The organism is Arthrobacter sp. MYb224, from assembly GCF_002975455.1.
Taxonomy (GTDB): domain Bacteria; phylum Actinomycetota; class Actinomycetes; order Actinomycetales; family Micrococcaceae; genus Glutamicibacter.
On the sequence record NZ_PCPU01000002.1, the window covers coordinates 111,957 to 227,299 of the forward strand.

The 115,343-nt window shown below is 60.3% G+C and carries 100 protein-coding genes and 1 pseudogene (2 of these 101 cut by a window edge); 51 read left to right on the forward strand and 50 right to left on the reverse strand.

The window, feature by feature from the left end:
- Positions 1–618, forward strand: the 3' portion of a protein-coding gene (locus CQ017_RS03770) for a glycerophosphoryl diester phosphodiesterase membrane domain-containing protein (RefSeq protein ID WP_105552581.1). The gene continues 1,284 nt to the left of window position 1, outside the view; the window shows 618 of its 1,902 coding nt (coding positions 1,285–1,902); the start codon falls outside the window, past its left edge; its stop codon occupies positions 616–618.
- A gap of 51 nt (positions 619–669) precedes the next feature.
- Here the strand turns inward: CQ017_RS03770 and CQ017_RS03775 are convergent, their stop codons facing one another.
- The 3 genes from CQ017_RS03775 to CQ017_RS03785 are packed head-to-tail and all read right to left on the reverse strand — an operon-like array spanning position 670 to position 3,679.
- On the reverse strand, positions 670–1,905 hold the full coding sequence (locus CQ017_RS03775; protein ID WP_105552582.1) for an ABC transporter permease: 1,236 nt from the start codon (positions 1,903–1,905) through the stop codon (positions 670–672).
- Positions 1,902–2,609, reverse strand: a complete 708-nt coding sequence (locus CQ017_RS03780) for an ABC transporter ATP-binding protein (RefSeq protein WP_105552583.1) — start codon at positions 2,607–2,609, stop codon at positions 1,902–1,904. The genes CQ017_RS03775 and CQ017_RS03780 overlap by 4 nt, the downstream gene beginning before the upstream one ends.
- Positions 2,609–3,679 (reverse strand): efflux RND transporter periplasmic adaptor subunit, encoded by a 1,071-nt coding sequence (locus CQ017_RS03785; protein WP_105552584.1) that lies wholly within the window; start codon positions 3,677–3,679, stop codon positions 2,609–2,611. The genes CQ017_RS03780 and CQ017_RS03785 overlap by 1 nt, the downstream gene beginning before the upstream one ends.
- Before the next feature lie 170 nt (positions 3,680–3,849).
- Between CQ017_RS03785 and CQ017_RS03790 the strand changes: the two genes are divergently transcribed.
- From CQ017_RS03790 to CQ017_RS03800, 3 genes are all read left to right on the forward strand, one after another.
- Positions 3,850–4,167, forward strand: a complete 318-nt coding sequence (locus CQ017_RS03790; RefSeq protein WP_096288395.1) for a hypothetical protein — start codon at positions 3,850–3,852, stop codon at positions 4,165–4,167.
- A 177-nt stretch (positions 4,168–4,344) separates the two neighbouring features.
- Entirely contained in the window at positions 4,345–5,487 is a 1,143-nt protein-coding gene (gene pstS, locus CQ017_RS03795; RefSeq protein WP_096288397.1) for a phosphate ABC transporter substrate-binding protein PstS, read from the forward strand.
- Positions 5,488–5,766: 279 nt separating this feature from the next.
- Entirely contained in the window at positions 5,767–7,134 is a 1,368-nt protein-coding gene (locus tag CQ017_RS03800) for an MFS transporter (RefSeq protein WP_181150487.1), read from the forward strand.
- Positions 7,135–7,148: 14 nt separating this feature from the next.
- Here CQ017_RS03800 and CQ017_RS03805 read toward each other — a convergent pair whose 3' ends face one another.
- Both CQ017_RS03805 and CQ017_RS03810 read right to left on the reverse strand, forming a co-directional pair.
- Positions 7,149–7,814, reverse strand: a complete 666-nt coding sequence (locus CQ017_RS03805; RefSeq protein ID WP_105552963.1) for a histidine phosphatase family protein — start codon at positions 7,812–7,814, stop codon at positions 7,149–7,151.
- 108 nt (positions 7,815–7,922) lie between these two features.
- Positions 7,923–9,155, reverse strand: a complete 1,233-nt coding sequence (locus CQ017_RS03810; RefSeq protein WP_105552586.1) for a CynX/NimT family MFS transporter — start codon at positions 9,153–9,155, stop codon at positions 7,923–7,925.
- Between the two features lie 463 nt (positions 9,156–9,618).
- Between CQ017_RS03810 and CQ017_RS03815 the strand changes: the two genes are divergently transcribed.
- Positions 9,619–10,263, forward strand: a complete 645-nt coding sequence (locus CQ017_RS03815) for a low molecular weight phosphatase family protein (protein ID WP_105552587.1) — start codon at positions 9,619–9,621, stop codon at positions 10,261–10,263.
- 28 nt (positions 10,264–10,291) lie between these two features.
- On the opposite strand, the gene CQ017_RS03820 is transcribed toward CQ017_RS03815, so the two are convergent.
- The 4 genes from CQ017_RS03820 to CQ017_RS03835 are packed head-to-tail and all read right to left on the reverse strand — an operon-like array spanning position 10,292 to position 15,063.
- Complete coding sequence (locus tag CQ017_RS03820) at positions 10,292–12,091, reverse strand: ABC transporter permease subunit (protein WP_105552588.1); 1,800 nt, start codon at positions 12,089–12,091, stop codon at positions 10,292–10,294.
- 12 nt (positions 12,092–12,103) lie between these two features.
- Complete coding sequence (locus CQ017_RS03825) at positions 12,104–13,624, reverse strand: ABC transporter substrate-binding protein (RefSeq protein WP_105552589.1); 1,521 nt, start codon at positions 13,622–13,624, stop codon at positions 12,104–12,106.
- Positions 13,625–13,642: 18 nt separating this feature from the next.
- On the reverse strand, positions 13,643–14,329 hold the full coding sequence (locus CQ017_RS03830) for an ATP-binding cassette domain-containing protein (protein ID WP_105552590.1): 687 nt from the start codon (positions 14,327–14,329) through the stop codon (positions 13,643–13,645).
- Positions 14,326–15,063: an ATP-binding cassette domain-containing protein gene (locus CQ017_RS03835; RefSeq protein WP_105552591.1), complete on the reverse strand. Its 738-nt coding sequence runs from the start codon at positions 15,061–15,063 to the stop codon at positions 14,326–14,328. The genes CQ017_RS03830 and CQ017_RS03835 overlap by 4 nt, the downstream gene beginning before the upstream one ends.
- Positions 15,064–15,409: 346 nt before the next feature.
- On the opposite strand from CQ017_RS03835, the gene CQ017_RS03840 reads away from it, so the two are divergent.
- From CQ017_RS03840 to CQ017_RS03880, 9 genes are all read left to right on the forward strand, one after another.
- A complete protein-coding gene (locus tag CQ017_RS03840) occupies positions 15,410–16,408 on the forward strand; it encodes a pyridoxal-phosphate dependent enzyme (RefSeq protein WP_181150488.1) in 999 nt (332 codons plus the stop codon).
- Positions 16,405–18,036, forward strand: a complete 1,632-nt coding sequence (locus CQ017_RS03845; protein WP_105552593.1) for an FAD/NAD(P)-binding protein — start codon at positions 16,405–16,407, stop codon at positions 18,034–18,036. Before CQ017_RS03840 ends, CQ017_RS03845 begins: the two co-directional genes overlap by 4 nt.
- Positions 18,036–19,457 (forward strand): Y4yA family PLP-dependent enzyme, encoded by a 1,422-nt coding sequence (locus CQ017_RS03850; protein WP_219843907.1) that lies wholly within the window; start codon positions 18,036–18,038, stop codon positions 19,455–19,457. The genes CQ017_RS03845 and CQ017_RS03850 overlap by 1 nt, the downstream gene beginning before the upstream one ends.
- Before the next feature lie 217 nt (positions 19,458–19,674).
- Positions 19,675–20,100 carry a YciI family protein gene (locus tag CQ017_RS03855; protein ID WP_105552594.1) on the forward strand — a complete coding sequence of 142 codons (426 nt, stop codon included), beginning with the start codon at positions 19,675–19,677 and terminating at the stop codon, positions 20,098–20,100.
- 1 nt (position 20,101) lies between these two features.
- Positions 20,102–21,391 (forward strand): RNA polymerase sigma factor, encoded by a 1,290-nt coding sequence (locus CQ017_RS03860; protein WP_105552595.1) that lies wholly within the window; start codon positions 20,102–20,104, stop codon positions 21,389–21,391.
- Positions 21,392–21,467: 76 nt separating this feature from the next.
- Positions 21,468–21,854, forward strand: a complete 387-nt coding sequence (locus CQ017_RS17815; protein ID WP_146112422.1) for a VOC family protein — start codon at positions 21,468–21,470, stop codon at positions 21,852–21,854.
- A 44-nt stretch (positions 21,855–21,898) separates the two neighbouring features.
- The gene (locus tag CQ017_RS03870) at positions 21,899–22,282 is read left to right on the forward strand and encodes a VOC family protein (protein WP_105552597.1); all 384 of its coding nucleotides are present in this window, start codon (positions 21,899–21,901) and stop codon (positions 22,280–22,282) included.
- A gap of 462 nt (positions 22,283–22,744) precedes the next feature.
- Positions 22,745–22,915 (forward strand): SDR family oxidoreductase, encoded by a 171-nt coding sequence (locus CQ017_RS03875; protein WP_219843908.1) that lies wholly within the window; start codon positions 22,745–22,747, stop codon positions 22,913–22,915.
- 79 nt (positions 22,916–22,994) lie between these two features.
- On the forward strand, positions 22,995–24,011 hold the full coding sequence (locus CQ017_RS03880) for an Ldh family oxidoreductase (protein WP_105552598.1): 1,017 nt from the start codon (positions 22,995–22,997) through the stop codon (positions 24,009–24,011).
- A gap of 140 nt (positions 24,012–24,151) precedes the next feature.
- Here the strand turns inward: CQ017_RS03880 and CQ017_RS03885 are convergent, their stop codons facing one another.
- From CQ017_RS03885 to eat, 7 genes are all read right to left on the reverse strand, one after another.
- Positions 24,152–25,384, reverse strand: a complete 1,233-nt coding sequence (locus CQ017_RS03885) for a glutaminase (RefSeq protein WP_105552599.1) — start codon at positions 25,382–25,384, stop codon at positions 24,152–24,154.
- A gap of 224 nt (positions 25,385–25,608) precedes the next feature.
- Positions 25,609–25,830 carry a hypothetical protein gene (locus tag CQ017_RS17820; RefSeq protein ID WP_146112423.1) on the reverse strand — a complete coding sequence of 74 codons (222 nt, stop codon included), beginning with the start codon at positions 25,828–25,830 and terminating at the stop codon, positions 25,609–25,611.
- Positions 25,831–25,895: 65 nt separating this feature from the next.
- Positions 25,896–26,696, reverse strand: a complete 801-nt coding sequence (locus CQ017_RS03890) for a 3-oxoacyl-ACP reductase (protein WP_105552600.1) — start codon at positions 26,694–26,696, stop codon at positions 25,896–25,898.
- Between the two features lie 56 nt (positions 26,697–26,752).
- Positions 26,753–28,153: an aldehyde dehydrogenase gene (locus CQ017_RS03895; RefSeq protein ID WP_105552601.1), complete on the reverse strand. Its 1,401-nt coding sequence runs from the start codon at positions 28,151–28,153 to the stop codon at positions 26,753–26,755.
- On the reverse strand, positions 28,150–28,920 hold the full coding sequence (locus CQ017_RS03900; protein ID WP_258133480.1) for a gamma-glutamyl-gamma-aminobutyrate hydrolase family protein: 771 nt from the start codon (positions 28,918–28,920) through the stop codon (positions 28,150–28,152). The genes CQ017_RS03895 and CQ017_RS03900 overlap by 4 nt, the downstream gene beginning before the upstream one ends.
- Before the next feature lie 19 nt (positions 28,921–28,939).
- Complete coding sequence (locus CQ017_RS03905; RefSeq protein ID WP_181150489.1) at positions 28,940–30,331, reverse strand: glutamine synthetase family protein; 1,392 nt, start codon at positions 30,329–30,331, stop codon at positions 28,940–28,942.
- A 50-nt stretch (positions 30,332–30,381) separates the two neighbouring features.
- Complete coding sequence (gene eat / locus CQ017_RS03910; protein ID WP_105552602.1) at positions 30,382–31,818, reverse strand: ethanolamine permease; 1,437 nt, start codon at positions 31,816–31,818, stop codon at positions 30,382–30,384.
- A gap of 174 nt (positions 31,819–31,992) precedes the next feature.
- On the opposite strand from eat, the gene CQ017_RS03915 reads away from it, so the two are divergent.
- The 3 genes from CQ017_RS03915 to CQ017_RS03925 all read left to right on the forward strand — a co-directional run bounded on the left by CQ017_RS03915 (position 31,993) and on the right by CQ017_RS03925 (position 34,285).
- Positions 31,993–32,718, forward strand: coding sequence for a FadR/GntR family transcriptional regulator (locus tag CQ017_RS03915; protein WP_258133481.1), 726 nt, complete (start codon positions 31,993–31,995; stop codon positions 32,716–32,718).
- A gap of 349 nt (positions 32,719–33,067) precedes the next feature.
- Positions 33,068–33,388: a putative quinol monooxygenase gene (locus CQ017_RS03920; RefSeq protein ID WP_105552604.1), complete on the forward strand. Its 321-nt coding sequence runs from the start codon at positions 33,068–33,070 to the stop codon at positions 33,386–33,388.
- A 96-nt stretch (positions 33,389–33,484) separates the two neighbouring features.
- Positions 33,485–34,285, forward strand: a complete 801-nt coding sequence (locus CQ017_RS03925; protein WP_105552967.1) for an IclR family transcriptional regulator — start codon at positions 33,485–33,487, stop codon at positions 34,283–34,285.
- Between the two features lie 17 nt (positions 34,286–34,302).
- On the opposite strand, the gene CQ017_RS03930 is transcribed toward CQ017_RS03925, so the two are convergent.
- Together CQ017_RS03930 and CQ017_RS03935 are read right to left on the reverse strand one after the other, a co-directional pair.
- Positions 34,303–35,889 carry a GMC family oxidoreductase gene (locus tag CQ017_RS03930; protein WP_105552605.1) on the reverse strand — a complete coding sequence of 529 codons (1,587 nt, stop codon included), beginning with the start codon at positions 35,887–35,889 and terminating at the stop codon, positions 34,303–34,305.
- Positions 35,886–36,464, reverse strand: a complete 579-nt coding sequence (locus tag CQ017_RS03935) for a hypothetical protein (protein WP_181150490.1) — start codon at positions 36,462–36,464, stop codon at positions 35,886–35,888. The genes CQ017_RS03930 and CQ017_RS03935 overlap by 4 nt, the downstream gene beginning before the upstream one ends.
- 288 nt (positions 36,465–36,752) lie before the next feature.
- On the opposite strand from CQ017_RS03935, the gene CQ017_RS03940 reads away from it, so the two are divergent.
- A complete protein-coding gene (locus CQ017_RS03940; protein ID WP_105552606.1) occupies positions 36,753–37,541 on the forward strand; it encodes an SDR family NAD(P)-dependent oxidoreductase in 789 nt (262 codons plus the stop codon).
- Positions 37,542–37,940: 399 nt separating this feature from the next.
- Here the strand turns inward: CQ017_RS03940 and CQ017_RS03945 are convergent, their stop codons facing one another.
- The gene (locus tag CQ017_RS03945; protein ID WP_105552607.1) at positions 37,941–39,608 is read right to left on the reverse strand and encodes an alkaline phosphatase D family protein; all 1,668 of its coding nucleotides are present in this window, start codon (positions 39,606–39,608) and stop codon (positions 37,941–37,943) included.
- A 107-nt stretch (positions 39,609–39,715) separates the two neighbouring features.
- On the opposite strand from CQ017_RS03945, the gene CQ017_RS03950 reads away from it, so the two are divergent.
- Both CQ017_RS03950 and CQ017_RS03955 read left to right on the forward strand, forming a co-directional pair.
- Positions 39,716–40,162: an SRPBCC family protein gene (locus CQ017_RS03950; RefSeq protein WP_105552608.1), complete on the forward strand. Its 447-nt coding sequence runs from the start codon at positions 39,716–39,718 to the stop codon at positions 40,160–40,162.
- Positions 40,163–40,189: 27 nt separating this feature from the next.
- Positions 40,190–40,570 (forward strand): hypothetical protein, encoded by a 381-nt coding sequence (locus CQ017_RS03955; RefSeq protein ID WP_181150491.1) that lies wholly within the window; start codon positions 40,190–40,192, stop codon positions 40,568–40,570.
- On the opposite strand, the pseudogene CQ017_RS03960 reads toward CQ017_RS03955, so the two are convergent.
- From CQ017_RS03960 to CQ017_RS03975, 5 genes and pseudogenes are all read right to left on the reverse strand, one after another.
- Positions 40,535–41,718: pseudogene (locus tag CQ017_RS03960) on the reverse strand (IS110 family transposase). The gene CQ017_RS03955 and the pseudogene CQ017_RS03960 sit on opposite strands and share 36 nt — an antisense overlap.
- Before the next feature lie 268 nt (positions 41,719–41,986).
- Positions 41,987–42,118 carry a hypothetical protein gene (locus tag CQ017_RS18325; protein WP_258133482.1) on the reverse strand — a complete coding sequence of 44 codons (132 nt, stop codon included), beginning with the start codon at positions 42,116–42,118 and terminating at the stop codon, positions 41,987–41,989.
- A gap of 127 nt (positions 42,119–42,245) precedes the next feature.
- Positions 42,246–43,118: a hypothetical protein gene (locus CQ017_RS03965; protein ID WP_105552609.1), complete on the reverse strand. Its 873-nt coding sequence runs from the start codon at positions 43,116–43,118 to the stop codon at positions 42,246–42,248.
- A 37-nt stretch (positions 43,119–43,155) separates the two neighbouring features.
- Positions 43,156–43,686, reverse strand: a complete 531-nt coding sequence (locus tag CQ017_RS03970) for a Pycsar system effector family protein (RefSeq protein ID WP_105552610.1) — start codon at positions 43,684–43,686, stop codon at positions 43,156–43,158.
- Positions 43,686–44,408, reverse strand: a complete 723-nt coding sequence (locus CQ017_RS03975; protein ID WP_105552611.1) for an adenylate/guanylate cyclase domain-containing protein — start codon at positions 44,406–44,408, stop codon at positions 43,686–43,688. Before CQ017_RS03975 ends, CQ017_RS03970 begins: the two co-directional genes overlap by 1 nt.
- A 619-nt stretch (positions 44,409–45,027) precedes the next feature.
- Here CQ017_RS03975 and CQ017_RS03980 point away from each other — a divergent pair.
- Entirely contained in the window at positions 45,028–45,927 is a 900-nt protein-coding gene (locus CQ017_RS03980) for a DUF3883 domain-containing protein (protein ID WP_105552612.1), read from the forward strand.
- A gap of 392 nt (positions 45,928–46,319) precedes the next feature.
- Here the strand turns inward: CQ017_RS03980 and CQ017_RS03985 are convergent, their stop codons facing one another.
- The 4 genes from CQ017_RS03985 to CQ017_RS03995 all read right to left on the reverse strand — a co-directional run bounded on the left by CQ017_RS03985 (position 46,320) and on the right by CQ017_RS03995 (position 51,336).
- Positions 46,320–47,555 (reverse strand): IS110 family transposase, encoded by a 1,236-nt coding sequence (locus CQ017_RS03985; RefSeq protein WP_105552613.1) that lies wholly within the window; start codon positions 47,553–47,555, stop codon positions 46,320–46,322.
- 314 nt (positions 47,556–47,869) lie between these two features.
- Positions 47,870–48,916: an IS110 family transposase gene (locus tag CQ017_RS03990; protein WP_105552614.1), complete on the reverse strand. Its 1,047-nt coding sequence runs from the start codon at positions 48,914–48,916 to the stop codon at positions 47,870–47,872.
- A gap of 490 nt (positions 48,917–49,406) precedes the next feature.
- Positions 49,407–51,047: a hypothetical protein gene (locus CQ017_RS17825; protein WP_146112424.1), complete on the reverse strand. Its 1,641-nt coding sequence runs from the start codon at positions 51,045–51,047 to the stop codon at positions 49,407–49,409.
- Entirely contained in the window at positions 51,040–51,336 is a 297-nt protein-coding gene (locus tag CQ017_RS03995) for a helix-turn-helix transcriptional regulator (RefSeq protein WP_105552615.1), read from the reverse strand. Before CQ017_RS03995 ends, CQ017_RS17825 begins: the two co-directional genes overlap by 8 nt.
- A 52-nt stretch (positions 51,337–51,388) precedes the next feature.
- Between CQ017_RS03995 and CQ017_RS04000 the strand changes: the two genes are divergently transcribed.
- Positions 51,389–52,555, forward strand: a complete 1,167-nt coding sequence (locus tag CQ017_RS04000; RefSeq protein ID WP_105552616.1) for a DNA cytosine methyltransferase — start codon at positions 51,389–51,391, stop codon at positions 52,553–52,555.
- Between the two features lie 197 nt (positions 52,556–52,752).
- Here the strand turns inward: CQ017_RS04000 and CQ017_RS04005 are convergent, their stop codons facing one another.
- Positions 52,753–53,064: a hypothetical protein gene (locus tag CQ017_RS04005; RefSeq protein ID WP_219843909.1), complete on the reverse strand. Its 312-nt coding sequence runs from the start codon at positions 53,062–53,064 to the stop codon at positions 52,753–52,755.
- Between the two features lie 733 nt (positions 53,065–53,797).
- Here CQ017_RS04005 and CQ017_RS04010 point away from each other — a divergent pair.
- The 4 genes from CQ017_RS04010 to CQ017_RS04025 all read left to right on the forward strand — a co-directional run bounded on the left by CQ017_RS04010 (position 53,798) and on the right by CQ017_RS04025 (position 58,006).
- On the forward strand, positions 53,798–54,895 hold the full coding sequence (locus CQ017_RS04010) for a nucleoside hydrolase (protein ID WP_105552618.1): 1,098 nt from the start codon (positions 53,798–53,800) through the stop codon (positions 54,893–54,895).
- Between the two features lie 119 nt (positions 54,896–55,014).
- Positions 55,015–55,821 carry a glycosyl transferase family 9 gene (locus tag CQ017_RS04015; protein WP_105552619.1) on the forward strand — a complete coding sequence of 269 codons (807 nt, stop codon included), beginning with the start codon at positions 55,015–55,017 and terminating at the stop codon, positions 55,819–55,821.
- 11 nt (positions 55,822–55,832) lie between these two features.
- On the forward strand, positions 55,833–56,588 hold the full coding sequence (locus tag CQ017_RS04020; protein WP_105552620.1) for an energy-coupling factor transporter transmembrane protein EcfT: 756 nt from the start codon (positions 55,833–55,835) through the stop codon (positions 56,586–56,588).
- The gene (locus tag CQ017_RS04025; protein ID WP_105552621.1) at positions 56,585–58,006 is read left to right on the forward strand and encodes an ABC transporter ATP-binding protein; all 1,422 of its coding nucleotides are present in this window, start codon (positions 56,585–56,587) and stop codon (positions 58,004–58,006) included. Before CQ017_RS04020 ends, CQ017_RS04025 begins: the two co-directional genes overlap by 4 nt.
- Positions 58,007–58,027: 21 nt before the next feature.
- Here CQ017_RS04025 and CQ017_RS04030 read toward each other — a convergent pair whose 3' ends face one another.
- A complete protein-coding gene (locus tag CQ017_RS04030; RefSeq protein ID WP_105552622.1) occupies positions 58,028–59,362 on the reverse strand; it encodes an amidohydrolase family protein in 1,335 nt (444 codons plus the stop codon).
- A gap of 196 nt (positions 59,363–59,558) precedes the next feature.
- Positions 59,559–60,050, reverse strand: coding sequence for a very short patch repair endonuclease (locus CQ017_RS04035; protein ID WP_308729552.1), 492 nt, complete (start codon positions 60,048–60,050; stop codon positions 59,559–59,561).
- A gap of 185 nt (positions 60,051–60,235) precedes the next feature.
- Between CQ017_RS04035 and CQ017_RS04040 the strand changes: the two genes are divergently transcribed.
- Both CQ017_RS04040 and CQ017_RS04045 read left to right on the forward strand, forming a co-directional pair.
- Positions 60,236–61,054 (forward strand): enoyl-CoA hydratase/isomerase family protein, encoded by an 819-nt coding sequence (locus tag CQ017_RS04040; RefSeq protein ID WP_105552624.1) that lies wholly within the window; start codon positions 60,236–60,238, stop codon positions 61,052–61,054.
- A 26-nt stretch (positions 61,055–61,080) separates the two neighbouring features.
- Positions 61,081–61,956, forward strand: a complete 876-nt coding sequence (locus CQ017_RS04045; protein WP_105552625.1) for a 3-hydroxyacyl-CoA dehydrogenase family protein — start codon at positions 61,081–61,083, stop codon at positions 61,954–61,956.
- On the opposite strand, the gene CQ017_RS04050 is transcribed toward CQ017_RS04045, so the two are convergent.
- Positions 61,953–62,855: a LysR family transcriptional regulator gene (locus tag CQ017_RS04050; protein WP_105552626.1), complete on the reverse strand. Its 903-nt coding sequence runs from the start codon at positions 62,853–62,855 to the stop codon at positions 61,953–61,955. The genes CQ017_RS04045 and CQ017_RS04050 overlap by 4 nt on opposite strands.
- A gap of 161 nt (positions 62,856–63,016) precedes the next feature.
- Between CQ017_RS04050 and CQ017_RS04055 the strand changes: the two genes are divergently transcribed.
- Genes CQ017_RS04055 through CQ017_RS04065 form a run of 3 tightly spaced genes read left to right on the forward strand, consistent with a single transcriptional unit; the run spans position 63,017 to position 66,885 of the window.
- Positions 63,017–64,213 carry a CaiB/BaiF CoA-transferase family protein gene (locus tag CQ017_RS04055; protein ID WP_105552627.1) on the forward strand — a complete coding sequence of 399 codons (1,197 nt, stop codon included), beginning with the start codon at positions 63,017–63,019 and terminating at the stop codon, positions 64,211–64,213.
- Positions 64,214–64,248: 35 nt separating this feature from the next.
- Positions 64,249–65,475, forward strand: a complete 1,227-nt coding sequence (locus CQ017_RS04060; RefSeq protein ID WP_105552628.1) for an acyl-CoA dehydrogenase family protein — start codon at positions 64,249–64,251, stop codon at positions 65,473–65,475.
- Positions 65,476–65,514: 39 nt separating this feature from the next.
- Positions 65,515–66,885 (forward strand): NAD-dependent succinate-semialdehyde dehydrogenase, encoded by a 1,371-nt coding sequence (locus CQ017_RS04065; RefSeq protein WP_105552629.1) that lies wholly within the window; start codon positions 65,515–65,517, stop codon positions 66,883–66,885.
- A 240-nt stretch (positions 66,886–67,125) separates the two neighbouring features.
- On the opposite strand, the gene CQ017_RS04070 is transcribed toward CQ017_RS04065, so the two are convergent.
- The 6 genes from CQ017_RS04070 to CQ017_RS04095 all read right to left on the reverse strand — a co-directional run bounded on the left by CQ017_RS04070 (position 67,126) and on the right by CQ017_RS04095 (position 73,544).
- Positions 67,126–68,418 carry a hypothetical protein gene (locus CQ017_RS04070; RefSeq protein WP_105552630.1) on the reverse strand — a complete coding sequence of 431 codons (1,293 nt, stop codon included), beginning with the start codon at positions 68,416–68,418 and terminating at the stop codon, positions 67,126–67,128.
- A 61-nt stretch (positions 68,419–68,479) separates the two neighbouring features.
- Positions 68,480–69,235 carry a carboxymuconolactone decarboxylase family protein gene (locus CQ017_RS04075; protein ID WP_181148344.1) on the reverse strand — a complete coding sequence of 252 codons (756 nt, stop codon included), beginning with the start codon at positions 69,233–69,235 and terminating at the stop codon, positions 68,480–68,482.
- A 476-nt stretch (positions 69,236–69,711) separates the two neighbouring features.
- Entirely contained in the window at positions 69,712–71,220 is a 1,509-nt protein-coding gene (locus CQ017_RS04080) for a TRAP transporter large permease (RefSeq protein ID WP_105552632.1), read from the reverse strand.
- 19 nt (positions 71,221–71,239) lie between these two features.
- Positions 71,240–71,764 carry a TRAP transporter small permease gene (locus CQ017_RS04085; RefSeq protein WP_105552633.1) on the reverse strand — a complete coding sequence of 175 codons (525 nt, stop codon included), beginning with the start codon at positions 71,762–71,764 and terminating at the stop codon, positions 71,240–71,242.
- 68 nt (positions 71,765–71,832) lie between these two features.
- Entirely contained in the window at positions 71,833–72,606 is a 774-nt protein-coding gene (locus tag CQ017_RS04090; RefSeq protein ID WP_105552634.1) for an SDR family NAD(P)-dependent oxidoreductase, read from the reverse strand.
- A gap of 152 nt (positions 72,607–72,758) precedes the next feature.
- Positions 72,759–73,544: an SDR family oxidoreductase gene (locus CQ017_RS04095; RefSeq protein ID WP_105552635.1), complete on the reverse strand. Its 786-nt coding sequence runs from the start codon at positions 73,542–73,544 to the stop codon at positions 72,759–72,761.
- Between the two features lie 340 nt (positions 73,545–73,884).
- Between CQ017_RS04095 and CQ017_RS04100 the strand changes: the two genes are divergently transcribed.
- From CQ017_RS04100 to CQ017_RS18330, 12 genes are all read left to right on the forward strand, one after another.
- Positions 73,885–74,970 carry an LLM class flavin-dependent oxidoreductase gene (locus CQ017_RS04100; RefSeq protein WP_181148346.1) on the forward strand — a complete coding sequence of 362 codons (1,086 nt, stop codon included), beginning with the start codon at positions 73,885–73,887 and terminating at the stop codon, positions 74,968–74,970.
- A gap of 10 nt (positions 74,971–74,980) precedes the next feature.
- The gene (locus CQ017_RS04105; RefSeq protein WP_219843910.1) at positions 74,981–76,231 is read left to right on the forward strand and encodes an acyl-CoA dehydrogenase family protein; all 1,251 of its coding nucleotides are present in this window, start codon (positions 74,981–74,983) and stop codon (positions 76,229–76,231) included.
- On the forward strand, positions 76,228–77,016 hold the full coding sequence (locus CQ017_RS04110; RefSeq protein WP_181148348.1) for an enoyl-CoA hydratase/isomerase family protein: 789 nt from the start codon (positions 76,228–76,230) through the stop codon (positions 77,014–77,016). Before CQ017_RS04105 ends, CQ017_RS04110 begins: the two co-directional genes overlap by 4 nt.
- A gap of 5 nt (positions 77,017–77,021) precedes the next feature.
- On the forward strand, positions 77,022–77,834 hold the full coding sequence (locus tag CQ017_RS04115) for an enoyl-CoA hydratase/isomerase family protein (RefSeq protein ID WP_105552638.1): 813 nt from the start codon (positions 77,022–77,024) through the stop codon (positions 77,832–77,834).
- A 28-nt stretch (positions 77,835–77,862) separates the two neighbouring features.
- On the forward strand, positions 77,863–79,158 hold the full coding sequence (dctP, locus tag CQ017_RS04120) for a TRAP transporter substrate-binding protein DctP (RefSeq protein ID WP_105552639.1): 1,296 nt from the start codon (positions 77,863–77,865) through the stop codon (positions 79,156–79,158).
- 118 nt (positions 79,159–79,276) lie between these two features.
- Complete coding sequence (locus CQ017_RS04125; RefSeq protein ID WP_105552640.1) at positions 79,277–80,239, forward strand: phosphotriesterase; 963 nt, start codon at positions 79,277–79,279, stop codon at positions 80,237–80,239.
- A 17-nt stretch (positions 80,240–80,256) separates the two neighbouring features.
- On the forward strand, positions 80,257–81,423 hold the full coding sequence (locus CQ017_RS04130) for a flavin reductase (RefSeq protein ID WP_181150493.1): 1,167 nt from the start codon (positions 80,257–80,259) through the stop codon (positions 81,421–81,423).
- A gap of 24 nt (positions 81,424–81,447) precedes the next feature.
- The gene (locus CQ017_RS04135) at positions 81,448–82,647 is read left to right on the forward strand and encodes a CaiB/BaiF CoA-transferase family protein (protein ID WP_219843911.1); all 1,200 of its coding nucleotides are present in this window, start codon (positions 81,448–81,450) and stop codon (positions 82,645–82,647) included.
- A 66-nt stretch (positions 82,648–82,713) separates the two neighbouring features.
- A complete protein-coding gene (locus CQ017_RS04140) occupies positions 82,714–83,427 on the forward strand; it encodes a TetR/AcrR family transcriptional regulator (RefSeq protein WP_181148352.1) in 714 nt (237 codons plus the stop codon).
- Between the two features lie 56 nt (positions 83,428–83,483).
- Positions 83,484–84,263, forward strand: coding sequence for an electron transfer flavoprotein subunit beta/FixA family protein (locus CQ017_RS04145; protein ID WP_105552643.1), 780 nt, complete (start codon positions 83,484–83,486; stop codon positions 84,261–84,263).
- A 62-nt stretch (positions 84,264–84,325) separates the two neighbouring features.
- Complete coding sequence (locus CQ017_RS04150; RefSeq protein WP_258133483.1) at positions 84,326–85,282, forward strand: electron transfer flavoprotein subunit alpha/FixB family protein; 957 nt, start codon at positions 84,326–84,328, stop codon at positions 85,280–85,282.
- Positions 85,283–85,454: 172 nt separating this feature from the next.
- Entirely contained in the window at positions 85,455–87,029 is a 1,575-nt protein-coding gene (locus CQ017_RS18330) for a cytochrome b/b6 domain-containing protein (protein WP_258133484.1), read from the forward strand.
- Positions 87,030–87,039: 10 nt separating this feature from the next.
- Here the strand turns inward: CQ017_RS18330 and CQ017_RS04160 are convergent, their stop codons facing one another.
- Complete coding sequence (locus CQ017_RS04160; RefSeq protein WP_105552645.1) at positions 87,040–88,515, reverse strand: AAA family ATPase; 1,476 nt, start codon at positions 88,513–88,515, stop codon at positions 87,040–87,042.
- Positions 88,516–88,709: 194 nt separating this feature from the next.
- On the opposite strand from CQ017_RS04160, the gene CQ017_RS04165 reads away from it, so the two are divergent.
- The 4 genes from CQ017_RS04165 (at position 88,710) to CQ017_RS04180 (ending at position 98,801) form a co-directional block, all read left to right on the forward strand.
- On the forward strand, positions 88,710–89,462 hold the full coding sequence (locus CQ017_RS04165; protein WP_105552646.1) for an SDR family NAD(P)-dependent oxidoreductase: 753 nt from the start codon (positions 88,710–88,712) through the stop codon (positions 89,460–89,462).
- 1,170 nt (positions 89,463–90,632) lie between these two features.
- Entirely contained in the window at positions 90,633–96,326 is a 5,694-nt protein-coding gene (locus tag CQ017_RS04170) for an SdrD B-like domain-containing protein (protein ID WP_181150494.1), read from the forward strand.
- Positions 96,327–96,525: 199 nt separating this feature from the next.
- On the forward strand, positions 96,526–97,920 hold the full coding sequence (locus CQ017_RS04175; RefSeq protein WP_105552648.1) for a copper amine oxidase: 1,395 nt from the start codon (positions 96,526–96,528) through the stop codon (positions 97,918–97,920).
- A 233-nt stretch (positions 97,921–98,153) separates the two neighbouring features.
- A complete protein-coding gene (locus tag CQ017_RS04180) occupies positions 98,154–98,801 on the forward strand; it encodes a 4a-hydroxytetrahydrobiopterin dehydratase (protein WP_105552649.1) in 648 nt (215 codons plus the stop codon).
- A gap of 110 nt (positions 98,802–98,911) precedes the next feature.
- Here CQ017_RS04180 and CQ017_RS04185 read toward each other — a convergent pair whose 3' ends face one another.
- From CQ017_RS04185 to CQ017_RS04200, 4 genes are all read right to left on the reverse strand, one after another.
- Positions 98,912–99,571 (reverse strand): GntR family transcriptional regulator, encoded by a 660-nt coding sequence (locus CQ017_RS04185; RefSeq protein WP_105552650.1) that lies wholly within the window; start codon positions 99,569–99,571, stop codon positions 98,912–98,914.
- A 127-nt stretch (positions 99,572–99,698) separates the two neighbouring features.
- The gene (locus CQ017_RS04190; protein WP_105552651.1) at positions 99,699–100,691 is read right to left on the reverse strand and encodes a transketolase family protein; all 993 of its coding nucleotides are present in this window, start codon (positions 100,689–100,691) and stop codon (positions 99,699–99,701) included.
- Positions 100,692–101,570 (reverse strand): transketolase, encoded by an 879-nt coding sequence (locus tag CQ017_RS04195; protein ID WP_374954789.1) that lies wholly within the window; start codon positions 101,568–101,570, stop codon positions 100,692–100,694.
- A gap of 57 nt (positions 101,571–101,627) precedes the next feature.
- Entirely contained in the window at positions 101,628–102,965 is a 1,338-nt protein-coding gene (locus CQ017_RS04200; RefSeq protein ID WP_105552653.1) for an MFS transporter, read from the reverse strand.
- A gap of 246 nt (positions 102,966–103,211) precedes the next feature.
- Between CQ017_RS04200 and CQ017_RS04205 the strand changes: the two genes are divergently transcribed.
- Complete coding sequence (locus CQ017_RS04205) at positions 103,212–103,985, forward strand: SDR family NAD(P)-dependent oxidoreductase (RefSeq protein WP_105552654.1); 774 nt, start codon at positions 103,212–103,214, stop codon at positions 103,983–103,985.
- Between the two features lie 274 nt (positions 103,986–104,259).
- A complete protein-coding gene (locus tag CQ017_RS04210) occupies positions 104,260–105,333 on the forward strand; it encodes an alkene reductase (RefSeq protein ID WP_105552655.1) in 1,074 nt (357 codons plus the stop codon).
- A gap of 91 nt (positions 105,334–105,424) precedes the next feature.
- Here CQ017_RS04210 and CQ017_RS04215 read toward each other — a convergent pair whose 3' ends face one another.
- The 6 genes from CQ017_RS04215 to CQ017_RS04240 all read right to left on the reverse strand — a co-directional run bounded on the left by CQ017_RS04215 (position 105,425) and on the right by CQ017_RS04240 (position 112,742).
- Positions 105,425–106,234 (reverse strand): transporter substrate-binding domain-containing protein, encoded by an 810-nt coding sequence (locus CQ017_RS04215; protein WP_258133485.1) that lies wholly within the window; start codon positions 106,232–106,234, stop codon positions 105,425–105,427.
- Positions 106,235–106,379: 145 nt separating this feature from the next.
- Positions 106,380–107,906, reverse strand: coding sequence for an ABC transporter ATP-binding protein (locus CQ017_RS04220; protein WP_105552657.1), 1,527 nt, complete (start codon positions 107,904–107,906; stop codon positions 106,380–106,382).
- Positions 107,899–108,750 (reverse strand): ABC transporter permease, encoded by an 852-nt coding sequence (locus tag CQ017_RS04225; protein WP_105552658.1) that lies wholly within the window; start codon positions 108,748–108,750, stop codon positions 107,899–107,901. The genes CQ017_RS04220 and CQ017_RS04225 overlap by 8 nt, the downstream gene beginning before the upstream one ends.
- Complete coding sequence (locus CQ017_RS04230; protein ID WP_105552659.1) at positions 108,743–109,696, reverse strand: ABC transporter permease; 954 nt, start codon at positions 109,694–109,696, stop codon at positions 108,743–108,745. Before CQ017_RS04230 ends, CQ017_RS04225 begins: the two co-directional genes overlap by 8 nt.
- A 1-nt stretch (position 109,697) precedes the next feature.
- Positions 109,698–111,242, reverse strand: coding sequence for an ABC transporter substrate-binding protein (locus CQ017_RS04235; RefSeq protein WP_105552660.1), 1,545 nt, complete (start codon positions 111,240–111,242; stop codon positions 109,698–109,700).
- A gap of 216 nt (positions 111,243–111,458) precedes the next feature.
- Positions 111,459–112,742, reverse strand: a complete 1,284-nt coding sequence (locus CQ017_RS04240) for an MFS transporter (protein WP_181150495.1) — start codon at positions 112,740–112,742, stop codon at positions 111,459–111,461.
- Positions 112,743–113,071: 329 nt separating this feature from the next.
- On the opposite strand from CQ017_RS04240, the gene CQ017_RS04245 reads away from it, so the two are divergent.
- Entirely contained in the window at positions 113,072–113,731 is a 660-nt protein-coding gene (locus tag CQ017_RS04245; RefSeq protein ID WP_105552662.1) for a dihydrofolate reductase family protein, read from the forward strand.
- 141 nt (positions 113,732–113,872) lie between these two features.
- Positions 113,873–115,243 (forward strand): NAD-dependent succinate-semialdehyde dehydrogenase, encoded by a 1,371-nt coding sequence (locus CQ017_RS04250; protein WP_219843912.1) that lies wholly within the window; start codon positions 113,873–113,875, stop codon positions 115,241–115,243.
- A 65-nt stretch (positions 115,244–115,308) separates the two neighbouring features.
- On the opposite strand, the gene bcp is transcribed toward CQ017_RS04250, so the two are convergent.
- A protein-coding gene (gene bcp / locus CQ017_RS04255) for a thioredoxin-dependent thiol peroxidase (protein ID WP_374954788.1) crosses the window boundary here: on the reverse strand, positions 115,309–115,343 show its final stretch. 445 nt of this gene lie beyond the right edge of the window; 35 of the gene's 480 nt are visible here — the last part of the coding sequence; its start codon lies beyond the right edge, outside the window; it ends in the stop codon at positions 115,309–115,311.

The following is a 115,343-nucleotide window of genomic DNA, read 5'->3' on the forward strand; positions in this document are numbered from 1 at the left end:
GATACCAATCTGCTGGTTGTCGCCGGACGCAACGAGAACATCTATGACATGAGCGTTGCCGAGGTCACCGCCGTGACCCAATCCGTGGGAGGGTTCACCGGCAAGATTCCCACCATGACCGAGTACCTGAACCGGGCAGCGGAACTGCAGATCCCGCTGCTGGTTGAACTCAAGGTGACCGGGCATGAGTCCGCCGGCTACCTGGATCGTTTCCTCGCCGAGGTGGATGCAACGGGGAGTGCCGAGGCGAATATCTATCACTCGCTGGATCCAGAAGCCGTGCGCGAGATCAAGCAGCGCCGCCCGGAGCTGCAGGTGGGGCTGACGATTGCCATGAGCATCGGAGCCATACCCGACGTCGCAGCCGACTTCATCGTCGTGGAACAGGCCTCCTTCAATCCAGCGGTGCTGCGCGCGGCTCAAGCCGAAGGCAAACCGGTCTTTGTCTGGACGGTTAATGACGAGGCGACCATTCGCGAACTATTGAGCCTCGGAGTGGACGGCATCGTGACCGACAGCGTAGATATTGCCTTGCACGACAGGGAACTGGTCTCCAGCAGCCCGCGCTCCGCCTACCGGGTGGGGGTAGCCCTGGCCCACCTGGATCTGTTCCGGTAGCCAGGACCCCCACCGGGCCAACCCGGGTGGGCCTGCCCGGCGAGCGGCGTATCAGACGCGGATCGCGTCGACGATGCGCACCCGAGCGGCCACCAGGGCGGGCAAAACGCCGGTCAACGCGCCGACGGCAATGGACACGCCCATGCCCAGCAGCGCGGCCTGCACCGGGAACCCGGGCATCTCATCCAGCCCGGTGGCCATCACGGCATTGATCAGCTTCGGGTTCGAGACCAGGGCCACGGAGATCAGCACCCCGAGCCCGCCGGCCACGGCGGTGGCCACGACGCTTTCCATCATCACCGAGAAGAACACCCGCCCGGTGGTGGCGCCGAAGCTGCGCCGGATCCCGACCTCGCGGATCCGCTGCTTCATCGTCACCATGGCCACGTTGAGCAGGCTCAGCGAACCCAGCAGCAAAATGATGCCGGCGATCGAGCTGACCACCAGGGCGACCTGCTTCAGGGACTCGTCGTTGCCCCAGGCCAAATAGTCCTGGCGCTGGGAATCGACGACGTAGCCGGGAAGTTCCGCCTGCATCTGCCGGGCGAAATGACTGGCCAGTTCCTCGGAGCCCTCGATGGGCACCCACATGGCATAGCTGACATCGCTGAGCGGGGCGGCGGCCGCGAACCAGTGCTCGTAGGTCTCGGGCAGCATCCACATCTGCCCCATCGATCCGTAGCCCCGAGTGGAGGTGGCGCCGATGACGGTGACCGAAACGTCGCCGCCGAGGCCGCGCAGCTCGATGGTCGCCGGCAGCGTGCCATCTTCCATGCCCAGCGCGCTGAGCGTGGTCTTGTCCACGACCACCGCGGGGGAGAGGTTCTGCGCGTCGGCGTCCTCCAGCCAGCGTCCGTGCTGGGCGAAGATCCGGTGCATCGGACCATAGTCCGGGTCGACCACCTGCATCTCGGTATCCACCGACATTCCCTGGCGGACCGCCTGCGTCCCGAAGGTGCGGCCGATCAGCGAGGTGTACTCGATCTTGAAGCGCTCGCTGGTTTTCTCGAAAGCCGCGGTGATCTCCGCGGAGCTCTGCGGCGGACCTTGGCTGGCGGGGTCCATGGCGTAGGTGCTGATCATCGCCGGACGCCCGTTGCGCTCGAGCTGTTCGGTCATCAGCTGCTGGGCCATTTGCGCTCCGGCCACCGCGGTGGTCAGCGAGGCCACCGCGATGGTCACCCCGATCAGCGAGAGCAGCACCCGCAGCCGGTGGATGCGCAGCTCCTGCCAGGCCTCGAGCAGGGCGGCGATGAATCCGGTGAAGATACGGGCCAGGGTGTTCATCGCGCGGCCTCCTGGTCCAGCGGATGCAGCCGTCCGCCGTCGAGGCTCAAGCGCTCGCGGGCAAGCGCCGCAACATTGGAATCGTGGGTGATGGTGATCAGCGCGGCGCCGGATTCGACGGTGGCCGCATCCAATAGCTCCATCACCGCGCGGCCGGTGGCCACGTCCAGCGCGCCGGTGGGCTCATCGGCGAGCACCACGCGCGGGCGGCGGACCAGGGCGCGGGCGATGGCCACGCGCTGCTGCTCGCCGCCGGACAGGGTCTGCGGCATGGAATCGAGCCGGGCGCCAAGCCCCACCCGGTCCAGCGACTCGGCGGCCAGCCTGCGGCGTTGCCAGAAGTCGCGGCCGCTGGAGTACATCAGCGGCGCCATCACATTCTCCAGCGCGGTGCGTCCGGGCAGCAGGTTGAACTGCTGGAAGACAAAACCCAGGTCCCGGCCGCGGGCCGCGGCCGCCTGCCGGGCGCTGAGCTTCGTGGCGTCCTTTCCCCGCCAGGCCAGGGCGCCGGAGGTCGGCCGGTCCAGCAGTCCGAGGATGTTCAACAGCGTGGACTTCCCGGTGCCCGAGCGCCCGACGATGGCGATATGGTCGCCCTCGGTGACGGTCAGGTTGATGCCGGACAAAATGTGCAGTTCGCTGTCATCGGGCAGCCGGACGCTGCGGGTGACGTTCTCAAGCTTCAGCAGCTGAGCAGAACTCATCAGGGGTACATCTCCATTCCCGGGCCTTCAGCCGGCTCGGGGGCGGAGCCCGGCACGTAGCGCAGCACCTCGGCTCCGGCCTCCAGCCCGGAAGCCACCTCGACGACCTTGCCGTCGGTGACCCCTAGCTGCACCTCGGTGCGGATCTCCTTGCCGTTCTCGTCGAGCAGCCACACGGTGCCGCTGCCGACCAGTCCGCGGACCGCGGTGACCGGTACGGTCAGCACCTCTTCGGCGGTTCCGGCCTCGATGTCCATGGCCATGGACAGCCCATCGAAAACGACGGTGTCCGCCGGAACGTCACAGGAAATTTCGCTGCCCGAGGCACTGGAGCCCTGCCCTTCGGCGGATATCGAGCCCATCCCCGGGTCCAGCTCCTGCTCCGGTGAATCGGCGTCCACCGTGGCCGAGGCGGTATCGCCCACGCTCAGATCCTTGCAGGTGAAGGGCTCGGGCCCGCCCTCGATGGTGATCGTGGCTTCGAGAGTTCCATCCATGAGCCGGTAGCGGTCGAGCGGGCTGATCGCCCCGACCGCCTTGAAGTTCTGCGGTTGCACCTTGGCCAGGTCGGCGCCCTTGGTGACCTCGTCGTCGAGCTCGATGGCAAATTTGCCGACCTTGCCGGTGGCCGGGGCGTACACGTCGTGGTAAGTCACCACGGGCTCGGCGGCCTGCACCGGTTCCTCCCCGGCGGAGGATTCTTGATCGGACTCGGTGGTCTCGGCGGCTTCGGGTTGGGTTTCGGCGCGGATCTGGAAGATCCGGTCGCCCTTGCTCACGTGGTCACCGGGTTTCACGAAGGCCCAGTTCACTACGCCGTCGAGCGGGGCGTTCAGCGGCTGCGCCGCATCGAGCTTGATGCTCCCGGAAATCGACAGGGTGTTCTCCACGGTGCCCGTTTCCACCATGATTGTTTCGGCCGGCACCTCGCCGGTGGGATATAGCTGGTCCTCGGCGGCCGAGCTGCTGCCGGTGAAGGCGAGCTTGACCAGGCTGACGGCGACGAGGGCGCCGATCAGCAGCCAGGCGGAAGGAAGGATGAAGCGGCGGAATACGCGGCGTTGGCTCATGCAGTTACTCTGTTCACCATTCAATGAATAGCAAAGCGTCCAGCAAATACCAAGCTTATTTGGGCAATAATCCCATCTTTAACCGAAAATGTTGGATTTTTACCGTACAGGTCAGCTACGACCTGCTTCTGGAGTAAAAGTTCTGTGCCGAGCTGCTCCTGGTCTCGCTGATGCTGGTGGCCGCCGTCTTCGAATTGGATGCGGCCCTTGGCATGTTCGCCGCCGGGATCCTGGCCAACGCGGTGCTCAAGGAGGTGAAGGCCGAGTATGCCGCCGAGGTGATGGACAAGGTGGAAATCGTGGGATTCAGCTTTCTGATCTCGGTATTCTCCGTGACCAGCGGCGTGAATTTCAACCTCGCGCCGCTCAGAACGCTGAGGCCCGCGGCCGCCCGCGGGATTCTCTCCGAGGTGACCGCTTCCGTGAGGGTCACCGGCGCGCTGACGGTCTTGATCTTTCCAGCGGCCGCCAAGCGGCTGGGGCGCTGACCGGGTGATTTGCCCAGGACCTTCAAGACTTCGAGCAATCGCGCACCGCACGCGTACCCGATTCGACGTAAGGTAGTTGCACCAGCGCGAAGTAATGAGTTTCGAGCATTGAGCAGTATGATGCTTGACTTGTGTTTTTAGCCTGTCCAACATTCAGCCAAGATTTGAGGAGCACCCGTGCGCCCCAGCCTCCCCCGCCGGTCGGCATCTGCCCGTTCACCCAAGCTCATAGTCGCCGCAAGCCTGGCTGCGACACTATTGCTGGCCGGATGCGGGTCGGACTACCCGTTGGGCGAAGCGCAGCGGAATGCCGCGGAGGGCAATACCTCGAATCTTGAAGGCACGCTGACCGGAGGCGGATCCACGGCGCAGAACTCCGCCATGAATGCCTGGACCACCGAATTCGCCACGCTGCACCCCAAGGTCCAGGTGCAGTACGCCTCGGTGGGCTCCGGCGCCGGGCGCGCCGGGCTGTTGGCCGGCGGCACCGAATTCGCCGGATCCGATGCGTACCTCAAGGAAGAAGAGATCCAGCGCTCGATCGAAACCTGCGGCCCGCAGGGCGCGATCAACATCCCCGCCTACATCTCCCCGATCACCATCGCCTTCAACCTGCCCGGGATCAGCGAGCTGAATATGGACGCAGAGACCATCGCCAGGATCTTCTCCGGCGAGATCCGCTCCTGGCAGGATCCCGCCATCACCGCGCTGAATCCGGGGGTGGAACTGCCCGATGTTCCGCTCACCGGGGTGGCCCGTGCCGATGACTCGGGAACCACCGAGAACTTCACGGAGTACCTGCACAGCGTTGCCCCCGAAGCCTGGGCCCATGAGCCCGATGGCGGCTGGCCGGATGCGACCGGCCTGGAAAAGGCCCAGGGCAACGCCGGCGTGGTGACCACGGTGACCCGTGCGGTGGGCGCGGTGACCTATGCCGATGACTCCCTGGTCGATGAGAACCTGGGCAAGGTGAAGCTGAAGGTCGGCGGCGAATTCGTGGCCGTCAGCGGCGAGGCCGCGGCCCTGGCCGTAGCCGAATCCGAACGCGCCGAAGGCCGCAAGGAGCACGACATCGCGCTGGAGCTGGACCGGAAAACCACCGCCGAGGGCGCCTACCCGCTGGTGCTGGTCTCCTATCTGCTGTTCTGCAGCAGCTATGCTGATGCGCAGACCGTGGAACTGGCCAAGACCTTCGGCCAATACGTGGTCAGCGACGAGGGCCAGAAGGTGTCCGCCGACTCGGCCAAGAGTGCCCCGATGCCCGAGCAGCTGGCCGAAGAAGCCCGCACCGCCATCGACTCGATCACCGCCGGCTCCTAGCCGCGGCGGCCTCGCTTACCCCGGGGCCGGCAGCGCGCGGGAATCGGCAACGCCGGGCCGGTGATCCTGCGGTGCCGTGCCGCCGGCACACGAGCGGACTGGAGCCGTTCCACCCCGAAGCACGCTGGCTTCCCGGGCACCAGCGTGCTGTTGCAGCCCTTGTAGGACTATAAATACAAGCCTAATATCGGGGCTAGGGAGTCGTTCCAAGTCCGGCGCCGAGCGCCCGGATATGTGCAGGAAAATGCTCCCAGACACTCGCTATATCGAGGAGGAGCAATGACTGCAGCAGCTTCCGCATCGGGGCGTATGACGCCGGAGCAGAAAAGGGTCGCCGGTGCGACAATGGTGGGAACCACCGTGGAGTGGTACGACTACTTCATCTATGCCAATGCCGCGGCGCTGGTGTTGGCTCCGCAGTTCTTCACGCCGGCCGAAGGGTCGCTCGGTTCGATCATCGCCTTCGCCACCGTCGGCATCAGCTTCCTCTTCCGCCCCTTGGGGGCCGTGGTCATGGGCCGGGTTGGCGACCGCTATGGCCGCCGCGCGGTGCTGATCACCACGCTGATCATGATGGGCGTGGGCACCACGCTCGTTGGCCTGCTGCCAACCTACGCAACCATTGGCGTCTGGGCCCCGATTCTCTTGATCTTCCTGCGCATCGTCCAGGGCTTCTCCGCCGGCGGCGAGTGGGGCGGGGCCGCGCTCATGGCAGTGGAGCACGCCCCGGACAATGCCCGCGGAAAGTTCGGCGCCTTCCCGCAGCTTGGCGTTCCGGCGGGCATGCTGCTGGCCTCGGCGGTCAGCGCGATTATCGCCGCGGTGCTCTCCGCGGAGCAGTTCATGGCCTGGGGCTGGCGCATTCCCTTCCTGCTCAGCTTCGTGCTGATCCTCATCGGCCACTACATCCGCGTGAAAGTCCAGGAGTCCCCGGTCTTCCACGAGCTGGAGAAGACCAAGCAGACCGAGACCGCCCCGCTGTCCACGCTGTTTCGCAAGCACCCGAAGAAGGTCATCCAGGCGACCCTGGTGTTCATGGGCAACAACACCGCAGGCTACATGCTCACCGGCGGTTTCATTCTCGGCTATGCGACAAACAAGCTGGAATTGACCGCCGGAGACATCCTCAATATCATCACCATCGGGTCGGTGGCCTGGCTGATTTCCACCTGGTTCGGCGGCGTGCTTTCGGACAGAATCGGGCGCAAGAAGATGTTCATCATCGGCTGGGTGCTGTTGCTTGCCTGGCTCTTCCCGCTGTTCTTGCTCATCGAAACCGCCAACCTCGCCTGGGTGACCGTGTCCCTGGTGGTCTTCGGTGCCTTCATGGGCTTCTCCTACGGGCCGCTGCCGGCGCTCTACGCCGAGCTGTTCCCGGCGCGCATCCGGCTCAGCGGGGCCTCGATCAGCTATGCGCTGGGTTCGGTGGTCGGCGGCGCGTTCGCGCCGACGATTGCCGCCGCGCTGGTGGGCAAGTTCGACACCACCGTGGCGGTATCCACGTACCTGTTCATCTGGGTGGCCGCCTCGCTGCTCGCGACCCTGACGCTGAAGGACCGCACCGGAGCGGACCTGTATCCCCACGATGCGGACACCGAAGGCGTTGACCTTGGAAAGCGGAACGAGACGGGCCCGGAAAACCTCTGAATTAAACCTGCCCGCTACTCTCGGGTGAGAGTATCTGCGGCCGCGCCGTCGGTGGCCGGATCTTCCAGATCCGCTCCGCCGATGGCTTGCTCTTGCCACTGGGTTGCGCGCCAATTTCCGGGGGTACCTTCGAGGATGATGGCTCCGGTGTTGGACACCGAATGCTCCGCGGAGAACGCTGCATCCAGGTTCTCGCACCGGGCTGCGGCCCAGACGCGGATGATGGCCCCGTGGGTGAAGATTGCCGCGGTCTGCGCTCCGGAGGCTGCCACCTCCGCCACGGCTTCATCGAAACGCGCCAATTCGGCTGCCCCATCCGGGCCGCCACCGGGCATCGGGGTTTCCAGCTTCCCGTCGGCCCATCCGAGGGCGACGGACAGGTAGGTCTGGACGGACTGCTGATCGTTGGCCATCTCCAGTGCACCGGCGGAGATCTCACGCAATCCGCTGTGCACGACGACGTCCAGGCCGAGGGCGTCCGCCAGCGGGGCCGCAGTCTGCTGGGTGCGCACCAGGTTCGAGGCGTAAATGGCCTCGATGCCGGTTTCGCCAAGCAGGGCCACCAGGGCTTCGGCCTGCTGCTGCCCGAGCTCGGTCAGCGGCGCTCCCGGAACACCAGTGTCGAGGTGGTGCCCGACGTTCGAGGGGGTCTGTCCGTGGCGAATGAGGAAAAGGCGCATGGGAACATTGTGCCCATTGCGGCGATGCCTTGGGTAGTGCGCCACGCGTTGAGGGCTCTTGGGCGTCATGGCGGCGGTGCTCATTTATGGCGGCGGCTGGTGGGTATCCTAGGCGTGCTGGATCGAGTTCAGCGGCGAGTTCTTGGGCAGCAGAACCATGACCATCGCCAAGCCCAGCGTCCCGAAGAACGCGCTCACCCACCAGGTGGAAGACCATCCGCCGGTGAGGACCACCAGCCAGGCGACGAGCATCGGCCCGGTGAAGTTTCCGATATTGAATATCTGTTGCATGAGGCCCATGGCGGCCGGGGCCGAGCCGCCCTCCGGTGCCAGATCAACCGCCAGGCGCGTCATCGTGGCCGGAACGGCGGCACCGCAGAGCGAGAACAGCCCCACGCAGAGCACCTGAACGAGCACCAGCGATGCCGGGTAGTCGATCGCGAAGGTCAACAGGGCCATCACGGCCATGACCGCAAAGGAGGCCAGCAGCATTTTCTTGCCCGCGATTCCGCGGTGCAGCAGCAGCCCGGTGATAATCGCTCCGAGCGCGTTCAGCCCGCCGACTACCGCCGAGAATAACCCGCCGAGGATTGGCGACAGTCCGTCTTCACGGAAAATGGTGGGCAAGAATCCGACGATTGCCATCCACTGCACGGTGTAGCAGCCGAAGATGATGCCGCTGATCCAGATGCGGCCGGAAGCTGCGGTCACCACGATTTTCCTCAAGGCTTCCTTGGCGCTGGTGCCTCCGCCCGGGGCAGAGGCGGAGACGAACTTGAGAATCAGCAGGATCGGGAGCACGGTCAGCACCGCAAGAATGAACCACCAGCTCTGCCAGGAGATGAAGCGCAGGGCAACCGCGGTGCCCAAGACGCCGAAGAAGGTGGCGATGCCCATGAAGGCGGCCCACCAGCCCACCGCCAGATTCATGCGGTGCAGCGGCGCATGGACGCGCACCAGGCCGGGGCCCATCACGCTGCACATGATCACCCCGACCCCCTCGATAATTCGCGTGCCCAGCAGCATGGCCGCATTGGGGGAGAAGGAACCCAGGGCCGAGCCGAGAATGAGCAGGAGCAGGCCGAGGATCATGATTTTTCGCTGGGAATAGATTTCGGCGAGCAGCGACATAGCCAGGCCGCCGAGCATGCCGGCGACCTGGACCACCCCCAGCAGCACGCCGGAGAGGATCAACGAAATGTGCAGCTCCTCTTGCAGCACCGGAAGCGCCGAAGGGAGCTTCCAGATATGCAAGGCCGCCATAATGCCCGCAAAGACCGTTGTTATCCAGGCCGCATCCGTGCGCTGATGCGCGATAGCCGGGGTGGGTCCTGTCGCCATGCCACGTCCTTCCACGCTGGATCACGCGCAAAAAGTTCCGTGATCCGAGACATACGCATGGATTCTTTCATGCTCTGCCGCATCAGGCGCCTTTGTAACGCTTGATGTTGCACCGTGCATGGCCAGGCGGGGCCGGATTGCGCCATCACGCGCCTGCCTGGCGGCCGTCGGGAGTGTGCGGCGGCCTGTGGTGAGCCAAATGAATTCGGCATTGACCGGCAACCTGGGATATTGACAATCATCGATGTATTGCCGAAGATTAGATATCGATAGTCATCGATGTCTAGCGACGTACGTGTTGATGGTTAAGCGAGATGGACCATGCTCTTCCAGAGCCGACGAGTTTGCTGTGGGTGTTTTTTATGCCGCCGGTGTCAAAAACGCCTTGGATAAATCACCGTTCTTCACAAAGTTGCTGCGTAGCGATGAGTTGCCAGCTGAGAAAAGGAATAGGGCAGTTCACATGACTTGGACACCGAACGACACCGATCCCACCAAGGACACCCACGTATTGGGCCGGATGTCCGAGCATTTAGCCGAACGCTACGCGGGCACGTTCACTCCCGAGATGATAGAACGCTATGTCTTCGAGTCGTATGCCACCTTGGGGCGTACCGCACGTGTGCGGACCTACCTGGCGGCCATTGCCACCCGCTTCGCCGATGACAGACTGCGCGCGCTCGCTCAATCCATGGGCAGCATTGCCAAGGACAATCCACAGGTATTATTCGTTTGCGTGCAAAATGCCGGGCGTTCGCAGATGGCCGCTGCATTGCTCGCGGAAGTATCCGGCGGGCGGGTGGAGGTCCGCTCCGCGGGCTCGTTGCCCGCCGGAGAGATTCAGCCATTGGCGGTGGAGCTGCTCAAGGAACACAATATTAGCTTGGAAGATGCGTTCCCCAAGCCGCTCACCGATGACGTGGTGCGAGCCGCCGACTATGTCATCACCATGGGTTGCGGTGACACCTGTCCCATCTATCCAGGCAAGCAATACCTGGACTGGGACGTCGCCGATCCGCAGGATATGACGCTTGACGAGGCGAGAGAGATCTACGCCGACATTGAGCATCGCGTGACCCAGCTCTGGGAACGCATCCAATCCTCCTAAGCAGCCGGACCGTCGCGGCCGCATCGCGCTATGCTCCCGAAATGCCTGCCGGTGCAGGTTCCGCGGTCTTGGCCATGGCTCGGACCGGCTTTTGCGGCGCGCGCCGCATCCCGGCCACGGCCACCGCGCATACGGAGGTCAGTACCAAGGCAATCGCCGGGGTGAGCGTGGTCCACGGGGCACGCTCCACGTAGCCGATTCCTTCGGCGAGCAGCAGGCCCCACTCCGGCATGGGCGGCTGCGCGCCGAGACCCAGGAAGCCGAGCGCGGCAAGCGCTAGGGCAACGCCCGGAAGGCGCAGCATGCCGTGGCGCAGCAGCGCCGGAAGCGTTGCGGGAAGAATATGCCGGGTGAAGATCTCGAAGCGTGACATCCCGGCCAGCGGAAGCCAGCGGATGTGGCCCATGGCCCGCGCCTCGTCGATCAGCGAGGCGGCATGCGCGGTCAGCGGCGGCCAGGTAACCCACAGCACCGCAAGCGCGGCTCCGCCGACGGAGGGGCCCATCAGCGCCGCAATGATCACCCCGGCAAGAATCGGCGGCGTGGCATTGGCGATTTCTGCCGGGCCGCGGGAGATGTCGCCGAGCACCGCCAGCAGCAGGCCGATGATGATGGCGCACAAGACGATCAACACCGCGGGGGTGATCGTCCCGAGCGTTCCATGGGCGACGCGTGCGAGCAGATCGCGTCCGCTGGAATCCGCACCGAAGGGCAAGAAGAGACTCGGCGCGGCCAGTCGTTGATGCTCAATCGCATAGGGGTCCCGGGGCAGGCCGAAGGCGAGGATCGCCAGCAGCGCGGAGCAGGTAATTATTGCGGTGAAGCGTGCGATCCGCCCATCGCCGCGCGCCTCGGGCGCCGGAGGCAGTGAGCCCGGTGGAAGCGGTCCGCCGCGCAACCAGCGCCTGGCCAACGCGGTGAGGGTGCCGATGAGCACCGCGGCCCCCGCCATGAGCAGCACCCCGGCCTGCAGGGCCGGGATGTCCTGGGCATTGGCCGAACCGAGCAGATAGCGGCCGAGCCCGGGAATCGCGAATACCTGTTCCACGGCTACCGCGCCGCCGAGCAGGCCGATGAACACCAGACCCAGCTGATCGATGGTTGTCGCGGCCGCCCGGCGCAGCACCCCGGACAGGATGACCGGGGCGCCGGCTCCGGCCAGACGCCAGACGTTCACCCAGGGTTCCTCGCCGGCCCCGGAGATCGCATCCGCGAGCAAGCGTCCGAGCAGGCCTCCCGCGGGGATGCCAAGGGCAAGGGCCGGGAGGATGGCGGTCTCGAGGCCGGTCCAGCCGTAGGGCGGCAGCCAGCGCAGCTGCACCGAGACGATGACCAGCAGGATGCTTGCCAGCAGGAATTCGGGCAGTGCGGTCAGCGCGACGCCGACCGGCCCTGAACCGCGGTGCTCCAGGCCGCGCAGCGCACGCACCGCGGCCGGGGCGATCAGGCAGCTGGTGACGAGCAGCGCAACGATGATGGCGAAGGCGGTGAGCGTGGCGGAGACGGATACCGCCTGCCACACGCCCGGACCGATTTCGGCCCCGCTGACCCAGGAATTGCCCAGATCCCCGCGCAGCACCGCGGACCACCAGCGCAGGCTGGAGGCCAGCGGGCCGCCATCGAGCCCCAGCTGCTCACGGATTGCCGCCAGGGCTTCGGGCGTGGGCTCCAGTTCTGCGTAGCGCGCCCGCAGCACCGCGGCGGCCGGGTCGGTACGCGAGAGCCAAGGCAGGGCGCCGGCAATCAACAGCAGCACCACGCCGCTGAGCAGGCGTGAGACCAGGGAAAGCAGCTTGTTTTGCCGCCCGCCGGGACGTCTGTTTTTCATCGGGCAGTTGCCTTACTCGGCGCCGAGCCGGGTGGTGGCGGTGATCAGCTGGCGCTCGCGCGGATCCCGTGAGGCATCCTGAAGGTCAGGAACTTCGCCCTGGATGACACGTTCGTGCAGCAGCGGAATTGCGGCATCGGTGCCCAGAATCCTGGCTTCGGCCAGCATGATCTGGTGCTGGCGTTCTTTGCCGGCTTCGGTTTCCGCGGCGGTCTCGATCCCCTGGTCAACTTCCGTAGAGCAGAGCTGGGAAATGGCGAAGCCGCCCTCGCAGCTGAAGTCCGAGGCGAAGTAGGCCACCGGATCCCCGGAGTCCAGCACGGTGGCGCGGGAGAGGATGAAGGCGTCAAATTTGCCGTCGAGGGCATCGGCTTCGATGTACTGGTATTCGCGCACATCTTGGCTCACCTCGAACCCGGCGGCTTCCAGCTGCTGTTCCAGCAGCACGGCGACCTCGGGAAGCTCCGCCCGATCGGTGAAGGTGCCAAGATTGATCTTCACACCCTTCACCTTGGCCGGTTCCGCCCGGCCGGACAGCAGCTGCTGGTAGTCGGCGTCTTGGCGGTAGCCGGCCGCGTAGGGCAGGGCCGGGCCCAAGAGGCCGTCGGCGAGATCGGCCCGGTTCTCATAGACAGATCCGACGATGGCGGCGCGGTCGATGGCCTCGCGTGCCGCGGCGCGCACGGCCGGATCCTTAAATGGTCCTTGCTCGGTATTCAGGTAGAGCGTATTGGTGCGCGGCATCGGCACCTCGGTGAGCAGTTCCTGATCCACCGAAGCGGCCTGCCCCGCCGGGATTGCCTCCACCACATCGGCTTCCCCGGTGCGCAGCGCCGCGGCGCGGGCGGTTCCGTCCGGGACGAACTTCACGTCGATGCCCGAAGCCTTGGCCGCCTCGCCCCAGTAGTCATCGAAGCGGTCCAGGGTGGCTCCGGAGACGCCGTCTACGGCCACGAGCTGGAACGGTCCGGTTCCCGTGCCCAGCGGGTTCACCCCGGATTCCGTGTAGGCGGCCGCGTCAAAGATGGCCAGCTGCGGGCTGGAGAGCCGCTGGGGCAGCAGCGGGTCCGGGTCGGCGGTGGTGATGCGAATGCCTTGCTCTCCGTGGGCTTCCACGCTCAGCTGCGTGCCGTTCAGGATGCGCGGTACCGGGGTGGAGTTGATCGCGCGGCGCAGCGAGTTCACCACCGATTCTGCGGTCAACGGCTGCCCGTTGTGGAAGCTGACGCCTTCACGAATGCTGAAGTTCCAGATCAGCTCTCCTTCACGGGTCCACTCGGTGGCCAGTCCAGCTACCGCGTCACCGGCATCATCCAGGTTGACCAGGGTTTCCGCGGCGGACCAGCGGGAGAGCTTAAAGGCGTCGTCGCTGAGCGGGCTGAGCCCGGAACGCGGCGGCTGCATATGCGCCACGGAGATGCGGTCCGCGGCGGCTTCTCCGGGGCTGGCGGTGGAAAAGCACCCGGTGAGCGTGAGTGCACCAACCAGGGGGAAGAGAATCAGTGCGAGGGATCTGGCACGTGGTCGAATCATAGGTTGTCTATTCCTTGGCTAATTGAGGCGACTTTGGGTGGGTGCACAGATGCGCACCGTGCGCGAACACCGCGCGGCAAGCTGGGGGTCATGGGTTACGAGAAGCAGCGCCACACCCGAAAGGGCTATGGTCGCGAGCAGATCGGCGGATACCGCACACGCAGTCTGCGGATCCAGGGCGCTGGTCGGTTCGTCGGCCACGAGCACCGCCGGGCGCACGGCCAAGGCCCGGGCAAGGGCCGCACGTTGTGCCTGGCCGCCGGAAAGCTGGCTCGGACGCCGCCCGAGCAGCGCCGGGTCAAAATGCGCGAGCTCGGTGGCTTGCGCTATCAGATGCTCGGCGGATTCACCTGGCAAGAGCCGCGCGATGGCATGTGCCATTGACTGGCGAATCGTCCAGCGCGGCACCAGGGCGGCCGCCGGATCTTGCGGAACTCCCTGCACCAGCCGGCGCCGCTCCGTGCAGACTAGCTTGTGCGGTGCGGCCCACTCGTGGCCCTGGACATTGATCCGGCCGGAGGATGGTGCGCGCAACCCGAGGACCATCTCGGCGAGCGTGGTTTTTCCGGATCCAGAGGCGCCCACTACGGCGATTGATTCACCGGCCGAAATCTCAAAAGTTGTCGGAGCGAGCACCTGCCGCTCCTTGGCGCCGCGCCCGTAGGTTGCGCTGACCTGCGCTACTTCCAGTACGGCCCGGCTCATGGCCGTGCTCGTTCCATGGTGGGCCCGGCGAGTTGGCAGATCTTCCCGGATTCCAGCGCGAGTCGACGAGTCGCCAGCGCATTGGCTACCGCAGGATCGTGCGTCACCACCACGAGCGTCTGCCGAGTGGTGATGACACGGTCAAGCAGGGCCAGGGTCTGGTCCCGCGATTCGTGGTCCAGGGCGCTGGTTGGTTCGTCGGCGAGAATCAGCGGAGCATCGCTGAGCACTGCCAGCGCGACCGCAGCGCGTTGCGCCTGCCCGCCAGATAGTTCCGCGGGCCTGCGCTGGCTCAGTGCCGGGTCGGTCAGCCCCACGGCGTTCAGTGCCTCGTGGACCTGGCCGGCGTTTTTTCCGGTGACCTTGCGCAGCTGCCGCCCCAGCGGGAGAAGCGGGTGCAGAGCATCGAGCCCGCGCTGCGGAATGAATCCGATGCGGGTGAAATTCGCCGTGCGGGTGCCGGTGAAAGCCAAGCCCGCGGCCCACCGTCCGGTGAGCGTGGCCAGCAGCAGGGACTTGCCGCTGCCCGAGGGGCCAGTGATGACAATGCGCTCGCCGGGGAACAGCGCAAGCTCATCGATTTCGAGCAGGGACTGCTGAGTTCGCGCAGCGACCACGCGGGCGTTTTTGAGGCGGATCAGTGGGTCGGATGGCGCAGCGAGCAGGGTGATGGGCTGTTGCCCAATCGCGTGGCCATCCGTGGCGTGCTGAGCGAGGGTGCTCTTAACTGTCATAATGAGAATGATTATCACTTAGATTAGACTATTGGCGCAAATCCTGCGTGGGCCCGCCGGGCAGCATTGCCTGCGGAGCAACTGCTTGGGGGCCGGCCGGCGACGCGCTCAGTGAATCCAGGAGAGGGCCGGGACCGTTCGGCAAGGCGTAGTTTCTGCAGGTATTCGTGGAATTTAGCAGTGGTCAGCTAGCGGAAAACGAAAATCGACACTGAAACGTGCGTTTTGCCAGCCAGTTCCGATCTTCCATGTTTAGACTTGCCAAACTGGGTAGCGGTGGAGGTCACACCGCATTCATTTGGCCAAGCACTTGTCAGCAGGATTTGTCACCGCCCGAATGCGAGTAATGATCATGGATAGTGTAGGAACTTTGAGTCCGTTCAACTCACCAACGGTGAAACTGGACAGGCTTTTTGGCACGCCTCGTGTTGAGGTTTTTGCAAAACTGGATTTGCTGCAGCTCTCCGGGAGCACCAAGGAACGCACCGCCGGTAGCCTGATCGATGCCTTCATGCGATCGGGCCAGCTGCAGGCCGGCGGCATGGTCGTCGAGTCGACATCCGGAAATCTGGGCATCGCCTTATCCAGGCAGTGCGTGGTGCGCGGGATCAAATTCGTGGCTGTCGTCGACGAGAACGCCAATAAGTCGGCGTTGGAGATCATGCGCGCCTACGGTGCCGAGGTTTATCTGGTGCTTGACCCGCCGGACGGGAACAAGCTCGCGGCCCGCCGCCGCCGGGTAGCGCAGCTGCTCGCCGACAATCCGGGCGCCGTGACAACCAACCAGTATGGTTCACCGCATAACCCCGAGGCGCATTATTCAACCACCATGCCCGAAATCATGGAAGCGATGGACGGGCGTCTGGACATGCTCTTCGTCGCCACAAGCACCACCGGCACTCTTCTCGGCTGCCAGCAGTACGTGCGCGAGCATGGCCTGGCCACGGAGCTGGTGGCCGTGGACGCGCTGGGTTCGGTGCTCTTCGGCGGCGACTCCGGCAACCGGCGGCTACCCGGACTCGGGGCAGGGATTGTCCCGGCGCTGGCCCTCCAATCCGAACCGGATCGAGTGTGCCGAATTCCGGAGATCCAGATGGTCCGCGGCTGCCGGCGGCTCGCCCGACGCGAAGGGATTCTCGCCGGAGCGTCAACCGGTGCGATTGTCTCCGCCATGGACCAGCTGCTCCCGGAGATTCCGGATGGTTCACGCATCGCCTTCTTGGTTCACGACTCCGGGGTGCCCTACCTGCAAAGCGTCTACAACGATGACTGGGTCCGCGACAATCTGGGCGAGGAGCCGGATCTGGATTCTTCGCAGTCGTTGGAAGACTCTCCGGCCCGATGACCCGCATTGCCATGATTGGCGGCGGCCCGAAGTGCCTGTTCGCGTTGCTTGAGCTCAACGACGCATTGACAAGCATTCAGGAAACTCCGGTTCGGGTTGACGTCTATGATCCTTATCCGCCGGGGGCCGGCAGGGTCTGGAATACCGGCCAGCCGCGTGAGCTGCGGCTGAACGTCAATTCCCGCATTATCGATGCGTCATCCACCCTGTGTCTGCAGAGCTTCGATCAGTGGCGGGCCGTTAGCGGCGAAAACGCTGGAGGGGAGGACACCTACCCCGCGAGAGCCCTGGTCGGGGAGTACTTGCGCGAGCAATTCGAGCGGCTCGTCGAAGACGGGTGCCTGAACCTGGCACACCGGCCTTCGGTGGTCACGGGGATCGTGCGCCAGGGAGCGCAGTGGGAAGTTTTCTCCGAGCAAGGATCCGAACTCTACGATGAGGTGGTGCTCGCGACCGGGCACGGACTGGCCGGATACCGTTCGGAAGGCATGCTTGGCGGGGCGCTCAGCGCTACGCAACTGACGGTTGAACGCGAAGCCGATGCCATGGGCAAGGTGCCGCCGGGAAGCAAAGTTCTCATTCGCGGCGCGGCACTGACCGCCTATGACGTGGTCCTGGCCCTGACCGAGGGGAGGGGCGGGCGCTGGGAACAGGTAACGCGCAACGGGTTAGCCGCGGTGCGCTATCTTCCCGGTGGGCAAGAACCGGCGCGCATCACCATGACTTCGCGTAGCAATATCCCGATGAGCCCCAAACCGCAGCGCATTCCAGGGCCGCTGCGCGAGGTTCTGGATGATTTCCGAACTCGCATTCGCCGATGGGGCGCGGCGAACGCGGCACCCAGCGGCAAAGCCACGGACCGGCCCGAAGCTGATCTGGATGCGCTGTGGCAGATGCTGCTGGCTTGCGCCCTGCGGTGCGCGCGGCATAGCGGCATCCGCGCCTCCGCCACGGAGCTGTGCAACACCGTCCTAGCCGGACAGTCCCAGGCCTTTTCGGCCATCAATTCTCCCGCCGAAAAGCTGCGTGCGAGCCTCCGGGCCAACCGCAGAGTGGATCCTGCCACCCACGAATGGATCTGGTCCATTGTCTGGTCAGGACTTTATGCGCAGCTGGTTCAGGCGCTGTCCAGAATCCAGTGGCGTACCGGGGACCGCGAGCGGTTCAACCGCCTGGCCGCAAATCTCGAACGCATGGCTTTCGGACCGCCCGAGCCCACCGCGTTGAAGCTGCTGGCACTGTTCGATGCGGGAATACTTCACCAAGTACCTTTCGCCGATGCCGCAGCTACCGATGCGATAACGATCGATGCGGTGACCGCACCAGCAGGGGCGCTCAGCGGCCCGGCACCGGAGGGCCGTCCCGCTCATTCCTTGTTCGGCAGCCTGCTCGCCAATCAAGAAATCCAGATCCGCCGCGCAGAACGCGGGCTGCTGACGGACACCGACGGCACCTGCCTGAACGCCCGAGGCGAACGGAACGAATCGCTGGCTGCCCTGGGCAGGCCCACCGAAGACCCCACGCTGGGCCACGACACCTTGAACCGCGACCTGCACCCGGAATACCGGGCTTGGGCTCAACGAATAGCAACGAAGATTACCTCCGCAAGCCAGAAAGTAGCTCCCTGATGCCACCACTGATGCACGGAACCGCTCCGCTCACCGCTCGTCTGGAACCTTGGATGGAACGGCTCCTGGCCGACCCGATGCTATGCCAAGAATTGATCGAAGAGCACGGCTCGCCGTTGAACCTCCACGATTTTGCGCCGATGAGCCGGAATATCGGTGAGCTGCGCCAAGCCGCGGAGGAACACGGGATCGATTTCCAGATCTATTTGGCGCGTAAGGCAAACAAGACGATCGGCGCCATCGACCAAGCCGCAGCCGAGGGTTGCGGCGTCGACGTGGCGAGTTTCAACGAACTCGACCAGTGCCTGAAGCGAGGGATCCCGGCAGAGATGCTGATCGTCACCGCAGCGGTTAAGTCACCGGCACTGCTCACGTTGGCGGTGGACAACGACGTGGTGCTGAGCCTGGACAATGTCGACGAGGCGCTGGATCTGCTGGACATTGCAGAGCGGTCCGGGCGCCGAGTTCGGGTCGCGCTGCGCCTCGCCTCGGCGAACCCAAGGATTGCTCCCACCCGTTTCGGGCTCCACGCCGCGCGGTGGCTGGACTTTCTCGACTCTGCGGACCGAACCGCAGGCTTGGAGGTGTGCGGCATCCATTTCCACCTCAACGGGTACAGCGGAGAGCAGCGGGCCTTGGCGTTGGCCGAATCGTTGCGGCTCATCGATGTGTTGCGGGAGTTGGGCCATGCCCCGCAATTCGTGGACATGGGCGGCGGGATCCCGATGTCCTATCTGGATGATGCCGCGCAATGGGCCGGTTTCTGGGAGGGCCTTGCCGCCCTGCCTGCCGGGGATGAATCCTTGACATGGAAATCCGACCGGCTGGGCGCCATGGGGGCCGAGCCAAGCGGCTCGGTGTATCCGTACCACCAGAAGTTGATCCGCGGAGAATGGCTGACTCAAGTTCTTGCAAGCCATCCCGAAGGCGGGAATGAGTCCGTAGCGCAGATGCTCAAAGAACGCGGCATTCAGCTGCGCTGCGAACCAGGTAGGACGCTGCTGGACGGCTGCGGGATGACGCTTGCCCAGGTGGCTTTCGTCAAAACCCGCAGCGATGGGCTCCCGCTAGTGGGCCTGCATATGAACAGAACGCAATGCCGCTCAACGTCGGCAGACTTCCTGGTGGATCCCTTGCTCCTCCATACAGGAACGCCCCGAGGCGAGCGTGCGGCGCTCAGCGCGTTTTTGGTGGGGGCCTATTGCATCGAGGAAGAGCTGATCCTGCGGCGTCGATTCGAATTCCCGCAGGGCGTGGCCGCCGGGGACCTCGTAGCTTTTCCTAATACCGGCGGATATCTCATGCACATCATCGAGAGCGGATCCCATCAGCTGCCCTTGGCACGCAACCTCTGCTGGGATGCCGGCGAATGGGTCCAAGACCTTGGAGATCGGCAGAGCACCACAATGCTGTCGCGGTGAAACTCTATTGCCCGTCTACGTTGAGGCATCATGTGACCGCCTCGGACAGGCATTCGGCCAAGTCAACGGCCGGCAAGAGAAGCAGCCTGCGCCATGTTATGCAGCGCCCAAAAAACTTTTAAAGTTCTTTGAAAGTTCTGTCGATCCTGGCTCTTCCGGTTCGACGTCTTCTATGAGAGGGTCAAAAAAGCTGGCCCCGGATTCAAGGAGGAACACCATGAAATTCATGCTGATTATGCGTGCAACCGATGAGGGCGTGAAGGCCTACCAGGAAATTCCCTTCGAGCAGATCATCGAAGATATGGGCAAGTACAACGAGTCCATGATGAAGGCTGGGGTGATGCTTGCCGGCGAGGGACTGTCCGATGCCGCGGAAGGTTCTGTTGTCGACTTCTCTTCCGAGGAACCATTGGTCACAGACGGTCCCTACGGCGAGACCAAGGAACTGTTCAACGGTTTCTGGATCATTGAAGTCTCCTCCAAGGAAGAGGCCATTCAGTGGGCCAAGCGCGCTCCACTCGGAACCGGCGCACTTTTGGAAGTCCGGCGTGTCCACGGACCCGAGGACTTTCCAGCCGACAACGAGTGGATTCAAAAAGAAGAAGGCTGGCGCGAGGAACAGGCTCAGCGCGGCCAAGCCTAAGATGAACAATTCGCACGATGAAGCGACGGCGCGCTCAACCGAATCTCACGGGGTTGAGCGCACCGTGGCCGCGATCTGGCGGATCGAATCCGCGCGGATCATCGCCACCCTGACCCGGCTCACCGGCGATTTCGGCTTGGCAGAGGATCTGGCGCAGGAAGCGGTCATCGATGCGCTGCGCCAATGGCCCGAGCAGGGCGTACCGCGCAATCCGGCGTCCTGGTTGACCGCCGTGGCCAAGCGCAAGGCCATCGATGGGTTTCGCCGCCGCGAGCGGCTGGATCAGCGGCTCGCCGTGATGGGCCAAGAATTGGAACGTGAACAAGAGTCCGCGGTGGACGAGCTGCCATGGGACCCGGATGAGATTGATGATGACGTGCTGCGCCTGGTGTTCATCTCCTGCCATCCGGTGCTGGCCCGCGAGGCGCGGGTTGCGCTGACGCTGCGAGTAGTCGGCGGATTATCGAGTGAAGAAATCGGACGGGCGTTCCTGCTGCCGGTGGCGACGGTGCAGCAGCGGATAGTACGTGCGAAGAAGACCCTAGCGGCGGCTCAAGTCCCTTTTGAGGTTCCCAGCCACGGCGAGCTGCCCAAACGTCTTGGTTCCGTGCTGGGCGTGCTATATCTGATCTTCAACGAGGGGCACACCGCCAGCAGCGGAACCGACTGGATGCGTCCGGAACTCGGCCAGGAAGCGGCCCGGCTGGCCCGTGGACTGGCCGCCCTGATGCCCAAAGAACCGGAAGTCCATGGGCTGCTTGCGCTCATGGAACTGACCGCGGCGCGATTCCCGGCGAGGGTGGATGCCAAAGGCGAACCGGTACTGCTTGCCGATCAGGATCGCCAACGCTGGGACCAGGGAAAGATCAGCAGGGGGCGCCAAGTGCTGGAGCGCGCGGACGCCCTTGGCCGGGGCCGCGGTGCGTACTGTCTGCAGGCAGCGATCGCTCGCTGCCATGCCCTCGCGCCGAACATCGAGGAGACCGACTGGGACCAGATAGTGGTTTTGTATGAGGCGCTGGGGCGGCTGGCGCCCTCGCCGGTGGTTGAGCTGAACCGGGCGGCGGCTGTGGCGATGGCCACCGGACCGGAATCCGCGTTGCGGATTATCGATGGGATCCGGGCAACCGGTGCGCTGCGCAGATACCACCTGCTGCCTGCCACCCGAGCGGAGTTGTTGCTGCGCCTGGGACGGGAGGAAGAGGCCCGGCTGGAGTTCGCGCTTGCCGCCTCGCTGGCCGGAAACGAACGCGAGCGTGCACTCCTGCAGGCGAAGGCTGCCGGAAGTTGAACTTATTCGGTCGTTCGGGGTTTCCGGTCGCTTTGAACCGTGGACCGGTCGCTCGGCGGGCGTTACGCTGAAGCCCATGACAGCGCTCATTTCCCATACGACTTTTGACAGCATCGATGCCTTCACCCAATCGGTATTCTGGGGCCAAGTTCTCGGTTTTCAGGAAGACCCGGATGACCCGAACCTTGCCGGCGAGGAGGAATGCATGATCTTCTCCGCTGACGGTACGCAGCGCTTGCTGTTCATCGAGGTACCCAATGCCAAACAGCTCAAAAACCGTGTGCATCTTGATCTGAAACCAGCGAATGGCACCCTCGACGAGGAACTAGCGCGATTGCTGGCCCTAGGGGCGCGGGAAGTCGATGATCTGCGTAATCCGGACGGAACCGGATGGGTGGTTCTTGCCGATCCGGAAGGCAACGAATTCTGCATCCTGCGAAGCGACGCCGAACGCAGAATTTAAGAGCACCGTGAGAACTTGCCGGTCGAGAGGTCTAATGTAGGGCCATGACACAACAAAGCAAAGTCACCCTCGGAGCAATCAACCTAGAGGCAGAGAATCCCCAAGCCCTGGCGAATTTCTGGGCCGGCGTGACCGGAAGCGAAATTTCCGGTGGCGGAGACAGCTTTTATTTGCCGCCCAATGGAGCCGGCGGGTTTGGCATGTTCTTCCAGCCGAGTATGCGGCCGCGTCCCGAATCTCAGGTTGCACACTGGGACCTGACGGTCCCCTGGGGTTCACGCGCCGAGGAAGTTCAGCGAGTAATTGCCCTGGGGGCGACGCACAAGTGGGATGTGCTCGAAGAAGTGGCGCACGTTCAGTGGAGTACTCTCGCTGACCCGGAAGGCAATCTTTTCTGCATCGCCGAACATCCACCGGTCAATAGGTAGCCGGTAGCCGGTGTCCTCATAACAGGGAAGTACCCTCGGGTGGATCTATTCGCCCAGGTGCTTTCCGACATTGTATTTTCGAGATTCCGTTCTTCGGCACCGGGCGCCGAGCAGCGTCGCGTTGCTGGTAGTTTGCGGGCTGTTCTTCACCATTTGGCCGCGCGGGTTGAACATCCGCGGCAAGCGCAAGCAACCGCACGCTCTGGGCGGCATTCTGGATGTTCGTCGCCGGGTACTTCGCTATATCTACGAAGATGGGCCCAGTGCCTGCTGAGGGTGGATTTCCGGCAGGCCCATGTACTACCTGCGCAACGGCATGGCCTACCTGGGCCATCACGCGGGGCACCATCGCCGGGAATTTCCTGACTGAGAACGGCTGTCTAGGGGTGCTCACCGTGCACCCCACGGACGGCCCGGCCGCGATCGTTGAAATTGTAAGTACGGACTTCAACACGAAGGGCGTTGCCGGCTGCGCATCTGGACCCGGAAGATCCGTCCATTGCGGCCCTGCCGCTGGGGGAGATCACCCGGGCCGCAGAGGTCGCCGAGCTGGCCGCATTCTTGGCCAGCGGACGGTCCCGACACGTCACCGGAGCGACAATCGATATTACCGGCGCCGACTACGTACGCTAGAAGGACCAGTCAAGCGAGCCTATCCGTGTCCAAGGGTCCAACTACGGCGCACGGTGGCCCCAACGTTCCTAAGGAATTCATGTCTAACCAGCTCACCGCGGTGACTAGCTCACCGGTCCAGTTGCACCGCTTCATTGCCGACTGCATGCAGGCAGTCGGCGCATCCGCTGCGGATGCGGGGTACATGGCCGGGCAGCTGATTTCCTCCGAATTGGCGGGGCACGCCTCGCACGGACTGCGCCGCCTTCCAGAATATGTGGATCGGGCGGTCGCCGGCCACGCCAAGCCCGGCGCCCAGGCGACCGTGGACCTGGACAGCGGTGCCTTGGTGCGGCTGGACGCCCACGAAACCTATGGGCACTTTGCGCTGCGCGATGCGACCGCGCTCGCCGTAGAGCGATCCAAGAAGTACGGAATTTCGGCGGTAGCGGTGCACAGCAGCGAATATGCCGGGCGGCTGGCGCCCTTCTGCGAACAGGCCGCCGATGCCGGTGTGGTGACGCTGATCTTCGGCAACAACAATGGTGCCGGACAGATTGTGGTGCCGCCCGGTGGAACCCAAGCACGGCTCTCAACCAACCCGTTGGCAGCCGGGGTACCTCGCGCCGAGGCACCCCACCTGGTTATCGACTTCGCGACCAGCGCGGTGGCCAGCGGGCGTCTGGCCGAGGAACGGGATCGCGGCAACACGCTGTCCAAGGAATGGGTGGGCGCCGACGGGCTGCTGAAGCCTTTCGGCGGTTTCAAAGGCTTCGGTTTGGGGTTGCTAGTCGAGGCGCTCGGCGGAGCGCTTTCGGGTTCGCAGACGGTGTCCGAGCGGAAAACCGCAGACCACCAGGGAACGCTGATCATCGCCATCGACGTGGCTCAGCTGCGTGACCTGGAGGAGTACACGGCACAGATTGAAGAGTTCATCAATTACGTCAAGGGCAGCGAGCTGCAGGACGCGGCCGAACCCATCCGGGTGCCCGGGGAACGCGCGCCGGTTCCGGCGCAGATCGAAGCGGCCACGGCCATTACCTTGAACGTGAAGACCTGGGAGAACATGCAACGCGTGGCCGCAGCGCTTGAAGTTCAGATGCCAACGGAGATTTGAGAGCAGCCAACGGACACCGCGGAACTCTATCCCGGCTGGCCGCGACACGATCGATTAACGGTCATGAGACCGCCTCGTTAGCGTCGCTGAACCATTGAGTCCGGTTGAAGCCCGGAGGGCCGGAGCCTGCCAAGAGGATTCTAGGATCTCTCCGGGTACGTGCCGTCTCCCAGATCGGGATTCGCCAAGGACTGCAGCGGGTCATTGATGAAGATCCGTCGCCCGTCCATGCGCAGCCTGCGCAATCCTTCAAGGGTCATGCGGCGCGCGACGTCCGTGAAGGAATGCACGCGGGACATGTCAACGTGGACTTCGCTGAGCGAGGTGGAATCGGCCATGAGGTCTAAGAGCTCCGCGGCCGCAGTGAATTGCACGTTCCCCTGCAAGGTGAATACCTCGCGGCTGCTCTCTCGTTGCACTCCGACGACCTCCAGCAGGCCGTGGCTTGGCGCAAAAAGATGCAGCCCCATGTCCGCGGACAAGCGCTCAAAGGCACGCCGGGCGCGCTGGCTGTTGCCGTGCTCGTCCAGCCGCGGCGAAAAGCCGCCGATCCCCACCTGGTCGGGAAGCACCCCCACCAGGCCGCCGGCCACTCCGCTCTTCGCGGGAATGCCGACCCTGGTGAGCCAGTCTCCGGCACCGTCATACATTCCGGCGGTAGCCATCACCGCCATGACCTGGCGGGCTACATCCGTGTCGATGACGCGCTCGTGGGTGCGCGGTTGTACCCCGCCGTTGGCGAGGGTGGCCGCCATCATCGACAGGTCGGCCACGGTCACCAGAATTGAGCATTGGCGCGTGTAGCCGGCGACTACCTCATGCGGGTCGCTGGTGAGGATTCCGTAGCTGCGCAGCATATGCGCGGTGGCAAGGTTTCGATCCGCCGTAACGAGCTCGGAGGCGCAGACGCTTTCGTCGATGCGTAGTTCCCGGCCGGCAAGCTGCGAGAACATGCTCAGCGTGCGCGCCACACGTGCTTCGGGGTCCGCGCGCTCGCCGACGAGCAAGCCGTGCGTGGCGATGGCGCCTGCATTGATCATCGGATTCTTCGGGCGGTGCGTGTCGCCTTCGAGGGACAGCTCGTTGAAGGCTTCGCCCGAAGGCTCAACGCCAATGGACTCCAGCACTCGGTCTATTCCGCGGTCCATGATCGCCGCGGCGTAGGCGAAGGGCTTGGAGATGGACTGGATGGAGAATTCTGTGTCAACGTCACCGGCCGAATAGGTGCTTCCCGTGCCGGTGGTGACCGCCAAAGCAAACAGATCGGGGTTGGCTTCTGCTAGTTCCGGGATATAGCTTGCCGTCGCGCCTGTGGTGTCTTCGCGGAGCGTGCTGAGAACTTCGTTGAGGTAGTCAGGGATGGGAGTTTTCATGGCTTGGATCCTCATCGGCAGAATTGAACTAGCGGCGATTGGCTCAACATGGTGCGTTTAGAAACGGGTAAACTATTCCTGCGTTTCCAACCTAGCGCTTTAACCAAGGCATTTCATGCACCCGCGGGCTTTTCCACGCAGACCGTCGCTTGCCGTTCGGAGCGGATCCGCGGGTTCGACTTTCCCACCCAAGACGATACTTTGGCGGGGAAGCAGGTACGGGTTTAGCCGAGACGTGCCTGACCAGCGGAGGCCACGCAGCGTTCGAGGATGGGCTCCACCGCTTGGGAAGTTTCATCCGCCAGCCCGCGGACCGTTGCCGCGCCGATTAGTTCGGGATGCTGGAGCAGAGCGAGCCGGTGACCCGCTAAGTCTCGGGGATCAGATGGCACCCATGGGAGGCCTGCTTGCTCGGTGAGTCGGCGGAAGGCCGCTGGCAATGCCATAAAGGCAAGAGTACTCCCCAGATCTGGACCGTCAGTTGCCAGATTCTGGGGAGTACTCTTGCTATCTACAGCGGGGTTACGTAGGCTCCTGCGATGCCGCCGTCCACCAGGAACTGGCTCGCGGTGATGAAGGAAGAATCATCGGAGGCAAGGAAGGCTACCGAGGCCGCCAACTCATCTGGTTCCGCGAAGCGTCCCAATGGCACATGCACCAGGCGGCGAGCGGCGCGCTCCGGGTCCTTGGCGAAGAGCTCTTTCAACAACGGGGTGTTCACCGGTCCGGGGCACAAGGCATTGACGCGGATGCCCTGCCGGGCGAATTCCACACCGAGCTCACGGCTCATGGACAGCACCCCGCCCTTGGAAGCCGAGTAGCTGATCTGGCTGGTTGCCGCACCCATGACCGCGACGAAGGAAGCGGTGTTGATGATGGAGCCCCGGCCTTGTTCCTGCATGTAAGGCAGCACGTGCTTGCAGCAGTAGTACACGCTGGTCAGATTGACCTCCTGCACCTTGCGCCAAGCGTCGATGCCGGTATCCAGGATGGAAGCATCGTCTGCCGGGGAAATCCCCGCGTTATTGAATGCGATATCCACCGAGCCGTAGGTCGACTTGGCTGTGGCGAACAGGTTCTTGACGTCGTCCTCATTGGTGACATCGGTGCGGACGAAAAGCCCGCCGACTTCCGCGGCGGCTTTCTGGCCGATGTCCTCGGCACAGATATCGCCAATGACCACCTTGGCACCTTCATGGGCCAAGCGCTTGGCCGTGGCCAGCCCGATGCCGGAGGCACCGCCGGTAATAGTGGCGACTCGTCCGGCAAGCCGATTGGTGACCAAGCCGTTGTATGGGGCCGTTTCGCTCATTTGATGGTTCTCCTTGTTAGTGATTTGTTTTAGTTGGATGATGCTTTGCGGGTAAATCAGCTTTCGGTGTCAATGAAGACGTTCTTGACCTCGCTGAAGGCTTCCAGCGCATCCGGCCCCAGCTCGCGGCCGAGTCCGGATTTCTTGTAGCCGCCGAAAGGCGTGGAATAGCGCACAGAGGAATGGGAGTTCACCGACAGGTTCCCGGCCTCGACCCCGCGGGCCACGCGCAGGGCGCGGCCCACATCCCGAGTCCAGATGGATCCGGAGAGCCCGTACTCCGAGTCATTGGCAATGCGGATAGCATCGGCCTCGTCCTCGAATGGGATCACCGCAACGATCGGTCCGAAAATCTCTTCGCGCAGGATCCGGTCCTGCGGATCTTCGGGAACCACGACCGTAGGCGGGAACCAGTAACCCTCGCCCTGGGGGATCTTTCCCTGGTAGGCGATATCGCTGCGTGGGTTTCCTTGTTCATCGAGCAGGAACGAAGACACCGTTTGCAATTGCTTGGCGGAGACCAAAGGGCCCATCACCGTAGCTTCGTCGCTCGGGTCCCCGACGGTAACCGCCGCGACGGCCTGGGTGAATTGCTCCATGAACTCATCCAGAACGCTGCGCTGCACCAGGATCCGGGAGCGGGCACAGCAGTCCTGTCCGGCGTTGTCGAAAACTCCACCCGGTGCCTGGGCGGCTGCCTTGTCGAGGTCTGCATCAGCGAAGATGATATTGGCGCTCTTGCCACCCAGCTCCAGGGTGACCCGCTTCAGCTGATCCGCGCATCCGCGCATGATCCCCTGGCCCACTTGGGTGGACCCGGTGAAGACCACCTTCCGGATGTCGGGATGGGTGACAAAGCGCTCGCCGACTACAGAGCCCTTGCCCGGGATGACGATGAAGACGCCCTCCGGGAGGCCGGCCTCCCGGGCTAGCTCGCCCAGGCGGATGGCGGTCAACGGGGTCAGCTCGGCTGGCTTGAGCACGACAGTATTGCCTGCGGCCAAGGCCGGGGCGAATCCCCACCCTGCGATAGGCATCGGGAAATTCCACGGCACAATGATTCCGACGACACCCAGGGGTTCGTGGAAGGTCACGTTCACTCCGCCTGCGACGGGAATCTGCTTGCCGAAGTTCCGTTCCGGGGCTGCTGCGTAGTAGTTCAGCACGTCCCTGACGTTTCCGGCCTCCCATCGGGCGTTGCCAATAGTGTGCCCGGCATTGAGTACTTCCAGCTGGGCCAGATTCTCGAGGTCGCGGTCGACTGCGTCCGCGAATCTGCGCAGCAGCGCGGCGCGCTCTGCGGGGGCCACCTGGCTCCATGCGGGAAAAGCCTCGGAGGCTCGGGCAATGGCGGCATCCGCCTGCGCGGTATCAGCCAGCGCGACGTCCTGGACTGCTTGCCCAGTAGCCGGGTTGATCACGGTAAAGGTGTCTTTCACTGCGGTATCAGTGCTCATAGCGCTTCCTGTGGTGTCTGGATAGTTTTGCGGGTGGCGTAGTCGTGGGATGCCTGGACGAAAGCCTGCATCAGCCGGATGTCGTCCAGATTCTCTTCTGGGTGGAACTGCGTTCCCAAGACCCAACCCGGGGCCTGCGGCATTTCAACGATTTCCACCGTTCCGTCGCTGGCCCGCGCGGTGACCGCCAACCCCTTGGCAACGTCCAGCAGGGACTGGTGGTGATAGCACGGAGCGCTGGCCCGGCTTCCGAGAATCTGCTCAGCCAGCGAACCGCGCACGGTGGTGAAATCCACCGTGCCGAATACGCCGGGAGCCGGCTGGTACTTTTCGGCTGCTTCCGGAAGCACGTCAGGCAGGTGCTGGTTCAGGGTTCCGCCCTGCTGCACGTTGAGCACCTGGGCGCCTCGGCAGATGGCGAACAGCGGAACTGCTCGCTCCAGCGCGGCGGCTGCCAAAGCCATATCGTGCAAATCCCGCTCGGGTTGCGCCGCCGTGCGCGGATGCGGTTGCTGCCCGTAGTTGGCAGGATCCACATCCACGCCGCCAATGACAATCAGCCCGTCCAGGATGTCCAAGACAGCGAGGTCGGTGGCAACCGGTGGCAGGAGCATTGGCGTCCCGCCGGCTGCGACCACCGATTTGATGTACTTGCCCGGGACAATGGCCGCGGTGCTTTCCCAGACACCCCATTTGGCTTCCTGCCAGTAGGTGGTCAGCCCGATGCGTGGTCTGCGCTGCGCCGCTGGGTCCGATGGATAGTTCACTTGTAGTTGTCCTTCGTGATCAGTGGCGTTCGAAGCCGCGGGAAACTTCCCAGTCGGTGACTGCCGCGTTGAACTGCTCGATTTCCACGTCCGCGTAGCGGGTGTAGTGCTCCACGACTTCCTTGCCGAAGATTTCCAAGGCGATCTTCGAATTCGCGAAGAGCTCACGGGCCTCGGCCATGGTTTGGGGCACGTGCTGGGCTCCGGAATCGTAGGCGCTTCCGGTTACCATTTCGGGTAGTTCCAGTTTCTTCTCGATGCCGTAGAGCCCGGCCGCCAGCATGGCTGCCATGGCCAGGTACGGGTTGGCATCCGCACCGGGCAAGCGGTTCTCCATGCGTGCACCGTAACCCTTGCCTACGAGCCGGACCGCGCAGCTGCGGTTGTCCAGCCCCCAGGCGACGGCGGTAGGTGCGAACGAACCCTTGGCGAAGCGCTTGTAGGAGTTGATATTCGGAGCGTAGAACAGCGTGAATTCCCGCATGGTGGCCAAGACGCCGGCGATGAAGTGGTTGTACATCTCGGTGCGTTCTCCGCGGGCTTCGTCCCAGAAGGCCAGCGAGCCATCTAGCTTGCGCAACGACATGTGGATATGGCAGCTGGATCCTTCGCGCTGGTTGGGCTTGGCCATGAAGGTGATGGATTGCCCGCGCTGCGAAGCCATGTGCTTTGCGGAGAGCTTGTAGAAGGTGTGGTTGTCGCCCGTGGTGACCACGTCGTCGTATTTGAAGGCGATCTCGTGCTGTCCGAAGTTGCACTCGCCCTTGGCCGATTCGACGATCATGCCCGATTCGTACATGGCGTTGCGGATATCGCGCAGCAGCGGCTCGACGCGCATTGAACCCAGGATCGAGTAGTCAACGTTGTGCTGATTGGCCGGGGTGAGATTCCGGTAGCCGCGCTGCTGGGCATCTTCGTAGGAATCGTTGAAGATCAAGAATTCCAGTTCAGTGCCTGCCATGGCGCGCAATCCCAGTGCGGAGGCTTTTTCCTGCTGCGCCTTGAGCAGGGACCGCGGGGCCACTGGAACCGGGCGTCCGTCCGTGGTGGCCAAGTCGGTCTGGATCAGTGCCGTGCGTTCCAAGTACGGAACTGGGCGGATGGTGTCGTAATCGAGCACGAACTCCATGTCGCCGTAGCCGGTATCCCAGCTAGTCAGCGAGTAGCCTTCCACGGTGTTCATCTCGGTATCCACTGCCAGCAGGTAGTTGCAGGCTTCGGTGCCGTGGTTCAGCACGGTGTCCAGGAAGAACTGGGCGTGGACGATTTTTCCCTGGAGCCGGCCCTGCATGTCGGTGAAGGCGAGGATGACCGAATCATAGGCGCCGGTGCGAATGCCGTCGGTCAGCTGTTCAACGCTCAGCATGCGTTCGTTCTTCGCGGCTTTGACGAGTTCTTGGATGTCTTGCATGGAGAATGTTCCTTCGATTGTCGGGATTTGGTTCATTGGCTGGGGCCGGCTTATTTCAGGGCATTTTCTTCGGACTCCAGAATGGCGAATTCTTCTTCGGGCGCGCTGGCAACCAGGCGATGCCGGCTATAGAACCAGAAGTACGCGATTGCCAGGGCGAAGACACCTGCGGTGATTCCTGCCGCGAGGATGTCCACGACGAATGTTGCGATGAGAGCGATGATAGCCAGCACCAGTGCAATGGAAGTGGTGACGATGCCGCCCGGGGTGCGATATCCGCGGGGCAGATCGGGTTCCTTGATCCTCAGGACAATGTGGCTCAGATTCAGCAGCACGTAGGAGACGGTGGCTCCGAAGACGGCGATATTGATCAGTTGGTCGCCATTGCGGATGACTGCGGCCAGGATGAAACCAATGGTGCCTGGAACTAGCAGGGCGACCCAAGGAGTGTGGCGGGAGCCGGTCAGCGACAGGACCCGGGGCAGGTAGCCGGCACGGGAAAGGGCGAATAGCTGCCGGGAGTAGGCATAAACAATGGAGAAGAAGCTGGCCACCAGACCTGCCAAGCCTGCGTAATTCACGAAGTTCGCCAACGCCGAATTCTGTCCGTAGGCTTCGCGCAGGGCCTCGGGAAGCGGTGATCCGGAGACGCTCATGGCCTCGGCGCCAGCGACTCCTGGGACCAGGATGAGCACGGCAGCACCGGAGAAGACCAAGAAGATGACTGCGGTAATGATGCCCTTGGGCATATCGCGTTTCGGATCTTGCGATTCTTCGGCAGCCAGAGGAACGCCCTCTACTGCGAGGAAGAACCAGATGCCGAAGACAAGTGCAGCGAGGGTTCCGGAAACGCCGAAGGGCATGAACGCGGAGGAACCGACTGAACCATCTGGAACGATGTCGAAGAGGTTGCTCGGCTCAAAGTGCGGAATTAGACCAAAGACTGTGACCACTAGTGCCACGATGGCGATAGCGGTGATGCCGAACATCAACTTGAGCGCTTCGCCCACGCCCCACATGTGGATGCCGATGAAAACAATGTAGGTGACCAGATAGACGGGCCAGGAATTGGTCATCCCGAACAGGCCGAGAGCTTCGATGTAGCCGCCAATGAAGGTAGCGATGGCGGCGGGAGCCACGGCGTACTCGATGAGCACCGCCATGCCGGTGGCGAAGCCGCCTAGCGGCCCCATGGCTCTGCGGGCGAAGCCGTAGCCAGCGCCGGCCGTGGGCAGCGTCGAGGACATTTCTGCCAAGCCGAACACCATGCAGGTGTACATGATGCCCATCAGAACGAAGGCAATGAGCAGTCCGCCCCAGCCGCCAGCGGCCAAGCCGAGATTCCAGCCTGAAAAATCACCGGAAATAACGTAGGCGATGCCCAACCCGGCAAGCAGGATCCAGCCTGCGGCGCCTTTCTTGAGCTGCCTATGTTGTAGGTAGTCTTTGTCAACCGATGCGTAGTCGATATGTGAATTCTTGGTCATGTGAGCTTCCTCGGTCCATGAGTCCTGAATCTAATGGACTGAAATCAGTCCTTTGCATGCGCTCAACTGTGGCAGGGGTCACGGAGGAAAGTCAATAGGTTGTTTTGAAATAGCACCTGGCAAGAAGAAACGATTGGTGTTTTCTTGAACCAAATAGTGTGACATTCTTGGATCATGGCCGAAACTAAACCATTGGATTCCCGGGAAGGGATGAGGTTCCTCGGGCAAGTTCGCCGAGGAAACGTCTTCGAGGAGACCCTCGGGCAACTTTTGCGCGCCATGAGGCTCGGCGTCTTCCCGCCCGGCGAAAAGCTGCCCGCAGAAAGGGAGCTTGCGGAAGCCCTGGGTGTTTCGCGTGCAACGTTGCGCGATTCTTTGGCGGAACTGCAGAGCGCCGGCTACTTGCAGGTGCAACGCGGCCGCTACGGTGGAACAGTTGTTGCTGCCCATCCGAACACTCACGAGAATCCATTGGATGATTCGGACCGTGCACGCATTGAAGATGTGCTGGCCTTCAGATCGGTTGTCGAACCTGCTGCAGCGGAATTGGCCGCAGGAGCGTCGCTCACTGCTACTCAGCGAACCAATTTGATGCTGGCGCACGAAGCTGTCAATTCAGCTGACGAGTCGAACTACCGACCGCTGGATGCCCGGCTCCATGTCATGATCGCCGATTTATCGGCCTCTGGCATGCTGGCAAAATCCGTTGCAGAGGCACGCGACGCAACCAGCGAACTGTTGGATCGGATTCCGTTCCTCAAGCCGAATATCGCCCACTCAAGCCGTCAGCATGAGGACATCTTGAACGCCATACTCCGCGGCGATGGGGCAAGCGCGAAGAAGCTGATGCAAGAACACCTTGATGGCACCGCGACTCTGCTGCGCGGATTCTTGGACTAGTCGTTGTAAATGTGCGGCAGTTGCGAAGTTCTGGATTTTTGCCTTGATCCCGCCTAGATATCCGTGATTGTCCTAGGCAGTGCGGCGTTCCACACCTGAATGCGTGCAATGACCACGGGAAGGCCGGGGCAGAGCGTAAGTATCCTCTTGGGATTGCGGCATGCAGGCAAGCCGCTGGCCGGCAATGATTCGTTCCATGGGAAAGCACGTAGCTCCTGGAACCGCAATCGGTGCGCGTTTGCGTTCTCGCCTGCCGATAATGCCCATTGGCCCAGTAGCAGGGTGTCGGAGACACTGGCAGTAGGCCCTGCCAACACAGGGAAGTCTTGCCATCTGAAAGGACGAGATCATGTACTTTATTGTCGTTAAGTTCCAAGTTAAGCCCGAATGGTCAGAACGCTGGCCGGAACTGGTACGCAACTTCACCGAAGCCACCCGGCAGGAACCGGGAAACCTCTGGTTCGATTGGTCCCGTAGCATGGAAGATCCGAACGAGTATGTGCTGGTTGAAGCATTCCAAGATGATGCCGCTGGCGTTCATGTCGGCAGTGACCACTTCAAGCAGTCCATGATCGACATGGCCCCGGCCTTGGTTGAGACCCCCCGGATCGTGAGCCGGCAGATTGAAGGGGATACCTGGGACCGCATGGGCGAGCTGGAGATCGGCTAGCTCGAGCATTGCTTGAGTTCTGGAATACTGCGGCAAGGCCAGATGCAGCTGCGACTCAAAATTGATGTTCGCGGCGCGCATCGACAAGATGGGGACATGGGATACAACGATTCACTAGCTGGCCTTGCCTCAGTTCAGAAGGCTTTCGCCTTATTGGACGTGGTGGCTGCTCATAACCGGGGCATGGCAGCCAAGGAGATCGCGGCAGCACTGCAGATGCCTCTGCCTACCGTTTACCGCCTGCTCAAGACCCTTACCCTGTCGGGCCATCTGGTCCACTTGCGCGACGAGGGCCTCTACGCGTTGGGCTACAAGCTGCATGCCCTGGATAGTTCCCTGCGTCGGCAGGTGGGAACCCCGCCGTCGGTGGCTCGGTTGATCCGGGAACTTCATGTGCGGGCGGACGCCGCCGCATACTATGCGGTGCACCGTGGCGAAGATATTGTCGTCGCGCACGTCGTTGAGTCAGCGACCCGTCCGCGGATCACCCCGATGGGGTTCGGTTTCAACAATGGTGCCCATGCGACCGCCTTCGGCAAGGTGCTGCTCGCCGCCATGGACGCCGAGCGGTGCAGCGCTTACCTGGAAAAGCATGGCATGCCGGGGATGACCTCTGCGACGATCTGCGATTCGCAGAGTTTTGCCGTCGAGCTGGATTCCGTGCGGGAGACCGGCATCGCTATCGAACAGGAAGAATTCATCCGGGGTGCATCGTGCATGGCTGCTCCGGTCACCACACCCGCGGGACAAGTCATTGGCTCGGTCGCGGTCTCGATGTCCCCGGAAGAGTTCCAAGCCAGCCAGCCAGAAGTCTCCGTCTTGCTGCGCGATGTGGCCTCAAGGGTTAGCCGTGCCCTGCGCGGTACTTCGCTACTGGACGCCGCCAGCGCCCAGTAGCGAAGCACCGCAGCCAGCTAGAGCTTGGCCTGGGCCATTTGCTGGATGATGTATTCGGCTTGGCGAATGGCCAGCGCCACGATGGTCAACGTGGGGTTGGCGGCGGCTCCGGTGGTGAATTGCGAACCATCGGAAATGAACAGGTTCGGCACGTCATGGGCCTGGCCATAGGCGTTGACCACCCCGTCCTCGGGACGATCGCTCATGCGCGCGGTTCCGAGATTGTGCGTTGAGGGGTACGGGGGCGTGTGGTGGGTGGAGCGTGCACCGACCGCTTCGAAGAGCAGCGAACCTTGCTGATAGCCGTGCGTTCGCATGGCGACATCGTTGGGGTGGTCATCGAAATGGACATTGGGCACGGGCAAGCCCAAGCGGTCGGTCACGGTGCTGTTGAGCGTGATCCGGTTGCTTTCCTGCGGCATGTCCTCGCCGGTGATCCACATTCCCGCGGTGCTCAGGTAGTCGTCCAAGAGGGCAGTGAATTCCGGACCCCAGCCGCCAGGCTCCACGAAGCTGGCGAGGAAGGCTGGCCCCAGCGCGATGGTCTCCATGTAGTAGCCGCCGCAGAATCCACGGTCCGGGTCATGCCGGGACTCATCAGCGATCAGCCCGGCCATGGTCTCGCCGCGGTGCATATTCACCGGCTGGTCGAACTTCGCGTAGACGCTTCCGGTGGTGTGGCGCATGTAGTTGCGCCCCAGCTGGCCCGAGGAGTTCGCCAGTCCGTCGGGGAACAACGGGGATGCTGAAAGCATCAGCAGGCGTGGAGTTTCGATGGAATTGCCGGCAACGGCCACGATGCGGGCCCGTTGACGTTGCGGATTTCCCTCGGAGTCGATGTAGATGACTCCGTCCACCTTGCCCGCCGCGGTGTGGGTAACCTGCACGGCGTGCGAGTCAGGACGCAAATCCAGCAGACCGGTGCGCAAGGACTTGGGAATTTCCGAGACCATGGTGGACCATTTGGATTTGTTCTTATCGCCTTGGAAATTGAAGCCATCCTGGATCGATGCCGGTCGCCCGTCATAGGGCTCGGCATTGGTGGCATAGGGCCCGGTGGCGTATTGGCGGTAGCCCAGGCGCTGAGCTCCGTTGGCAAAAACCTTGTAGTTGTTATTCGCCGGCAGCGGTGGACGGCCATGGCGGTGGGTGCTGCCCATTTTCTGCTCGGCGCGGTCGTAGTACGGTGCCAGATCTGCCAAGGTGATCGGCCAGTCCAGCAGATTGGCCCCATCAACTCGTCCGTAGGTGCTGCGGGCCTTGAACTCGTGGGCTTTGAACCTTGGTGTGGCTCCGGACCAGTGGGTTGTGGTTCCGCCGACCGCCTTGACGATCCAGGCTGGCAGGTTCGGGAAGTCGCGCGCGACCCGCCATGAACCCGAGGTGGTGCGTGGATCCAGCCAAGCCATCTGGTTGAAGGCGGCCCATTCATCCTGGTGGTAGTCCTCGTTTTTCAGGTGCGGGCCAGCTTCCAGCAGGACAACTTTGACCCCCTTGGTCACCAGTTCGTGGGCCAAGGTTCCGCCACCGGCACCCGAACCGATGATGACGACCACAGAGTCGTCATCATGATCGTGCACGGCTGATTTTTCTTCGGCGCTCATCGAGTATTCCCTTCCTCAAGGATTCCTGAATCACCCAGGACATTGCCCGCGGGCGGAGTGTTTGCTGCAGGTGCATAAGCGGTCACGGCGTAGGGAAGCGGGCCCAGCTCCGGCACGGCCTCTTCGCTTTCCTCAATGCGCGGCTCGGGCAACCAGTTCAGATCGTTGAAGCCACGGTTGATATAACCACCTTGAGAGAACGATTCCCCTTCGTAGCCCAGCGCCTGCTGCACTTCCGGGTCATCGTAGAGATTGAGGACTACGGTGCGGCGGATGAAGGCGAAGAACTCCAGATCCGCGATGCGCTTGAGCACGGCCAGCGCACGGTCAGCGGGCAGGTCCAGGAAATGCTCTTCACTGAGCGTATCCAGAGTCATCAGGCCCTGGGTCAGCGCCATGCGGAACCAGCTGGATTCAGCCGAAGCCTCAATGATTTTCTCGGTCATGCGCTCATAGGGCCCATCAGGGAATTGCGCATGCGGAAAGGAAACCCGGATGATCCGGGTTAAGATCCGACGTGCCTCATCAGAGAGCTCAAGAGCGTTAAGAGATGAATATTTTGCGGGGAACACCATCGTTGTCACCTCATCTACTAGACGGTCAGGTCACGGCCCGTGCCGGTTCCAACGGGGAACCGGCCACAAGGCCTTAACTGAATTGTGTATCCTGCGTCACAGTACCGCTAGGGCTGTTATCAGCTGGTGAGAATGCATTCCGCGGGACCTAGCGGCGAGCAGAAGCGCTTTATCGCTCAGTGAGAACGGTGCTATCGCGACGCTGGGAACAGGGCACAAGCTGGGCACATTCGACGGGCTAGCCAGCCCGCCGACCAGTCTGAGCAGTATCCAACAGGAGGAATCACCATGGCAGAATCCACTGCAGGCGTAGCGCTGATCACCGGAGCGGGACGAGGGATCGGCCGAGCCATTGCCGAGCGATTGGCCGATGACGGGCAGGATATTATCGTCGCTGACATCCCGGGAGCCCAGGAGAACATCGATGCAGTGGTGGCCGCCGTTGAACAGCGCGGGCGCCGCGCGGTCGGGGTGACGGGAGATGTTTCGAACCCTGAGGATGTGCAGCGCATGATCGCTGAAGGCACCGGCGCCCTGGGGGACCTGACGGTATTCGTGGCCAACGCTGGCATCGCGCAGGTGGACGAGATCTTGGATGTGAAACCCGAAGCGCTGGATCGCATGCTTGACGTGAACATCAAGGGAGTTTTCTACTCCTACCAGTTAGCGGCCAAACGCTTCATTGAGCAGGGTACCGGCGGGAAAATCATCGGTGCGGCATCCATTGTCGCCTTCCGCCCATTCCCCATTCTTGCCTCCTATTCGGCGACCAAATGGGCGGTGCGTGGTCTGACCCAAGCAGCCGCCATGGAGTTCGCCAAGCACGACATCACGGTCAATTCCTATGCCCCGGGAGTGGTGGGAACGGCAATGTGGGACCTGATCGACGAGCGGCTCACCGCCCGTGACGGAACCCCGCGCGGCAGCGCTCTGCAGGCGCAGGTAGACAATATCTTGGCCGGACGCGTCTCCGAGCCAGCAGACGTAGCCAAGCTGGTGTCGTATCTGGCTGGACCGGATTCGGATCATATGACCGGCCAGACGGTCCTGATTGACGGCGGGATCAACTTCTCCTGACGCGCAAACTGGAAGGAGAGTCGCCGTGGAGCACCGTTGCTCCACGGCGGATTCCTTGGCCTCATCCGGTTGGCGGCCTCGAATCATAAACACGGCATGGGCGCTAGGCGCCCGCAGGTCTGTGTTACGGCCTGAATCAGAGTCCGGGCTCAGCATCCATCACAGCGTTGCACCACGGTGCTGATCAGCCGGTCCAGGCGCAGCGCCAACTGGAGGTCCAGATCCCGTGAGGAATCTCTTTCCATCCCGGGCCAATAAGCTCGTTGATCCGCTCCAGCCGGTTATACAGGGTGTTGGCATGGTGCTGGGAAGTCTCCAGATAGGTAGACAGGGTAAGCGACAGATCACTGCCTCGTTCCGAGTCATAATCCAGACTCTTCCCAATACCTGAAGGTCGCGTCATCCCTCGCGCGGTTCGATCGCTGCCACTTCGACGGTTTCCAATCTCGGGTGCAGATGGTCTCGGTGCTCAACCATTCCCGTGACCCAGCTGATCGCCAGCCCGTCCTCGGTGTCCTCGAGGATGGCCAGATTGTTATCGAACCACGGCCCCTTGATGCCGTTCCAGCGAAAGGGCGGGTCCGGCACGTGAGCCCTGCGCGCCATCCAAGCCCCGAACGGGACGGCCGGCCCCAAGGCCAAGGCTGCGGCAAAGTAGCGCATAAACCGGGGCAGCGGGTTGCGAATGGGCGAACACACAGCTTGCAGGATCCTGCTCCCATTCTCGCGTTCGACCTCGGAGACATAGGAGAAATGCACGTCGCCGGAGAGGAACGTGACGGACTGCGGGGCGGGCCCGCGCTTGCCATCGGCGACCTCGGTGGCCCACCGGGCGACGTCCTGGAAGCTTTTTTGGAACGCCGCCCAATGCTCAAGGTCCACGGCCCGGCGCAGTCGTTCGCCCAGCCACGCCCGGGCCGGGCCGCGTTCCCCGGAGGAACTGGCCTCGTTCCACGCTTCCACGTGATGCAGGCCCATGGGCAGCAGGAAGGGCAGTGAGGTAGCGACCAGCAGGTGGCGGAATCCGCCTTGCATGTGCTCTTCGAGCCACGCACTTTCCGGTGGATCGAGCAGGCCACGCGCTTCGGGGTCAAGGCTGCGGGAAGCACGGGAGTCCACCACGATCAGCCGCACCGTATCCCAATCGCGGCAGTAGCTCCAGCGGTATTCTTCCGGTGCGGCATCGACGCGCTCGGCGAACCGGTCCAAGTCGGCAGTGATATCCAATTCTTCGGGACCGGTGTGGGCCGCGATGCGTTGCCACAGTGGATCTGCAGCCCGCCCCTCGGGGGAGAGGTTGCCCAGGTGCTGATAGATCCAATATGAGCCGAGGCCCGCAACAATGCGTTCGTGCCACCAGCTTCTCTGCTCCATGTCTTGTTTCCAACTGCGCGAGGAGTTCCAATCGTCGCGGATGTCGTGGTCGTCGAAGATCATGGCGCTGGGCAGGGTGGAAAGAAGCCAGCGGTTGGCCGGGTCCGACCAAGCCAACCGGTACAGGTGGGCGTATTCCTCGAAGTCCTTCAGCTCCGCCCCGGGTTCGTCCCTGATATCGCGCCGGCTGCGGATGAACTCGCGCATCTGGTCACTGGTGGAGTCCGCATAAACCTGATCCCCGAGGAAGAGCATCAAATCCAGCCACGGTCCGTGCGCCGGGCCCGCCATGGACAGGGCATAGGCGCGCATCGCGTCAACTCCGTGCTTGCGGTTGCCCGCCGCGTCGTGCGGAATGCTGGTGCGGCAGGACCCGAAGGCCAGCCGTGGATTCTTGGCCGGGTCGATGGTGGCGATGATCGATTCGGGGAAACCATCATCGCGCGGCCAGACCAGTTCCCCATCCAGATGCACGCTGTAGGGATTGACGCTTCCAACCTCCAGTCCCGTCACCTCGACTAACGCATAGTGGTGGCCGTGGGCACTAAAAGTCGGCGCACGCCAGGTGTAGTCACCGCAACGGACCTCGACGGTGCAAGACCGAGCTGTCTCCACCCAGATACTGGCGGAGGTGGCATTCACGTGGCGCAGCATCGGGCCAAGGACAAGGTCCTGATCGTTTCGGTGGCTCATCGAATTCCCTTCCTGATGGTGCAGGTCAACCAAGAATGGCACAACAACATCGTGGGGGATAGGCCCGGCTGCCGGGCACGGGATCAGATGCTGCCTAGGATGGGCTGATGAGTGAATCCCCGTTTCTGCAAACCCGCCGCCGCTTCGTGGCCGCCGCGCCTTCAGAGATCTTTGAACTGCTCAGGGATCCCGCCATGCACCCGGTCATCGATGGCTCCGGTACGGTGCGGGCCTCGAATGCGGTGGGAAGCAAGCTGACCTTGGGCAGCGAGTTCGGCATGCAGATGCGCTTGGGGGTCCCGTACCGGATCAGCAATACCGTGGTGGAATTCGAGCAAGACCGGCAGATCGCCTGGCGGCACTTCAGCGGGCATCGGTGGCGCTACGAGCTGGAAGCTGTAGGGTCAGGGACAATGGTCAGCGAAACCTGGGACGCGAGCCGGGTGCGGCACCAATGGCTGCTGAGGCTGATGGGCTTCACCCGGAACACCGGGCCCAATATGGAACGCACCCTGGAACGGCTGGCCGCGCAGTTCCCAGAGACCACCGAGTAAGGGCCTTTTCCCCTGAGTAGCTCGTCGATGACGAGGCAAAACACCGTGCCCAGTCGCAGCGACGCGTTCTTGCACAAGTTCACCGAGCTCATCGGCGGTCCACTGGGAAAACACAGCAATTCGGGGCGGATCAACCCGGGCTTCTTCACCATCGAGCGAGTGCTGGTGCTCCTCACCGCAGTGGCCGCTTTGTTGGCCATCGCCTCCAAGAACGCCTGCCAGCTCAACGGCTGGGGCGGCACAAACACCTACACCTGGGCCTGCTATTCGGACTGGACTGCGCTCTTCAGCCCCCGGGATCATCCTGGCGGTGGCGTTCCTGGCCGTTTCCGTGGTGCCGGGGATGCCCGAGAGGGGGCCCTATGTTCTGTGTCAAGCAATTTTGAGCTCCGGAACGTCATAGAGTGACCCGTCACGGATCATGGCGAACAGGACGGTGAGCCAATGCGATGAGTGCTTGGTTGTGGCGTTTTCCCTGCGTCCGTTTCCGGTCATAGTAAGCACGGCTTGTCGGGTCGAACCTGATCGAGGCGAACGCCGAGAGGAAGAGCGCTCGCTTCAGCCGTTTGTTGCCTGAGTGGCTGACGCGTTCGGACTTGATCGAGGTGCCAGACTGGCGCGTGGTTGGTGCCAGCCCGGCGTAAGAGGACAGTGATGCGGCGCTGGTGAAGGTTTTGCCGGAGGTCTAGCGATGATGATCGCGGCGGTCCTGACGGCGACCTCTGGCATGGATGTCAGGACCGGGTAAAGAGGGTGGGCCTCCACCAGGGATTCCAAATGCGTGGCCACGTCCACTCGCTGGGCATGCAACGAGATCAGCTGGCGGGCAAGGTGCGGGATGACCACTCCGGCAGCATCGGTGCCGACCACGACCACTGTTTGCTCATCCAGTGCGTCCATGATGGCCCCGGCCCAGGCGGTGTGCCGGCGGGCTCCCTGCTTCTTGAGCTTCGCATCGATCCGTGCTTTGCCAGCATGCTTCAGCTGCGCCGGGGTGGGCCAAGCAGAGAAGACTTCCAAGACGGCGTCGTGTTCCAGCCACGGTCCGAGGATCCGTTCCAGTGGCGGCGGATCTGGGTGAACAGCCCGCGGATCCGGTTGCTGGTCTGAGTGATCTGACGGGCTAGATCCTGGTCGAATCCGGTGAGCGTGCCGAGGGTGGCTTTCTCTTCGTCAGAGACCTGGATGCTACGGAGGGTATGCGGCATGGTGCGAGCCGTATTCGCGATGATGATGGCATCCTTTCCGTCGGTTTTGGCCGTGCCGGGATACATGTCTGCGATGCGGCGCATCGAGAGCCCAGGCAAATAAGCGACGGGGATACTCAGGTGCTGAGCGACGGCAACGGCCAGCGCGCCGATGGTGGCTGGCTGATCTACGATCACCAAGACATGTCCTTGAGCTAAAAGCTTCTGATACACGGCTGTGAGTTTAGCTTCGTCGTTGGGCAGGGTCTTGTTCCAGACTTTGGTGCCATCTTGGGTGACGGCGCAGGCCCAGTGGCCTGTTTTCCCGACGTCCAGGCCGAGGAAAATATCGACATCCGTGGTGATCATGGCAAGTGCTCCATTGAACTAGTTTTTTGTTCAAGGTCGACCAACCGTCGGTAGCGAAGCCTTACATCCACGTTATGACAAGCGTCCGTTTTTGGGGCCGCGCCCCTGATTAGCAATCACCTCGCTGCCATACGCATCTCGGTGGCAACACCCCCTGGACTACTGGATAAGCAGGGGCAGGACGCCATGCCGAGATTGGCCGGCCGACGGCTCCTATGTTCCTCGGAGTTAAGGAGCTGTCAACAACATAACGGGAGGCATCACTGTGTTAGTCCAGACGTGCTTGAACCGTGGCGAGTAGGCACTGTTCGAGGATGAGCTCCACGGTCTGGGACGTTTCGTCCACCAGCCTGCGGGCCGTTGCCTCGCCGATGAGCTCGGGTAGCGAAAGGATTCCCACAGCTCCTGAAACCCAGCTCGGAATGTCAGCCCGGTTGAAGGTGCTACGCAATTCATAAGTGCATCGGTGTGCGTCACGGCGGCTCATGGAGGAGCGCGCACGATGTCTAAGTGAATCGTGGATCCTTCTAGGACTCGTCCCTTTTCAATTCATCTTCAAAGACCATTCTTAATCGTTCAATCATGGGTGATTCGATCATGCTAAGGTCGAGGGCTGTGATAAGGACGTTCACAGCGCTATAGCGCTTGATGACTCCCTTGTAGGTCAAGGCGGCAGCTGCCACGAGCCCAACAACACCCCAGATCCATGTGTAGTTTTGAGGCCCGATATTGTCCGAGATGGTGTAAACAGAGAGCGCGATAATGGGCAACGCGATACTTAGCCGAAACTCTGACTCCGACTTGTCTCGGTCGTAAGTTCCATACAGATCGGCATTTTTCTCTTGCAGTTTTATCGCAAGGGAGGGGAGGGCCTCAGCGATGTCTGTTGGCATCAGTGTAGACACCTGGTTTAGTGCGTGATTGCGTATATCGGCATTGATCTGGACTTCATCCCCTCCGTTTTCATCGCGAAGCTGACTGTAGTCCTCAGCATCGCCAATAAGATAAATAAGGTCGAACTCTCGTGCAACAGCGACGCCATTCACTCGCGCTAGCTTTGCACGGTGTAGAGAGCCTTCAATGACGCGATTTATCGTCTCACTGCTTCTCTTACTGACGCGTGGGAGAATAACCCGACCGAATATGCTGAGTTCAGTACCCGCCTTTACGTCCATCATCAACAGCATGCCGATGACATAGGCCAGGAAGCTAAGTACAGCCACATAGACGGTAGGCGTTAGGAATGAACCAAACGCATTGATTACTCCCGTAGCTCCATCAGTAACAGTCTTATCTGGAAGGGGCATCCGGATACAGACCCATAGAACAACAAGCCACAGGTAGCCGGTAACCAAAGGCGTACGGAAGTCACGGAACCCCGGCAATATTTGTGCGAGCAATTTAGCCTTCTAGCTAGTAAGATGTAAGGGTTGTGCCTTAGAACCTAATAAGGACTGCGCATACCGCCAGGGCGGCCCCTCCAGCCATAGCCACGAACATCGAAATCTTGACCGCGATGTGCTTCCTCCAGGCGATATCACTCATCTTGACCATCTGCTGTGATAGAACAGGCAAGAGGTCTCGTTCCTCTATCGCCTTAGGAAGCTGTGCCGCGTCCCAGTACTTCAAGTGGCCGAAGTAGATGAAATGGTCTTTATACTCCTTCTTCACATGGCGCATGCGCAGCCGAGGGATGACCACCCATACTGCGAAGAAGGATGCAATTGCGAGCGCGATCAAGCCACCGTAGTACAGATAGTTCTGCCAACAATCTTGCAAGACCTCGAAAATCTTACCTTCGCCGGATAGCGCTACGACGGTAGCTATGCCCGCAGACTCTATGGCGAACGCGAATGAGGCCTTCGCGTCTACTTTGCCTGTCCAATCGGACAGGGCACCGTGGATTCGCCATGCTGTCTCAATCGCCTGCGCGTGCTCGTCCGGTTTGGACCGGTTGAACCAGCCCATTAGACGGCAAGGGAGAAGCGGGTCTTCATGTAGCTATGGGTCTTGCCGCCCATTTCATGGGCGAATGGGCCAGCCCACATATCTTTTCCCTTACTAACCTTCCAGCTCTCACTCAGCATATCGAAGGTCTGCCTGCCGATGAATGTCTTATAGTCAGTCTGGCGCTTATCGCTAAGTTTCGCAGCGAGATTCGGAGCTGAACCGATAGAAATAATGTCATCGTTGCCCCGGAAGCCGGCACGGACGAGCAATGCTTGGCCTGACGCAATCCCGCAAGCATGATCGAGTTGCCAGCTATTGTTCTTAATGGTTGGGAACTGACCAGTAATAGCCGGCCGGATGTGGTGCTTGATCGCGGATTCAATTTGCATCGCCGATCTCACCGCCCTGTCGGCCCGGTCTGGCCCGGCATAGATCCCCATGACCCGGTCACCATCAAAACTACGAATGTGGCCGTTGTTGGCGCGAATGATGCGGGTGCTCACCATGAGGAAGGCCTTCATAACCCTAGCTACGGTGTCTGGAGGCGAAATAGCAACGAGGCCAGATGAATCGGCCATGTCCGCATAGAGGTAGGTCGAAGGTAGGTAAAGACCCTCGTTGTAAGCCATATTCGCGGACTCAGGAACGCTCGTGATGGTGCCGTCATTCCTGGTCTTCGTAGCCAGAGATGTTTTCACCGTTTTCTCAATGTCATTGAGCACGTCATTTTTGAGCGTCACTGGTTCCCCCTAGTTGATGTAAATATCAATCATAGCTAAAGGGAACGACAATACGATCCCTATAAAATGCCGGCTGATATTCAGCCGACCATCACTTCCGGACGCATAGCGTCCGGAAGACAGAGATACGGCGCTGGGAACTCCGGTGCTTGCGTTTCCCTGCGACCCTGCACATAACGCCCGCTCATTTCCCCCAAGTGACACCTATGAACTGCAGTCTCGTTTGCAGGGTGTGGCCGCAGGCGTTGTGATGGCATAGCTGCGCCCGTGCCGGTGCCGGTGCTTTCGACGTCAGAGCGAGTAGCGGATGACGTAGTCGGTCCGGTTGCCGTCGCCAGGAATTCCGGGGGATCAGGTGCCTAATTTCGGGCACGGAGAGCCTTACCAAGGGCGAGTTTTGACGTGGGGAATGACGGGTTGGAGACAATCAGTTAGCTATCGCATGGCCACTGGACTGCTCAGAATGGACCCAACTAATTTACTCGTCAAAATTTCTTCAGGGCCGCTTTCGTAATCGCACGCGGTGTAAGCTACATGTGATGGCTGACAAGGCATGAATCGTCGATTGAAAAGCGTCTGAAGCGCTAATGGATCATAAGATACTGGATTCGAGGCAGTGATGGCAACGGAACAACGTCTAGGAGTTACGGGCGAAGACTGGACATCATATGAAGTTGATCTGGTTGTCAGCCGATACTTGTCATTATATGTTCGTGCGGCAAAAGGGGAGAACTTCTCTAAGGCGCAGGTATATCGTGACCTCGCTGGCGTGCTCAAAGTACGTAGTGCAGATTCAGTGGCACTTAAGATGTCAAATATTAGTTCAGTCATGCTTGGTCTGGGGTGGCCAAATCTACCCGGAATGGGCCCACTGCCGAACATTCAACATGTACTAGTCGATCACGTTTCGAGAGCGATCAAGGAATATAACGGTCTTGATAATCTTGATGAAGCTGCCATTAGACTTGTGACTCGAACTCCTGCAAGCGGGCCCTTGGAAATTGTACTGGCTAGCCAAATTCCTAAGATGTTAAGACTAGGTGGTGCGTTTAGCACTGACTTGGCGCGGGGTATTCGAAGGGACTACGTTGAACTGGAAGCTCGAAATTCGAGCTTAGGACTTGCTGGAGAACTCGCAGTTCTTGATTTTGAAGAGAAGCGATTGAGCGCTTTGGGGGCACGAAAGCTAGCTAACAAGATCGAGCACGTTTCTGTTATACGAGGGGACGGACTTGGTTATGATATTCATTCTTTCGAAGTAGATGGAAGAGACAAGCTAATCGAAGTCAAGACCACTACTGGTTCAGGCGTAATTCCGTTTTACGTCTCGTCGAATGAATTAAAATTCTCGAGAGAATTTCCGGAGTATTTTTGTCTAAGTCGCGTATTTGATTTTCCGACGACCGTGACGGGTCGAAAAAAAGTGCAACTTTACGAGCTAAATGGATCCCTTTCGGATACCTGCGACCTTCATCCGGAATCCTATAAAGCATTACCTAGGGCAGAGATGAGGGCCTAAGCACTCGCAGTGATGGTGTTGAATATCTCTAAATTGGCATAGGTGCCGTCTTGTGCTATTGACGGCAAGGTTCCAGTTATTGCTAGTGGAGACTTAACGTCGTTGCGCGAGATAAACCGGGTGGAGGCGAGATGATTAGTGCTTCTTCAATGCTAATCGGTTCATTCGTGTTTCATTGGTCGTAGCTATCGGAACCTCAAAAGTTACCGGTGCCAAATAGCGCGAGTTGGAACTTATGTTCTGACGACCTGGACTCTAGTACGTGAATACAGAACGATCCGATGCAACGCTTTCACCGTCAGGACGCGCACCATCGTCCAAGCTCTAGGCAGAGGACCAAGCTTGGCAGCGTCAGGAATGCCGATTTTGATAGCAGGTAACGAAGAGCGCGTTCACGCGGCCGAGTCCAGGCGAACCTCGAAACCGAGGCGTTCAAGTTCTTTGACCGCTCGGTTTTTTGCGCGGTCCTTGTTGTGCTCATCGTAGTAATTCGGTCCCAGTTCCTTAAACACCTCGCCGTCGGCCAACATATGCCAGATGGCCACGATGATAGTGTGCTGGGTGGCGACCAGCGCCCGGCTACCGCCACGTCGAAGATACAAGCGCCGATACCTGGCTGCCAGGAAAGATTCCTTGTGTTTGATCGCGGCCAGTGCGGCGGTCCCCAACGCCGCCCTCAAATACACGTTGCCGCCCCGAGTATGCGATGAGCGTTGCCGTCCAGCCGACTCGTTCTGCCCCGGACACACTCCGGCCCAGGATGCCAGATGCGCGGCATCGGCAAACACCGTCATATCAACACCGATTTCAGCGATGATCACCTGCGCGGACTGTTCACCGATCCCCGGAATCGTGCGTAGTGCCTGGCACGCCTGGTCGAATGCCACCATCGCTTCGCTGATCTGCTCGTTCAAGGTATTGAACTGCTCATCGAGCATGTCGATGTGCCGCAGATGGAGTTTCACCATAGAAGCGTGATGTTCAGTGAAGCGTCCTTCCAACGCTTCGACGAGTTCCGGGATTTTGCGGCGCATGCTGCGTATCGACAAGTCCGCCAAGATATGCGGGTCGCGTTCGCCGGCCACCAGCGCGTCGAGCATGTGCCGGGAGGAGACTCCGGTGAGGTTCGATGCAACGCTGGAAAGTTTGATGCCGGAGGACTCTAGGAACTTCTCCAACCGCTGATAGACCTTGGTGCGGTCATGCACCAACGCGGAGCGAGCCCGGGTGAGGTCTCGAAGATGGCGGATCGGTTCGGGCGGGATAAAGGAGGCGGCCAGCAGATTATGTGCAGCAAGTTCAGCAAGCCAGGTTGCATCATTCACGTCGGTTTTCCTGCCCGGAATGTTGCGTGCTCGTTTGGCATTGACGAGGATCACCGGAAGCTGCTCTTCTTCCATGAGGAAGTAGAACGGTTTCCAGTAGTCGCTGGTGGCTTCCATGACGATGACACTCACGTTTTCAGCCTTGAGGTAGCTGATGAGCTGGCGGATTTGGGCGGTGGTGGCCCCGAAGGTCTTGACTTCGGTGCGGTAGGTGCCACGGCGCTGCCCCGGTTTCCTCACGGCAACTTTGGCGTCCCGCTTGGAGATGTCGATCCCTGCGGCACGCTCATGCACGATGTCCATCGTGCGTCACTTCCTTCCCCTGTGATGCTGCCTGGTGACGTTGGTGGTGCCGGTGGGATAAGGAGTGAAACGTTGAAATCTAGTACGCGTGCTCGAAGCAACAATCCACGGTTCTCGTGAAATCCCCACATGCCAAGCTTCTATCCGGGCTCGAGGCACCAGAGTCGTACCGGCATGTCGGCACCACCAACAACTTCAGGATGCGCCTGCCATACGTTCATTGCAAGGATCTTGGCCAGGGACGCAACCAGAGCGCAAATTCTCAATAATCCTCGGCGTTGGCGAAGCCCGCTGGGAAGCTTCTATGGCCATTGTCAAGCCGTCAGAACCTCTAGCTTCCGGAAAATGCTTCGACAGATATAACGTTTGAGAATTCTCCTGATTTCTCTAGTACCCAGTCCCTCCGCTGTTCTTTTCTCCACGTACTCCTTGGTCGCCTCGTCATGACCCATTCGCGTTTGGGCCACCACGTCCAATGCTTTATTCAGTTGCCGATCACCACTGCGATTTAGCCGGTGACGTTCATGTTTTCCCGAAGAAGCCTGCAAAGGCGCAACACCGGCCAGCGCAGCAAACGCAGCTTCGGAGCGCACGCGGCCATGGTGCGAATACGCGATCAAGATCCATGCTGTCGTCACTGGTCCAAGGCCGAATACTTGCTGTAATTCAGGTGCAAGCTGTTCATCGAGTTCAGACATAGCTTTGCTGTTCTCTTTGAGCTGCTGATCCGCGTTGAGGATGCTGGTCGCAAGGAATTTAGCTTCTTCACGGACGAAGCATTGTTCGATCCCATCCGTGCTGTGTTCCCGCCATCCGCTGATCTGCTTGATTTGGCGCGGGGTTAGGCTGCGTCGCGCATCGATTCCGAGATCAAAGGTTCGCAGCAAAGCGGACAGTGAATTTCTGTTGATCGTCCTCTGAGCGTCAATTCTGCCTCGACTGGCAGAAAGAATACTTAGAGCGGCGCGAACTCCTTCGCTGCGCGGTTGCAGTAGCTTAGTAATGTCTTTTGGGAGGATGCTCATAGCGGCCGCGGTGGCGTCAATTTCATCGGATTTGCCTTTGCCGGCTTGGTCTTTTCTCCGCGGGGGCTTCGCCTCGACAACTTCAATCTGCGCCTGGGTTAATGCATGGCTGATGGTTGCACCGTATGAGCGGGTTCCTTCGACGGCAGCTATGCTTTCGCCGTGAATGTTCCGCCGGATCCAAGCTACTGCCCGGTTCATTCCGGGCGTGGTGACGGGGAACGTCTGGCAGTGTTCTCTCGCTCCGGTGTGGGTGTTGATGATGGCGTAGGTGTGGGTTTGTGCGTGGGTGTCGATACCGATGACGTAGTCGTATTTTTCTGCAACGATAGTCATGACGGTTTCGCCTCCTCTTCCGGTTGGTTGCCGTTGGGTTGGCACTGGTCCGGGTGGAGTACTTGGCAGGCGGATCTCTAACGAGTCACACGTCCCAAAAGGGGCGCGGACGACCTTCTATGAAGCCATATCAAGTGGCCGGATTGGCGCCACCCGTCAAGACGGACAAGTCGTTGAGAAGTCATTCAGATATCAGTGAAGACAATGTGCCGATGAGTCACATCTTGGTGGGTGGCATCTATCTTGCCAGCGGGTCCCAGACCTGCCAAGACCATTAGAGATGTGACGAGGTTACACACCACTTAGCCGGACTGTCGGTACCATCAAGCCATATTTGGCAATAATGGGAGTCGGAATTCGAAATGGTGGCTTTACCGGGGCTGGCAAACTCATTAAGAGTGGACGCTGTACCCGGTTGTGATCGGAGAGAAAGCCTCGAATAAGGTTCTGATAAATCCGAATCTCGTTGGTTAACTAGTGACTCAATCTGTTAGTGAGGAGAGATAATTTCTCTCAATTTTTCCCGTGCGGTTTCACGAACGGTACTTGCATTCAACTGTTCAAAGACGTGAAGTTCCAACGACTTGATCCTCTCTGTAGGAGTCGAATTTTCTAGCGCCAATTCGAGGAGTTGAGCGTAGTCAATGTACTTGTAGCTCACATTTACACCATGGATCGTATCTTGGGCTAGTAAGGAAGCTTGGTCACGAGAATGGGCCACAAACAGAACCGTGATGGTCCACGCATCGGGATCGTCAAGTGCTGACCAAGATTCAGTCAACCGTTGGTCAATGATACGGCTAAGTGAACGTGAGTGATCTGCAACGTAAGTTGCTGACAAGTGTCCCCCGTGAGCTTCGAGCGCAATTGCTTGACGTTCGTCCACGTTTGCGAATTCAACGTCTCCAAGTTTATGTCGACTAAAATTCGATGCATTAACGCCATCTCCCAGACCTCGCGCCCTCCATCCGACTCCCCCGAAAGCTAGGACGGCAAGACAGTCTACGACTCTCTGTTCTATAACTCCCTGCGTAAAAGTCTCATATTGCGTTACGTAATCTGTTATTTGTGTAAATAACGCGTCAGTAGCTTTGAGATTAAGAAGGACCGGGTCTACTGTGCAAAGCTCTATAGTGCGTAGCAGCCAAGCCCTAAGTACTCGGGCGACTTGTCGTCTTGGGATGAAAGGAAGCGATTCAATGACGCCAAGTAGAGATACCAGTGCGTGTGCGTCATCGCTGCCCCTATTGCGCGACCAGGTCGAATTTAGAGTCTGAACGGCTTTGGCGTTGTTCAAAATCGCGTTACCAGTGACAGTTGGATAGCGCGCGAACAGGCCGTCCCCGATTCTCCCGCGGGGCTTAAATTCGTACAAATAGCTCGCGGGATGGTCATAGAACTCGAGTGGAGTAAGGCACCAATGCAGCATTTGCAAGTATGGCCAAAATGGGCCTTCATTGTTCTGACCGCAACGACTGAGTCGTGTCAATAGTTGCTCAACGTCTACTTCTGGCAGCCAAGTATGTGTATTTCTACCTGCGATGGCATTCGTCTCAAATAATGACGTATCAGGAAATAACGATAGCGATAGTCCTTGATCTGAGTTCCAGAGCTCTTGACCCGCTGCTACTGGGTCTAGTTCTGGTAAAAGACGCAACTTGCGAGCGATAAATTCAACAGAACCATGAGAAACGTCGAGACTGGCTTCAGTTGTCGCAAGCAGGCGAGCGACTTGTGAACAGGAGAAACGCTCCTGGCCGAGTAAGTGAGCAATTAGCGACGCTCTAGACAACAGCCGTCGAGCAACTGATGGTTGAAGACCGGCAATGTCGCCGGCGCCTTCGCATAGTTTCTTGTATAGATCGAAATATACTTTCGCATCGATTGCGTGTAGTACTTTAGGTGTAAATTTAAGCGCGATGTCGAATGCCTGACGGAGTTTTAAGTCGACGTCTTCGCCGCGCTGCCATTGCTCAGTGGTATCTCTAAGCACGAGCGCGAAATCATCAGACTGAATTCCAAGATTTGCGCCCAGAACATTAACTGCGTCGATGGTATCTTTCTCGCCCCCTACCGCGAGTGGAAGCTCCCAACTGCGAACCACTTGTGCAAGCGCCGATGTATCAGACACGAGCAGATTCATTCCAAAACCCTGGAGGACGACCACCGAATTCGCGCCACAAATCCCGCAGCTTGATAGCGCTTTCGTCTGAATCTAATCCCAGTGCTTCGAGCCAGCCGAAAGCTTCAGCAACAGATAGTCGGCGTTGACCAGACTCGACCCGTGAGACCGCGGCTTGATCAAGCCCTAGCTCTGCGGCAAGAGTGCCCTGTGAGGTGTGGCGTTCATTTCTAAGTTGGGCCAACAATTCAGCGAGGGCCCGATGAAAATCGCTCTCGGCGCTAGTTCCTGATGACATGCCCCTAATCTATCTTTGACAAGTAGCTGACAGTTGCTTGTAAGATTGAGCTATGTCAAACCAACATAACTCAACCACGCGGGTTACTTCAAATGGACTCACTTTTGTCTCCCTGTACTCAGGGGCGGGTGGTCTTGACCTTGGTTTCGCGCGCGCAGGGTTTACCCCAGTTTTCGCCAATGACATTGATCCATTTGCTGTACAAACCTATAATCGCTTACATGAAGTGCGTGATCCGGAATGGCGCGAAGCCGCCAAACGGTTCGAAGGGCACTCTTCAGTGTGCGGTGATGTAAGAATTGCTGCTGCCAAGCTTGAGGAAGGCATGGCGGATCTTGTAATCGGCGGACCGCCTTGTCAGGGGTTCTCAGTCGCGGGACGCATGGATCCAAATGATCCCCGTTCACGTCACGTCTTTGACTTTTTAGGACTCGTTGCAAAAGTGAAGCCCCGGGCTTTCGTCATGGAAAACGTCGCGGCCTTAGCTCGAAACAAACGGTGGTCTGACATCATTTCCAATCTCAAGGCCTTGGCCACTCTTGAGTACAAAGTTGAGCTGGTGGTTCTTAACGCTTCGCACTGGGGCGTTCCACAGGCTCGCGAACGAATGTTTTTAGTTGGAGTTCCACTTGATGGTCCAGATTTCCAACTCGGCGAACCGCCGACGGTGGATTCACCGCCGACTGTGCGGTCGACCTTTTCGTTATTGCCCCGAGTGGGTGAAGTTGGTAATGATTCCCTATGTACAGCCATTATTACGCTGGCTAAGTCACCAGTTCTTCGACGTTCACCTTATGCAGGAATGCTGTTTAACGGTCAAGGACGCGTCATGGGATTAGACCGTCCGGCGCCGACTTTACCTGCAACTATGGGAGGAAATCGAACACCGATCGTAGATGACGGCGAACTCTATGACAATGAGCAGTCTTGGATTGTTGGGTACCATCACAAACTATTTGTCGACGGTGAAAGTAGCTTGAGTAAGCTGCCTAGGGAAGCGCGACTTCGAAGGATCACGGTTGAGGAAGCTGCAGCCCTGCAGACTTTTCCTAAAGACGTTGCGTGGCAGGGCGCACAATCGGCTCGTTTCAGACAAATAGGTAATGCCGTGCCTCCAAAGCTTGCATATCATGTGGCTTCAGCTGTTTCTAGAGTCCTATCGGTGAATCAGGTGCCAGAAGCAGAGATGATTCAAGGACGTCCGTTGATGCATGCATAGGTTCTGAGGTTCCTGAGGGGATCTGACACCACGAATTGCAGTACTTGGATCACTAGGCGCATTCCATGAGGAACTGAAATGAGTTGAAGGTTCCTTGACTGTGAATGTGAGTTGGATCTACTTGATGGAGTATTCCTTGCTGGGGATCTGCAACTACCAATGACTATTCCAACCGGGTGCCGTTGTGTTTAGATCCATCAATCTTTGATAAGTGAGCGAATTTTCTTGACGCCGCTGGTGCTGAATATGCAGCCAAACTCCAAGCTGTCGCTCAGGCTCACTGAGGTGGTTGTGGTATCGAGGCATGCGACCTTCAGCGTCGATGAAGATTCGAAGTTGTTGTAATCGAGTCCTCCAATTCCGCGAATATTCGAGATCTTTTGGCGCGACTTCCCACCCGGGGAGATTCTTGAGTAGAAAAATCTTTGCGGCTGAGAGTTCTCCACGATCATCATCATAACGTTGTCGAGAAATCCAGTTGTAAAGATTTTTTTCGTCGGCGCTTCCACCGATCCGTGGCAACCGATTATTTTCTTCGAGAAATAGACAGGCTCGTTTTAGGCTTTGGCGCCATCTAGTACTAGGTCGTTTTGGATCCCTATTCTCAAGAGACAAGTCGTGGAGCGCCTTAAACCCTGGCTCGTATTCTTCGCGTTTCTGAAAGTGGGCGGCGATAGTAGCAACGCTTTTGTGGCAAATCTCGGAAATTTCGCGAGTGGTCAACCCTGCTTTGTACATTAGATCCCACTCGGGGTGTCTCGATACGTCCCAGCCTGTCATAAAATTCAATATAATTGTTGACGCTGATTTTATCTACACTGTTAGTTGGCCATAAAAACGATCGTAAGGCAGAACTTGAATTATGATTTCGGCGCCATGCATGTTGAATCGCTTAGATGACGCAGGCCCTGGCTTTCTAATATGTGATTTATGTGAGTTCGTTGTCGAATCATAAGTCAGTTTTCCTCCTTGGACGAGCGGATGTTTCAACGATATTTTGTCACCGATGTCCAGCGACACAACAGAGTTGTAAAACGAAAACATCAGGAGAATAAAACCTGGCAGAATTTACAAAAATGGAGATTTTTCTGAATACGCGTTTCGATCCATTCTTGGTAATACGTTACACGCGGCAGTTCTGATATGGCGATTGATAAAGATCGGGCAGCCAAAACAACTCATTCTCTGTTACATTGCCAAATGGCTACGATGGTGAGGTCAACCAGAATGGCAGGAAATTAGATGGTCGAACACTATGCATTCGCACGTGATTTAGAACGAGAATCGACGATCCGTCTCTTGCTAGACAACGACATTGGTATCGATGACGCCCTGGCGCTCACCTACCTGTGCGCGTGCGACCACGTGCAAATCGAGGCAGTCACCAGCACGCCTGGGAATGTCGACGTTGATCAAGTCGCTGCAAACAATCGTGCGTTGCTGGCGTTCTGCGGACGCCCCGAAGTTCCGGTACTCATCGGTGCACGGGAGCCCTTGCAGATCCCGCTGGTGACTACACCTGAAACTCACGGTCCCCAAGGAGTCGGCTACGCGACGCTGCCCGATCCTGCACCGGCTTTGCCGACTGCCGTTGATGCGATTGATTATTGGATCGAAGCCGCCCGGGCTAACCCTGGTGAGCTCACGGCTCTGCTCAGCGCACCACTCACTAACTTTGCTCTGGCGCTACGCCGAGAACCTAAACTTCCCTGGTTGCTGCGCAAAGTAGTCATCATGGGAGGCGCCTTCTACTACCAAGGCAACACCACTCCTACCGCGGAGTGGAACACCCACGTGGATCCACACGCTGCCAAGGAAGTATTTGCTGCCTACACAGTTGCAGCCGAGCAAGGGCTGCCTTCTGAGAAGCTTCCCATCGTGTGCTCACTGGACACCACCGAGCGCTTCGAAATGCAGCCAGAATTCTTGACGCACTTTGCAGTGGAAGCCGGTTGCTCCGTGCCTGAAATAGTTCAGGCCAGCGACCCTGAAGGAACTTTGAGCACTGCATCCAATCCACTGGTGCGCTATCTCTCAGATGCGTTGCGGTTCTACTTCGAGTTCCATCGGCATTACGACCAGGGCTACATTGCCCACGTCCATGACTACTTCGCCGCAGGCGTAGCCGCCGGAACCCTCGACTATCAAAGTCGACCCGCCACGATTGATGTGGAAACTGAATCCGAGCTTCTCTTCGGAACCACGGTGGCCGATTTCCGAGGTCTGTGGGGCAAACCAGCGAACGCGCACGTGGTCACCTGCAACGATCCGGAGGCTGGCTTTGCCGAACTCATAACACGCTTAGGGAGTCTCGCGCGGAAATTGAACACGGACTCCTGAACTCAGCTCAGGCTGAGCTAGAATTGTCTACCGGGCCGAGGTGACATTAGGCCCCGCACTCGCACGCACCCAGTAGTACTTGGGTGCACAGCCGTACTCGTACCGAGGAATGCCTTTCTATGTCACCGAATCTGCTTTTGCCCGAAGAAACCAGCTCCCAAGTTCTGCGCCGCAGGCTTTTGGCCAGCACTGGCACCCTGCTCCTGGTCGGCACCTACCTGGTCCTAGTCATTACCCAGCCCACGGGCATAGCTGAAGGACTGGGACAGGGCGTTGCGCTGGTTACCTTCGCCGCATACCTGGCTGCCGCAGTCATGCTTTTGGTCGCGGTGCTTCCGGACTTGCCGGTATCCACTCTCACGCTGATCCCGGTAGCGCTGGCCCTGAACATCATTTTGGGGCAATTCGTTGGTTCCGTGATGGTCCCGCTCTACCTCGACTCGATTGGCACGGTGCTCGTAGGGTTCTTGGCGGGCCGCCGGGCCGGTGCAGCCACAGGTGTGCTCAGCACACTGATCTGGTCACTGTTCGCACCCACCGTCTTGCCCTTCGCAGCTGGCGCTGCATTGGTCGGCTTCCTTGCGGGAACCGCCGCTCGTTTCGGTGCCCTGCGCCGCCCGTATCTCGCCCCAGTGGCCGGTGTGGTGGCAGGTGTTCTGGTCGGCGTTGTTTCAGCCCCGGTGGCGGCCTTTGTCTTCGGCGGAACTTCGGGTGTCGGCACTGGCGCAGTGGTTGCGGCTTTCCGCTCCATGGGCGATTCGCTGCTTTCGGCTGTAACCAAGCAGGCCTTGATCTCAGACCCGGGGGACAAGGCCATTGTCTTCCTCATTGCGGCTTTGCTGATTTACGCTCTGCCCAAGCGTTTGAGCGGAAGCTTTGATTTCATCCGTCGTTACCGGGTGCTGGGCCAGCGCGGAACCAAGTAAGCCCACCCGCTATGTCCAAGTCCATCAACTTGCATCCATTTACCGTACTGGCTCTGGCGGCGGCCGTCGTCACGATGACCACCGCCGTTGGCCTCTGGTGGTTGAGCTGCGCAGTCCTCACTGCCTGTGTGCTGGTTGCCAGTTGGACAGGGTATCTGCGACGGTTGGCCGTCCTCAGCGCTGCCATCCTGATTCCTACGTTCGCCTCCTTGCTCTTGATCCATGGGCTCGTTTCCCAAGAGACGTCCGGGCTCATTGCAGCGGCCGGGCCGTTCAGGGTGACTGAAGGTGGATTGGAGACTGCCATGGTTTTGGGTCTGCGCACTGCGGTGCTGGTGGTGGCAGGTCTGCTCTGCACCTTGCTGATCGATAAGCATCAGCTGGTGGCGGCCATCGACCTGTCTCCGGCACCGCCGCAGGTAGGGTATCTGCTGGCCGCCACGCTGTTCCTCCTGCCGCACATGGCCGAGAAGCAGCGCACTATCGGCCAAGCGCAGGCACTACGCCAAACGGGAACTGGACGTGGTCTTTCGGGTTGGTTCCAACGGGTGCGGTTGCGAGCGGTCCCTCTGGTGCTCGCCTCCCTGCAAGATGCCCACGACAGGTCGGCTCACCTGTCAGCCCGCGGATTTCCCGCCGCCGGTTCCCACACCAGATTGCGTACAGTCGCAGATTCTGTCAGCCAGCAACGTATCCGGTGGATTGCCTTGCTCTGCGCCTTGTTGGGACCGATAGCAATCTTGGCACCCTTCTGGGGGAGCCCATGATAGAGAATCCAGAGAACTCACGCACGGGTAATTCTGTGCTGCTTCACCTCAACATAAAGCGCTTCCGCTATTCCGGTGCCGAGCTTGATTCCCTGCAGCGCATAAAGATGACTTTGTCTCCGGGCTCATTGACTGTCATTGTCGGGGAATCCGGTTCAGGTAAGTCCACGCTGGGTGAGGTGCTCGCAGGCATCTTGCCGCGGCAGGGCGCGGACCATTGCCTGGGAACAATAAACTTGGCTGGGCAACGGATCAAGTACACCGATCTGGAAAGCCAACGTATTAATGTCGCCGGGTGGGCCAAGCACGTTGGTTTGCTGCCGCAGGAAGCTGGGCACTATCTGTCGCGGATCCGTGAAACAGTTGCCGAAGAACTCGTATTCTCGCTCGAGAACGAGGGCATGCAAAGAGATGAGATGCGTCGGCGAATTGCGAGTCTTTCCAAGCACCTGAACTTGGACCATTTGCTCGAGCGCGATCCTGCGAAACTTTCAGGCGGACAGGAACGACTCGTCGCCTTGGCTGCCTTGGCTATTTCGGATCCTTCCGTCATGGTCTTGGATGAGCCGCTGGCGGGTTTGGACTCCGAAGCGACGGTCGCAGTCATCGAAATGATTTCCCGGCTTCGCGCTGACGGCACCGCGATGGTGGTCTTGAGCAGGACTGCCGAGCCGTGGGCCGAAAACGCAGATGTGTTAACGAAATTAGAGAATGGGCAGCTGAGCGAGTATTCGGCAGAAGATCATTTGCGGGACTCAGCGTCTGCGCGAACCCAACGACGTGCCATTCCTGGCCATGCGGAAGTTCTCTTAGACTTCAGCGGAGTCCAACTGGGTTATGCGGGTGCCGCGCGGCCTGTTCTCGACGGACTGGACCTGCAGGTGCGGGCCGGTGAATGCGTTGGACTGGCGGGTGCGAATGGATCGGGTAAAACCACGGTGCTCAAAGCCGCCGCAAAGCTGCTGCGGCCAACGGCAGGCACGCTGGCGGTTTCAGTTGCTACCGGGATGCTTTTGCAGAATTCCTCTGACCAGTTATTCGAACGCACCGTATTGCGCGAGGTGTCTTTTGGCCTTCCAAAGAAGGGCAGACAACGATTGCGTGTACCCGAAGTCCTCTCACGTCTTGGCTTGGAAGCTTTTGCCGAGACCCATCCCTATGAGTTGCCGGCTTCGGCTCGTCGGCTCGTAGCCCTAGCAACCGTCCTGGTCCGCGAACCGCAGATTCTCCTCTTGGATGAACCAACCGAGGCCTTGGATTCGGAGGGAATGATTCGCCTGCAAGAGGTCATCGACTCGGTGCTGATTCGTGGGGGAGCGGTGCTCCTCTCCACCCACGACAAGGATTTCATGCACAGCACCACCCACCGGGTCCATCAAATGCCCGGGAACCCCGAGCCAACGGCCCGGCCTTCTTAGTCGCGGCAATCAACGCCCAAATCAGTTCAACTCGTTGCGCACGATCTTCCCCTGGGCAATGACCACCACTACCTTGGAGAGGGCCTGTGCTCCTTCGAGCGGATTCGATCCCAGAATCACTACATCCGCCACGCCCTTGTGAAGCAGCTGGCCTACGCCTTGGCGCTCGACACCGATCAGCTTCGCGGGACGGGTGGTCACCGATTGCAGGGCCTGCAGCGCAGAGAGCCCGGCGTCTTCCAACGCCTTGGCCTCCACTCCGATCGGCATGACATCAGTGCCGAACGAGTCGGTCCCGGCGACCACCAGCACTCCAGCCTCATTGGCAGCGCGCACGGCCTGCGCCAGCACCGGGCCGAACTCGCGGCCGCGCTCGGCGATTACCGGATCCGATGAGTTGGCCATTCCGGCCACCCCGGCCAAGGTCGGAGTGAATGCGGTGCCTCGGCGGACCATCTGGCCGATGGTCTGTTCATCCACGAAGACTCCGTGCTCGATGCTGGCCACTCCAGCATTGACGGCTCCGGCAATGCCCTTGGCGCTGTATGCGTGGCAGAGCACCCGGGCTCCGCGGGCCGCCTTCACTATGGCCGATAGCTGCTCGCGGTCGTAGACCAGCTCCAACGGGTCCTGCTCGGCCAGGCCTGCGCGCGGATTGGCGCGCGTCTTGATGACCGTTGCGCCGCGGCGCAGATTCACATTGGTCAGATAAGCGAGATCCTTGACGTCGCGGATGTTGTCCTCCAAGGCGGCCAGCGGAGCCAGCTCGGGATCTGCGAGGATCGAGTCGCCCTGTTCGGGGGAGACGAACAAGCCTGCCGGATGCATGCGAGGCGAAAGCCCGGGATTCCATTTCGGCAGCGAGGCAAGGGCAATGTCCTGGTAGAAGGTGGATGATCCGCTGCGCACCGTGGTCGCCCCGCTTTGCAGGATCAGGCGGACGTCCTCCAGCCCATTTGCGTGCACGTGGGCATCCACCATCCCGGGGATGATGAACTTGCCGGTGGCATCGATGCGAGTGGCCTTCCCACCCGCGTCCTTCACCGCCTTCCGAGTGGCCTCGCGCGTTCCAACGGCTTCGACCTTGCCGTCGCGCAGAACCACTACGCCGTCTTGAACGGTGTCTCCGGTGGCAGGATCAATGAGCGTGCCGCCCCCGATGATAATCGGGACTGTTGGCAGCGCCGACCCGTGGTAGCTCGCTGCAGGTGCGCCGCGCTCGCCGGAATCCGCTGAGGCGGGTGCCGCGAAGCCAAGCGCGCCCAGGCCCGCCAGCGCCGCGGCTCCGGCCATCACGCTGCGCCGGGCGAGGGCTTGGTTGGGGACCGGGCCGGCGTTGTGGTCGTGTTCGCACATGGGTGTGATTGCCTTTCGACGTGGGATGTTTTCCTGAAACTCTATAGCAGGGCAACGCTGGCCTGAGGTGCAAGTCACATTATTAACGCCGGGTCCTGGATAGGGTTTTGCACGTCCTGGACTTCCCGGAGATGCCGCACAGCGGAAGGCGTGAGGAGCCGAGCGCGGTGGACTCGAACTATCCGCTGGCGCCTGCCTAGGAGGAAGCTGCCGTGCGCGGCGGCCCGAGAAATCCGGTGGTTTTGCGCAAGACCTCTTCGACCGAATGCAGTTCGCATTCCCAGAGAGTCAGCGATTCCCAGCCCAAAGAAGCCAGGTCATGGCGGTTGCGGCGATCGCGGGCGATATTGGCGTCCAGCTTCGGGTTCCAATACCCGGTATTGGACGAGGGGCGGCGGCGCCCCACGGGGCAGTCATGGCCATGCCAAAAGCAGCCGTTCACGAAAATCACTTTGTCCCTGGCCGTGAATACCAGATCCGGCGAGCCGGGCAGTTTGCCGCCGCGCAGGCGGATGTCTGGATGCTCCGCGCGCATTGCAGCTGACTTCCGCGCCGGCATCGCGCCATGCAATTGGTAGCGGTAGCCTGCGGCATGCAGCAGACTGCGCAAGGCAAGTTCGGGTTGGGTATTCTTGCTCGCGATGCGCGACATCATCCGCGAGCGCTGCTCGGCCGATACGGTGTCCATAATTCATTGTGCGCGCTTGCTGAGACGGGTCAACCGTCAATTCATCATGTGAATCCCTGTGCTATTTCATGCCGAATTCACATGAATAGTCCATTGATCTATCTATATAGGGAACTGGTCGCGTATAAATAAGTTTGATGTTGTGAACGGTCCTTGGATGAGGCCGCAATGAAGGGATCTATCTGATGGCTGATGCAGTTGGCGAAGAATTGGTGCTTCGAAGCGATGCGGACGGAGTCGCCTGGCTGACAATCAACAGGCCGGAATCCCTGAACGCGATGAACCAGCATGTCATTGCGCGCATGCACGGCCTGCTCGATGAGATTGAATTGGATTCTGCGATAGAGGTCGTCGTCTTCACGGGTGCCGGGGACAAATCCTTCGTTGCCGGCGCCGATATCAACGAGCTTGCCGCGCGTAGCCCCATCGATGCGCTGGGCGGCCGGATGCAGAATCTCTACGACAGGATTGCCAAGTACCCGAAACCTACAGTTGCGGCAGTCAACGGATTCGCTTTTGGCGGCGGCCATGAATTGGCTCTGTGCTGCGACGTGCGCATCGGATCCACCCAAGCCCTGTTCGCCTTGCCCGAAACCGGATTGGGAATCATCCCTTCCGCAGGCGGAACGCAGCGGCTGGCGCGAATCGTCGGTATCGGACGTGCCACGGATATGATCCTCACCGGCCGACGCCTCGATGCCTTCCAAGCATTGCAGGCCGGACTCATTACCGAGCTGGTCGAAGCGGATGAGTTGATGGCTTCGGCGCAGAAGCTCGCACGAAAAATCGCTTCAAAGGGTCCCTTGGCTATCAAGCTGGCAAAGCTGGTGGTGAGCCGCGGGTTCGATGTGGACCACGAGACGGGCATGCTGCTGGAACAACTGGCCCAGGCCCTGGCCTACAGCTCCGAGGAAAAGCAGGAGGGCACTCGGGCGTTCCTAGAGAAGCGCCGACCGGACTTCCGGAGCGTTCGCCAGCCCGACGCAGCAACTCAAAACGTCTAGTAACTCCAATTTTGGAAGGAGACTTTATGTCTCAGGAAAACCGGCCCGTCAGTAGAATCACCGTGATCGGTGCTGGCACGATGGGTTCGCAGATCGCCATGGTGGCCGCCCTTTCAGGGACCAGCGCTTCGCTGGTGGACATCAAGCAGGAGCAGCTGGACCTAGCCAAGGAACAGCTCTGGTCCCGCGTGGACCGCGATGTCCAGAAAGGACGCCGTAGTTTGGAAGACGTCAACGCGGCCAAGGCGCGACTGAACTTCACTACGGATCTGGAAGCAGCGGTGGCTGCATCTGATTTTGTCATCGAGGCGGCAATCGAGGATTTGAAGATCAAGCGCGAGCTCTTCGCAAATTTGGATCGGATCGCCCCACCGCACGCCATCTTGGCTACGAATTCCTCGAACATCGTGTCCTCGCGCGTCGCTGACGCAACGTCCCGCCCGGACCGGGTGTGCAATATGCACTTTTTCAATCCAGCTCTGGTCATGGAATGCGTGGAAATAATTCCACATGCCCAAACCTCAGAAGAGACCGTTGATATTGCCGCCGGACTGGCCGAATCCTTCGGCAAGCGCGTGGTGAAGTTGAATAAGGAAGTTCCTGGATTCATTGCCAACCGTCTGCTCAATGCGATCCGCCGTGAAGCTCTGGAACTCTATGAGGATGGTGTGGCAAGCGCCGAGGATATCGACCTGGCAGCCAAGACCGCATTGCGCCACCCTATGGGTCCTTTCGAACTCATGGACCTCGTGGGCGTAGACGTGGTGTACCTGATCCGGATGGCCGAATATGAGCAGACTGCAGACCCCGAGAGCCTGCCTGCACAGTCGGTCAAGAAGCTCTACGAAGAAGGATCCTTTGGCCGAAAAACCGGCAAGGGCTGGTACAGCTACAGCAATTAGCTGCTCCGCGGATCCGGGAAGACTTCCTTGGCGAGCTTGATGACGTTTTTCAATGCGGCATTGGTGTCGTCCCGGCGCCAGATGAGCCGCGCTTCGAGTTCTACATTTGCATCCTTGAGTGGAACATACACTACGCCGGGAATGGTGATGTTGGCGCGCACCGAGTCCACCGTCAGGGCGCACCCCATCTCGGTGCTGACCAGCACCAGCTGAGTCAGGGTATCGGGTGCTACCTGGGTCACCCGGGGAGCGAATCCGGCGGCCATGGACAAGGTGTTCAGCCGGTTCTGCAGGGCTGCGCTGAAGCCGCCGGGCAGCGTGATCCATTGCTCTTGGGCCAAATCCGACATGCGCACGGCGCTGCGCCCGGACAATGGATGCGAGACAGGCAAGGCAACGATCACCCGTTCAATTGCCATGACGTAGGAATCCACCTCGGGCGGGATGAAATCCCAGCGTCCGATGGCCAGATCCAGCGTCTTGTCCAGAATGCGCTCCAATCCGACATGCGAAAACTGCGAGCTGTGGAATTGCTGGCGCAGCCCGGGGTGGACCTTGCGCAATTCGCGCGCCAAGGCGCCGACGGTCGTATTCGTTGAAGCGCCGGCGAAGCCGATGCGCACTTCACCGGTTTCACCGGTGACCGCAGAGCGCACCACCTGCTGCGCGCGTCGTGAAATATTCACCATTTCCGTGGCAGGTTCAAGCAGAGCTTGGCCTGCCGGAGTCAGTGAAACATGCCTGGTGCTGCGCTCGAAGAGCTGAGCACCCACCATGTGCTCAAGTTGCTTGATGAGCCGGCTGAGGGCGGGCTGCGCTATGCGAAGATTCGCGGCGGCCCGTCCAAAATGGAGCTCCTTGGCTACCGCTAGAAATGCTTCAGCGTGATGGATATCCACTGCGGTGCTCCACTTCTCTTTTGATGTGAATTTGTTATCAATTCAATCAATATTAGGTCTTGGACTATTAAGAATACTAATGGTTCGATGAATGTTGAGACCTATCGCGTAAACAAGGCACGCGATTAATTACGAGCATGTTGAACAGACCAGGAGCGCATATGAGGAATTCAACGGGTTCCGCAACCACCGGCCCGCTATCGGGGATCGTCATTGCAGACTTCTCCCGTGTACTAGCCGGACCATACTGCACGATGCTTCTGGCGGACATGGGAGCCACGGTCATCAAGGTGGAAGGGCCGGCAGGTGATGACACGCGCAATTGGGTTCCTCCGCACCGCGACGGCGTGAGCACCTACTACCTGTCCATCAACCGCAACAAGAGTTCCATCATGCTGGACATGGCTAACGCGGAGGACCTGGAAACCGCCTACAGCATTATCGAACGGGCGGATGTGTTCGTGGAGAACTTCAAACCCGGAGGACTGGCCAAGTTCGGACTGGACCAGGAAGCCGTGGCGACACGCTGGCCGCACCTGATCCACGCATCGATCACCGGATTCGGAACCGAGGGAGGGAGCTCCATGCCCGGATATGACCTGCTGGCCCAAGCGGTTTCGGGAATGATGACGCTCACCGGTGATGCCGATGGTCCACCGCAGCGCGCGGGAGTGGCCGTCTTCGATGTGATGACGGGCCTGCACACAACTGTCGCCATCCTCGGTGCCCTGCAAGAGCGCAATCTCACCGGGCGCGGGCAGCATGTCGGCGTCAACCTGCTGTCCTCGGCCGTCTCCGGACTGGTTAACCAAACCATGGGCTATGCCGGTGCCGGGAACATCCCGACACGCATGGGCAATGACCATCCGAGCTTGTTCCCCTACGGGCCCTTGCATGCAGCTGACCGCGAGATTGTGATCTGCTGCGGCAATGACGTCCAATTCCAGCGATTGACCGAAGCTCTGGGCATCGCCCAGATCGGCATCGATCCGCGCTTCGCCACGATGGCGGACCGCAACGCCAACCGCGAAGAGCTTCGCGTGATCCTGGAAGAAGCCCTGGCCGCCCGCACCGCCGATGAGTGGTTTGAAGCGCTCCAGAAGAAAGGCATCGCCTGCTCGCCGATCCTGAACGTTGCCGAGGGCTTGCAATTCGCACAGCGTCTTGGTTTGGACCCGATCGTGCAGGCCGGCAAGGGCACGGATGCCGTGCCGACCATCAAGCACCCGGCCACGTTCAGCCGCAGCGAAATCCGCTATGACAAAGCTCCTCCCGCCTTGGATGGGGATAGGGAATCCGTATTGGAATGGATCAGCAGCAATCCCCAGCGCAGCGCTGACGACAAGCTCGCGGTCTAGACGCAGCCCAAGAACCAAAGAATCGAAAGAACGAAATGACTTCTGTAATAGACCACCCGGATTACCTGCTGCTGGACCTGGACCTGACGGACGCGGACCGGGAATTGCGCGATCGCGTGCGTGCCTTCGGCGTGAACCAGATCGAGCCGATCATCAACGGCTACTGGGAACGCGCTGAGTTCCCGCGCGAAGTCGTCCCGGGGCTGGCCGGATTGGGGATCATCGGCACGTTCATCCAAGGCTATGGTTGCCCTGGGTTTTCCCGGCAGGCTGCGGGAATCGTGGCACGGGAAATGGGACGCATTGACGGTTCGGTCAATACCTTCCTCGGTGTGCACTCCAACTTGGGCATGGGATCCATTTACATGCTCGGCAATGAGGAGCAGCGCAACCGCTGGCTCCCGGCGATGGCCAGTCTTCAGAAGACCGGCGCCTTTGCGCTGACCGAGCCGACTCACGGTTCCGACTCGGTCTCCTTGGAGACCTCTGCACGCTTGGAAGGGGATACCTGGGTCATCAATGGCCATAAGCGCTGGATTGGCAATGGCCATGAAGCAGACGTCATTGTGCTCTATGCGCGGGACGTGGCAGATGGACAGGTCAAGGCCTTCATCGTGGAACGCGATGGGCAAGGACAGTACCCGCAGGGCTACAATCCAACTCCCATCGCAGGCAAGATCGGCAAGCGCGCCATCCTGCAAGCGGACATCACCATAGAGAACATGAGGATTCCCAGCGAAAACCGTTTGGCGAATTGCGAATCGTTTGCAGGGGTCAACCGGGTGCTCAAGGCCACCCGCGGCGGTGCCTCTTGGGAGGCAGTGGGGCACGGCATGGCGGCCTTCGAGATCGCTGCCCGGTATTCCCTGGAACGCGAGCAATTCGGCGGTCCCATCGGTGGATACCAGCTGGTCCAGGAAAAACTCGCCACGATGCTCTCTGACCTGACCAGCATGCAGCTGATGTGCACCCGCATGGCCGAACTTCAGGAACGCGACAAGCTGACAGCCTCCATGGCTTCGATGATCAAGATGACCACTTCCCGCAAGGCCTTGGCGATGTGCCGCGAGGCACGGGACATGCTGGCAGGAAATGGCCTGCTGCTGGAGAACCACGTGGCACGCCACCTGACTGATATGGAAGTTGTCTCCACCTACGAGGGCACCGATTCAATGCAGGCACTGATTGTCGGACGAGACATCACTGGCTTGTCTGCTTTCACCCGCAACAGCCGGGCCAAGGCCGCGTCGGCTGTCCGCTGAAGCGCCGAAATCCAGACCAACTATTGAAGGGACCACAACGTGGCCAATATTTCAGCAGTCAATCCATCCACCGGTGAAGTATTCGCCGAGTTCGCGCAGCTCACCGACGAACTGCTCGAGCAATCCTTGACGCGAGCGAATGCCGCGCAACGACTTTGGAAAAAGGAACCGGTCCAGGCACGTTCTGAACTGCTTCGCAGCATCGCACGGGAATACCGCGAACGTGCTGACGCGCTGGCGAAGGACGTAGCACTGGAAATGGGCAAGCCGATCAAGGCCGCCCTCGGGGAGCTCGCGTTGGTTGCCTCGATCTACGAGTACTATGCCGAGCAGGGGCCGGCCATGCTGGAGCCCAAGGACATTCCCGCTTACGCTTCCGGAAGGGCCAAGGTCCGCAAGGATCCCATTGGGGTGCTGCTGGGCATCATGCCTTGGAACTTCCCGCACTACCAGGTGGCCCGATTCGTTGCGCCGAACTTGCTGCTGGGCAACACCATCCTGCTCAAGCACGCCTCGATCTGCGCGCAATCGGCGCAGAATATCGACGAGCTAATGAGCGCCGCCGGAGTGCCTGAAGGCGTGTATTCGAATATCTTCGCAAGCCATGCCCAGATTGAGCACTTGGTCGCGGATCCGCGGATCAAGGGCGTCTCGCTGACCGGCTCCGACGGAGCCGGCGAGCGAATCGGTGCATTGGCAGGCAAGCACATCAAGCCGGCAGTGCTGGAACTCGGCGGATCAGATCCATTTATCGTGTTCGCCGATGCGGATATCAAGAAAGCCGCAGCGGCGGCAGTCATCGGGCGCTGCAATAACTCGGGGCAGCAGTGCACCGGCGCCAAGCGTTTCATCATCGAGGACAGCGTCTATGAAGAGTTCATCGAACTCTTTGTCCAGGGCATGGAATCCGTCGTGGTCGGCGATCCGCTCGATGAGGCGACGACCATGGGTCCGCTGTCCTCGGAAGCTGCACTGGTGGAACTCGACGGCCAGGTCAAGCAGGCGGTCGCCGATGGCGCCCGGATACTGACAGGCGGAAGCCGTCTTGACCGCCCGGGGGCCTACTATCCGCCGACCGTGCTGGATGGCGTCACCGTCGAAAACCGGGTGTACTACCAAGAGCTCTTCGGCCCGGTGGCAATGGTTTTCCGGGTGGGTTCCATAAAGGAAGCCGTGGATCTTGCCAACGACTCGCAGTACGGGCTCTCCAGTGCGATCTTCACGGCCGACGAGGACCGGGCCGAACGCATCGCCGAGGATTTGGACACCGGGATGGTCTACATCAATGCAGTGTCCAAGAGCGCCCCGGAACTGCCCTTCGGCGGCGTCAAGCGCTCTGGCATCGGGCGTGAACTGGGCACCTACGGCATCGATGAGTTTGCGAACCTGAAACTGATCCGCCGCAGCTGACAGATCCGCGGAACCCGGCGGCCGACTCACGAAACCTTGTGAGCCGGCCGCCGGGTTTTTTGTTGTCCAAGAGAATATGAGCGATCAGGGACTCGGCGGCACCGGGCCCAGTGGTATGCAGGGGTCCAGATCCTGCAAGACGAGGGCTATTGCAATCGCTGCGATGCACGACGAGTGGCCAACCCCCAACACGGCCCAGATGGTGCTTGTGCTTTAGGGAATTTCCGAGCCTAGACAGGTTTAGGCTGGACGATGTTCGAGCAGCACCTCTTCGAAGAAGCGATCCACCACTGGTTCCAGGTATTCATGGTCCATGACTTCGCCGTTGCCCTCGTACCAATCAGCGAAGTCGAGAATTTCGCCCTCGTCCTTGTACCCGAGCTCATTTGCAATGTCGGTCCATTTTGCCGAGGTGGTGCGCACGCTGTCCACCAGTTTTGGACCGTCGAGCTGCGAGGATTCCTGCACCCCTTCAAGGATCTTTTCATTGCCGGCCGCAAGGGCCGCGCTGATTTCTGGAGCCAGGAAGTGCATTCCCGATCCGGCTTTACTTGCCACCTCGATGCCTTCTGCTTGGGCGGCATAAGATTGTCCAAGCTCTCCGACGTTGTAGACGCTCATCTGGTCGAAGATCAGCTGCTGTGCTGCCAATGGCAGTTTTGACCAGCTGGAACCGGCGACGATGCTGCCGGAGCCGATGCCAAAGGTGCTGTCCGTTGGCAGGTATACGTTGCTGGCCTGTTCGATCCAGCCGTTGCTCACCATCGTGGTCATCGATCCGTAGGTGCATTGGATGACATTTCTCTGGAGTCCTTCATAGGTCTCGGCTAGCTGCAAGGAAACAGTGGAAGCTCCCATGGCTTCGGACTGTATGACCTGTGCGGCCGCATTGACCCGAATCTGGGTTCCAGAAAAGTCGCTCAAGGCGTTTTTCTCGTCGGTGCAGGCCATGGCCGTGGAGCCGAAGGTATTGAGCGGATTCAGGACCGTCATGCCTTGTTCTTCGAACTCTGCCATGATTTCGGGAGTATCGAACGCAACCTCTTGTGCTGCGAAATGCGTGACGATCTCTCCTTGCAGTGGGCTGGAAGGTGCCGCTACTAAGGCATCTTGCAGAGCCATGAAAGCCGGCATTTCATCCTTGTGGTAGGAAGTAAGCCAATGCGCAAGGTCCAACCGCCCATCAGCCAACGCATCGGAGATGCCATCGGGTGCCACGACCGCGTTGGCGTAGATGACCTCGACCTTGATCTTTCCGCCGGACCAATCTCCAATGGCATCGGCGAAAGCTTGGTCGCGTTGCCCGGAAATCGAGTTCGCAGATGGTGAAGACACCTGGAACTTGAGTGTTACTTCGTCCATGTCGGCTAGGGCCGCTTGGAAGTCCGCTTTGCTGGAACCATAGTCAACCCCAGTTCCGGTACCGGAGGAGCCGGAATCGGCTGAGCTGTTGCCGCCCATGGTGCAGCCGGTGAGCGCCAAAGATGCGATTGCTGCGGCTGATGCGAAAGCCATCAGGTTCTTGCGTTTCATAAGGTGGTCCTTTGGAAGTTGTATCGGAGAAATTTTCCAGTGCTTCGAGTAGTGATTTTTGCTATCTCCCCATTTCCTCAGCGAGTGTGGAGGCCCCCACGAGAGTTGTATGAATGCCGATATTGCTGGCAAGCGTCATCACGTCTACGATCTGGTCTGGGGTGGCGCCGTATTCAATGGCCTTCTTGACATGGGTGCGGATGCCGGGGACAAAAAGGTGAGTGGTGGCAACGTCTATTGCGATATAGATCAGTTCCTTCATGAACTCATCCAGGGGTCCTTGCTCCCAGGGGATGCTTGAGAGCTCCAGATATGCCTCAAAGTATTCTGGCGAGTAGGCCAAGACGGTGTCCCAGCTTTCGGACCAGTACTTTCGGTTGCGGATGAATTTGGCCTTCAGTTCTCGGCGGTGCTCATCAGCCGGAACTTCACTCACTTCTACGGCTACGCCAAGCTCTTCGAAAACCCCGTGGGCAATGGGCATGCCGACAAGCATCGAATGAGTTCCCAATGAGGCAGCTAGCTGGATTGTTTCTGCGATTTCTGCCGTAGAGGCGCCGGCATGGGTTGCTTGGCGGATATGGTGCTCAGTTGCCGTGGAGTTCAGGTAGGTGACTTGTGCATTGACCGATATGCAGATCAACTCACGTTGGATTGGCGTCAGCGACCCCCGAGAGCCAGCTACCTGGAGCAGCCGGTCGTAGGATTCGAAATAATTTGGGTCGAGTTTCAGCAGATTCTCTAAATCTGCATTCCAGAAACCGTGGGCAGCTTCGAAATTTGCGCGTGGGCATTGAATGGTTTGCGAGTCGGCCATTGTGTTCATTTCCTGGGTCAGTTCGGTGGGCGCATATTTGATTGGGCATGCGCATAGAGCCGGAGGATCTCGGCGCGGATAAGGCGCAGAGGGAAGTGCCTGGAAGGACAGTTCGTTCGGAAATGGAATGGACGTTGGATCGACTCGCGTCACGAATTCCGTGCGATCATGATTTTTTTGCAAAAGGCACTATTGCGGTTCGCTATATTCAATGCCATAGTGAACGCCAGTGCATGTGACTGCCATTTAAAGCTAACCATAAATAGCTGTGAATTGCATCACTTTATCAGAAAATTACGCGATGGTTTTTGCGTTTGACCTGAGGTTGAAGAGGCTGATGATCGGGAGCTGCGGTGAATCTTGGCCTAAATAAATGTTTTCCAATGCAATTAGACCTCGCATTCTCCTAAATATCATTTCTGGAGAATGCAAGGTCTAATTGTTGAATTTATTTCTAATCTACAGCATGGCGAATTTTAGGATGCCGATGAAATCGAGGGCAGCCAGGTCGTTAGTTCAGGCCAGAAAATCATGATGATGATAAAGCCGAGGGCAAATGGCAGGAACCAGAGGATCGAGGTGAATACATCGGTGAGAGAGACCTTGACTCCCTGGTTGACTTCTCGGCGCTTAAGGAGGTTGTAGCAAATGTAGGCCAAGACTCCCACCGGGGGCGTGATCATGCCGACCTCGCCCAGAATGATGATGAAGACGCCGAACCACATCAGGCCGATATCGTAGGATTCCAAAACCGGCAACAGCAGGGGGATGGTCAGCAGCATCATTGACATTGTGTCGAAGAACATGCCCATGAAGATGTAGAGCACGACCAAGGCCATTAGGAACCAGAAGCGTGACAGCCCCAGTTCCGCGATGAAGTCGGTGATGTCTCCGGCGATGCCGGTCACGGCCAGCACCCGGGTAAGCATTTCGGCGCCGATCAGCAGCAGGAAGATCGATGCCGTCGCTTTGGCGGCACCGGTCAGCGATGCGGAAATCTGGCGCAGGGGCTTATTCTTGCGGGTGTAGAACAGGGTGATCAGCAGCGAGGCGAAGGCCGCGGCCGCACCGGCTTCGGTGGGAGTGAAGTAGCCGGTGAACAAGCCGCCGAAAAGCACGAGCATGATCAGTGGCAGTCCCCAAAGCCCGCCCAGTGACTTCAATCGGTCGCTCCACGTGACACTGAACGCAGCTGCTGCTTTCTGCTGATTTCCGCGCCCGAACATCTGCGGGAAGATCAGGGCCATGGTGAAGTAGATGAGTGCGAACATGACGGCTAGGCCGATACCGGGAACCACTCCGGCCAGGAGCTGCGGACCGACTGGTACGGATACGATTCCGGCATATACCACCATCATGATGCTCGGTGGGATGAGCTGCCCGCTCAATCCGCCGGTGAGCACGGCTCCGACTGCCACACGGCGGTCATAGCCGACCTTGAGCATTTCCGGGATGCCGGCGCGGCCCAGGGCGTAGGTCATGCCAATTGACGAGCCGCTCACCGAAGCCAAGCCTGCGCCCGCAGCCGTAGTTCCGATGGCAAGTCCTCCTGGAAGCCATCCGAACCATTGGTGGGTTGCCTGGTAAAGGCGCTGGGTCAATCCTGCTTGGGTTAGCAGCAATCCCATCCAGATGAACATCGGAAGGACGGACATCGACCAGCCGCTGGAAGCGGTATAGGGGGCGGTCGACAGAACACTGATTGCGGCATCTGCACCGCTTACGTAAATCAGGCCCAGGACGCTGGCAATGGATAACGCGAAGCCGACTGCGATGCCGGCCAGCATCAGCGCTACCATGAGGGCGATGGTCCACAGCCCCGCTGCCGAGGCGGAGCTGCTGGTGAACAGCCCGATGGCGCACGCAATGTTGACCGCTACGAGAATCCAGAATCGAAGAGGTGTCCCCTTCAATTTGGTTCCGGCTGGTGTTCCTTGCGGGCTCGATTCGGTTTTGGAGGGGGCAATCAAGGGTGTCTCAATCATTGTGGGTACCTACCTAGAATCAAGCTGCTACGTCAGCGGTCGGTTTGCCGGTGCCGGTGTTGAGGTCATGCTCTGGCCTCTTGAACCCGAGCCAAGCATCGATTGCCAGAACGAAAGCTGTAAGCGTGAAGCCCAGCGGGACAAAATAGTACGCTGGCCATATTGGGATCGAGGTGATGCCGCCGGTCGCCTGGACTGCGGTCTTTGCCAGGGCCTCCGCTAAGCCATACCAGGCCAGAAGGGCGGACATCACTGCGCCGGCCAGGCAGCCGAAAAGCCGAATCCAGGCCAAGCTGCGGTTGCTCAAGTTCTCGACGATCAGTGCTACGTTGATATGTTCCTTCCACACTTGTGCGCCGGGGATGGCCAGCAGCACCAGGGCGGGGAGGAGCCAGTTGGCCGCAACCTCGTTCGCCCCGTAGATCGGTGTTTGGAACCAGGTGCGGCCAAGCGCGTTGGCCAGGCTCAGGAGCATCATGGTCAGCAGGGCGAGACCGGCAAGGCCTGAGATGATCCGTTCGAGGATTTTGGTGAGTTTAAGCATGGGATGCTCCACTTCTTGTTGTCTCTACGGTGAGAGCAGTCAGCAGCGTGTGGTGGTGGGTCATGGAATCAGCGGACAAAAGGCGTCGTGGACGCGAAGCCGCCGCGAATGCCGCCATCCAGGCGAATCACTTCCGCGTTGAGGTACTTGTTCTGGTAGATCTGCATGGCCAATTGCGCAAATTCGTGCGGGAACCCCACGCGCGGAGGGAACGGAACGTGTCGTTCCAACTTCGGGGTATCCGCCAGAATCGGCGTGTCGAAAAGTCCAGGAGCAATTGTCGCCACTCGAATGGAGAGCTCGGACAGCTCGCGGGCCAGCGGAAGTGTCATCCCTGCGATCCCTGCTTTTGATGCCGAATAAGCCGATTGCCCTGCTTTGCCATCGAGCGCGGCACCCGACGAGGTGAGTACGATCGCACCGTTCTCGTGCGGGTCTGCGTTCCGGGACATCAGTCCCGCTCCGTGGCGAACGACCGAAAATGTACCCAGCAAGTTGGTGCGGAGCACATTCTCGATCGTTTCAAAATTATCCAAAGGAGTCCTGGATCCAGTGTCAACTAGGTATCCCGGGTTCCGCGGTCCGAAAGCGGTGATGCCTGCGCAGTGAACGATGCAACGGAGCTCGACCCCGTCCGCTGCCACCGTGTCGAAGGCGCTGCGGACTTCGGCGTCATCGCCGACATTGACCTTGTGGTAGGTGATGCCCGTAGCCGGATTTTCGGCGTTGGGCTTGATGTCAAAGACATGTACCGCCCATCCGTTTTCGGCGAAGAGCTTGGCTGAGGCGGCACCTAGGCCACTTAGCCCACCGGTGACTACCACCGCGCGTTGAGCAGGCATAGCAATCCTTCAGGACTAGTGCATGCCCATGCTTCGCGTGGTGTGAATATAGACATGTATGTTCGACATTGTGATTTGAACCACGATACATGCGACCGGGATCCGTGTCACCCCTTTTGGAAATGTGACGCAAATCAATTTCCCCGGTGGTCCTAGTTGAAGGGCCGCAGGTTATTTCCAGCGGTTTCCCCGCCGTCAATGGAAATGCTGGCACCGCTGACAAAGCGCGACTCATCGCTGAGCAGGTAGATAACCAGCGGGCTCACCTCGTTGGTCTCGGCTGCGCGGCCAACTGGAATTTGCCCGAAGCCTCGTTTGAGGCCAACTGTCATGGGCGTATTCACCGACCCCGGGTGAATCGAGTTCACCCGGATGCCCATGTCGCCTAGATCCAGCGCGGAAGTTTTCGTCAGCCCCTGCACGCCCCATTTGGAAGCGGAATACGATGCCCGATTCTTGAAGCCGGTCAGTCCGGCAATCGAGGAAACGTTCACAATCGAACTCGTGGCATGCTCCTTCAGCGCGGGCACGGCGGCTTTCATCCCGTAGAAGTTGCCCGTGAGGTTGATGTCGATGGTCCGCTTCCAATCTTCGAGGGTCGCCTCCTCCACCGAGCCCCTGGAGCCAATTCCGGCATTATTGACCAGTCCGTGCAATGCGCCGAAGTGGACTCTGGCACCTTCGACGGCTCGCAGCCAGTCGTCGAAGACGGTGACATCCAGTTCGGCATAGCGAGCGACCGTTTCGCCGTGGGCGTCGTTCAGCTCCTCGGCCAAGGCGCGGCCGGCTTCATGGGCGATGTCTCCGATCACGACGCGGCCTCCTTCGTGGCAGATGGACCGGGCGTGCTCGGCGCCCATTCCGCTGGCTGCCCCGGAGATCAGGATGACTTTTCCGGCGAGTCGCCCCGGGGTTGATTGCCTGTGTTGCTTTGCCATGATGGCTCCTAATTTGGTGGTAGTTGATATTTGCGGGACCGGCGTGGCGGCCTGCCGTCTTCGATGGTTCGATGTTGCCGTTCGAGCTATGAGTCTGGTTCGAGTCCGCTGGAACTCCGAAGATGTTACGCGTTCGTTCCCGGGACTAATTTTTCTATAAAGACAGTTTGACTTGGACTTTTTCCTGAACCTTTCCTGCTGTCATGACGCGGGGCGAGCTGTTTGCGGACATCTTGAACTAAATTCTAGACGAACGTGTATGTATTGTGATTCAATGAACATATTCCGCAAAACAAATGATCCCCGTCACAGTTGATGGGCACCGGTTATGGAGGCCACGATGAGCCAGGACAATCTGCACTTCGGTATTTTCTGCCTGACAAATGTTCCCGAGTGGAGCACCGAACGCGAAGCAGTCCACAAGGGCATCGAACAGATCAACCTCGCCGACAAGCTGGGCTTCGAGGAAGCTTGGGTAGCCGAGCACAACGCCCGCCGCTACGGAATCATCTCTTCCGCGCAGATGATGCTCGCAACCGTGGCAGGCACAACGAAGAATATCCGCTTGGGCTCGGGTGTGACCCGTTTGCCGATGAACCACCCGCTGAAGACCGCAGAGGACTTCTCGCTGCTGGACGTCATCAGCGACGGCCGCCTGAACTTCGGCATCGGCAAGGCCTATGACCTGCTGGAATTCCAGGCCTACGACATCGACCCGGAAGAACGCGATGAGCGTTACCAGGAGTCCTTCGAAATCATCATGCAGGGCTGGAAAGACGGAAAGATCAACTACCAGGGCAAGCATTTCCAGGTCCCTGGCCGAGGCAACCAGACCGAAGAGATCCAGTTGATGCCGCGTCCGATCCAGGAACCGCATCCACCGGTGTACATCATGGTCTCGCAGACCGAGGAGTCGCTGCGCTACGCCGCCCGCGAAGGCTTTGCCTTCGTGCTGGGGCAGATGCCTACCTGGGAGCACATGGCCCATCTGGTCAATGTCTACCGCGAAGAGGCCCGCGCCGCCGGATACAGCTACGACGCCATCGACGCGAATATCGCCCGCTCCTCGCAGCTCAAGGCCATCCACGTATCCGAGGACCGCGCCACCGCCGCCAAGGAATACGAAGAAGGCCTGATGTGGTACCTGAGCATCCTCAGCAACCGCGCCAAGGTCGGCCTGGGCCTGACCGAGCTCAGCTTCGATGACTACGTCGAGAAGGGCGCCATCCTGCTTGGCTCCTCGGATGACGTTGCGCAGCAGCTGGAAGACTACAAGAAGGTCACCGGCATCGGCGGCCTCGTCGGCTGGTTCGACGCCGGAAGCCAGCCGCAGGAGCAGGTCCTGCGCTCGATGACCAAGTTCGCCACTGAGGTCCGCCCCCAGCTGACCTCCCGCGATTCAACCGTTGAAACCGCACGGGCCTAAGGACAACACCATGACGACCATGACTGCAGACCCGCGCGTGGGTCCGAGCGAGTACAAAGAAATTATCGATGCTCTCATCGAGTTCATCGAAAAGGCCGTTGTGCCCATCGAGCAGGAGCACGCGGAATTCCTCAAGGACGAAGTCAACATCTTCGACTCGCGCGGCTTGATGACCGAGAAGTACAAGCAGATCAACCAGCAGGTGCGCGAGCTGTCCGCCGAAGCGGGCTTCTACACGCTCTACAGCGCCGAGTCCCTCGGCGGCGCGGAGCTTCCGGCCGCGGCCATCGTGGAAATCCAGGAGGCCCTGCACCACCGCTACGGACCGGAGCGTTCGCTGATCCACGAATCGGTGATCCCCTCCCCGTTCACCAACGGCCTGAGCCCGCTGCTCCTGCAGCTGCAGGAAGATGTCCTGGCACCGCGCATCGACGCGATCCGTGCCGGAACCTCGACCCTGTGCTTCGCGTTGTCCGAGCCGGATGCCGGATCCGACGTCTACAACCTGAAGACCCGCGCTATCGCGGTGGATGGCGGCTGGGTGATCAACGGCCAGAAGCAATGGATCTCCAATGCGGCCCACGCCAAGCACGCCTTCGTCTTCGCGGTCACCGACCCGGAGGCGGTGGCCAGCCGCAGCGGCGGGATCACCTGCTTCTTCGTGGACACCGATTCCGCCGGGTTCTCGGTGGATGCCGGCATCCCGATCATGGGCAAGCGCGGTTCGAACGCCACGATCCTTTCCTTCACCGATTTGAAGGTCACCCCGGAGCAGATCATCGGCGAGGAAGGCAAGGGGCTGAACCTGGCCATGGGCGGCATCAGCCGCGGACGCGTGACCATGTCCGCCACCTGCATCGGTGTCGCCCAATGGGCGCTGGACCAGGCCCTGGAATACTCCAAGACCCGCAAGACCTTCGGCAAGACCATCGGCCAGCACCAGATGATCCAGTCCAAGCTGGCCGAGATCGCCCGCGACATCTACCTGTGCAAATCGGCCGTGCAGCGCACCGCCGCCTTGCTGGACGCCGGGTTCCCGGCGATCAAGGAAACCTCCATCATCAAGTTCTCCTGCACCGAGATGCTCAGCCGCGTCGTGGATGAGGTTATGCAGATCCATGGCGGCCTGGGGCTGACCAACGAACTGGGCCTGGAAGGCGCCTACCGCTTCGCCCGCACCTTGCGCATTCCGGATGGAACCAGCGAGATCCAGCGCCGCACGGTGGCCAAGCGGCTATTGGCAGGAGATACCAAGCTGTGAGTGCTGTGCGAACCAGTCTGGTATCCGTCAGCACCGAGCAAGGGGTCCGCACGGTGGTCCTCGACCGCGCCGAAGCGCGCAATGCGCTGAGCCCGGATCTGCGCGAGGACCTGCGTCAGGCGCTGCTTGAAGCCAACGATGACCAGGACGTGCGCGCCATCGTGATCACCGGGGCGGGGGAGAACTTCTGCGCCGGCGGAGACGTGAAGCGCATGGGCAAGAACACCCCGAGCAACGGCGCCGCACGCATTTCGCTGGGGCGCGAACTGGTGGAGCTGATCCGCAACCTGAAGAAGCCGACCATCGCCGCGGTCCAAGGCCACGCGGTGGGTGCCGGGTTCGGACTGGCGCTGGCCACCGACATCATCCTCGCTTCGGAGACCGCCAAATTCCAGTTCGGATTCATCAAGCGCGGACTCGCGCCCGACAGCGCGGTGCCATTCCTGCTGTCCCAGCAGATCGGCAACCGCAGAACCCTGCACTACGCGATGACCGGCGAAGTGATCAGCGGCGAGCAGGCCGCAGACCTGGGAATCGCTTCGAAGGTGATCGGCAACGGCAATTTCTCCGAAGAGGTGGCGGCGTTCGCCAAGAATTTGGCGGACGGTCCCACCGCAGCCTATTTCGCTACCCGCAAGGTCGTGCAGGCCTCGCACAACATGACCCTGGCCCAGGCCTGGGAATTCGAGTCCTTCGCCTCGGCGGTCACCTCGACCACCGGCGATCACAAGAACTCGGTTGCCGCGTTCAAAGCCAAATCCAGCTATGAGTTCCAAGGAGAGTAAGACAGATGACTGAAGTAATTTCCGATACCCAGGTCGTGCTGGTTGAGCGCGATGTCGAGAAGAAAACCGCGATCCTCTCCCTGAACCGCCCGGAGAAGATCAACGCCTTCAACAACGCGCTGCTCGAAGGGCTCATGTCCGCGCTGTCTGAATTGGCGGACGATGACGAGATCTCGGTGGTGATCCTGCGCGGCAGCGGGAAGAACTTCAGCGCCGGGTACGATGTGGTCTCCGGATACGGTTCGAAGACGGCCTATGAGGACTGGCGCAATCTCCAGGAGAAAATCGACCTGTGGGAACGCGTCTACCGTTTCCCCAAGCCGCTGATTGCAGCTATCGAAGGGCACTGCCTGGGCGGAGCGACCATGCTGGTCTCCTGCAGCGATCTGGTGATCGCCTCCGAGACCGCGAACATCGGATGGCCATCGATTCCATTGGGCGGCGGGCTGCTCTCTCCGGTATCGCTGTGGCATATCGGCATGCGCAAGGCCAAGGAATTGTCCTTTATCGCGGGCAATTCAATGAGCGGCATCGAAGCCGCGGAGCTGGGCTGGGCCAACAAGGCCGTGCCGGAAGGAACCACGCTGGAAAGCGCAAAGACCATGGCCGGCCGCGTGGCCAAGACCCCCTTGGATTTGCTCTACCTGAAGAAGCAGGCCTTGAACAAGGTGTACGACCGCCAGGGCTTCGTGGAATCACTGCGCGCAGGTGCGGAATGGGATGCCATTTCGCATACGGCCGACTCGATCGGCGAGGTGAAGGCGCTGATGAAGGACAAGGGCCTCAAGGGAGCAATCAAGCACTTCAGCCAGTCCTAGAACTCAACGATCGGATTAGGGAAAAACAATGTTTTCACGCAAGTATTTTGCCGGCGCGCTGTCCATGCTCGCCGTGGCAGCGCTGGGATTGACCTCATGCGCCGGGGGTCTGAACTCCTCCGGCGGCAACGAAGATCGTGCCGGTGGCGCAGGTATTGCCCCAGGCGCGACGAAGGAGCAGTACATCGCTGCCTTTGAAGATATTGAGCCGATCACCCTGGACTTCCAGTATTCCAGCACCAACCCCAAGTCCTTCTCGGCCCAACGAGATCTGAAATGGGCTGAGTCCGTGGAGGAATGGTCCGGTGGCAAGGTCACCATCGAATCCCATGCGGCCGGGGCGATCGCGAAGCCAACCGAGGTTCCCGGGGCGCTGCAGGATGGCCGATTGGACATCGCGCATTACTACACCACCTATGAACCGCAGGAAATGGCCGCCTTCGTGGACATGTCCACGTCGCTGGTCCAGCTTCCCAGCAGCCCGGTGGTCGGCGAGTTCGTCTCGCACGCGGTCATGATGGAGGTAGGCTTCAATACCCCCGAGGTCATGGCCAACTACGAGGACCGCGGTATGCACGTCTTGCACCCGGCCAACCCCAACGGCAACACCTCGGTGATCTGCCGGGAAGACCAGCAAGAACCCGCGGATTGGGCCGGCTCCCAAATCCGCGGCAATGCGGCGGCCCACGAAATCCAGGCCAAGGCGCTGGGCGGCGTGTTGACTTCCGTGGAACTGGCCGAAACCTATGAAGCGCTGGAACGCGGCGTGCTGAACTGCTCGCTGCAGTCAACCGCAACCGCTGTCTCCGTGGGCTGGCTCGAAGTCGCTCCGTTCATCAGCATTCCGAAGGACGCCAGCTTCGCTCCGGGCGCAGGCGCCCTGGTGGCCGGCTCCTCCTGGGAGGGGCTGCCGCTGCTGGTGCAGCAGCTGATGTTCGACCGCATGGAGGGCTACGTGGCCGGCGAGGACTTCAACGCCATAGCCAGCTTGAAGATCGCAACCGAGACCGCCGAAGAGCAGGGTGGCAAGCTGGACTACCTTGACGCGAAGAGCGAGGCCGCGATCGCGGAATCCAACAAGGAACTGCTGGCGCAGGTCGAGAATTCCAAGAACCTGGACGGCAAGGCCGTGAACGCAGCGGTAGCCTCGTCCATCGAGAAGTGGACCGGCATCGCCGAAGAGCTGGGATACGGGGAAAAAGGCGAAGTCACTGAATTCACCGATTGGTACGAGGGCTCGGTGGATCCCGCTGACCTGGAATACTATGAGCCCTTTGCCGAGCGCGTATACAACGAGATCATTCTTCCGCAACGACCCGAGTAGCGGCAGCTTGCCCGGCAAGACGTAGCCTATTGACCGACGTCATCCCAGGGGCCGGACCACCCTTATCCGGCCTCTGGGCTCCCACCCACTACCCTGATTTCCAGAGAGGACCAAGACGATGATTCCCACATTCACCGGGGAGCTATCTGCCGACCGCCTAGGCGCGACGCTGATGCATGAACACGTCTTCGTGCTGAACGCCGAGCTGGTCCTGAACTACCCGGGCCAATTTCCAGCAGATGACCTGGTTGACCGCGCGGTGGAGTATTTTAATGGTGTCAAGGCCAGCGGCATCGACACCATTGTCGACCTGACCGTGATGGGCAACGGCCGGAATATCCCCTTGGTCAAGCGCGTGGCCGAGCGCACCGAGATGAACATCGTCGCAGCCACCGGCTGGTACACATTCCACGATGCTCCGACCTTCGCCACGCTCAATGGACCTGGCCGGCTGCTCGGCGGAAGCGATCTGCTGACCGAGCTCTTCATCCGCGATATCCGTGATGGCGTCGATGGCACCGGAGTCAAGGCCGGGGTGCTGAAATTCGCCACGGACCACTACGGATTCTCCGACGGCGTCTTGAACATCATGCAGGCTGTGGCCGATGCCCATCTGGAAACCGGCGCACCGATTTTCACGCACTCGAACCCCCACAAGCGCAACGGCCTGGACCAGCAAGACTATCTGACTTCGCGCGGCGTGGATCTGGGCGGTGTGGTCATCGGCCACTGCGGAGACAGCGAAGATCTGGACTATCTGAAGCAGATCGCGGACCGCGGGTCCATACTGGGCATGGACCGTTTCGGGCTGGACTCCAAGCTGCCCTACGAAAAACGGCTTCATGCAGTGAAAGAACTATGCAAGCAGGGCTACGCCCCGCAGATCGTCATCGCCACCGACTCATCGGCCTACTCCATGAATTTCCCGGATGAGGCGCGTGCCGAACGGCTGCCGAAGTGGCGAGCCAGCGAAATCATGGACACCGTCATCCCCGATTTGCGGAACCTGGGTGTTTCGGATTCGGATCTTGATCAGATGATGTTTGCCAATCCACGTCGAATCCTCGGGAGCGCACAATGAAATCAGGAGAACTAGCCATGGCAAAGATTGATGCCTATGAATTCCGCCGGGTGCTGGGGGCCTTCCCCACCGGGGTTGTCATCGTCACCGGAATGGACGACGGGCAGCCCCTGGCGATGACCGTCGGATCCTTCGTTTCGGTTTCCTTGGAGCCAGCCTTGGTCGGCTTCCTGCCAACCAAGACTTCGTCCTCATGGGCCGCATTGCAGAACCGCACGAGCACAAGATTCGGCATCAACGTGCTGGCCAGCGACCAGGAGGATCTGTGCCGAGCGGTGGCCTCGCGCAAGACGGATAAGCTCGAAGGCTTCGAATGGGAGCTGTCCAAGAACGGCAGCCCGATCCTGACCGACTCGGTCGCCTTCGTCGACTGCGAGATGCAGTCGGTATCCGACGCGGGGGACCACGACTGGGTGATGGGCAGCGTGCTGGATCTGTTCACGCTCAGCTCTAGTTTGCCCTTGCTCTTCTACCGCGGAGGCTACGGCTCGTTCGCGCCCGGTTCCATGGCCATCAGCACCGACATCCCGGTCAAGGTCTTGAGCCAGCTGGACCTGATCCGTCCGCATATGGAACGCCTGGCGGTCGAATTGGTTGCCGAGGTGAGCATCATGACACGGGTGGAGACCGAACTGATCAACGTCGGGTCGGCAGGCTCTTCCACCCGCCAGGGCCGCTCCAGCCGGGTGGGCATCCATGTGCCATTCATGCCGCCGATCGGCGGAGTCTTCGCGGCGTTCGGGGGACCGGAAGCCGAGGCCCAGTGGCTCGCGCAGGGCCATCCGGACGCCGACCCGGCGTTGCAGGCGCATTTCGAGGCAGGCCTGGCCAAGGTCCGCGAACGCGGCTACGCTGCCGGGATCGGGCACGAACGCGGCAGCGGCATCGAGCATTCGGCACAGATCGCCTACGGCGGCCGGGATCCCGAGGCGCGGCAGCGGCTCATGGCGGTTGTCAACGACGCCGCCGAGACGTTCAACGCCGCGGATGTCACCCATGAAGGTGAATACGAATTCCATTCGGCCACCGCCCCGGTCTTCGATAAGGACGGAGCGTGCTTGTTCTCGATGACCGTCTGGGGATCGGACGGCCTGACTCGCGGGTCCGATGTCGTGGCCACCGTGGAACGGCTCAAGCTCGCCGCGGACGCGGCAAGCCAGGAACTCCAGTTCCGCTCCCGCTAAAAGCCTCCAGTAAAGGTAGAACTCGTGCTGAAATCATTTTCCAATCTCATCGTCCTTGAACTCGGGCATATCTACAACGGCCCATACTGCGGTTTGCTGTTTGCCCACCTGGGCGCGGAAGTCATCAAGGTAGAGCCGCTGGGCGGCGAACGCCTGCGCACTCGTGCCCGCGGAGACGCGGACCCGCAGGAATTTGTCATGCTCAACTCCAATAAGAAGAGCATCGCCTTGGATCTGAAAAGCGATGACGGCAAAGAGACCTTCCTGAAGCTGGTCGACCGGGCCGACGTGCTCATTGAAAACTATGCGCCAAATACCCTTGAACGTCTTGGCCTGGCACTTGAATCGCTGCTGGAACGCAATCCCCGCCTAGTGATTGCTTCGGGCAAGGGCTATGGGAGCAGCGGACCATACTCGAAGATGCCGGCCATGGATCTGACGGTCCAGGCAATGTCCGGTGCGATCGGGACCACCGGCTTCGCCGATGGGCCGCCGGTCAAGACGGGGCCGGCCTTCACCGATTTTTCTGGCGGCATCCATCTGTTCGGCGGCGCGATGGCGGCCCTGTTCGACCGGACGCTTACCGGCGCGGGGCAAATCGTGGAGGTGTCAATGCATGACACCATCTATCCCATGCTGACCTCTGCACTCAGCGCGCTGTACAACCAACCGGGCGATCAGCTGCCCGAGCGCACCGGCAACCAGCACTCCGGGCTGGCCATTGCTCCATACAACGTCTATCGCGCGGCCGATGGCTGGCTGGCGATTATCTGCGCCTCGGACCATCACTGGACCCGCTTGGCCAAGGCGCTGGGCTTCGCGGAAGCCATCGAGGATCCGCGTTTTGCCGATCCGGTGAGCAGGGCAGAGCATATGGACGAAATCGACGCGCTGGTGACTGGGGCTACCAGCAAGCTGACCCGCGCGGAGATCTCTGATCTGCTGGGCAATGCCGGAGTTCCCTTCTCTCCAGTCAAGACCTTGCGGGAAGTTGACCAGGACCCGCACCTGATCGAGCGCGAAATGATCCGATTCATCGACCATCCGGAAAACGGACGGGTACCGGTAGTCGGCAATCCGCTGAAGATGTCCACCCAGCAACCGGGAGCTGCTTTAAGCGTCGCGCCCAAGGTCGGGCAAGACCAAGCTGAGGTGCTGGGCAGGCTCTTGGGCATGAACGAACGCGAGGCCGAGGCCCTGCGCACGGTTCCATTAGGGCTTTAGATGCTAAAGGCTAATGAAAACTGGCACAATTTAGCTAAATTGACTTCAGCTTGAAGGATGAAGACCATGCAAACCGAAGCACCCGTAGAAGCGGACAGCGGCCCCAAGAGCGAGGCAAGGCAGGCTGAAGTGGCACTGTTCCTGGACGCGTTGAGCCGTTGGACCGATGTCAAGTCAAAAGCGGCCCCAATCTACAAGCGCGGCATCAACACCCGAGCGCAGATCGTGGAAGCTTCCCGTAGCGTGTTCGTGCGACTGGGCTACATTGACAGTTCCGTCGAGGACGTATTGCTTGCGGCCGGGATCTCCCGCGCTACGTTCTATTCGCATTTCCGCAGCAAGAAGGCAGTCTTCGCAGCAGTAGTGGAAGAGCACGTGCGTGGGCGGCTTTCGCAAACGAATGTCACCAATGTGGACAAGTCGGACTATCGCGCACGAGTTACCGAAACCATCGAACGTTTCGTGAATAACTACACCAATACGCAGGACCTTTCCATGGTCATCGAGCAGGTGGCGCACTATGACGAGGAATTCCGTACTATTCGCTTGGTGATCAGGGACTTGTTCGTCGACCGCATCGCACGGGGGATCCGCCGCCAGCAGGCCGCCGGGAATGTCCCGGAGGAACTCAACGCGCGCGAATCGGCCACCTTGATCCTGGCGATGATGACCAATATTGCGCAAGTGGAAATTGGCTGGAAAAAGAAGAAGCCTACGCCGGAGCTGATCGAATTGATGACCAACTTCTGGTGCGCCGGAATCGGCCTCAAGGATCGCTGAAAACACGAAGAATTGACCGGTCCGGCAGCATGCCGGCCAGCAGGTAAGGATTGACCATGAAACTCATTGTCCTAGTCAAGCAAGTTCCGGATACCGGTGAGACTCGGTGGCTCAACCTTGAAACCGGCATCTTGGATCGGGCCGCGACCGAAGCGATCCCGGATGAGATTACCGAACGCGCGCTCGAATGCGCCTTGCGCCTGAAAGACGAGGACAGCAGCACCGAGGTCGTGGTTCTCACCGTTGGCGCTCACGAAGCCGAAAAGACGTTGCGCAAAGCGATGTCCATGGGTGCTGACCGCGCTATCCAGGTCGTAGATAACGCTTTGGAGGGTTCTGACATGCTGCAGACAGCCAAAACCCTGGCTGCTGCCATCAAACGAGAAGGATTCGATATCGTTCTCGCAGGAAACCAGTCCACGGATGGCAAGGGCGGCATGGTCCCGGCGATGGTTGCCGAGTTGCTGGAAGTGCCGCTGCTCAGCGACCTGTCCAGTTTCGCCGTGGCCGACGGCCAGGTCAGCGGATCGGTGCGCACTGAGCAAAATGAGCTGCAGCTCTCGGCCAGCTATCCAGCCGTCGCCGCAGTCACCGAACGTGTAGCGGAAGCGCGCTTTCCAACTTTCAAGGGCATCATGGCGTCCAAGAAGAAGACCCTGGAGAAGGTTGCGCTGGCGGATTTGGGCATCCAGGCCGGTCCAGCCTATGCACCGCAACGCTCCGTCATGGTCTCCGCCGTGGCGGCGCCTCCGAAGCAGACCGGTCCGAAACTCAACGATGACGATGAATCAGTCGGCAAGCTCGTTGATTTCTTGGAATCCAAGCACCTGCTCTAGGGCGGCGTCCAGCTACCTGAAAACTTCTGAACTCCGAGGAAAAAATGTCGAAAATTCTTGTAATGGCCGAGACCGCCGCCGACGGCAATCCGCTCGGCAGCGTGGCCGCCCTGATCGGTGCCGCAGCTGCCGTGGGCGAGCCAATCGTGGTGGCACTCAGCAGCGAAGCGAATGCCGGGATCATCGGCGAGAAACTGGGGGCGCTGGGCGCGGCACAGGTCATCGTCGGAACCCTCTCCGCTGAGCGAGCCCACCGGTTTGCCACCGACGAGGTGGCATTGCTGCAGCAGTGCATTGTCCAGCAGGCGCCGTTGGGCGTATTCCTGGATGGTTCCGTGAGCGGTCGCGCGATCGCCGGACGACTGGCCGCGCGCCTTGGCTCGTCGGTATCAGCCGACGCAATCGATGTGGCGTTGGAAGAGGGGGAGATCATCGCCAAGCATTCGGTCTTCGGCGGAGACTTCGTCACGGAATCAACGGTCGAGGGCGGCACCATGATTGCGACCCTGCGCTCGGGAAGCATTTCCCATCGGGCCGCGCCGCTTGAGCCAAGCGTGGAGATCATATCGGTTCCGGAATCATCCCAAACGGGAGCGCACGTGGTCAGCTCGAACGAGATTGCCCACGACGGCGGACGCCCGGCCTTGAACATCGCCCCGGTGGTGGTATCCGGAGGCCGAGGAGTTGCCTCCAAGGAGAACTTCCACCTCGTGGAACAGCTGGCGGACGTCTTCGGCGGGGCCGTGGGCGCGTCACGTGCGGCAGTGGATGCCGGCTATGTTCCGCAGAGCTACCAGGTGGGACAGACCGGTGTGGCAGTATCACCTGACCTTTATATTGCCTTGGGCATTTCGGGAGCCATTCAGCACCGTGCCGGCATGCAGACGGCCAAGACCATTGTGGCCATTGACAAAAATGAGGACGCACCAATTTTTGAGATCGCCGACTTCGGCATCGTCGGAGACTTGTTCTCTGTAGTTCCTCGGATCGTAGACGAAATCAACGCCCGCAGGAACTAGCAAGAACTGAACAAGTACCCAAGCTGGGAACTTGAACGATTTGGCTGTGAATGCGAATAGTAATGGAGCGAAACGCGTGAATGAGATCGGAAACCCGGTACGCCAGAAACGGCGCATGGCTGGAATCCCTCCGCTGGCCCCGGACCTAATCCGCAATGGCGGAGAAGCACCGATGCGCAAGGACATCGAAGCACAGCCGCAGCCGGAGCCTTCAAGTTTCCAAGCCCAGGAGGATCTCGTTGCCGGCAAGCCTGCGCACGCCGAAACCGCTGCAACTCCTCCGGCAGGCGGCAACCGCCGCCGCATGGCGGGCGCGTCAAATGCGCCGTTGCTTGTTTCCTCCTCCGCACCGTACGGAACGGCCACGGCCGTCTCCACGAATAGTCCTGCCGCTGAAAACGCCCAGCCACCAGCTCGCACGGAAATTGACGCTGCTGTTTCTCATGATCAGCTCCGGGAAGTTCCCAGCAAGGATCAGGGCTCGGCCCTTAATAGAGGCCGGCGCATGCCTGGTCCATCGACGGTGCCGGTAGTTGTCGCGCTGCAAGAATCCAGGCCGGCAAACGAACCGGCGAGCGTGTCATTCAACCAGCAGATCCCTGCAGCAGCCAGCAACCGTGCTGCTGGCGAAGCATCCTCGGTTCCGGAACGGCAGCGCCTGCGCCAAGCATCGCAGCCCGCGTCCGACGAATACGCCCAACGTGCCTCCGCTGAAATTGCTGATGGCAAGCGCGAGCCCGCTCAGCGCTCGGCGAAGAGCTTGGCATCGGAAAATTCCACGGGCTCCGCAAATGCTTTAAATGGCGATGTGAACCTGGATTCTCGAAATGCCAGTAAAACACCGTCCAAATATGCCAAGCGCGGTCTGCAGATTGGCGGGCTTCTGGCAATCGCTGTCATCGCAGTCCTTGCCGCTCAGTGGCTGCGTTCCACCTCCTCGGTCCAAGAATTCATCGCAGCATACCCAGGACATGCGAGCCAGCCGATTTCTACGCCTGAGGGCATTCCTGCCTGGCTCGGGTGGCAGCACTTTCTCAATATGTTCTTCATGGTCTTGATTGTGCGTTCAGGATTGCAAGTGCGTCTGCAGAATAAGCCACCGGGGTTTTGGACGGCCAAGAAACGTTCCTTCTTCTCCCCGGGAAATCAGCCGCCGAAGAAGATCTCGATTACTCAATGGCTGCATCAGCTGCTGGACGTGGCGTGGGTGGTCAACGGGTTGCTGTTCGTTGCTGCGCTATTCATCACCGGTTTCTGGATGCGCATTGTCCCAACTAGTTGGGATGTTTTTCCGAATTTGGCCTCCGCCGGCCTCCAATATCTTTCATTGGACTGGCCCGAAGAAAACGGTTGGATCCACTACAACGCATTGCAGGTGATGGCCTACTTCATCACGGTGTTCGTCGCAGCGCCGCTGGCAATCATTTCAGGTGCACGCATGTCTACCTGGTGGCCTGCGAAGAATGAGAAACTCTCAAAGCTTTACCCCATTGAATTGGCGCGAGCTGTACACATTCCGGTCATGGTTTACTTTGTCGCTTTCACTCTTGTTCACGTCTTCCTGGTGTTTTTTACCGGTGCGCGCCGAAACCTCAATCACATGTTCACGTCCCGAGACGTAGCTGATTTCTGGGGATTGGTGGTCTTCGGAATCTCGGTGGTAGCCGTCGCCGCGGCATGGTTCCTAACCAGTCCCATGTTTATCCGCCCAATTGCAGGAGCCATGGGCAAGGTTTCAAAGAACTAGGCTAACGAGGTCATAAGGGATCTTCACGGTATTCAACCGTGGACTGGCTTCCATTGCCGGATTCAACCCAGCCGAAGTAGGTTCCGTCTTCTTCGCCGCCTAAATCGTTGCCAAAATCAGGGCTCTCGGTTCCACCCAAGAAGCTGCGAGTGAACGATGCCGTGTCACCCATGAGTTCTTCAGCTGCAGCGACCAAATGTGCATCTTGCGGTACTACCCCAGCAATGGCTGCGGCAAGAATCGCTCGGCGCACCAGTTCACGGGTGAAGGACGCGGTAGTTCCTTCGATGGTTTCGGCCACTGACTCAACGGTTTCCGGGGCAATGTTTAGTTTCGCTCCGTAGAGGTTGATCAATGCCTTGCGACCGTCGAAGTCGGGACGGGGGATTTCCATAGCGAGGTCGATGCGCCCGGGACGTTGCACCAAAGCGCGTTCCAAGGATTCCACACGGTTGGTAGTTAGCAGGAAGGTTACATCTGCGTCCGACGCCAGTCCGTCCATGGCGTCCAGGACTTCAAAGAGCAATGGCTGTGGGCCGTGTCCGAAGCTGCGGTCCTCGGCAATCAGATCGCAATCTTCAAGCACGACGATGGCTGGCTGCAGGGCGCGGGCCATCTCCGAAGCGTGCGATACCAATGGCAGCGTATTTCCGGTAAGCAAGATGACCGTGTGCTCGGTCGCCTTTGCCGACAGGTAGCGTACGGTGTGGGTCTTTCCTGTACCGGGAGGGCCGTACATTAGGACTCCGCGTTTTAGATGCGCGCCATGTGCCGCTAGGAATTCGCGGTGTTGTCCTACCCCTAGAACCTGCTCTTCAATGCGCTCACGGATACCGTTTGGAAGGATCAGCTCTTCGGTGGACATCTGCTTGCGGTGATGGAAGGTGACGCCGCCGGTCGACTCGGCATAGTCGCTGGTCTTAAATGAAATGACATGGCCACGGAAAATACTGGAAGTGCGCATGGCTTCGCGGAAGTCGACCAAGAAGAGATCGCCTGCTCGTGGGTCGGCGCTCAAGATCTCCAGACGCGCTTGGAGGCGGCCGTATTCCGGGTTCGCCTGACGTAAATAGACCGCGAGGGCCGAACCATGGATCTTGAACAGGTGAATGCCTGAACCTAGGAATCGTTGCTGCTCACCTGGGCCGACGGGGAGAGACGTGTAATCAGGTTCGCCGATAATTCCGCGTTCGCCGTTCGGGTCCAAAAGATCCGAGAAATCTGCGTGATGGCGTTGCTGGCCGCTGACGCCTATAAGCGACGAATTTTCGTCTGCGGCCACGAGCTCATCGAGGACTATGTTGGCATCGGCCAAACGGTGAGCACCGAAAGCCTCAACGATTAGCGGAAGCGATGCTGGTGCGACACCTAAATGCGCTTCGAGTGCAGCGGTCAATAATCGACCCACTCGATCCGGACGATTCTGCTCCGCCAGCTGAGCTATACGGGCGAAGGAAGTGATGAATGAACTCAAATCTGGATCCATGGCCTGAGCCTACCAGCACGTCAGGGCGACTTGGGAGTCCTTATCTCGCGATATTTAGCGTTAGAGAGCTCGTGACCGAAAGCATAGTGGTTTGATTGACGCGTCATCGACACTTGGTCCGATTCGGAGTAGCGTCCTTGGTATAGGGCCAACGGAAATCCCGTGACCATCTTGGAGCAGAAAGTGAGTTCACCATGGCTCAGTATGATGTAGCAGATCGTTCGGCAGTCGTCACCGGGGCAGGCTCCGGAATCGGCCAGGCTATCGCCATTCTTTTGGCTGCAAACGGAACCAAGGTCGTAGTTCAAGATCTAAACGCAGACGCGGCCGAGGCTACCGTGCAGGAAATCATGGCCAGCGGCGGCGAAGCCGTTGCAGTAACTGGAGATGCCAGCTCCTCGGAAGTTGTCGAGGAAACCATCAAGGCTGCCAACGCGATGGCCCCATTGAAGGTCGGTGTCAACAACGCCGGTATCGGCGGCCGCGCCGCCAAGGTTGGCGAGCTGACCGATGAGGACTGGGACAAGGTCGTGTCGGTGAACCTGAATGCGGTTTTCCGTGGCACTCGCGCCCAAGCGGTCGCCATGAGCGAGAACGGTGGCGGTTCTATCGTGAACATGGCTTCGATCCTCGGCTCGGTAGGCTTCGCCGGGAGCTCCGCCTACGTATCCACGAAGCACGCCGTGGTGGGCTTGAGCAAGACCGCTGCGGTTGAGTACGCCGCCGAAGGTGTGCGCGTCAACAGCGTGGCTCCGGGCTTCATCGACACCCCGCTGCTGCAGCAGATGCCTAAGGAAGCCTATGATGCTTTGGTTTCCAAGCACCCAATTAATCGCTTGGGCAAGCCCGAGGAAGTCGCGGCGCTGGTTGCCTTCTTGGCCAGTGATGCGGCGTCCTTCGTCACCGGCAGCTACCACCTAGTCGACGGTGGTTACACCGCAGTTTAGTCGAATTCACGAGATCTAGCGGCTTTGCAATCTGAACTGGATCGCTAGGGCAGGATTGGTTAGATCTGAGTCGCAGGCTGGACCGCAAGGGTGTGGCATCGATATTCCATCGGTGTCATACCCTTTTGTCGTACTCGATTAGTCAGGTTCCCTGACTGGAACTTACTTTGGGCTAAAGCTTGAGCATCTAGAAGACGAGCGGTGGGCAATTATTGAAAAATTACTTGGTAATTTTTACTAGTAAAAAACTGCTAAAAAATGACACCTGCGTGGGTGCGTAAGTTCATCTGTTATTTTCAATTGCGATGCACTTGACGCGTTCTGCCTTGAAAACTCAAGGTTCTTCAGCGAGCGAGACTGCTTCCGCGGAGTTGGCGCAGAGCGGCGAGAGTGAATGAAGGGCCAACAGCCCGCAAAACGTCAGATGCAGGCAATGGAGTAATTCTTGCCCTTGGCTTGCAAGCCTCTCCATAGGCATAGTAGGGTCAAAATTACTCGCGTTTGACCAATAGATCATCACTTTCACAAGGGGATACTTATTATGTCGACGCAAACTGTTTCCGCATGGGGTATGCGTAAATGCTTTTGCTCTTAGCTAGCTACTTCAACTAACCATGCCTGATGCGTCCTATTGCTGGATCCTTCGCACGAGCGATTGAATGCCAACTATTCATGAGTTTTCGTAACGTCATCCGCTTCTAAATGGACCTCAGCTCCTGACCTGCTGCTCGAATGAGCACCGCCCGCTGCGGCGCGCGAACGACTAGCCGTCACGCTTTTCGAACAATCGCCTGATTTTTCAACACGGCGCCCTCTCCCTAGCTTTTTGCGCTATTTTTACGGTCCGCAACCACCTGGGATAACTTGATTCTTAAACATATAATTGGTTGAAGATACTTAAAATAGCATGTCAGCTCCCAAGAATAAATTAGCGTCATTTTAAGAAAATAATAAGAACCACTTGCTTTTCAGCTCACTGCCAGCTTGGATGTTTCTTGGGGAAACCTTGGGGTTAGCGATCAATATGCCGAAAATATCAAGGAGTCTGTCTCGATGCGACGCACTGAGCGTGGAAAAAATGCACCAGCGATTAATGCTGGATGGTGGAGACGACCACTTGCGTTAGGAACAGTTTCATCCCTAGCGATCACGTCCTTCGGACTGCCAGCAATGGCAGACATCAACACGTCACCAGATGACGCAACCGAATCTGCGGCCAGCATTATCGACCTAAGCCTTCTCGGCCAGGAACTCGCCGGCGGAGGCCAAACACGGGCGCTATTCCCAAGCGGACCAGCAACCGACGAAGGCGCGCTAAATGCCTCGCTGCTTGGCGGAGAGATGCTGGACCTCGGCGGCCTGCAGCTGCCAATCGACCAAATTATTGACTACGGTGAGCTCGGAGCCTTGCTTTCGCGCTCCACCGCAACCGATGCCAAGAACGGCGAAGCAATCACCGGTATTGCCGGTGCTGATGGTTCGGTAACACTGGACGGTCAAGCCGCGGACTTCGGAAACGCAAAGCTTGACCTGCTCTCGCTCTTCCGAGAGACCGGCGTAGACGGACTCACCGACGAGATCCTAAGCAAAGCCGAGCTGACCGCCGGAGTCGGTGGCGCTTGGGTGCAGGCTGTTGATGGAGAATTCCAGGACCCGGACGGAGTCGGCGGAGCCGGCCAGTACCGAGTTGCGGAAGCGAACCTCGAGCTCCAGTCCCCGGTGGTGGAAACCGTCGCCGGAACCCTGTACGAGCAGATCGGCCAGATCGATCAGCTCATGGAGGAGACCGTTGGCGGCCTTGGCGACCTGACTAGCATGATCACCAGCATCACCGACGCCTTGCCAGCGGGCGCAACCCTGGACTACACGATCGAATCGAATATGCAGGATGAGATCTTCGACGAGATTCTTGCGCAGCCGATCACCTCGAAGAATGAAATCCTCACCATCGATTTCTCCACCGGCCAGGTGTACATCGACCTTGACAAGGCATACTCGGGAGAACGCCCAGAAGGCGTCGACCTCCCAGATGGCATCAACAATCAGAACCCGAACACGGAACTGATCAGCAACGAGATCTACCCAATCATCGCCGAATCCGTGCACGATCTGATGGAAGAAGTTGTCGCCATCGCCGTGAGCGCCATTGAGGGCGCACTGGGCAGTGTCACGCTGAACCTCGAAGCCGGAGTTTCGGCGCTGGGCAATACCGCCACCGCCAACTGGAGCGTCAACCTCATGGGCGACGCGCAGCCAGTAGTCTGCGAATCCGAAGGCTTGGGCGGCGCGGCTTTGTGCGCCACGCTGGAGACCGCAATCAACACCGTGGTGGGCCCAATCGTCCAGACCGCGCTGGTGCCAATCCGCGATTACATCCTTTCCGACGGTGGCAAGGCCATCTTCGAAACGCTCTTGACCGACCTGAAGACCGGCGCCATCACGCTGCCGATCCGCCAGTTGCTAGAGCCAGTCTTCACCCTGCTGTCCCAGGTCATTTCGGTGCAGCTGAACCGCCAGGACGTCACCACGGCTGAGGGACCAGACGGTGAAGTCACCGAAAGCCTCGAAGTTTCCGCATTGAGCCTAGGATTGCTGCAGGCAGCGGATGCCGGTCGCCTGAACTTCGGCACCGCCGGCGTACGCATCGATGCGGCCGAGAATGCCATCACCCCGGCATTGACCGTTGATCCCACCGCAATTGATCCAGGGCAGTCCACCAACGTCACCGGCACCGGCTTCACCCCCGCAGGTGACGTCCAGATCCAGCTGACCGACGCAGAGGGTAACCCAGTAGGCGAGGCGATCACCGTTCCGGCCGACGAAGCAGGAAACCTGCCGGAGACCGCACTGCCCGTTCCGGCAGATGCAACTCCAGGGGAATACAACGTGGTGGCCACCGACGTCACCACCGGCACCCCGGTGCAAGGCCCGTTGACCGTCAACGATCCGGGACAGACCCCGGAGCCAGGCAACGGGATCATCGGTGACACCGTATTCGCCGACGCCAATGCCAACGGTATCCAGGATGCCGGTGAAGCAGGAGTTCCCAACGTCACCGTGAACCTGTTGGATGCCTCGGGCACCGCGGTTCCAAACGAAGACGGAACGCCGCGCAGCACGACCTCCGATGATCAGGGCAAGTACTCCTTCGGAGAACTTCCTGCCGGTGAATACATTGTTGAGTTCGTCGCTCCGGAGGGTTCGGTCTTCGCACCGGCCAACCAGGGTGATGACGACGCAGTGGATTCGGATGCTGCCGAGAACGGCCGCACCGAGGTTGTTGCACTGACCGCAGAGGCGCCAACCACCGACACGGTGGACGCCGGCCTGGTTGCGGATGACGCCGAAAACCCGGATACCCCAAGCATCACCGTTGACCCAACCGAAGTTCCTGCCGGGGATGAGACCACGGTCACCGGCGAAGGCTTCCAGCCAGATAGCACGGTCACCATTCAGTTGGAGGACGCCGAAGGCAATCCGGTCGGCGACCCGATCGAAGCGCCGGTGGACGCCGAAGGTAACTTCACCAACGCCCTGCCGGTCCCGGAGGATGCGGCACCTGGCGACTACCAGGTCGTAGTGACCGACGCCGACGGCAACGAAACCACCAACCCAATCACCGTCACCGACGCCGACGGCGCGGGCAACAACGGCGAGCTCGGTGACCGCGTCTGGCGCGACCTGGATGCCGATGGCATCCAGGATGCCGGCGAAGCCGGCCTGGCCGGCGTGAGCGTGAACCTATTGGATGCCGCCGGAACCCCGGTGACCGATGCCAATGGTGCACCGGTAACCGCGACCACCGACGGCAACGGCAACTACACTTTCACCGGTCTTGAACTGGGCGAATACAGCGTTGAGTTCGTCGCTCCGGAAGGTGCCTCGTTCTCTCCTGCAGCAGCCGGGGATGACCGCGAACTCGATTCGGACGCAGGTGAGAACGGACGCAGCGCGGTGATCGCACTGACCTCCGTTGCACCGGTGAACCTGAGCGTTGACGCCGGCGTGGTTGACGCTCCGGCGGTAGAGGACGCAACGGTTACCGTCGATCCGACCGAGGTGGCACCGGGTGAGGAAACCCAGGTGACCGGTGACGGATTCGCTCCTGATTCCGAGACCACGGTGCAGCTCACCGATGGTGAAGGGAACCCGGTAGGGGACCCGATCACGGTGACCACCGATGAGAACAGCCACTTCACAACCCCGCTAGCTGTTCCAGAAGATGCAGCTCCGGGTGAATACCAGATTGTTGTCACCGACTCCGAGGGCAACACCGACAGCACCCAGCTGACGGTGGGCGAACCGGATGATGGCGGCGAAACCCCTAACCCAGATGCCAACGGCGAACTCGGTGACCGTGTCTGGCGCGACCTGGATGCCGATGGCATCCAGGATTCCGGCGAAGCCGGCCTGGCCGGCGTGAGCGTGAAGCTGCTCGATGCTTCGGGCAACCCGGTGACCGACACCAACGGTGCCGAAATCACCGCGACCACCGACGAGAACGGCTTGTACCGCTTCACGGGCCTGGCCTTGGGTGAATACACCGTCGAGTTCGCAGCCCCGCAGGATGCCTCGTTCTCGCCAGCAGGCGTGGGAGAAGACCGCGGACTCGATTCGGACGCCGGAGAGAATGGCCGTACCGCAGTGCTGACCCTCACCAGCGCAGCACCGGTAGATCTGGGTGTTGACGCCGGCGTGGTTGACGCTCCGGCAGTTGAGGACGCAACGGTGACCGTTGATCCAGCCGAGGTGGCTCCGGGCGAGGAAACCCAGGTGACCGGTGACGGCTTCGCTCCGGATTCCGAGACCACGGTGCAGCTCACCGATGGCGAAGGAAACCCGGTAGGGGACCCGATCACGGTGACCACCGATGAGAACGGCCACTTCACGACCCCGGTAGCTGTTCCAGAAGACGCGGCACCGGGCGAATACCAGATTGTTGTCACCGACTCCGAGGGCAACACCGACTCCACCAACCTGGTTGTCGCCAATCCGGATGAGGGCAATGGCTCCAACCCGGGACAGCTTGGCGACCGCGTGTGGCGCGATGCCAACGGCAACGGCCTGCAGGACGAGGGTGAAGCCGGCCTGTCCGGCGTCACCGTCAAGCTGCTGGATGCCGAGGGCAATCCGGTCAATGACATCTCCGGAAACCCGAAGACCACCACCACCGACGAGAACGGTACCTACCGCTTCGCCGGGCTGACCATCCGCCAGTACATTGTCGAGTTCGACGCCCCGGAGGGTGCATCCTTTGCGCCAGCCAGGGAAGGCTCGGACCGCGCCATTGACTCGGATGCCGGAGAGAATGGCCGCACCGAAGTTGTCGCCCTGACCAATGTCGCACCGATCAACAACGGGGTAGACGCTGGTGTGGTCGACGCTCCGGCCGCGGAGGAAGCCACCGTGACCGTTGACCCGGCCGAAGTGCAGCCGGGTGAAGAAACCCAGGTCACCGGCGAGGGCTACGCGCCAAACAGCGAGATTCGCGTGGTGCTCACCGACGCAGAAGGAAACCCGGTGGGGGATCCAATCATCTCCACCACCGATGACAACGGACACTTCAGCGTGGCGCTGATGGTTCCAGCGGATCGGGCACCGGGCCAGTACCAGGTGCAGGCCACCGACGCCGAAGGCAACGAAGACAGCACCACCTTGGTGGTTGTCGAAGGCAACGGCAACGGCGACGGATCCGGCAACGGCTCCATCGGCGACTTCGTCTGGTTCGATGAGAACGCCGACGGACTGCAGTCCGAGGGCGAGCGCGGCCAGGGCGACGTGCGGGTGAACCTGCTCGACGCCGAGGGCAACGCGGTACTTTCCACCGAAGGCAACCCGATCACCACGGTGACCGGCGAGGATGGAATGTACTCCTTCGCAGGATTGAACCAGGGCCAGTACACGGTTGAATTCGTGGCACCGCAGGGCGGAACGTTCTCGCCTTCGGCCGCAGGGGATAACCGCGCAGTTGACTCGGATGCCGGCGAAAACGGCCGCAGCGCCGTGGTCACCCTCTCGCAGTCCGCGCCAACCACCACCGAGGTTGACGCAGGCATCACCTTCCAGGATGGCGACTCGGAACTGAACCCGGAGTTCACCGTGAACCCCGACAATGCAGGTCCGGGCGACACCATCACCATCGATGGCGAAGGCTATGCGCCGAACACTCCGATCGTGATCGAACTGCGTGACAAGGATGGCAATGTCACCCACGAGATCGAGGTTGAAAGCGACGAGAACGGCGAGATCCACACGGAACTCGTCATTCCCGAGGACATCGAAGACGGTGAGTACCAGATCGTCACGGTTGACCCAGATGGCAATGAGGAGTCACGGAGCATCACGATCCGCGACACCCCAACCGACACCTGCGCAACCGAGACCGCGCTGAGCATCAACCCGACGCAGGTGAACCCGGGTGAGAACATCACCATCAACGGCACCGGCTACACCGAGGGTGAGACCATTACGGTAGAAATCACCGGCGTGGACGGCAAAACCATCGAGCTCTCCCTGGCCGAGGCCAGTGCCAAGGGCATGGTCGTCATCGACGAGAGCTGCGCCTTCGAACTGAAGGTGCAGATTCCAGAAGACGCCGAGGAGGGCACCTACACCGTCAACACGAAGGATGAAAACGGCAAGGTCCTGGACTCCGGCGAATTCCAGGTTGTTGGCAACGATGGCTCCGGGAACGACTCGGATAACGAGGGTTCGGACCAGAATGGTTCGAACGATAGCAAGGACAAGGATGGCCTGGCTAACACCGGTGCCGAAGTTGTCTGGTACTCGCTGCTCGGCCTACTGGCCGCCGCTGGTGGTGTAGTCCTGACCATGGCTGCACGTCGCCGCGGCCGGCAGAGCTAAGGAAATAAGCGGCTAAGCCCCGGACCGGCTGCTGGCAGCAGGTCCGGGGCGTAGCCCGCAAATATTTCCGCAAAGCCCTCACCCCGCTGGTGAGTGTCCAAAGAGATGGGGAACCCGGATGACCGGGTTCCCCATCTTGGCGCCTCGCCCCGGATAATGAACTGACAATAAACGCCTCGAAGTAAGAAGCCTTTGAAGTATGAGTGAGCTCGTGAATAAAAGCCTCTTGAGAACCGCCAGCTTGCTGGCCGGTGCAGCAGTGCTGGTGTCCTGCCAAAGCTCCTCGGCAGCAAATGACCAGAGCACCGCGGTCCGTGCGCAAGCAGATCAAGGCGTCACCTCGCGCGTGATCAGCGAGCTGTCCTGCTCCGAGGGGTCCGAAGCGCTTGGCCAAGACATGACCAGCGGCGCGAACTGGTCCATGTGCTTTTCCGTAGACATCAAGCTCGGAATGGTGCTGGAGAACGTCACCTTCACCCCGCCCAACGCCGAGCCGATGGAGATCATCGATTCGATGTCGCTGTCCCAGCTTGAAGTTCCCTACGATGACGGTGGCCGTTCGACATCGGATATCACCAGCGCCGGATTCGGCGGCGGAAATATGCACTCGCTGACCGAGATCGAATGCCCCGGAACACTGGTCAGCCACGGCATTCCCACCATCGGGGACGGCAGCAAATACGGCGAGATCGAATCGCGCCCGGTGCTTTGCAGCGATACCGTTGACGGCGGTCTCTCCTACCGCTCCGCCGAGGTGGGCCAGCTGCTGGCCAAACGCAAGAACGACTGGCAGCTTTCGACCGTGTCGAAGGTTGGCTGGTACGAGTACCTGAACCAGGTGACCTTCGGCGCCGATGGGAGCATCCGGCCGGCCTTGGGCGCCACCGGCGACCTGTCCCCGGTTGACTACAGCGACGCCGAGCATGGCGCCGCCGTGGGCGAAGGCGAGGAGCACCATGCCTCAAGCCATTCGCACAATGCCGTATGGAAAATCCATTGGGCCCTAGGCGGCACCGGTGCCCAGCAGGTCGAGCAGTACGATACCAAGGACACCAACGAGTCCGGGGAGCAGTCCCCAATCGTTGAAGGGAACTACACCAAGATCGGCGAGCCGGCCACGGCGCAGTGGACCGATGCGCGCTGGTGGAAAGTCTCCGCACCCGGGATGCTCAATGCCGACGGGCACGTGATGTCCTATGAAATCGACATGGGGAAAACCGACGGGTTCAGCTTTATCGATGACGAGAAAAACCATGGGGCTGACGCCGAAACGGATTACGACGTGGCTTTCACCAACGCCGATGACTGCCACATCTATGCCACGTACAACCGAGGCACTTGCGGCCGCGGCGTCTTGGACTTCGTCAAGAATCAGTCCGGGGAGAAGCTGGCGGATGTCGTGTCCTGGGTGGCGGTGGGCTACCACCACGTACCGCGTGATGAAGAGCAGTCACCCATGGAGGTGCATTGGCAGGGCTTCACCATGGTTCCCCGTGACCTGACCGCGCAACGCCTCGACGTTCCGGAAGAACGCAGCGAGCTGAACGGCAAACCCGAGGACTGGCAGGGCCAGGTGCCGCCCGAGGGAAACTAACGGCCAGTGCCGGGGGTGTCCTCGTCCGGCGTCGAGGGTGTTCCCAACGCGCCGCCGCTCGGGCTGGGAAGTACTGAAACCAGCGCCATGGGGTTTCGATACCGAGCCGAAAGCAGATGACTAATTGTCGCCAGGCACTTCAAAGGACCTGGCGATGGTGGGAGACTAACGGTATGCGAGAGTCGTAGTTTCGCGGTGACCGCGAATTCGTGAATGCACGAGAGGCGAGGATCATGTCGGACAAAGACGTTTTGGATCAAGCAACCCGAGAAGCCAAATTATCGCAGCTGCCGCACTGGCGATATGTGCTGGGAGTTCTGCGCACTGCCTTCAAATGCCCCTCAGCTGCCGTGGCCTTGGAGTTCTTCGCCGAAATCGGCGCCTTGGCCGAAGAGGCCAACCATCATCCGGATGTGGATTGGCGCTATGACACCTTGTTCGTGTCACTGGTCTCGCATGACGTCGGGGGAGTATCGCTGCGCGATACCCAGCTGGCCGAAAAGATCTCCGAGCTCGCCGAGAAGCATGGTGCCCCGGCGAATCTGAATCTCATTCGGCCGGTGGAAATTGCCATCGATACCGATGACCGGGAACAGATCTCGGAAATCTGGCGCACCGCGCTGGGCTACAAGGAGCAGCACGACGGCAGCCTCACCGACCCGTACGGGCGTGGACCGGCGATCTGGTTCCAAAGCACCGATACGCCCAATGACAACCGATTCCATGTGGATGTCTCGGTGCCGCATTCCCACCATTGGGACATCATCGACGGGCTCAAGCTGGTCGGCGCCAGGCTGAATCACGACCATGCGCCGAACTTCGTGGTGGCCACGGATCCGCAGGGAAACAGGCTCTGCGTTTGCACCGAGATGGGCCGCTAGGCCGGCCTGCCCCCTCGCCGGTGGCCCTCGCCGTCGCGTGGCGGGGCACTGGTTTATTGGACGACTGCGCTATCGAGTTCTGACCGAAGTTGAGCGCGGCTTGAGCGCCGCTAGTTCATCAGGGTTTCGGCGGCAATGCGCATATGCTCGGCAATTTCCGCATTCACCGCAACACTGTCCCCGGCCTCGATGGTGTCGACCAGCTTGAAGTGTCGGGCGACATCCATGTTGCGCACCCCGCGCTCGAATCCACCGAACATGATGGACATGCGGATGGAACCTTCGAGCTGTTCCCAGGCGTGCAGCAAGGTGTCATTCTCTGAAAGCCGGCACAGGGTGCGGTGGAATTCGAGGTCTGCTTCGATCCGCTCCTCGATTTCGTTGCCTGCCAACCGGTCCATGTTGCCCACCGCGGCGCGCAGCTGTGCGAGGGCATCAGCCAGATCCTCGCGCTGCAGCAGCGTTGTGGCCGCGAGGCTTTCGAGCGAGGCACGGACCGCAAAGATGTCCTGGATTTCCTTGTTGTCCAGGTGGCGAACCGAGAGCCTTCCGCGTTCGCCGGCGGACACCAGGCCCTCTTGCTCGAGCTGGCGCAGCGCCTCCCGCAAGGTGCCTCGGCTGATTTGCATCGAGGCAGACAGTTCGGTCTCCACCAGATGGGTGCCCTGCTGCAACTCGCCGGTGGTGATGGCACGGCGCAAGGCAATCAGGGCCTGCTCGCGCAGGCTCTTCTTGCGAAGCCCTACCAGGGAAGAATCGGCGATGGCCATTGAGTGCCCCTAAAGATTGGAATCCAACTGTTGATTGTTAACTGTTGATTTTAGCGCCTTGAGGTGGGTGCGATGGAAACACCGCACCCACCTAAAGGCGAATCAACCTGCTGGACTACTCGGTGAGCTAGTCGAGCTCTGCCAGAACCTTGCTGACAATCGAGTTGATCGACAGCCCGTAGCGGTCATGGAGGGTGGGCAAGGCGCCGGCATCCAGGAACTCATCGGGCAGGCCGATCGGCACAATCTTGGAGGAGACTCCGCCGCGAATCATGGTCGAGGCCAAGGTCTCGAACAGCCCGCCGATGACCGAATGGTTTTCCAGCGTCACCACCAGGCGGTCTCCGGCGACCTCCTGCAAGACCGTTTCCGAATCGAAGGGCTTGATGGTGGGGGAGTGCACCACGGCGACATCCACATTGTGCTTGGCTAGCTCCTTCGCCGCGTCCAGGGCGCGCATGGTCATCAGCCCGCTGGAGACAAAGACTACGTCGTTTCCGCCACGCAGGACCTTGGCCTTGCCCAGCTCGAAGGTGTAGTCGTATTCGTCCAGTACGGTCGGTACCTTGCCGCGCAGCAGGCGCAGATACGTCGGGCCTGCACAGGCGGCGAGCTGCGGCACCGACTGCTCGATGTCTATCGAGTCGCAGGGGTCCACGATGGTCAGATTTGGCATGCCCCGGAAGATGGCGATATCTTCGGTAGCCTGGTGGCTTGGTCCGTACCCGGTGGTCAGGCCCGGCAAACCGCCAACAATGTTCACGTTGAGGTTGGGCTCGGCCGCGTCCAAGCAGAGGAAGTCATAGGCGCGGCGGGCGGCGAAGACCGAATAGGTCGAAGCGAAGGGCACCAGTCCCGTTTCGGCGAACCCGGCGGCCGCCCCGAACAGGAGCTGCTCGGCCATGCCCATCTGGAAGAAGCGGTCCGGATGCTGCTGGGCAAAGATATGCATGTCGGTGTATTTGCCCAGATCGGCCGTCAGCCCCACGATGCGGGGGTCGTTTTCGGCAGCCTTGGCCAAGGCATGGCCGAAGGGCGCCGCGGCGGTTTTCTGGCCGGGCTCCGCGAATGAGGCGATCATCGCGGAGGTTTTCAGGCGTGGTTTGGCGGTGGCAGACATTTAGTTGTTGCTCCCTTCGAAGCCTTCGGTCAGTTGCTCGCGGCAGATTTGCCATTCGTTTTCTTCGATGCGCATGAAATGCGCCTTCTCGCGGTCTTCCAGCAGCGGTACCCCACGGCCTACCTTGGTGTCGCAAAGGATCACCGAGGGGCGCCCGGTGCTGGAGGCCTGGGCTGCGATATTGTCGAAGGCCTGCAGCAAGGCCCGTGGGTCGTTGCCGTTGACCCGCTGCGCATACCAGCCGAATGCTTCCCATTTTTCCGTCACCGGCTCGGTGCGCAGCACCCCGGCGGTAGCGCCGTCGGCTTGCAAGGCATTGATGTCCACCATGGCGGTCAGCTGGCCCAGCTGGTGGTGCGCGGCGCCCATGGCGGCTTCCCAAGTGGAACCCTCATCCAGTTCGCCGTCGGAGAGGAAGTTGATGATTCGCTGGTTCTTGTGCTGGTGGCGCAGCCCCAACGCCATGCCCACCGCGATGGACAGGCCGTGGCCCAGCGAACCACCTGAAATTTCCATGCCAGGGGTGTACGTGGACATGCCTGACATCGGAAGCCGGGAATCATCCGATCCGTAGGTTTCCAGCTCTTCTACCGGAACGATGCCGGCCTCGGCCAGTGCGGCGTAGAAGCCAATGGCGTAGTGGCCGGTGGAAAGCAAGAAGCGATCCCGGTCCTCCCACTCGGGCTCTGCGGGGCGGAAAGCCAGCTGGTCGGCATAAACGGAGGCGAACATATCTGCTGCGCCCAATGCCTGCCCCACGTAGCCCTGGCCTTGGACTTCGCCCATATTGAGCGCGTGATGGCGGATGCGGTACGCGGCGTCGCGTACTTTTTTGGTGCGCTGATCGAGATTCAACGTCTTGTCCTTGATGGCTGTGATTGCCACTGTATGTCCTTTCAGAAGTTATTTAGCGGGAGCCCTGGTCGAATGGAGTTATTAGACGCTGCTCGTCTGCGGGTGGGCTGCGACGGCTTCGTTAGCTAGCTGGCGCTCGCGAGGACCCCAGGTTTCCTTGGTGATCAATGCCGCCCAGAGGCCGATGGCCGCGTAGCAGATAAAGAGGGTTGCCGGGCCCATCCAGCCGAACTGGATGAACAGCAGCGTGGTGATGAACGGGGTGAAGCCGGAAACCATGGCTGAAATTTGGTAGGCCAGCGAGGCGCCGGAGGAGCGGGTTTTGGCTTGGAAGAGCTCGGGGAACCAGGCGCCTTGGGCTCCTGCCATCGAGTTTTGGCAAACGGCGTAGGCGATGACGATCGTGGCGATGATCATCAAGAATGAGCCGGTGTTCACCATGAGGAACATCGGGATGCCGAAGAGCGCCGCAAAGCTGCAAGCGAGAATGTAGACGGATCGCCGGCCTACCCGGTCGGTCAGCCTGCCCCAGCTGTAGGTGGCGAAGATGCCGATGGCCGAGGCGATGCTCAAGGCGGTGAGGGTCTCCCAGTTTGCCGCCAAACCGGTGGTGTGCAGGTAGGAGATCATGTAGGTGATGGAGACCGCGTAACCGGCGGTTTCAGCGATGCGCAGCCCAATGCCGCGCAGGATATTGCGCCAATCGGTGCGGATGACCTCCTTGATGGGTGACTTGACGATTTCTCCGGCCTTTTTGACATCGTCAAAAACCGGGGATTCCGGAACCTTCGAACGAATGACCAGTCCCACGATGACGAGCAGGATGCTGGCCAAGAATGGCACTCGCCAACCCCAGTCGCCTGGCAGTTGCACGCTGACCAGGAATACCAAGTTTGCCAGCAACAGCCCTACCGGGAAGCCGGACTGGACGATGCCGGTGAACCTTCCCTTGTGCTTCCACGGGGCGTGTTCGTAGGTCATCAGAATAGCTCCGCCCCATTCGGCGCCGAAGGCCAAGCCTTGGACGATGCGCACGAGGACCAGCAGGGCCGGAGCCAAGACACCTACCTGCTCGTAGGTCGGCAGCAGCCCGATCATAAAGGTTGCCAAGCCCATGACGATCAGCGAGGTCACAAGCACCGGCTTGCGGCCGATCTTGTCGCCGAGATGGCCACCAATAATGCCGCCCAAGGGCCTGGCCGCGAAACCGACGCCCAAGGTGGCAAAGGCTGCGAGGGTGCCCGTTAGAGGGTCTGTTCCGGGGAAGAACGTATGACCGAAGTAGAGGGCCGCCGCGGTCCCGAATCCGATGAAGTCATAGGTTTCAATGGTGGCTCCGACACTGGAACCTACCGCAACGCGCTTGGCGTCCTTGGTGCCGTGGATCGGACCGCGCATGTTTAGAGCTTCGCTGCTCATGAGTGGGTCCCTTCGTGGTTTGTGGGAGGAGGAAAGCATTCACTGTTGACAGTCAACACTATTAGAAGTGTGAGCGCCAGCACAAGTTCTGTCAAGAGCTAATTTAACAGTTGACTGTTAACAGTAAACTTAACTAAGGTGGTGTGCACCACATGCATCGAGGGTGCTCCGGCAAGGCTGCGCCCATCGCTCACTTAGGTTTTCCGAAGCATCGCCAGGAGAAGCCGAAACGAAAGCAGGAAAGCAATGAAGCAAATCCAGCGCACCGCCATTCTGACGGGAGCCACTTCGCCCCGTGGAATCGGCGTCAGCACCGCACGCCACTTTGCCAGCGAAGGCTGGGGAGTCGTGATCCTCGATCTCGACCACGCCGCATCCGAGCAAGTTGCCCAAGATATCGCCGAAGAATTCGGTGTTCCCGCGTTCGGCCACCGGATCGACGTTGCCGATGAAGCATCCGTAACCACCGCGCAGGCCGCCGTGGCAGCCCAGGTAGCTGCGGGAGGTTTGCCGCCCACCGGAGCGGTAGTGAATATTGCCGGAATAACCTCGCCGGTCGATTTCCTCGAGACAACGCTTGAAATTTGGCACAAGGTCATGAACGTCAATGCCACCGGCACCTACCTGGTATCCAAGGCCTTCTTGCCGGAAATGATAGAAAGCGGCTGGGGGCGGATTATCAACATGTCATCGGTTTCGGCCCAACGCGGCGGCGGAGTTTTTGGCAAGGTTCCCTATTCCTCGGCCAAGGCCGCGATTCTCGGCTTCACTAAGGCGCTGGCTCGCGAGATCTCGGCTACCGGAGTGACCGTTAACGCTATTACTCCCGGGGCGGTAGACACCAACATCCGCGTTGGCAGCACCGAGGAGCAAGAGGCCGCAATTGCCGCCGGAATCCCCATCGGACGCACGGCAACCACCGGCGAAATCGCCTCGGTTATCGGTTTCCTTGCCTCGGACGGCGCCTCCTACCTGACCGGCACCACTATTGATATTAACGGCGGAAGCCACATGCACTAAGGATTGCACCGCGTCCGCAAGTCCCGGCGGCTGCCGCTTGGCGGCTGGTGGGTGCGCTGCGGATTAGTGATGCCAAACGGAGCGAGTAACGGCGCAGCTTCCAGCGCCGTTACTCGCTCTGCTGCGTTGGACGCCGAGAGAAGATTCGCCGCGGAAGCAGGTCTACGCGCTTCGAAATCGGCGCGTAATCCATCTCACTTGCGCTGTGAAGCAGGAATATAGTTCCCGGCTGGCAGGTTGCACGAAGCAACTACAATCTTCAGGAGTCCTACCTATGGATCTGTTCTCGCCGCTTACGCTCGGAGATCTCAGCCTTTCCAATCGACTAGTCATGGCACCGCTGACCCGTTCACGCTCACGCAAGGACGGCGTCCCCGATGACCAGGTGGTCGAGTACTATCGGCAGCGCGCATCGATGGGTTTGATTGTCAGCGAAGGCGTTTATCCCAGCGTTACCGGCCAGGGTTTTGTCCGCCAGCCTGGACTGGTCACCGCGGAGCAGATCGCCGGCTGGAAGAAGGTGACCGACGCGGTCCATGCCGAGGGCGGACTCATTGTTGCCCAGGTAATGCATGCCGGACGAGTGACGCATCCGGGGACCACCGGGCAGGACCACATTGTCGCGCCCAGCGCCATCGCAGTGGAAGGCGAGTCACGGACCTACACGGGCAAGCACCCCTACCCGGTGCCTCGCGCCCTTGGAACCGTTGAACTGCCGGGAATCATCGAGGAATTTGTGCAGGGTTCGCGCAATGCTATGGCCGCAGGATTTGACGGGGTCGAGCTGCATGGTGCCAACGGGTACTTGCTGCACGAGTTCCTCGCACCGAGCTCCAACACCCGAACCGACAACTATGGGGGGTCCCCGGAGAACCGCGCGCGCTTCGTCATCGAGGTAGTGAAGGCGGTGGCCAACGCGATCGGCGCTGGAAAGACCGGACTGCGGATCTCTCCCGAGCACAACATCCAGGGTGCCACCGAGCTGGATCGAGCCGACGTCACCGCGACGTACACGGCCTTGCTTGAGTCAATCGCCCCGCTTGGCCTGGCCGCCCTGAGCATTCTGCACAAGGAACCATCGGGGGACCTCGTTCAGGGTCTGCGCACCACCTTTGGTGGGCCGGTGCTGCTCAATACCGGGTTCCAAACGATTACCAGCTATGAGGACGCCACCGCGGTGGCCGCCGGCGGCTGGGCGGATGCGGTCGTGGTGGGGCGCCCCGCCATTGCCAACCCCGACCTTGTACGCCGGTGGCGCGAAGAGCTGCCGCTGAACGAACCGGATGCCTCCACCTTCTACACCGAAGGTGCCGAGGGCTACACGGACTACCCGTTCTGGCAGAACTAGCCGCCGGCGCAGCCAAAGGTGAATAGAAACAAGCCGCATCTGCCCGATACTTATCGGATGGATGCGGCTTGTTCGTTTTAACCGGTATCGGCTAGCCGAACCATGGTTTCTCCGCGGCGGCAAGAGTGCCGTCGTGCTTGGCCATGTTCAGCCACTGATCAACATATTCTTGGAATTTGTCATCGCCCAGCGGCAGCAGATAGGCCTTCTGCGAGAAGTTGAATGGCTTATCCGGATGCACGGCGCAAAGCTGAGGATGTTCATTGGCTACCCAACGCGTTTCCGAGGCATCGGTGGTCATCACGTCGGCACGCCCGGCGATGATTTCATCAAAGATCGTATTGTTGTTCTCAAAACGAATGATCTCGCCTTCCGGGTAATTCGCCTCTGCGAATTTTTCGTTCGTCCCGCCTATGGGAGTGATCGAGCGGACACCGGGCGTGTTGATTTCCTTCACGGTGTCGTATTTTTCAACATTTTCACACAGCGTGATGGGAGTTTTGCCCTCATCCAGGGTGGCTTCGCTGTAGTAGGCCTGCTGGGCGCGTTCCATGGAGATGGAGACACCGCCCACGCCGATATCGCACTTGGAAAGGAAGTCCGGCATCAGGTCCTTCCAAGAGGTCTGGATGAACTCCGCTTCGACATCCAGCGATTCGGCGAGATCCTTGGCCATCGTGATGTCGATTCCCGACCAATCTCCGGTTTCCGGGTCAAGATATGTGAATGGCCGGTAATCGCCGGTGGTGCAAACCTTGAGGATTCCCGATTCGCTGACGCTGGCCAACCGGGTATCACCTGCCGCGGTTGCCGCGTCGTTGCTCTGACCTGGATTAGGGGCGGAGCATCCAGCGGTGAGCAACACCGCGCTGAGCGCGAACACCGGCAGGAGACGAGTCACGGAATTTAGACTAGAAAAAGTTTTGGTCATAGCCCATCAATCTATAAGCCGACCTAGTCAGAGCGCAAGAGTTATGGATAGTTCTTCAGTGGCCGCACTCCTGCACCTTGGCAGGGAGCACGGCAGCTGAAAAAGTTGACGCTGCTTAAATCCCGCTCGAAGCACTGAGCGCGGCGACCAGATCCTGGCTGTGTTCATGTTCGGCGGAGGCCAAGAAGTCGTCGAGGCTGCGATGCTCAACGAGTTCGCCTTCGTAGAAAACGGCCACGTTATCGCTGACATAGCGGATCACGTCCATGTCATGGGAAATGACCACCAGGCACAACCCCAGCCGATCGCGCAGCTCCAGCAGGAGGTCCAAGATGTGGCGCTGGGCCACGGAATCCAGCGCAGAGGTCGATTCGTCACAGATCAACACCTGCGGGGCGACCAGCAGGGCGCGGGCTATGGCCATGCGCTGCAATTGGCCGCCCGAGCACTGGCCAGGCTTTCGATCCAGCAGCTGCTGAGGAAGCCCAACCTGGGTCATGGCATTCTCAACGATCTTCGTGGCCTCTAGCACGGGCAATCGGTGCACCGCTGCACTCAGGCTCTTGCGAAGCGTCAGGGCAGGATCAAAAGACGAAAATGGCTCTTGCGCAATGACTTGAACGGCATTGGGCGTGATGTGTTCATGATGATTCAGGATCTGACCGCTAGTTGGCTTCTCCAAGCCGGCGAGCAATCTGGCGAAGGTGCTTTTTCCTGAGCCCGAACGCCCCACCACGCCGAGGATTTCACCGGCATGCAAACGCAGCGTGGTGGGTTCCAGAGCTGCACGGCCCTTGGCCCGGCGCGTGTAATTCTTGCCGGCCGAACGGGCTTCGAGGATGCATCCGGAACTGATTTCGCGTCGCTGCCGCGGCCCAGCCTGGGTCGCATCAACCAGTTCACGCGTTTTGGCGTGCCGGTCCTTGGAGAAGATCATGGCAGTGGGGCACTGGTCAATGATCTCGCCGTCGCTGACCACAACGATTCGGTCCGCGATATGCCGGACGCTGACGATGTCGTGGGTGATGAGCAAAATGCCCAGTCCGCGTTCTTGCTGCTTGCGCCGCAGCAATTCCAGAACTTCGGATTTCAGGATGGAATCCAAGGAAGAGGTAGGCTCGTCGGCCAGAATGAACTCCGGATTCCCCGCCAAGGCAATGGCCAGCATGGCGCGCTGGGCCATGCCGCCCGATAGCTGGTCGGGACGCTTGCCGGCGACCTCCGCGGCCGGGGCCAGCCCCACCTCATGGAGCAAGGCTTCGACCTGGGCCTCGTACTTGCGGGCCTTGCCGGCGCCGTGCGCGCCGAGGGCCTCGAGCAGATGCGCACGGACGGTGAGGCGCGGGTTCATGACTCGCTTGGGCTGCTGGAACAGCATGCCGATGCGCCGCCCGCGCACGACATCCATGCCCCTGTCATCAAGCTGGTCAATGCGTTCGCCGCCGAGCAGGATTTCGCCCTCGGCGCGCAGCTGCGCCGGCAGAAGGCCCATGATCGCCTTGGTCAGCAACGTTTTTCCGGAACCCGAGCGTCCGACGACGGCCACTAGTTCGCCGGCGCGCACCGAGCAGCTGACCTTGGACAGCAGCGATTTTTTTCCGGCACTGACCGATAATTCGATGATTTCAAGTTCTTTAGTCATTCAGATCCGCCTTGGCCCCGGCCGCGAGGACATCTTGCCCGTTGAGCGTTTGCGTGATGCGGTTGCCCAGCAGGGTCACGCAGAAACTCACCAAGAATATTGCCGCACCCGGTGCAATCAGACCCCAGGGCGAACGAGTTGCATGTGGTTGCGCGTCGGCAAGCATGGACCCCCAGTCCGACTGCGGCGGCTGGACGCCGATGCCCAAATAGGACAGCGAACCGAGCAAGACCAGCAACAGGCCAAAGCGCAACGCTGCCTGGGCCAGCACCGGGCCGACGACAAAGGGAAACACATGGTGGCGCAGGATGAACCAGCGTGAGGCACCCACGTGCTTGGATGCTTCTACATGGTGGGTGGAGAGCGACTGCACCGCCAGCGAACGCACCAAACGTGCCGTGGGAGTCCAGGCCACCACGCCCACGGAGAGCACCATGGTGGTGAATCCGGGGCCCATCACCGCGATGATCAGCAGCGCAATCACGATCTCCGGCAGCGCCAGCAGCAGGTCGTTGACCCGCAGGAAGATCTCGTCGAGCCAGCCTCCGCGCAGCGCGCTGAGCAGGCCCAGACAGGTACCCACCAGCAACGAGAACAGCGTGGTAATCAGCGCCACGGCCAGGGAGAAGCGTCCACCGTGAAGCACCCGGCTCAACGTGTCGCGTCCCAACGCATCGGTGCCTAGCAGGTGTGCCCAGCTCGGCGATTCAAGACGTTCGGAGAGGCTTTGCGCATCCGGGTCAAAAGGTGAAATCCACGGCGCCGAGATGGTCGCGAACAAAACGATGAGCAGGACGATCACCGGCGGGTTGAGCAACAGCCCGCGAAGAGATTTTTTAGTCATGGCGTACTCCAATGCGCACATTCGGGTCGCTGAGCCGGTGCACCAGATCGATGATCCCCGTGGCCAGCACGGCACAGGCCACGACCACCACAACCCCGCCCTGGGCAACCGGGATGTCGGCGTCCACGATGGCGTCGAAGATCAGCCGCCCCATTCCCGGGATGGCAAAAATGACTTCCACAATGACCGAACCGCCCAGCAGTCCCGCGAACCACACCCCGACCATGGTCCACAACGGAAGCAGGCCATGGGGGATGACGTGGCGGATCAGCGCCTGGCTTCGGCTCAGGCCGCGGGCCCTGGCGGCCAGCACATGTTCAGAATCCAGCGCGTGCTGCACGCCCGAGCGTACCGCCACGCTGAAAAAGCTGATCGGCCGCAGTGCCAGCACGAACACCGGAAGCACCAATGATGCGGGGGATTCGAATCCGGCCGACGGAAGCAAGGACCAGCGCACCGCGAAGAGCAAGACCAGCAGCGGAGCCAGCGCATATTCGGGAATGGCAATCAGCGCGTGGGTCACCGAGGTGATGATCCGGTCCGGCCATTGCCCGGCACGGGTGGCCGCAAGCACACCCAGCACTATGGAGACCAGGATGGCCACCAGCAGGGCGCAGCCGGCCAAAGCCAGGGTGACGCCAATGGCGGGCAGCACCTGGTCGACCACCGGGGTTCCGCTGACAAAAGAGACCCCCATGTCGCCGGTGAAGAACCGGCCAAGCCAGCGACCGAACTGCATCAGCATCGGGTCATGCAGGCCAAATTGCTGGGCATAGGCTTGCACCGCCGCCTCATCCGCGGCTCCGATGTCCATGCGCGCTCTGAGCAGCGCGCGCACCGGATCTCCGGGGGAGACAAAGGGTACGAGAAATACCGCGAAGGACGAAAGCAGGACCGCTGCGCCGAGTCCTACGACTCGGCGCAGCGCCGATGAGAGGGATAGCAACTTACTTGGTCTTCGCCAGATCCTTGGTCAACACGTAGCGGGTGAGCGGGTCCTGGACGTAGCCCTGGACCGAGTCGCCGACGGCGTCGATGGACTGTTCGTTGACCAGCCACACATTGGCCGCATCCTCGGCAAGGATGTCTCCCGCCTCGCGGTAGAGCTGGTGGCGCGTGGCCTCGTCGGTTTCGCTGGCCGCCTTGGCAATCAGTGCGTCGTAATCCTCATTGCAGTAATGGCTCAGGTTGTAGCCGCCCTGGCAGGTGTAGTCCGCCTGCAGGAACCCGATGGGGTCTGCAATATCGATCATGCGATTGCGCTGGCTCAGGATCATGTCGTACTTGCCGGCCAGTACATCTGGTTCGGCGGCGCCGTAGGACTTGGTGACCACGTTGGCCTGGAGGCCGATCTGCTTGAACTGCTCCTGGATGATGGCGCCGACCCCGGCGAATTCAGCGCGTTCGGTGATCGCGATAATCTCCAGCGGCTGATCTTGCGCATACCCGGAATCGGCCACCAGCTTCTTGGCTTCGTCCAGATTCAGCTGGGGGACGGCCAAGTCGGGATTGGCCCAGCTTTCGCTTGGCGCGAAGGGGCCGGTGGCGGGCTGCGCGGCACCCTCGTAAATGCTTGCGGCGATGGCGGGCAGGTCTAGCGCCATGGTTGCCGCTTTGCGCAGCTTGACGTCATTGAACGGTGCCCGTGAGTTGTTCAGGTAGAGCGTCGCGGTGCGTGGAGAATCGGTTTTGAGCACGCTCACCGAGTCATCCGATTCCAAGGTGGCCAAGCTGGTGGCCGGAATCGACATGGAGATGTCGGCTTCTCCGGTCTGGACCTGGGTTGCGCGCGTGGCGCCCTCGGTGATGTAGCGGATTTCGCCGCCGGCCAGTTTCGCGGTGCCGTTCCAGTAGTTCTCGTTGCGGTCCAGGGTCAGTGACTGGCCGGCCTTTTCGGAGACCGGGGTGAACGGTCCGGTGCAGTGGCCAAACGGGTCTATGCCCTTGGACGTATAGGCATTAGGGGAGAGGACACCGGCATTCACGCTTGCCATGCGGTAGGGCAACAGCGGATCAGCAGCTGGCGTGGTGACGCGGACGGTGTCGGCATCGAGAGCTGCGACCTTGCTGATGGTCTTGGGGTTGATGGCGCGTGCCGGCGCGGCGGCTTCGAGCACGTGGCTCAACGATGCGGCCACGGCCTTCGCATCCAACGCGCTACCGTCCTGGAACTTCACGTCCGGGCGGAGCTCAAAATCCCACTGCGTATCGGAAGACTGCTTCCATGATGCCGCAAGCATCGGCTCGACTTTTTTCTCGGTCTGGTCATACCGGGTCAGGGTTTCCAAGCACCCGGAGATGGACAGCACATAGGCATCATCGCTTTCCAGCGCCCAGTTGGACACCGGCGCGCGGAAATTGGCCACAACTACGCGAGCGTCTTGATCCGCGGCCTGCTCCGGTGCGGCATCCTGCGTGGAGGTACTGCAGGCGGTCAGCGCGAGTGCAACGGCCGCGATTCCGGCGGCTGCGCTCAAACGTCCAAAGTTCATGGAAATCCTTCGGCATTACGTAATGAATAGGCTTCTAAAGCATTAGGGCCTTGGTAAGCGTACCCTAATTAGCCGCACCGAGAGGCTGTCCTGAGCCCATAGAAAAAGCAGAGTAAAAACAGAGCTGTTTGATTGGAAGCGAGATAACTGCCTGAGTAGTGCGGAGTTGATGATTGGCGTGGAAATTCTGCGTCGTTTTACCTAATATGTCGTAGTTCACGAATGCCGGGCGGAGGTGCCGACTCGACGCACGAGGCGCGACGCACAAATGGAAGCCAAGATCAGCGGAACAACCAGAACCATCCATGGCAGGTATCCGGGCAGCAGCTCCTGGCCGGCCCGAGTCAACAGCCAGCCGATGAGCATATTTCCCAGCAGTACCGCCAGCCCGCCGCAACTGGACAGTAAGCCGAAGTAGGAACCGGTGGCACGTGTGCCGGCAAATTTCGGGACCAGGCTCAGCGCGGTGGGGTGCACGCTCATATGTCCCAGCGTCAGCAGGGTTACCGCGCACATAATCCGTGCCGCTCCGGGTTCGCCGCCGAAGGCAGAGTCGGGAGCGAACGCGAGTACCGCGAACCCGAGTGCGCTGAAGAGATACCCGAAACGCAAGGTTATGAACGGACCTAGACGGGTGGCGAGCCACGCAACGGGCAACTGCAAGGTCAGCGTCAGAATGGAAATCCAGGCGAAGACCAGGCCCAGCCACTGGGTGGGCAAGTCCATGCGCGCCAGCTCCAGAGGAATGGCCAAGTAGAGCTGGTTATAGGCCAACAGGTCCGACGCGTGCAAACCGCAGAACGCCACAAATCTGCGGTCTTTCAGGCATGCACGCAGACTGCTCTTCGGGATGCTTCGCTGCACCGAATCATTGCCAGCGCTCCGTGGGGAAATCCCTGGGGCATCCCGGCGCAGGTTGGCCCATAAGAACAGGCCGATGGCGACGAAGAAGACCGACCCGAATCCTGCGACGGTCGAGAAGCCCCAGCCCCATAGCGCCGCCCCGACCAGCGGTCCGGTGACCGCGCCGATTTCGCCGGTAATGCTCAGCCAGGCAAAAAGCGTGGTGCGTTTGGTTTCGGCCGGCTTTCCGCGTTCTCGGGCTGCTTGGGCCGCGGCCACCAGGACATTGAGCCCGGGAGAAAAAAGCGCTCCGCCAAATCCGGTCAGCAGGGTTCCGAGAACGAACATCCAAAGCACCGGGGTGCTGGCCCACAACGAGGCGGCCAGGGTGAAAAACCCGGCCGCGCGAACCGCGCAGCCGATGAGGATCATTTTTCGTGCGCCGAAACGGTCCGCCAGGCTGCCGCCGGCGAGGAAGAGTCCCTGCTGGGCGAAGGTGCGAATCCCTAGAATGAGTCCCACCGCGGTGCCGGCCAGCAGGAAATCATTGGTGAGGACGACGGCAAGAAATGGAACCACCGCGTAGAAGCCGATATTGAACAGCGTCTGGGTTCCGAGGAGAACGGGAACTTCGAAGCGAGGGGAGCTAGTTTTCATGGACCTTAGGGAACGCGTTGGGCCGCTATGACGGTCCTGCGATGAGGAAAACCTATGCATCGCGGTGCCCGCAGGGTAGGGAGGAGTACTGGGATCTCCCATATTATCCAGCTCAGAGTTTCTTGCGGGCAATCCATGGCTTCAGGCGTGGCACAAGGCGGCGGATGCTGCCCGCCGAGGTCAGCCAACTCGGTGGATTCGCTGGCCCAGGCCCCTTTCGGTTGTGCCCTCCAAGTGGAAGACTGTGGGCACAACTTCCGGCCGCATGGCTGACCAGCCCCGCGGTTGCCTGAAACGACAGTAGCCCACCTGGACGGGAAGGATGCGTCATGGCAAAACTCAGAGCGCATAATTTGAGCATTTCGCTAGACGGCATGGGCAGCGGGGTGAACCGCAACCTCGAAGAACCCTTCGGGCATGCAGGGGAGCGACTGCATGAATGGTTCATCCCCACCCAGACCTTCCAATCGCTGGTGGGCAACGAAATGCGCGTACCTCTGGACGAGGCTGCAGCCGAGGACGACGTTTTTGCCCGGAGGGCGTTTGACGGTCTTGGTGCCGAAATCATGGGTGCCGGAAAGTACGGTCCTCCGGGGTGGGAAGAAGACCCCAGCTGGTCCGGCTGGTGGGGAGATGAACCACCGTTCCATTCTCCGGTGTTCGTGCTCAGCCACCGGAAGCGTGAATCCCAGACGGTGGGGGAGACGACCTTCCATTTCATCGATGCCTCCCCGCAGGAAGCACTGAAAGCAGCCGTCGCGGCCGCCGGCGGGCTGGACGTGCGCCTCGGTGGCGGGGTGCTCAGCGTGCGGGAATTCTTGCGCGCCGGACTGGTGGACTATCTGCACGTGGCGCTAGTTCCGATCCTCTTAGGACGAGGTGACAGGCTCTGGGAGGGTCTTGAAGGGATGGAGCGGAACTACTCGATCGCATCCACTTCGACGAGCAGCGGGGTGACGCATCTGGAATTCACCCGGATCGAGTCCTAGCGAACCGAATGTGTAGCTTCTTCACGCGCCGTCTTGCCTTCGGGTGGGGCGGTGCTGGCAGACTGGGGTCAAATGCCATGGGATCGTCACCCCGGGGTATTCGGGCATGGCAGAAAAGCCACCAAGCGAAGGAGCATGAATATGTACGCAGTAACGAATCCTGCCACCGGAGTCGTGGAAGCAACTTACCCCATCGCCTCGGACGCGCAAATCCAGACCGCGATTACCACCGCCCATCAAGCCTATGGGCAATGGTCCGTCTCTGCGCTGGCCGAGCGCGTAGCCCTGCTCGAACGCGTAGCAGATATCTATGAAGCGCGTGCCGAAGAGCTCGCCGGGATCATCACCCGTGAGATGGGCAAGCCGAAGAAGCAGTCGCTCGGCGAGATCAGCATCGTGGTGTCCATCTACCGCTACTACGCCAAGAACGGTCCGAAGTTCTTGGAAGATGAAGAACTGGAAATTGCCTCGGGCGGCAAGGCGCTGGTGCGCAAGGAAGCGGTCGGAGTGCTGCTGGGCATCATGCCGTGGAATTTCCCGTACTACCAGGTGGCGCGCTTTGCGGCGCCCAACCTGATGAACGGCAATACGATCCTGCTCAAGCACGCACCGCAGTGCCCCGAATCCGCGCTGGCCATGGAGCAGATCTTCCATGAAGCCGCAGCGCCGCACGGCGCCTACCTGAACATCTTCGCCACCAATGAGCAGGCGGCCGAGATCATCGCCGACCGCCGCATCCAGGGCGTCTCGCTGACCGGCTCCGAACGCGCGGGCGCGGCGGTGGCGGAGGTCGCCGGACGCAACCTGAAGAAGGTGGTCCTGGAACTAGGCGGTTCTGATCCCTTCCTGGTGCTGCCCGACGTCGATGTGGAACGGACCGCGAAGCTCGGCATGCGGGCCCGCTTCGGCAATACCGGGCAGGCCTGCAACTCGGCCAAGCGGTTCATCGTGGATTCCTCGGTGTATGAGGACTTCTCCCGGGCGCTCGCCGAACAGGTGTCCGCCATCAAGGTCGGCGATCCAACCCAGGCCGAGACCTTCCTCGGCCCGCTGTCTTCGGCGGCGGCCCGCGAAGGTCTGGCGGAACAGGTGCAGGACGCCATCGACAAGGGCGCCACGGTGCTCACCGGCGGCAAGCGGATCGAAGGCGTCGGTGCCTACTACGAACCGACCATCCTGGCCGATGTCACCCCTGAAATGCGCGCCTTCTCCGAGGAGCTCTTCGGGCCGGTGGCGGTGCTCTACAAGGTGGACGGCGAGGAAGAAGCTATCGGGTTGGCCAACAATTCCGACTATGGCTTGGGTGCCTCGGTCCACACCAAGGACCTGGCGCGCGCCGAGCGGATCGCCGCGCGGCTGGAAAGCGGAATGGTGGCCATCAACGAACCTTCGGCCTCGGCGGCCGAATTGCCATTCGGCGGAGTGAAGCGCTCGGGGATCGGCCGGGAGCTGGGCAAGTACGGCATGACCGAGTTCATCAACCACAAGCTGGTGAAGGTCGCGGGGCGCTAGCCGACTGGTGAGTTTGGCAGCGGGCCTGTTTCCCAGAAATCTCTGGGAAACAGGCCCGCTGGTGGTTAAACGCCCAGCTTTTCGCGAAGCCTGGAGACAT

What these genes read in the sequence shown, in the direction of transcription:
- CQ017_RS03775 (WP_105552582.1), bottom strand. Translation starts at nt 1,905, where the DNA reads ATGAACACCCTGGCCCGTATCTTCACCGGATTCATCGCCGCCCTGCTC.
- CQ017_RS03780 (WP_105552583.1), bottom strand. Translation starts at nt 2,609, where the DNA reads ATGAGTTCTGCTCAGCTGCTGAAGCTTGAGAACGTCACCCGCAGCGTC.
- CQ017_RS03785 (WP_105552584.1), bottom strand. Translation starts at nt 3,679, where the DNA reads ATGAGCCAACGCCGCGTATTCCGCCGCTTCATCCTTCCTTCCGCCTGG.
- CQ017_RS03790 (WP_096288395.1), top strand. Translation starts at nt 3,850, where the DNA reads ATGCTGGTGGCCGCCGTCTTCGAATTGGATGCGGCCCTTGGCATGTTC.
- CQ017_RS03800 (WP_181150487.1), top strand. Translation starts at nt 5,767, where the DNA reads ATGACTGCAGCAGCTTCCGCATCGGGGCGTATGACGCCGGAGCAGAAA.
- CQ017_RS03805 (WP_105552963.1), bottom strand. Translation starts at nt 7,814, where the DNA reads ATGCGCCTTTTCCTCATTCGCCACGGACAGACCCCCTCGAACGTCGGG.
- CQ017_RS03810 (WP_105552586.1), bottom strand. Translation starts at nt 9,155, where the DNA reads ATGGCGACAGGACCCACCCCGGCTATCGCGCATCAGCGCACGGATGCG.
- CQ017_RS03815 (WP_105552587.1), top strand. Translation starts at nt 9,619, where the DNA reads ATGACTTGGACACCGAACGACACCGATCCCACCAAGGACACCCACGTA.
- CQ017_RS03820 (WP_105552588.1), bottom strand. Translation starts at nt 12,091, where the DNA reads ATGAAAAACAGACGTCCCGGCGGGCGGCAAAACAAGCTGCTTTCCCTG.
- CQ017_RS03825 (WP_105552589.1), bottom strand. Translation starts at nt 13,624, where the DNA reads ATGATTCGACCACGTGCCAGATCCCTCGCACTGATTCTCTTCCCCCTG.
- CQ017_RS03830 (WP_105552590.1), bottom strand. Translation starts at nt 14,329, where the DNA reads ATGAGCCGGGCCGTACTGGAAGTAGCGCAGGTCAGCGCAACCTACGGG.
- CQ017_RS03835 (WP_105552591.1), bottom strand. Translation starts at nt 15,063, where the DNA reads ATGACAGTTAAGAGCACCCTCGCTCAGCACGCCACGGATGGCCACGCG.
- CQ017_RS03840 (WP_181150488.1), top strand. Translation starts at nt 15,410, where the DNA reads ATGATCATGGATAGTGTAGGAACTTTGAGTCCGTTCAACTCACCAACG.
- CQ017_RS03845 (WP_105552593.1), top strand. Translation starts at nt 16,405, where the DNA reads ATGACCCGCATTGCCATGATTGGCGGCGGCCCGAAGTGCCTGTTCGCG.
- CQ017_RS03850 (WP_219843907.1), top strand. Translation starts at nt 18,036, where the DNA reads ATGCCACCACTGATGCACGGAACCGCTCCGCTCACCGCTCGTCTGGAA.
- CQ017_RS03855 (WP_105552594.1), top strand. Translation starts at nt 19,675, where the DNA reads ATGAAATTCATGCTGATTATGCGTGCAACCGATGAGGGCGTGAAGGCC.
- CQ017_RS03860 (WP_105552595.1), top strand. Translation starts at nt 20,102, where the DNA reads ATGAACAATTCGCACGATGAAGCGACGGCGCGCTCAACCGAATCTCAC.
- CQ017_RS17815 (WP_146112422.1), top strand. Translation starts at nt 21,468, where the DNA reads ATGACAGCGCTCATTTCCCATACGACTTTTGACAGCATCGATGCCTTC.
- CQ017_RS03870 (WP_105552597.1), top strand. Translation starts at nt 21,899, where the DNA reads ATGACACAACAAAGCAAAGTCACCCTCGGAGCAATCAACCTAGAGGCA.
- CQ017_RS03880 (WP_105552598.1), top strand. Translation starts at nt 22,995, where the DNA reads ATGTCTAACCAGCTCACCGCGGTGACTAGCTCACCGGTCCAGTTGCAC.
- CQ017_RS03885 (WP_105552599.1), bottom strand. Translation starts at nt 25,384, where the DNA reads ATGAAAACTCCCATCCCTGACTACCTCAACGAAGTTCTCAGCACGCTC.
- CQ017_RS17820 (WP_146112423.1), bottom strand. Translation starts at nt 25,830, where the DNA reads ATGGCATTGCCAGCGGCCTTCCGCCGACTCACCGAGCAAGCAGGCCTC.
- CQ017_RS03890 (WP_105552600.1), bottom strand. Translation starts at nt 26,696, where the DNA reads ATGAGCGAAACGGCCCCATACAACGGCTTGGTCACCAATCGGCTTGCC.
- CQ017_RS03895 (WP_105552601.1), bottom strand. Translation starts at nt 28,153, where the DNA reads ATGAGCACTGATACCGCAGTGAAAGACACCTTTACCGTGATCAACCCG.
- CQ017_RS03905 (WP_181150489.1), bottom strand. Translation starts at nt 30,331, where the DNA reads ATGCAAGACATCCAAGAACTCGTCAAAGCCGCGAAGAACGAACGCATG.
- eat (WP_105552602.1), bottom strand. Translation starts at nt 31,818, where the DNA reads ATGACCAAGAATTCACATATCGACTACGCATCGGTTGACAAAGACTAC.
- CQ017_RS03915 (WP_258133481.1), top strand. Translation starts at nt 31,993, where the DNA reads ATGGCCGAAACTAAACCATTGGATTCCCGGGAAGGGATGAGGTTCCTC.
- CQ017_RS03920 (WP_105552604.1), top strand. Translation starts at nt 33,068, where the DNA reads ATGTACTTTATTGTCGTTAAGTTCCAAGTTAAGCCCGAATGGTCAGAA.
- CQ017_RS03925 (WP_105552967.1), top strand. Translation starts at nt 33,485, where the DNA reads ATGGGATACAACGATTCACTAGCTGGCCTTGCCTCAGTTCAGAAGGCT.
- CQ017_RS03930 (WP_105552605.1), bottom strand. Translation starts at nt 35,889, where the DNA reads ATGAGCGCCGAAGAAAAATCAGCCGTGCACGATCATGATGACGACTCT.
- CQ017_RS03935 (WP_181150490.1), bottom strand. Translation starts at nt 36,464, where the DNA reads ATGGTGTTCCCCGCAAAATATTCATCTCTTAACGCTCTTGAGCTCTCT.
- CQ017_RS03940 (WP_105552606.1), top strand. Translation starts at nt 36,753, where the DNA reads ATGGCAGAATCCACTGCAGGCGTAGCGCTGATCACCGGAGCGGGACGA.
- CQ017_RS03945 (WP_105552607.1), bottom strand. Translation starts at nt 39,608, where the DNA reads ATGAGCCACCGAAACGATCAGGACCTTGTCCTTGGCCCGATGCTGCGC.
- CQ017_RS03950 (WP_105552608.1), top strand. Translation starts at nt 39,716, where the DNA reads ATGAGTGAATCCCCGTTTCTGCAAACCCGCCGCCGCTTCGTGGCCGCC.
- CQ017_RS03955 (WP_181150491.1), top strand. Translation starts at nt 40,190, where the DNA reads ATGACGAGGCAAAACACCGTGCCCAGTCGCAGCGACGCGTTCTTGCAC.
- CQ017_RS03970 (WP_105552610.1), bottom strand. Translation starts at nt 43,686, where the DNA reads ATGGGCTGGTTCAACCGGTCCAAACCGGACGAGCACGCGCAGGCGATT.
- CQ017_RS03980 (WP_105552612.1), top strand. Translation starts at nt 45,028, where the DNA reads ATGGCAACGGAACAACGTCTAGGAGTTACGGGCGAAGACTGGACATCA.
- CQ017_RS03985 (WP_105552613.1), bottom strand. Translation starts at nt 47,555, where the DNA reads ATGGACATCGTGCATGAGCGTGCCGCAGGGATCGACATCTCCAAGCGG.
- CQ017_RS03990 (WP_105552614.1), bottom strand. Translation starts at nt 48,916, where the DNA reads ATGACTATCGTTGCAGAAAAATACGACTACGTCATCGGTATCGACACC.
- CQ017_RS03995 (WP_105552615.1), bottom strand. Translation starts at nt 51,336, where the DNA reads ATGTCATCAGGAACTAGCGCCGAGAGCGATTTTCATCGGGCCCTCGCT.
- CQ017_RS04000 (WP_105552616.1), top strand. Translation starts at nt 51,389, where the DNA reads ATGTCAAACCAACATAACTCAACCACGCGGGTTACTTCAAATGGACTC.
- CQ017_RS04010 (WP_105552618.1), top strand. Translation starts at nt 53,798, where the DNA reads ATGGTCGAACACTATGCATTCGCACGTGATTTAGAACGAGAATCGACG.
- CQ017_RS04015 (WP_105552619.1), top strand. Translation starts at nt 55,015, where the DNA reads ATGTCACCGAATCTGCTTTTGCCCGAAGAAACCAGCTCCCAAGTTCTG.
- CQ017_RS04020 (WP_105552620.1), top strand. Translation starts at nt 55,833, where the DNA reads ATGTCCAAGTCCATCAACTTGCATCCATTTACCGTACTGGCTCTGGCG.
- CQ017_RS04025 (WP_105552621.1), top strand. Translation starts at nt 56,585, where the DNA reads ATGATAGAGAATCCAGAGAACTCACGCACGGGTAATTCTGTGCTGCTT.
- CQ017_RS04030 (WP_105552622.1), bottom strand. Translation starts at nt 59,362, where the DNA reads ATGTGCGAACACGACCACAACGCCGGCCCGGTCCCCAACCAAGCCCTC.
- CQ017_RS04035 (WP_308729552.1), bottom strand. Translation starts at nt 60,050, where the DNA reads ATGGACACCGTATCGGCCGAGCAGCGCTCGCGGATGATGTCGCGCATC.
- CQ017_RS04040 (WP_105552624.1), top strand. Translation starts at nt 60,236, where the DNA reads ATGGCTGATGCAGTTGGCGAAGAATTGGTGCTTCGAAGCGATGCGGAC.
- CQ017_RS04045 (WP_105552625.1), top strand. Translation starts at nt 61,081, where the DNA reads ATGTCTCAGGAAAACCGGCCCGTCAGTAGAATCACCGTGATCGGTGCT.
- CQ017_RS04055 (WP_105552627.1), top strand. Translation starts at nt 63,017, where the DNA reads ATGAGGAATTCAACGGGTTCCGCAACCACCGGCCCGCTATCGGGGATC.
- CQ017_RS04060 (WP_105552628.1), top strand. Translation starts at nt 64,249, where the DNA reads ATGACTTCTGTAATAGACCACCCGGATTACCTGCTGCTGGACCTGGAC.
- CQ017_RS04070 (WP_105552630.1), bottom strand. Translation starts at nt 68,418, where the DNA reads ATGAAACGCAAGAACCTGATGGCTTTCGCATCAGCCGCAGCAATCGCA.
- CQ017_RS04075 (WP_181148344.1), bottom strand. Translation starts at nt 69,235, where the DNA reads ATGGCCGACTCGCAAACCATTCAATGCCCACGCGCAAATTTCGAAGCT.
- CQ017_RS04080 (WP_105552632.1), bottom strand. Translation starts at nt 71,220, where the DNA reads ATGATTGAGACACCCTTGATTGCCCCCTCCAAAACCGAATCGAGCCCG.
- CQ017_RS04085 (WP_105552633.1), bottom strand. Translation starts at nt 71,764, where the DNA reads ATGCTTAAACTCACCAAAATCCTCGAACGGATCATCTCAGGCCTTGCC.
- CQ017_RS04090 (WP_105552634.1), bottom strand. Translation starts at nt 72,606, where the DNA reads ATGCCTGCTCAACGCGCGGTGGTAGTCACCGGTGGGCTAAGTGGCCTA.
- CQ017_RS04095 (WP_105552635.1), bottom strand. Translation starts at nt 73,544, where the DNA reads ATGGCAAAGCAACACAGGCAATCAACCCCGGGGCGACTCGCCGGAAAA.
- CQ017_RS04100 (WP_181148346.1), top strand. Translation starts at nt 73,885, where the DNA reads ATGAGCCAGGACAATCTGCACTTCGGTATTTTCTGCCTGACAAATGTT.
- CQ017_RS04105 (WP_219843910.1), top strand. Translation starts at nt 74,981, where the DNA reads ATGACGACCATGACTGCAGACCCGCGCGTGGGTCCGAGCGAGTACAAA.
- CQ017_RS04115 (WP_105552638.1), top strand. Translation starts at nt 77,022, where the DNA reads ATGACTGAAGTAATTTCCGATACCCAGGTCGTGCTGGTTGAGCGCGAT.
- dctP (WP_105552639.1), top strand. Translation starts at nt 77,863, where the DNA reads ATGTTTTCACGCAAGTATTTTGCCGGCGCGCTGTCCATGCTCGCCGTG.
- CQ017_RS04125 (WP_105552640.1), top strand. Translation starts at nt 79,277, where the DNA reads ATGATTCCCACATTCACCGGGGAGCTATCTGCCGACCGCCTAGGCGCG.
- CQ017_RS04130 (WP_181150493.1), top strand. Translation starts at nt 80,257, where the DNA reads ATGGCAAAGATTGATGCCTATGAATTCCGCCGGGTGCTGGGGGCCTTC.
- CQ017_RS04140 (WP_181148352.1), top strand. Translation starts at nt 82,714, where the DNA reads ATGCAAACCGAAGCACCCGTAGAAGCGGACAGCGGCCCCAAGAGCGAG.
- CQ017_RS04145 (WP_105552643.1), top strand. Translation starts at nt 83,484, where the DNA reads ATGAAACTCATTGTCCTAGTCAAGCAAGTTCCGGATACCGGTGAGACT.
- CQ017_RS04150 (WP_258133483.1), top strand. Translation starts at nt 84,326, where the DNA reads ATGGCCGAGACCGCCGCCGACGGCAATCCGCTCGGCAGCGTGGCCGCC.
- CQ017_RS18330 (WP_258133484.1), top strand. Translation starts at nt 85,455, where the DNA reads ATGCGCAAGGACATCGAAGCACAGCCGCAGCCGGAGCCTTCAAGTTTC.
- CQ017_RS04160 (WP_105552645.1), bottom strand. Translation starts at nt 88,515, where the DNA reads ATGGATCCAGATTTGAGTTCATTCATCACTTCCTTCGCCCGTATAGCT.
- CQ017_RS04165 (WP_105552646.1), top strand. Translation starts at nt 88,710, where the DNA reads ATGGCTCAGTATGATGTAGCAGATCGTTCGGCAGTCGTCACCGGGGCA.
- CQ017_RS04170 (WP_181150494.1), top strand. Translation starts at nt 90,633, where the DNA reads ATGGCAGACATCAACACGTCACCAGATGACGCAACCGAATCTGCGGCC.
- CQ017_RS04175 (WP_105552648.1), top strand. Translation starts at nt 96,526, where the DNA reads ATGAGTGAGCTCGTGAATAAAAGCCTCTTGAGAACCGCCAGCTTGCTG.
- CQ017_RS04180 (WP_105552649.1), top strand. Translation starts at nt 98,154, where the DNA reads ATGTCGGACAAAGACGTTTTGGATCAAGCAACCCGAGAAGCCAAATTA.
- CQ017_RS04185 (WP_105552650.1), bottom strand. Translation starts at nt 99,571, where the DNA reads ATGGCCATCGCCGATTCTTCCCTGGTAGGGCTTCGCAAGAAGAGCCTG.
- CQ017_RS04190 (WP_105552651.1), bottom strand. Translation starts at nt 100,691, where the DNA reads ATGTCTGCCACCGCCAAACCACGCCTGAAAACCTCCGCGATGATCGCC.
- CQ017_RS04200 (WP_105552653.1), bottom strand. Translation starts at nt 102,965, where the DNA reads ATGAGCAGCGAAGCTCTAAACATGCGCGGTCCGATCCACGGCACCAAG.
- CQ017_RS04205 (WP_105552654.1), top strand. Translation starts at nt 103,212, where the DNA reads ATGAAGCAAATCCAGCGCACCGCCATTCTGACGGGAGCCACTTCGCCC.
- CQ017_RS04210 (WP_105552655.1), top strand. Translation starts at nt 104,260, where the DNA reads ATGGATCTGTTCTCGCCGCTTACGCTCGGAGATCTCAGCCTTTCCAAT.
- CQ017_RS04220 (WP_105552657.1), bottom strand. Translation starts at nt 107,906, where the DNA reads ATGACTAAAGAACTTGAAATCATCGAATTATCGGTCAGTGCCGGAAAA.
- CQ017_RS04225 (WP_105552658.1), bottom strand. Translation starts at nt 108,750, where the DNA reads ATGACTAAAAAATCTCTTCGCGGGCTGTTGCTCAACCCGCCGGTGATC.
- CQ017_RS04235 (WP_105552660.1), bottom strand. Translation starts at nt 111,242, where the DNA reads ATGAACTTTGGACGTTTGAGCGCAGCCGCCGGAATCGCGGCCGTTGCA.
- CQ017_RS04240 (WP_181150495.1), bottom strand. Translation starts at nt 112,742, where the DNA reads ATGAAAACTAGCTCCCCTCGCTTCGAAGTTCCCGTTCTCCTCGGAACC.
- CQ017_RS04245 (WP_105552662.1), top strand. Translation starts at nt 113,072, where the DNA reads ATGGCAAAACTCAGAGCGCATAATTTGAGCATTTCGCTAGACGGCATG.
- CQ017_RS04250 (WP_219843912.1), top strand. Translation starts at nt 113,873, where the DNA reads ATGTACGCAGTAACGAATCCTGCCACCGGAGTCGTGGAAGCAACTTAC.